The following is a 115,343-nucleotide window of genomic DNA, read 5'->3' as shown; positions in this document are numbered from 1 at the left end:
AGGTCGGCAGCAGTCCGATGACTACAGTTGCTCCGCCCATTAAGGACAGCGTGATGACGAGGGTCTTTTTCCGCCCGACCCGATCGCCGATGTGTGCGAACAGGACGCCACCGAAAGGTCGAATGAAGAACGTGAGCGACACCGTCACGTAGGACAGCATGAGCGACAGCGCCGGATCATTTGTTGGAAAGAACTGCTTGTCGAAGATGAGTGCTGCCGCAGTCGCGTACAGGAAGAAGTCGAACCACTCGATCGCACTGCCGCTGAGACTGCCCAGCAGAACACGACGAGCGGTGACGCGAGATGGAGCAGGTGCTCGCAGCGCGTTTGCTGTATCTGGAGTGGATTTTGAATTACTAACGGTCATAGCCTTTGGGCCTCACTGGCTGGGGTCGATGGGTAGGTATGGCGTGCTGTCTGCTGCATTGAAGACCCGCGCCCTATCCTCTTGTTTTTTGGTTTTTTGTGGGTGGCATTCTTATGTGCTCCTGCCCAGGTCAACGGGTTCTGCTGAGCCGCCACGTTAGGGCTTCGCAAAGTTGTGCCGGTCCCTGTTCGTTGGCCTGTCCCTCGTCACGGCGGTCGCCGGGTGATGCACACGATGTCTACGTTGTAACCCTCGGGGGGGACCAGGGGTTGGTTCAATAGTTATTAATCTTTATCGGCTGGCCAGCTCCTTGGCTCGGCGGACGGCGGAGTCTGTGGCTTTCTCGAAGAGTGCGCCGATGCCGCCCTGTTCAAGAACACTGATGGCTGCAGCTGTCGTTCCGTTGGGGCTGGTGACCAGCCGGCGCAGTTCCTGGGGGGATTTATCCGATCCGGCGAGTAGTTCGGAGGCGCCGCGGAAGGTTCCGTTGACCAGCAGTGCCGCTTGTTCAGGTGTGAAGCCTTTATGTTCCGCGACGGCTGTGAGCTGTTCGATGAGGTAGAAGACGTATGCGGGTCCGGAGCCGGAGATGCTCGTGACCTCGTCGATCTGACTTTCCGGGACGGTGAGCACGGAGCCCACCGTCTGGAACAGCGTTTCGGCGAGGTCAACCTCGGCAATCGTTCCCCGGCTGCCAGGGCTGATGCCCGAGACACCTTTGCCAACCAGAGCGGGAGTGTTGGGCATGACGCGGATGACCGAAACGGTGTCCGGCAGCATTGACTCGATGGTGGCGATTGTGACACCTGCGGCGATGCTGATGATGACGGCTCCGTCTTCGACGTATTCAGAAATCTCCTTGAGGACGTCCGGAATGATGCCGGGTTTGAGGGCAAGGACGACGATTCCTGCGTCCTTGACGGCTTTGATGTTGGCTTCCGGATCGGTGGAGGAATCGAAGCCTTCGACTCCGTACAAGTCCACGAGTTCCTGCATCTGGGTGCTCCATTCCCCGGTGATGCGGATTCTTACTCCGAGTTTCGCGTCGGCGTTAAGCAGACCCCGGACGATTGCCCCGCCCATGGCGCCCGCTCCAATGAAGGCAAGAGGTGGCAGGTCTTCGAGATGGTTCCTGGTCATGACATTTTTCTTTCTTCGCTTGAAACTCTTGTCTTGGGGAAAGGTCGCTGGCGTATGCGGGGGTACTGTTCGATGGGGTCTCGAGGCTGGCGGAAATTGATTAGGGCCAGCTAATGTCAGCCGTGTTCGGTCAGGGGCGCGGCTGCCGGATTTCGTACGCGGGTGGCGGACAGGGGGCGGGCGGAGTGTGCCCGTCCCCTGTCCGTCGCGGGCCTAGCGGTGATAGGTCTGTGCGTACTCCGGCACGGGGATGCCCGTTTTGAGTTTTTGGTCGCTGACCGGCTCGCCGGCGACAATTGACAGGGGGATGACCCCTGCCCATAGATCCAGCTCGTAGTCGCCCTGAACGTCGGAATTGCCGTGGTTGCGGACTTTGGCCGAGACCTCGTCCAGGGGAAACTTAAGGATCTGTGTTGTGGCCAGTTCTGAGGGCTTGAGGCGCCGGCCGCCGAAACCGGGGATGATGTCCTGCAGGACCTCGTTCATGATCCGTTCCTTGTCCTCCGGCGGGACCAGGGTTGCCGTGCCGAAGGCGACAACTGACCGGTATTCGAGGCTGCAGCCGAATCCGGACCGGCCTACGACGACTCCGTCTGTGTGGGTGATGGCGATCGATGCCGTCGCTCCCTGTGCGAGGGCGGTGAGCAGGCCGTTCTTGTTGCTGCCGTGGATGTAGATGTCGTTAGCGATCCGGGTGACCGTTGTAGGCAGCACATGGGGTTCACCGTCGAGGACGAAGGCCACATGGCAGAGCAGCGCCTCATCGATGATGCGGTAGACCAGGTCGCGGTCGTAGGATCCGCGCTCGGGCCTGCGTCGGATCCGAGTTCGTTCAGTGGGTTTGTAGTCGGTCACCAAAGTGGCTCCTTGTTTCGTATCGATTACATCCTCCGCGGTCGCGGGCCGGGGCAAGCTCATACGAGGACCTGGTCGCCCTCATAGTCGTGACGTTCGGGCCGGTGCCCCTGGCGCAGACTTTCCAGGGATTCAAAAAGGGACCGGGGGATGGTTACCCCTTCGGAAGGTGTCCGTCCGCGAGCCTCGTACCGGCGGTCTGAGGGCAGGCGTGTGCCCTCTTGTTCAAGGATTTTCTCGAACAGCTTTTCGCCGTGTGCGAGGTGGGCATCCGGGTCACCGGTCGGGTTGAATCGGGCGGGGTCCATCGCGATGATCAACTGCCCGCCGCACGGTGCTCCCGTGTTCGCGGTGTCTCGTTCGCCGGCCTCGAAGCTCAGGAGGTCGCCGAGCAAGGGCCCGGTGAGCAGTTCGATCATGAGGGCGATGTTCGAGCCTTTCGCTCCTCCAAACGGCAACTGGGCGCCGACCAATGCCATTGCGGGATCGCGGGTGGGCTGCCCGTCGGGTCCGATCGCTGCGCCTTCGGGCAGCAGACGCCCGTCCCGGAGGCGCAGCTGAACCTCCCCGCGCGCCATCTCACTCGATGCCTGGTCAAAAGCGAGCGGCGGACGATCCTTACGAGGCCACGCGAACGCCATCGGGTTGGTGCCGAACAACGGCCGGGACCCACCAGCCGGCGCTACGTAAGGTGCTGCCGCCACGAACGAGAAGCCTACGAGCCCCTGCTCAGCCAATTGCTCGACCTCCGGCCATAGCGCGACGACGCTCAGCGCATTGTTGATGGAGAGGGCCGCGATTCCCTGCTCCTTCGCGAGCTTAGCGAGTGGCTCCAACCCCATGGCGATGGAGAGGTTCGAGAACGTGTACTTGGCGTCCACCCGGAGCACCGAGGGTGCCAGCTGGGACAGTTCCGGCTGCGCGTTTCCTGAGGCCATCCCGGAGTGCAGCCCGTTGACGTAGAACGACAACCGGAACAAACCGTGATGACGACACTCGTCTCGTTCAGCAGCTGTCACGGTGTTCGCGATCGCATTGGCATGAGCTGCGTTGAAGCCCTGAGCCTTCAGCACCTCGGTCGTCGTCGCGTGCACCTCTTCGAGCGTCAGCTTGACGTCGTTGGTCATAATTCGGTTCCTATCTGGGTAGCGCATGTTGTCAGTTATATGAGGGGAAGCAGGTGTCTTCAAAGGGGCCACCCGGTGCGCATATTGATCAGCACCGCCCCGATCCGAACGGAATGTCCTGTCTAACGATGAAAACAGATTGCATGCCATTTGTGAAGAGCCAACTCTTCAGGGCCCAGATCTCTACTTCTTGGAAGTCAACCATAGTGGCTCAGCGCGTCTTCGAGGTTTCCTTCTCATTTCCGCTGTGTTACTAGCTCTATCTTGCGCAAAACGGTCCAATATAAGGGGTTTCAGATACCGTTCAGGGTTCAATAAATCCAGCACCCATCGCCTGGTCGGCGAGAAATCACGGGCGGATCACTTCTGCACCTTAGGTCTGGATGGCATACTATTTACTCATCGTGCCGCGATCGAGTGGCCTAAGTCACATAGTGCACAAGTCCCGGGCAGTCGGCCTTCTCCCAGTCCTAGTGAACCTTTGACCTACGCTCGACGCTCCCGTCGGTGCAATTCGTTGGGTCTTACGCAGATGCCATACTCAGGATGTGGCTCGTGAGAAAAAGGAAGATGACAGGATACCGATGATCAACATGGACTCGGCCGTCCAGCGCGTCTATCTCGACGTGTCAGATCGGCTCGCTTCGGGAGAACTCCCCCCGGGAAAATGGGTTCGTGAACGCAGTCTGGCCGAGGCAATGGGCGTAAGCCGCACTCCCGTGCGCGAGGCGCTAAATAAGCTGGCCGCCGAGGGCTTGGTGCGGTTGGAACGCAATCGGGGAGCGCAGGTGGTGGAGTGGACTAGCGAGCAGATCACCGAGATTTACGGCCTTCGGGCGGCAACGGAGGGATTCATCGCCTCTGTCGCCGCCCAGAAAATTGACGACGACACGTTAGACAAGCTCGAGGTAAACCTCGACCAGTACGCCCGAATGATCCAAGAGGGCGACGTTGGACGATCTGGGGCTGCAGCGCTCAATGCTGAGTTTCATGCGACAGTAGTCGCAGCTGCCCGCAACGAGACACTAACAAACCTCGCATCAGGAGTGATCAACAACCCACTGGCTCGCAGGACGTTCCTGCGTTACTCCCCAAGGGACCTGCAGCGGAGTTACGAGCACCATCGTCAGCTCGTCGAAGCGTTGCGTGACCACGACAGTGAGGCGGCATCCATGATCATGCACGTGCACATTCTTTCCGCGCAGCGTGCATCGCTGAAGTCCGAACGACCGTTCGAGGGCCAGCACGTGGAGCGCCCATAATTAATCCACAAGCTTGGATTCCCCGCCGATATTGATCTTCGGTAAGGATGAACAATGGGTACGGACACCACCAGTGACGGTGCCAGCCCACCGACCTGGTGGACGACGACATGCCAGAATCCTCCGCGTTCTGGCTCGCTGCTGACGGCGAGAGCCCGCGCCAAATATTCGAGGTACGCCAAGGACGAGATAATCGGACGGGCTTGGCAGCGATAATTTCCTACTATTTGGGCGTTGCGAAGTCGAGAATCGTCGGCAATGCGCCGCTGAAGTCCGTGACCTGGCTCTGAGTAAGGATCAACGGTGGGGCCAGCCGGATCACGTCGGGTGCAGGAGCGTTGACGAGGAACCCGGCTGCACGCGCTGCGCTCTCAATGATCTTGGATACAGGAGAGGTCAGAACTACGCCAATAAGTAGACCCGCACCTCGGACCTGGGAAATGAGGGCGTGGGACAACTCCTCAACAGCCGAAGCAAGGGCAGCGCCGAGCTCTGCTGCGTGATCACCAAGCCGGTTCTCGTCTATCTGCTGGAGCACTGCGAGTGCTGCTGCCGCGCTGATTGGGTTGCCGCCAAAAATTGCTCCGTGCTATCCAGGCTCAAGCAGATCAGCAGCTTTACCGGTCGCGAGCCCCTTCTTGTCCGCACTCCCGTGGTTTTAAACGCCGATAACGAAGATTCCGTCAAGCTGCCATCGCTCCAGCTGCATATGCTCTTGGATGGGTTCGAGCAGCTAGTTCCAGAGTGTGGATGTGCCCCAATGGGCCGGAGCTCCGATATGCGAAATTGGCAGTAGCTTTACGTCCGGGTACGAGCGAAGAACCGCGGGAAGAAGCTGTGGCCGCCCCACATCGAGGCTCCGAAGCATGTGCTGGATGAGAGTTAGTTGCCCGAAGGTTCTGTTCATCTCTTGGCGGGCCCGGTCGATCTCAGGGAGTTGCCCGACGTTGGGAAGTTTAGGCTTTATGGCATGGACCTTGTTGAAGAGTCTTCCGTGGTGGGCGCAAATGTTTCTCACGACGTTGAGCGACTTCATCCAGGACTCCAGCTGTGGGGCGGTCAGGCCGAACTTGTCCGCGATGCCGTCTTGAATCTGCCGAGGCGAGAAGCCGTATAGGTACGTAAGTGCTCCCCAGTCGAGGATTTCTACCGCAGCCCAAACAGGGAGCGTTCCGGCGTACTTTGCCTGGTGGTGCTTGACGAAGTCTTCCTTCGAATCAGCGAGGCCCTTGTTGTAGCGCTGCATCCATGTGGCGTAGGAGGCACTCTAGGCCGCCCGCGGTCCCAGAAGCGCTGGCTTTAGGTGGGCGCATTCGTCGATTGTTCCGAGGGCATGCCCGAGAAGGGCTCGCAGCGCCAGCTCTATCGGCGTGAGCGCGGCAAAGGTTGCAGTTCGGAGACTCGCATCTAAGCTGTAAAGCCGGACAACATCGGCGAAAGACGTTCCGACGTAAAAGTCATCTTCACGGTCCGAGGTTCCCTGGCGTCTGAAGGAATACCAGTACCCGCTTAGCCGGTAGTAGTTGATGCGCTGCAGCTGCTTAATAGCAGCATCCCTGTCCCCGATGTTCATCCCGCGTGAGGCTAGGAGATCGACCTGCTCGTCGTAGGTCTTGTAGGCCTTTACGGACGCGGGCAACTGACCTCCTCTTAGAGAAAGTGAAGACCGGCCCTGGACCTACCGAAGTAGGCGGAACCGGTCGTAGTGCTTCGACTATATCGGAGTTTCGTATGCAGCTCCAACCGACCGGCAGTCTGGGCCATCTCGACAGCCAACAATGCCAGAACCGGCTGCATTGCAAGTGAGTCGGACGCCGGTCGCAGTCACCTCTACGCCCGCTGAATCAACGCCGATAAGCACCCATATGTCGGCACTGGAAGCAGTCCCCCGGCCACATCCGGCGCAGCGATCCCGCTAAGCGATGCCACATGCCGAAGACTAGGGCCGCTCGCGTCATGACGGCGCACATCGGCCTGCCCATGAATAGCCAGAAGCAACAACGCTGTTTGTCATTCTGATATCCCGATCATCGCTGGATGGGCCTCCGCAACCATTGCGTCACCGCGCCGATTTCGAACCCTGGAAACTTTCGCTAGGCGCTTTCACGCCACTCGGTCCCTTCCTAGGACCTGCCCCGGGCACCGCGTTGCACCGCAGCCCCCAAACTAGCGCATGAGTTCCGATCAGAACGGCGCAAAGGCCAAAGACACAACGCACGCACAAAGGAAATGGACAATGAATGCCCTCACCATCAAAGATCCGGCAGACTTGCTGAGCTTCATCGGGCACACTCTAGGTTTCTGGCCCAAGGAAAGCTTGGTCTGTATCACCCTGGACAAAGGCAAGGTCGGAGCCACCCTCCGGGTCGACCTCCCCCGGCAGCCCGGAACGGAACTCCCCTACGCTAGGACTGTCAGCAGTTATCTCACCAGTGACACCAGCGCGACGAGCATCGTCTTCGCCCTCTACACCTCCCAGCACTGCGAACCCGGCCAGCCCAAACCGCACGCAGCCACCATCGCCGCACTCACCGGAGTCCTCGCCGAAAACAGCATCACCATCCGCGACGGGATCTTCGTCAACGAAGACACCTACTCCCCCTACGACAGCGAACCCGGACAAGATATCAGCCTGCCCATCAGCACCACCGAATACAGCCGAGTCAACGCCGAATTCATCTACCGCGGCAGCACCATCGAACCCACCAACCAGATCATCCTCCCCACACCGACCCAGGTAGCAGCCCACGCCACCGCCGTCGAAAACCGCATCAACACCATCCGCAACCAGACACCCCATCAAGCAGCGCTACAAGCCAGCCAACTTTGGACAGGCATGCTCGACAGCAACGACTTCCCAACCGACGAAGACTGCACCACGCTCATCGCGAACTTCCAATTCCCCCACATCCGCGACCGGCTCTTGGCAGACATCCCCGGCATCGACGAACCACCCCAACACATCCTCTTCGCCCAAACCCAGACCGCGCCCATATGGTCACGCATCGAATGGGCACAACAACTCCTCATCCACGCCTACACCAGAACCAGCCCACAACACGCAGCACCCATCCTCACCACCATCGGCTACATCAACTGGTGGGAAGGCCGAGGCTCCAAAGCACACCAATACCTCCAGCTTGCCCTCGACACCGACCCCGGCTACCGCTTCGCCAGGCTCACCGACCAAATGCTCGGAGCGGGCATCATCGCCGGCTGGAACACCAACAAAAACACCGCCAACAAAACCCGTCTCGACATGCCATGAGGACTCCCAACCGTGATGTTCAGGCAGGAGCCCGCCCACGATAACCGAGGGGCTCCTACGCCCCGCCAGCGGCCCAGACAGTTCATGAGATTATCCCTGCCGGGACGTGAGGACTACCCCTCCGGCGCGGGCAGCCCGAACATATGATCCGCTAATCGGCGTTAAAGTACGGGAGTAAGAGTAGTTGGTGCCAGTACCACACCGCCACAGACCGCGGTACGCGGGTCGGGCTTGAGCAGTACAGCGTTGCCCAGTGCCAGGGCAGGGGCGACCGACCGGATGGAGAGGATCAGCGGGAAGTTGAACGGTGCAATGGCTGAGACGACCCCAGCTGGGCGGCGCCGTGCGACTGACCATCGATCTTCGTTTGATGTCAGCACTTCACCGTGCGAATGCGATGGCAGGGCCGCCGCTTCGTAGCATTCGTTCCCGACAAGGTGGGTTTCGAGTGCGGCCTTCGGGGAATGGCCCCGGACTTACGGACGATCCAGTTCTGGATTCCGGCGGCGTGTTCTTCCCAGAGCAGGCCTGCCCGCCGCAGCACCGCGGCGCGTTCCTCCGGTCTGCGTGCGGCCCATTTCTGTTGGGCGAGGGTGGCAGCGCGGGCCGTCCTACATCATGTGCAAGGCCGTGAACCGGTCCGTCATCTCGGTGATCGCAGGCGGCTTCGGCATCGCCGCCCCGCCAGGAAAGGGGACACGGACCAGGGGGAGCACCGCGAGATCACCGCCGAAGCTACAGCGGAGATGCTCACCAACGACTCTAGCGTCGTCATCACCCCCGGCTACGGAATGGCTGTCGCCCAGGCCCAGTACCCTGTCGCTGAACTCGCCCACCAACTCCGCGAACGTGGCGTCAACGTCAAGTACGGCATCCACCCAGTCGCCGGGCGGCTCCCAGGCCATATGAACGTTCTCCTCGCTGACGCTAAAGTCCCTTATGACATCGTCTTGGAAATGGACGAAATCAACGATGATCTCGGCGACACTTCCGTGGTCCTTGTCATCGGCGCCAACGACACCGTCAATCCCGCCTCCGCCGAAGACCACGGCAGCCCGATCGCCGGTACGCCCGTCCTCCGCGTCTGGGAAGCGGAAAACGTTGTGGTGTTCAAAAGGTCCATGGCCGCCGGCTACGCAGGAGTCCAAGACCCATCTCTGCATTGGTTGGACACCTCGCAGAACTCGGGCACCGAAAGTTGCTCCATATAGCCGGGTCTTCCACGTGGACTGCTGCCCGGAACCGCATCCGCGCCTACGACTCTGCGGTCGCCGGGCTTTCCCTGTCGTCGCAGGGCATAATTCATGGCGACTGGTCCGCGAGGTCCGGCTACGACGCCGTGATGTAGATGAAGGGCAAACTCGACGCCACAGCGATCGTCGCCGCCAATGACCAGATGGCCCTTGGCACGATGCTGGCACTGAGCGAACTTGGCTACAACGTTCCCGGAGATGTCAGCGTCACCGGATCGACGACATTCCCGAAGCCGGATATTTCTCTCCCGCGCTGACCACGTTGCGCGTTGACTTTGCGGCGCAGGGACGCGATGCAGTCCAGCAACTGTTGGGACAAGTCGAACGCACTACCCCTCCCGGGCCGTGGGACTGCCAACCCGCCTCGTCACCTGACGCTCTTCTGGGCCAGCACCCCAGCGATGACCCCACGGATCCTGATCCCCGTGGTGCGCTCCGTGAAGTGCAGTGGAGGGCACTGGTAGCGGCGTAGGATCCGATGGGCCGTAGTGCGAAAGTAGGCCGCGCCCTGCGCAACAAGAAGTGGGGCAGGGGATTCAGCTCCCGCAATCGACAAATCCCGCCTTACTTGGTCGCGCTGACTTCGACTGTCGCATGAGCTGCCGTGCATGCCGATTCAAAGGAAACCGGGTGCTGCTCGCATTCACGGGGCCATGCGAGCCAAGGGTTTTTCGGTGTCGTGCATGGGGTGGAGAACCACTGCCAGCACTTAGCCAGGTCATCATAATCGTATTCTGAGCCGGGTCGTCCTTAGCCATTCAGATGGACGGCTTTCGGCCCACTGTCTTCCATGCCGGTGTCCCGGCTGAACTCAGAGCTCCCTGCCATTCCGTTGGCCGCGGCTCACGGCGCCCATGCTGCGCACGAAGTCGCTGGGGAAGAATCAGTGACTCCTCACCCTGGACGGGCGCGTTTCCAAGCTGCAGGAAATGGCCTTTAGGCTGCCATTCGTTACGACGGTCACGAACGAGCTGAATCTTCTTCATCTGACTCACCCGGTTACAACGGTTTCTGTTATTGTTTCAGCCGACGTTATTCGCCGTACATGGCGCTCATCAGGAAGCGCCCCAGTTCCGTGTAACCCACCTTCGGATCTTCAGCAGTCGGGTAATCCTCGGGATCAGCTTCCCAAATCAACCCCTCCCACGGAGACGCCGTGAAGTGGCCGTTTGCTCCGTTCCAGAAACACGAGAAATCGGGTCGGGTTGACGCGGCAGCTGCGGACCTCGGAGCAGAGGGTCCGTCGCTGATGCTGGCGGAGTGCTGCTGACGTTCCAGGATGGTCATGGCATTTCCTCTCGGGGATGTGGTTGCGGAGAACTTGAACTCAACGCTGTTCTTCTTCTTTGAAGCACCCACTCTTTAGTGATAGTCATCACTATCCGCCCCCGTCGTGAACACTGCGTGATCTGCTACATCGAGCGTTCGGACCTGTCCGAATGGCCGGTTGAAAGTCACTCCAACGAACGCAGGGTTCATCTGTTTTCACCCTTTGGACCCCCTGCCGGAAACACACTGTGCCCGGTCGGCAGCGACCTGGCACGCGCTCAATTTCATCAGACCTGGCCCTGATCCGGGTGCGACGAGGGCGTCAGAATGGCGGCAGCTGGCCATTGAGGCGGGTCCAAAAGGGGACGTCCTGTCTTACTCATCTTCCAGCCCGTAGGTATGAGAATGCGACGAAGCTACGGCGAGCAAGGATTCGGTGGTCGGGTATGCCCAACGCAAGTACCCCAAAGGTATGCCAGTCTGTTCCGCCACGGCTTCATGGAGCGGACTTCTGAAGTCCTTCAGCTGCATGACGGCTTCCCTAATAGCCGTGAGACGTTTTTCAGCTCTTGCCTTTTTCATCATGTCCACGTCATGGGGACTTCGTTTAGGGCGCTTACGCGATATGGAGTAGGGCCGGCGGCCTGAGTGAGGCCGAGAAAGCGCACGATCGCTATGATTCGAATCGTTTAGCGGACGCAAAAGGCCTGCCCCAATGCCCCAAGCACGGACGCAGGCGATGTCGTTTTGGAGCTGCATCACAAGATCGTAGGTGTCAGGAAATTGGCGCTGCGGCCGGATGTAAGCGTGCAGTACGGCCTTGATCCTCAGCCCGTACAACTCACCTTCGAAGTCTATGAGATTGGCTTCGAGCAGGCGCTTCCCCCTGGGATAGTACGTCGGGCGCCGACCAACAGATATGGCGGCCAAGTAGTTTGACCCATGGGAATACGGATCTATTTCTATGGTCCCGGCCCAAACGCCGTCCTCGACTTCTAAACCGGTGATGTTGAGGTTGGCGGTTGGAAAGCCCAGTAAGCGCCCCCGCTGGTCTCCCCGTTCAACGACGCCAGTAAGCTGCAGTTTTCGGTTCAGGGCTCTCGTCATGAGATCAGGTGATTTAGTGACTTCAGGCTCGGTGGCCCCACCGTGTTCACCCACTGCCGATCCCCGAGGCGACTTACTTCCTGGGGCGTTGGGATTCAAACGGTTTCCGGTTGCGCCGGTTGATGTAGTCAATTTCCGCTCCTCCTCGAGTGGATGCTGATTCATGCAGTCTCACCCTCTCCCGGGTCCGTGACCGTCGCGTGATCGCTTGCTCGGGCGTCGGACAGCCCCACAAACCGTAAGCCCTGCTTAATGATCACGAGTGATTCACGACCACGTGGGAGAGTCGTCTCCTCCAACGCGATGGTGCGCGGGAGGTGTTCGATGCTGCGCCAACTTTCGGGAAGACTGGTGGCAGATTGTTCTGTCGGGTAAGAGAATGTTGTAAGTTTCACTCTTCGTCAATGACGACTTAGGAATTCGATGCCGCTCATCAAACGCAAGCTATCCGTTCCAGAACTTCAGTCCGGGCATAGCCCGCGTCCAAGGTTGCGGGCATTCTTGCTAGACACCGTGGTATCTCATCGAGTCACGACGGTGTCGGCAACTGCGGGTTCGGGTAAGACGACAGCGGTTGCGGAGGCTCTGCTTGACGGCGGTTGCCCGGTCGCCTGGGTCTCGTTGGATAAATCGGATCAAGCGACCGGCCGGCTTTTGACATATCTGGAGGCCGCACTGGCGGACTACATCCGCGAATCTGACGGTCTGGTGAGTGAGGCCTTGGCCGCCCGACTGCCGCACACCGAAGTTGCAGGGCTTCTCGCCGAGTCCTTGCAGGTCAAGAATGTTGTCCTGGTTCTGGACAACATTGAACGTCTTCAGAGACATTCGGATGCGTGGGCAGTGATCGATGCACTTGTCCGCTTTCTACCCGACGACACGCATGTCGTCTTGATCGGACGGGAGCCGCTCTTTGCGGGGGCGCTGAATCTGCCCCTGGGGTCTTCCATAGGCCGTGTCGGACCGGAACTTCTGGCTCTGACCTTGGACGAGGCCACCGACGTGTTAGCCCGGTGGGGCCGGAATGTCACCGATGTTTCAGAGCGGGTTAGATCGGTGGATGGATGGGTTGCTGGTGTGATTTTCGCTCCCGAATCCCTCAAAGCCACCGTTGTGGGGGGCGATGACCCACTAAAAGACTTCTTGAGCGACCACATCATGTCTGGGCTGACCGCGGCAGACCAACAATTTCTCATCCGCACATCTATCCTTCCTGACGTCGATGTTCGCCAAGCGGAGGCCTTAGGGCTCCTGGATGCGCTGGATCGTATGCGAAGCCTGCGGGAACTTCATCTGCCTGCTGCTTGGGACAGGGACGCTTTCTCGCTTCGAATTCACCCAAAGTTCCGGGAACACTTGCAGGAGTCCTTCTCCCGCCTGCCTTCGGACGAACAGCGCCAACTACGGTCGGACTACGCGGAGTTGCTCACCAGGCATCGCGACTACGAAAGTGCTGTGGAGGAATTTCATAAAGCAGGTGATGACAAGCGGGCCGTCGAGTGTGCTCGAAAGTGCATTGAGGGACTCCTGGACCGAGGCGACATGGCGCTGGTTGGAGTTTGGCTTGAGCGTTGGTCCGACTATGAGATTGCCGGAAACCCCACCAGCTTCACAGCTGCCGAAGTGGCGCTTGCCCTTGCTGGCGACAGGGTGAGCGACGCCCTCGCTGTCGGAGATCGACTGGAGCGTGCCGGAACCTTGGAACAGTTTGTCAAGGAGTCGGACAGGGCAGCCCAGTTGCTCGGATGGGTTTACTCCACGACTGGGCGACTCCGGGAAGTGGAACGGATTCTCTCCGCGGCAGCGCCGACGCCGGCCATGCAGGCGCTCCGGTACGGTGTGTCACTAATAACTCCCGGTCCACCCGCACCGCGACCCAGCCGGTCCAACGGTCCGTTGGACGCCTTCGTTCTGCAGTGCGACTACTACTTCGGAATCCTTCCGAATTTGACGCACACAACAGAATCCCGACTCCTTGAGCTCCTCCTGGGTCCTTTCCGTATCGCCGTGACAAGCGTGCAGGGCCGCACACAAACGGCGCTGGACTCTTACCGCGACTACACATCAGGCGTCGGACGAATGCAGCTTTTTGCCACTGTAGGACCAGAGTTGCTGATGGACGCAGGTCTCATCGACGAAGCCGAGAGAACGGCTATCAAGGGCTTCGAACTGGCCGAGGTTGGGGGTGACTACTTCTATATGAAGGCCAATCTGATTGTTCAGGCGAAACTGGCTCTTCGTCATCGACACGACCCGGAGCGAGCGAGATTCCTTCTTTCGCAGGGAAGAGATCTGCCGCGATTCTCGTATCTAGAGGAAACAGCAGACCTTTGGCTGGGTTTGGCGCTCCTTCAGGAACACGACGATGAAGCGGCGGCGTCATGCCTTCGGCGAGTAGTTTCGGAGATGCGAGCCAACAAGCACCTTCTGGATCTTTCAACTGCTTGTGTGTACCTGGCTGAGGCTGAGTGGCGGTGCGGGGAGCCGGAGGCGGCAGATGAGGCAGCAGATGCCGCTATCCGCGCAGCGAGTTCGATTGGCACCAACCACCTGCTCCTGCAGGCTTTGGTCGACTTCCCTGCTGTCCTGTCACGCCGCCAGGACTCAGAGGCTTCAGCGGACTCAGAATGGCACTCACTCAGCCGCCCTTTGTCGATGCAACGACTAGCGATTCCACTGAGGACTTCTGAGGCGCAGGTTTCTTTGCAAGATTTTGGTTCACCGCGGCTGGTTGTCCAAAATAGCGCGGTACGTCCACGGCTGATGAAAACCTACGAGCTTCTTGCCTTCCTGACCACCCAGCCCAACGTCAGGGCGAACCGTGACCAGCTCCTAAATGTACTTTTCCCAGAAAAGGGCAACTCACAGGCACGGACTTATCTTCGCCAGGTACTAAAATGGCTGCGATTAGTATTACCGGACGGTTCACTCATCGTGGAAGATGACGACATAGCGCTCAACCCGGAAATTGTCATTTCGACAGAGTCTGCCCGCTTTGAGCGGCTTGCAATGGAGTCCACCCGATTGCGAGGCGAACCTAGGATCCAAGCAATGCAGGATGCTCTTTGTATCGCCAGTGGCGGCGCCTATCTGGCCCCGGTAAATTCGGAGTGGGTTGACGGACGACGGGCACGACTGGGCGGCATATCCCTTGATCTGGAGTTCGCCCTGGCAAAACACCTAATGGATGCCGATCGTCCGCTGGAAGCAAATACTCTCCTCGAAGGCGCATTGAAGGCAGATTCGCTCAGGGAGGAGGGGTGGCGTCTCCTAATGCGTATTGCCAGTGAGTTCCATGACAAGGACGGCGTGGTCAGGGCCTATGAGACTTGCACTACCGCCCTGCAGAGAATCGGAGTGAGCCCCTCCCCCAGCACTCAGAGACTCTTTCGGGATCTCACGTCTTTATAGTGAACCGGAGGTGAGATTTGGGCTTCTCATTGGAACCTGGAGCCAAGAATTCGCACCAAGGTAAACGTCGAGTGAGATGACTGAGCCGCCCGTCAGTGCCGCCAGGACCATTTCCCCATGAAATAGCGGCACTATCCCCGGACCGCCCGGCAGTATCACCTCAAGATGCGAACTGTCTTGCCTGGGCCGTTGGGACTGGCGTTGACAGGGAATTTTCATACCAGTGCGCTGGCGCGGAGGTACTTGCCCTTGATGAACAGCAGCGGTTCTGCGTCTTTGCGGGCTTCCATGGCTTTGACCCGGCCCAGAACGATGGTGTGGTCGCCGCCGTCGTATTCTTCGTAGAGTTCGCAGTCGATCCAGGCCAGTGCGTTGTCCAGGACCGGGCTTCCAAGCGGGGAAGGCGTGTGTCGGACGCCTTCAAATTTGTCGGTTCCGGAACGGGCGAATTTTCCCGAAAGCTCCCGATGCTCTTCCGGGAGAACGTTGATGCAGAATTTCCTGGATTCGCGGATCACCGGCCACGTGCTTGATGTCTTGGCCGGGCTGAAGGTGACCAATGCCGGGTCCAGGGACAACGATGCAAAGGACTGGCAGGTAAAGCCAATGGGTCCGCCCTCAGTGGACGCGGTGATAATCGTCAGTCCTGACGCGAAATGTCCGAGAATATCGCGCATCCGCTCTGGGGTGACGTCGTGGGTGGTGTTCTGCAGCTATCGGGCGCGACGAAGTGTTCTGTCGCGTAGCCGGCCACATCCGGGAACTGTCCTCAAGTCTTGGTCTTCAAACGGCGCGCCCGAACTCCGTGAACTTGTTCGACAGCTGCCAAGTGGGGCCTGGGCAGCGTAGTTCTTATTCGAATGGAGGAAATCGGTGGTTGAGATCACGGCCGGGTCACGGCGAAGCGTAAGACTCGAAACCACAGCGGTGCCGCGATCTAGCACACAAGAGATCTTCACTTAGTGACCAATGGATCGTCCCCGCGCAATCAAAGGAGATTATGAGATGACCGATCACAAACCGGATCGCATGCGTTTCACGCATTTTACGAGTTTCGCCCCAGCGGGCCCTCCAGGTGCCATGTGGAATCATCCGAAAGCACGGAATTTTGACTACACGAACCTCGACCACTGGATTAAACTTGCCCAGGCTTTGGAGAAGGCCAAGTTTGATGGCATTTTCTGGGCTGACGTGAGCAGCGTCCATGACGTATACCAAGGCTCCTACGCAACCGCCGTGCGCGAGGCCATGCAGTTCCCGATAGGTGACCCCCTGATGCTGACGGCGGCGTTGGCCGCGAGCACGAAGGAACTGGGCTTTGCGTTCAGCGCCAACGTCATCCAGGATCATCCGTACGCTTTCGCCCGGCGTCTCTCGACTCTTGACCATCTCACGCGGGGTCGCATCGCATGGAACATTGTGACATCGTTCCAGCCCTCTGCCTGGAAGAATCTGGGTCACGACACCATCGGTGATCACGGGGCCCGCTACGAGCAGGCAGAAGAATACGTCACTGTGCTGTACAAGCTGTTGGAAGGCTCGTGGGAAGAAGACGCTGTGGTGAGGGACCTGGACAGGAGGGTCTTTGCTGATCCGCAGAAGGTTCACGCCATCAACCATGAGGGACAGTACTACAGGGTACCTGGTATCCACACCAATGAACCTTCCCCTCAAAGGGTTCCCTTCCTGTTTCAAGCAGGAACCTCCGGTGACGGACGTGCTTTCTCGGCAAAAAACGCCGAGGGAATGTTCGTTTATGCGCACACTCCCGAGGGCGCAAAGAAGGTCATTGACGACATGAAGTCCCGTCTCGCAGCAGAGGGTCGACGCCCGTCGGACATGCAATTCTTTGTCCACCTGAATTTCATTGTGGGATCGACCGAGGAAGAGGCCCAGCGTAAGAGCAACGAAGCAGACGCCTACCTCAGCTCCGAAGCTAATATCACCTTTTCCAGTTCGACCATGGGAACCGATCTCTCAGCCATGGACCTGGACACTCCCGTGGGGGACTTCCAGACGAACGCGTTGCAGGGCCAGTTCAAGGCGTTGGCGGAAGCCGCACCGGATAAGGCTTGGACCTTCCGGGAAGTCGTCATGTCAATGACGAGCTCGAGGATTGCTGGTACCCCGGAGCAAATAGCGGACACGATCGAAGCGTGGCAGGCCGCAGGCGTGAACGGCATCAACGTTGGCAGCGTCACGGGCCCCGACGATACGTACGACTTCCTTGACCACGTTGTACCCGTTCTTCAAGAGCGTGGACTCATGCAAAAGGAATACGCGCCCGGAACACTGCGCGAGAAGCTCTTCTTCGGCTCCGAAAGCCCATCCGGGCCTCGAGTGAACGAGCGCCACCCCGCCGCCAGCTACAGGACATCGAACGTCTTGGCGACATAACGAACAAGTGTGCGTGTCTGCCGCAGCAGCAGTAGCAGGCACGCACACGCGTTTCATTATCTTTCGGTATTTAGATGTGCCTGCCGGTAGTGGGTTTCCCAGGGCAGGCTTTTAGGGAAGGACACCAGATATGAACACCACCCACGACGTCACCCCAGAGCGGATGCGCGATATTCTCGGACATTTCGCGTCAGGACTGACGATTATCACCGCGTCCACTGAGGGCGGACCCATTGGCTTTACCTGCCAGTCCTTTGCATCGTTGTCCCTGGACCCGGCATTGGTCACCTTCAGCCCGGCCAAGACATCAAGCACGTGGCCGGTGATCCGCGAAACCAGGAAATTCTGCATCAACGTTCTCCCGGAAGAGCATCGGGAGCTTTCGGGAAAATTCGCCCGTTCCGGAACCGACAAATTTGAAGGCGTCCGACACACGCCTTCCCCGCTTGGAAGCCCGGTCCTGGACAACGCACTGGCCTGGATCGACTGCGAACTCTACGAAGAATACGACGGCGGCGACCACACCATCGTTCTGGGCCGGGTCAAAGCCATGGAAGCCCGCGAAGACGCAGAACCGCTGCTGTTCTTCAAGGGCAAGTACCTCCGCGCCAGCGCACTGGTATGACAGTAATCCGCGCCTAGTACGCGACGTTGGAAGTATCACGGCCGGATCACGGCAGCAGGACAGGCTGGACATTGAAGGGGTGAATAGCTGCTCGACGACGAGTTCGGCACTGCCTCGCAGACACAAGAAAGAAGGACACGCCAGTGGCACGAATCAATGCTCTTGAAAAGTTTGATTCCCTCGTAGAACAGGGACAGGTCATTACCGGAACATTCGTCATGTCGACCGATCCAGCAGTGACTGCGGCTGTCTCCAGCGTCGGCATTGACTTTGTGGTCATTGATCGCGAGCACGGTCCCAACGACATCATCTCGTCAGCGAACCACGTTCGTGCAGCCGAAGCCAACGGAACTACGCCAATCATCCGAGTCCTCACCAACGACCCGTCCCAGATCCAGGCTTCCCTGGACATCGGAGCACAAGGAGTGATCGTCCCGAAGATCGGCACCGTAGAAGACGCGAAGAAGGCCCTAGCAGCAACCCGATACCAGCCCGGCGGCCGGGGAATGTGCCCGGCAGTTGAAGGAGCACGATGGGCCAGCGGGGATGCCTGGTTCGAACACCGCAGCAGTTCGAACCAGAATGTTCTCTTCATTCCCCTCATTGAAACGAAACAGGGCGTCGACAACCTAGCGGACATCGTGGCCCTCGAAGGGGTCAATTACGTGTTCTTAGGAGTTGCTGACTTGTCCCAGGACCTGGATCTTCCTGGCGGTATGCACAGCGAAGAAGGTGCAGCTGAGCTGGTCCGCATTTGGAACGACGCCATTGAAGTAGTCCATGCCGCGGGAGCAAAGATTGGAGGGCCCATTGGATATGGCTTCGAAGGAGGAGACTTTGGGACCTTTGAGAACGATTTCATGATCCTGACCAGCCAGACGAGGAAACTGCTCAACGACTTCGTCCGTGAGCGTGAGTCTCTCGTAGCGGCAACGTAGTCAATCCGGCTCAACACAAAGGAACGAAACATGAGTAACGAAAATTGGAAGATCGGCGCTGTGCAGGTGACCAAAATTGTAGAGAGTGTCAGCGCTCACCGCGCTGAGGATCTTTTTCCTGGCTCCAGCAGCGAAGTCGTGAGCCAGAACCGAGAGTGGCTGCACCCCCACTTCATCGACAACGAGGACAAACTGTTCTTGTCGATCCACTCGTTGTGTATCGAGGCCGATGGGAAGAAGATCGTCGTCGACACATGCATTGGAAATGAAACTCCCGAACCTTACGCTGCCATAGCGATTCCCGGTAGCAAGTATCTGGATGACCTTGAGGCCATTGGATTCAAGCGGGACGAGGTGGACTTCGTAGTCTGCACGCACCTACACATCGACCACGTCGGGTGGAACACCATGCGTCAGGGCGAAAAGTATCTTCCTACCTTCCCAAACGCCAGGTATCTCTTTACGGAGCCGGCCGTGTCAGGGTGGAAAGAGCAGGTTCCTTTTGAAGTAGCATCGTTTGGAACGCTCACCACCATCCAGCCGCTACTGGACGCCGGAGTCATCGACGCAGTCCCAACCGACTACAGGATCACGGATTCAATCCGGCTCGAATCAACACCGGGCCACTCACGTGGCCACGTTTCAGTCCACATCGAATCCGGTGGAGAGCACGCCTTGATCACCGGGGACATCACACACCACCCGGTGCAGTGGGCAGAGCTGGGTTGGGGCCAGGTATCGGATGTAGACGTCGAGGAATCCACGGCGACCCGCAAACGAATCCTCGAAGAATACGCCGACAAGGAAGTTCTACTCATCGGTACTCACTACCCCAGCCCCACCGCCGGGCACCTTGTCAGCACCCCTCAGGGTGGTCGCTTCGTACCTCTCAAGGATTAGGGTCCGCACCAGCGTTCCAGATATCCAGTGGCGGAAATACTGTGCTTAGACTTCCCGTTTTGAGCTGATGAGCAGGAGCAGTGGGTATCCAAACAATGCGGGAGGCGTGGCGAAATCGCCGCCTCCCGCTTAGTTTGCACCGGACATGCATCTATGTTCAGTGCTGCCCTTCCTAACATTCTTCGCCCGCGTGCGCGTGAACTTTACGCGTGCTCATAGCTTGGGTAGTCGGTGTATCCCTCGGTGGAGGAGGCGTAAAACAGTTCGGGGCGTGGCTCGTTTTCCTCGTGCCCGCCCTCCCACCTTTTTACTAAGTCTGGATTGGCAATCAGTGCGCGGCCCACAACAATGGCGTCGGCGTGCCCGTCCTCAATGTGTCGCAGCGCCTGTTCCCTCGTGGTCTGCCCACCTTCGAATCCGCTGTTTATGAGGAACTTTCCACCGAAGCGTCGACGAAGATCCGTCGCCAGCTCTCCGTTCGGCTGGCCGTGCAGCACAGACAGGTAGGCCAAGCCCAACGGTCGAAGCTGGTCCACCAAGGCCCCATAAGTCGCTAAAACGTCCTGCGGGTCGGTCTCAAACACATCACCAACGCTGTTGTTCTCAGGTGAAATACGCAGCCCAACCCTTTCAGCTCCTACGGCGTCAGCTACGGCTGTAACCACGTCGACGACGAACCGGGTCCTCTTTTCCGCCGAGCCGCCGTACTCGTCCTCCCGCTGATTGGCCAAAGGCGAAAGGAACTGATGAAGCAGGTAGCCGTTTGCACCGTGGACCTCTACTCCGTCGGCCCCGGCCCGTATTGCCCGACGCGCCGCAGCCACAAAATCGTCCACCACGCTCTGGGCTTCGTCCCGCGTCATCGCCTCAGGCACGGGAAACGACTGTTGTCCTTGCTCAGTAAAAACAGTTCCGGAAATCCCGACAGCGCTGGGCGCGAGGACGCGGCGGCCTCCATTGATCGCCGGATGCCCTGCGCGGCCGGCATGCATGATCTGCAGGAAAATACGGCCACCCTCGGCGTGTACTGCATCAAATACCCGTCGCCAGCCAGTGGCTTGCTCCTCGGTTGCGATGCCAGGAGCGCCCACCCACCCTTGGGATTCGCGACTGGGATAGGTACCTTCAGTGATGATGAGCCCAACACTGGCACGTTGACGATAATACTCAACCATCATGTCGCCAGGCACGCCCTTGTCTCCAGCCCTGACGCGGGTGAGGGGTGCCATGACAATTCGGTTGGCCAGGTCTACCCCGCCAAGGGAAATCGGGGAGAAAAGTGTCGGTGATGTGGGGTCTGATGTAGAGACGGGCACGGCAATATTCCTTAGTGGGTGAGTTATGGGATGGCAATTGTGCGCTCATCCCTTTGAATCACCCTACCCCATGTACGCATAAACGCGAACATGAATACCCAATGCTACGGTTGGACCATGGCCAGTCGAGTTTCCAGCCCATTAATCCATCCTGAGTCGACGGACTTCGATCTGTTCAAGATTATGAGCGCGCTGACTGACGAGACACGATTGACAATTGTGGTAACGCTTGCAGCTTCGCCCGGGCTCGCCTGCAGTGGTTTCAAGCAAGATGTCACTCCATCTGTGCTGACTCGACACTTCCGGATTTTGCGCGAGTCCGGAATTATCAGGCAACATGACGTTGGCACCAGGCGAATCAACACCCTGCGAAAAGAAGAACTGGACCACCGCTTCCCGGGACTGTTTGACCTGGTCCTGAGCGAGGGGGCCAAGCAAGTGGCTCCATACAACGCAGCGAGCACTGCCTGACTCAAAGTTCGGCCAGTTCGGCCCGCAGGTTCACGATCCACGACCACGGGAGATTCCGCCGGAATGTCGAGGTGCAGCAGGAGTAGCGGCGCAGTGTAGCGCCTGGAGGCCACCCGGACAGGCAGCCTCGGGTGACGGCATGGCTTATTGGTTGGCGTCGAAGCCAGCGAGCAGTCGCTGTGACGCCGTGGTCATGTGTGAGCGCATGTGTTGTGAAACGGCTGTAGGGTCCCTGGATGACAGGGCCTCATAGATTGCTCTGTGCTCCTTGAGGGCAGCCTCTGCGTGGCCTTTGTCGGTCAGTGCCCTGTCAACCCAGATGCGAAGCAATGACCGGATGCTCTGCAGGAGTTCCTCCAGGGCTCTGTTGCCTGAGGCAGTTGCGATTTCTCGGTGGAAAGCGGCGTCGGCTTCGACGAACGCCGCAAGATTACCAAGATTCTCCTCCATCATCACAAGGTCCTCGCGCATCCGCTCCAAAGCCCCGTCAGTGACGTGGGCCGCAGCCAGTTCCACAGCCTGGACCTCCAGTCCACTCCGGAGCTCGACAAGCTCCCGGGTCCTGGGCTCCCCCAGCATGAGTCCCCAGCTCAGGGTTCGCGGCAAGAGCTCGGAGACGCCGTCCCGCAGGTATGTCCCTGAGCCGGGTCGGACAATAACGATCCCGAGGATTTCCAAGGCAGCAAGTGCCTCGCGGACAGCGGATCGTCCAACACCAAGTGAGGCCGCCAGCTGGCGCTCGGCCGGGAGCCTGGTGCCGGGCGCGATGTCCCCGCTGGTGAAGTAGGCAAGGAGTCGCTCCGCTACCTCGGACACAACGGAGCCTTGCTCCATGGGAGCTAGAGCTGCCGTCATACTGGCCGCTGCTGCGGCGGACTTCGCTGACATCTTCACAGCGTAGCAACCGGATTACCCCTGGCGGCGCAGAAGCCACCTCGATCGGTATATTAGTCAACCGGTTGACCAATTTATCATCCAGTCATATGGTTGGATCACCAGCGTCGCCCTCTTCGGATCCTCGCCGGCGGCGATGACAGGAACCAGCCCAGCGCATCCAGTGCAGGGCGATGCGCCATGTCTTCACGCCCCGCTGGGCAACGTCTTTGGATCCGCCGGCGCAGGACAGCACACGGAGTCTTAGAAGCACCACAACCACCCCTTCACACCTCTCAGTACGCCCAGGAGATACCCATGACCCGCCTCTTCAACGAGCCCTCAGCTTTCGCTGATGAAATGATCGAAGGCTTCGTCGCATCGCACGGCCGGTGGGTCCGGCGCGTCTCCGGCGGTGTTGCCCGCAACACACGTTCGACGCCGGACTCGGTCGCCTTGGTCATCGGCGGCGGCTCCGGCCACTACCCTGCGTTTGCTGGGCTGGTAGGCCAAGGCCTCGCCCACGGCGCGGCAATGGGCAACCTGTTCGCCTCCCCCTCGGCACAGCAGGTCTACAACGTAGCCAAGGCAGCTGATAACGGCGGCGGCGTCCTCCTGGGTTACGGCAACTACGCCGGGGACGTCCTGCATTTCACCCAGGCCCAGGACAAACTCCGCGGCGAGGGCATCGACTGCCGGAGCATCGCGGTCACGGACGACATCTCCTCCGCACCCCTGGCCGAGAAGCACAAACGCCGCGGGATCGCCGGGGACCTGACGGTCTTCAAAGTTGCAGCTGCCGCCGCTGAGTCCGGCTACTCCATAGACGCTGTAGTGGAGATCGCCGAGCGCGCCAATGACCGCACCCGCTCCTTCGGCGTCGCGTTCACCGGTTGCACCCTCCCGGGCGCGGACCACCCGCTCTTCTCCGTTTCCGAAGGGCGCATGGCCGTGGGCATGGGCATCCATGGCGAGCCCGGCATCGGCGAGACTGACATCCCGACGGCCGATGAGCTCGCCGAACTGCTGGTCAAGGACCTCCTCGCCGAGGTTCCGGACGGGCTTCAGACCCAGGGTGCACGGGTAGTCCCCATTCTCAACGGCCTCGGCAGCGTGAAGTATGAGGAACTGTTCGTGGTCTACCGCCGTGTGGCCCAGCTCCTTTCCGAGGCCGGTATTGAGACTGTGGACCCGCAGGTGGGCGAGCTGGTCACCAGTTTCGACATGGCCGGCACCTCCCTCACACTGTTCTGGCTGGACTCCGAGCTGGAAGAACTGTGGCTCGCACCCGCGGACGCCCCGGCATTCCGCCGCGGTGCGGTCAGCGCTGAAGCGCTCGACGCCGACGAACTCGCCGCCGGGAGCAAGGAAGCCGAGCGCTCCATCCCTGTTGCCTCCGATGTCTCCCGCAAAGCAGCACCACGGATCCTTACAGCGCTTGAAGCAGCCAAAGCCGTGGTTGATGCCAACGTGAACGAACTGGGGAGGATCGACGCGATAGCCGGCGACGGTGACCACGGGATCGGCATGGAGCGTGGAATCCACGCCGCCGTTGCTGCTGCGGCAGACGCGGTCGAACGCGGTGCCGGGGCAGGGACCGCCCTGAGCCTGGCCGCCGACGCCTGGGCAGACAAAGCCGGCGGCACCTCGGGTGCCCTCTGGGGCATGGCCCTGCGCGCCGTCGGACAATCCGTCGGTGACACGAACGTCCCCAACGCCGCAGCAGTGGCCGCAGGTGTGGCCGAAGCGAAGCGTTCCATCATGGACTTCGGCAAGGCCAAGGTGGGCGACAAAACCTTGGTGGACGTCTTGTCCCCCTTCAGCGAAGCCCTCACCGCGGCCGTTCAGGGCGGAGCAACACTTCAGGAAGCATGGGGCGCCGCTGCCACCATCGCCGAACAGTCCGCCGAAGCGACCGTCAATCTGCTGCCCCTCATGGGCCGCGCCCGCCCGCACGCCGAAAAGAGCCTCGGAACCCCCGACGCCGGGGCCGTCTCCATGGCTTTGATCGTGCGGGCCATCCACAGCACTTTCGCGGATACAACAGCCACACCGAGTACACGAGTAAAGGAAACAGCATGAGCACCAAACTGCGCCTGGTCATAGGATCGGACGACGCCGGATTCGAGTACAAGGAAGCACTCAAAGCCGACCTGGAAGCGAACGGCCTGGTCGAATCCGTCACCGACGTCGGAGTGGACGCCGCAAGCCACACTCCGTACCCGTCCGTAGCCATCGCCGCTGCTGAACTGATCGCCGCAGGTAAGGCCGACCGGGCACTACTGGTCTGCGGCACCGGCCTGGGCGTGGCGATCGCCGCCAACAAGGTCCCCGGCATCCGTGCCGTCACCGCCCATGACTCCTTCTCCGTGGAACGCTCGGTCCTGAGCAACAACGCCCAGGTCCTCACGTTCGGCCAGCGAGTCGTTGGCTTGGAGTTGGCCCGCCGTCTGGCCAAGGAATGGCTCACCTACACCTTTGACGAAACCTCAGCCTCGGCCGAGAAAGTCACACTGATTAAGGACTACGAGGGTGTCACTTCCTGCTAAGACCGCCGGCGCGGCCTCCCAGCAGCCACGCGCAGTGATCGGCGTGAGCCTGAAGATGTACTTCGGCTACCAGCGCTCCGTGGACTACTGCCGCGACATCGCCACCATCGCCTGCAAGCATCCGGCAGTGGTGAGCGGCGACATCGAACTGTTCGTGCTGCCCACGCTCCCGGTCCTGCCCGAAGCGGCCCGAATCCTGGGCGCTGCCGGTGTCGGCACCGGAGCCCAGGACATCTTCTGGGAAGACGAAGGCGCCTACACCGGTGAAGTGGGCGGCAAAACCGTCGCCGAACTCGGCGGGCGCTACGTAGAGGTTGGCCACGCCGAACGACGCCGGATCTTCGGCGAGGATGACCGGATTATCGGGCTCAAGACCGCCGCGGCCTACCGCAACGGGCTCACCCCGGTGCTGTGTGTCGGCGAATTGAACGCCGGCTCCCCCGAGGAAGCCATCGCCCAGTGCACAGCCGAAATCGACGCCGTCCTCAACCGCGCCGGAACGCTCGGTCCCACCAGCCGGACCATCGTGGCCTACGAGCCGCAATGGGCCATCGGCGCCCCGGAACCTGCAACACCGGAATACATCAGCGCCGTGGTCCGCGGACTGGACGAGCACCTTCGTTCCCTGCCGGGCCAGGAAGACAGCCGCGTCATCTACGGCGGCAGCGCCGGACCGGGCCTCATCACGGAACTGGACACCGCCGTCGCAGGCTTGTTCCTGGGCCGCTTCGCGCACGACCCGGCAGCGCTGAAGACCATCCTGGACGAGACCGCCGCGCGCTTGGCCGCGAAAGCGGTGGCAGCATGAACGGCACCTCGCACAGCAGGATCGGCCTCAGCAGCTATGCCTTCTTCTGGCAGCTTTCGGACCAAGTCAGCCAGCCACTAAGCATTCATGACGCCCTCCGAAGCGCGGCGGACCTGGGCGTGACCCTCTTCCAGATCTGCGACTACGCACCGCTGGAAAAGATGAACGACGACGAGCTCGCCGCCGTCCGTAGGACGGCTGACGAACTGGGCATCACTCTTGAGGTCGGGACGAAAGGCATCCGCCCGGAACACCTTCGAAAGTTCCTGCACATCGCCCAGGCGCTGGGCTCGGATCTGCTGCGGACCATGTTCAACGTCCCCGGCCACACCCCGGACAACGAAGAAGCGACCCGGATTTTCACCGACGTCCTGCCGGACTACGAGGCAGCCGGGGTGCGGATCGCCGTGGAGACCTACGAACAGGTCCCCACGGAGCAGATCCTGGACGTGGTCCGCCGCGTCAACAGCCCCTACCTCGGAATCTGCAGCGACCCCGCCAACACCGTGGCCGCGCTGGAAATGCCGCGGCAGGTGATTGACGCCGTCGCACCTTTCGTCCTGAACATGCACATCAAAGACTTTATGTTCAGCCGCAAGCAGGGATGGGTCGGGTTCACGTACTCGGGCGCACCCCTGGGCGAAGGCCTTCTCGACTACGACTACATGATCGAAAAGATCCAGCCCAAAGAAAGAAACATCAACCAAATCGTGGAGCACTGGCTGCCGTGGCAGGACTCCGAAGCTGAGACCATCCGCCTCGAAAACCAGTGGACCCAACAAAGCCTCGATTACCTAAGGAGCAAGTGAAATGTCAGCAGAACGATTGACCGTCGCCGTTGTCGGAGCCGGTGGCAAAATGGGGATGCGCGTTTCCCGCAACCTCCAGAAGTCCAGCCACAACGTCTTCTACAGCGAGAACTCCCCCGCCGGCCAGGAACGCGTCCGCGCCGAAGGCCGCGAGATCACCGCCACCGACGACGCCGTCAAGAACGCCGACGTCGTGATCCTCGCCGTTCCGGACACCGTCCTGGGCATCGTTTCCGAAGGCGTCGTCCCGCAGCTGAAGTCCGGTGCGATCCTGCTCACCCTTGACCCGGCCGCGGCCTATGCGGGCCTGCTGGCCAAGCGCGACGACGTCGTCCAGGCCGTCGCGCACCCCTGCCACCCGTCCGTGTTCCTGGAGCGCACCACCAAAGAAGAATGGGCCGACACCTTCGGCGGCCAAGGCGCCCCGCAGAACGTGGTCTCCGCAATCGACGACGACGCACCCGCAGCAACCCGCGACGTAGCCGAAGCAGTCATCCGCACCATCTACGCACCCGTGATCGACGTTCACTGGGTCACCGTCAAGCAACTCGCCATCCTGGAACCCACCCTCGTTGAGACCGTGGCCTGCATGATCGGCACCCTCCTCAACGAAGCCCTCCACGAGACCGTCCACACCGCCGGCGTTCCCGAGGAAGCCGCCAAGGCCATGCTGTTCGGCCACGTGCAGATCGCCCTTACCAACGCCCTGCGGGGATCCAACCCGTTCTCCGAGGCTTGCGAAATCGCCATCCAGTACGGCAAGGACACCATCATCAAGGACGACTGGAAGAAGATCTTCGACGACTCCGAACTCGACGGCGTGATCGCCAAGATGCTCAAGCTGGACGCAGTCAGGCGGTAGTGAGCCTATAAGGCAGGCCGTTGCCACTGAAACGCCGTCAGGTCTGCACTCTGCTTGGCTGTAAGGAAGGCTCCCAACCCCACGGGTTGGGAGCCTTCCCTCATTCGAATTCGCTACTGCAACGAGCTAAGCGGGTGCTCTGTTGCTGTCATAGGGCAGTGAGGCCGCCGTCGACGGTGAAGAGACCCCCTGTGGCGTACGCTGATTCGTCGCTGGCGAGATAGACCATGATTCCTTCGACATCCGCAGCTGCGCCTGCCCGTCCAAGCATGGTGGAATTTACCAGGCCCGCGCGGCTGGCAGGGTCGTCTGCGATAGCTTGCACCAAAGGTGTCTCGGTATATCCGGGGACTACGGTGTTCACTCGGATGCCTTCTTCGGCGTAGTCCGCTGCGACCACCCGTGCCAGTCCGTGAACGCCGGCTTTGGAACTGGAATAAGCGGTGAAGGTTTGACCGCATGCTACGACTGCGGTCGGGCTGCCGGTGCAGATGATGGACCCTCCCCTGCCCTGCAGGGCACGCACTGCGTGCTTCAGGGTCAGGAAAGCCCCGCGTTGGTTGACCGCGACCGTTTTCTCCCAGACTTCCAACGGCAGATCGCCCACTTTGGTGTCCTGCCCGAAAAGTTGGACGCCGGCGTTGGCCACCACTATGTTCAGGCCACCGTCGGCCGCGATGGCGGCATAGGCTGCTTCCACACTCTTCTCGTCTGATATATCAACGGCCACTGCGGTCGCCATGTCGCTGCCCGTAGCTGTGGCCGCTTTCGCGGCCGCTTCCAGGTTGATATCTGCGAAGTAGACGCGGGCTCCTTCTGCGGTGAAGCGCTGCGCTACTGCCAGGCCGATGCCGGATCCCGCGCCCGTGACCATAGCCGTTTTGCCTGTAAGCCTATTGGACATCGTGTTCCTCTTTCTTGTGTTTGAGTCAGCTGAGTGGCTTGGTGACTGCCGACCACGGTGAAATATCAAAGCTCCGCGGATAGCCGTTTTCAAGTTTTGCCGCGGTTTTCAGCGACTCTGCCGTGAGGTTCGCGGCGAACAGCACCATGCCGTCTTCCGATGCCACCGGGTAGAGCACGAGGCCGGGAACGTCACCCTCGACGTGCAGAACATCAGCACCGCGAAGGGTTGCCAGTTTTGCCAAGATCTCGAACGCGGGTGTAGTTGTTCCTTCTGCGGTGATCAGACCTCGGGGTCCGCTGGCTTCGAAGTAGGTGATGGATTCGACCCCTGGCACGGTGAGGGCGTTAATGCTGCCCAGGAGCCAGGCGGCGGTGAACTCATCCGCCTGCAGAGGGTCAGTAGTCATGACTTCCAAGGTTGCGGGGTCGTATGCGCCTCGGGTTGAGACGGCGTTGAAGCGAGCCTTCAGCGTCACGGGGCCTACGTGAAGTGGTCTGCCGGATCCGAGCCTGAGGGCGTTCATCGCTGTCAGCCGTTGAATGGGCAGGCTATCAACCATATGCGGCACTTCAGTGGCGTGCATTTGCGGCGTGATGCTGTAGGTGATTTCATCGGCGTCTAGCCGGATGGAGTCCGGTCGTCGGTTGAGCTCTGTGAAGTGGGAACGTGTGCCAGCCACCAGCGTGCCGGTGAATCCACGGCTTTTTGCCGTAGCTTGCAATTGCTGCCATAACTCTGGCTCAGTAACGTGCTCCTTGGAGCTGAAGGCTCCTACCCGGACCACCTTCTCCAGAGGGAGAAGGCCCACGATAGAGCGGATCTCTGCGCTTGCTTTCCCAACGATCCGCACATCAAGTGCAGTTCCCAACTGCTGGGCCTGTCGTCCCGCTTGGGCCAGCACCTCTGCGGCCGTCGCGGGATTATTGCCCGGAACTTCGACAATCAGGGAGGCAAGGCCGGGTACTGAGGGAAGATTGATCGCTGATGAGGATGCGGAAGTGCCCAAGGCGGGCACGCGTCCACGGGCTTGCTTCCGCACGGTCAGCACCTCGGGCATGGACGGCCGTGGTGCCGCGGTTGTGTTCGCCGTCCAGGGTTTGGCGCTGAGCCGGATGCTCTGCTGGGTTCGGTCGCCGGCGCGAACACTGACGGGGAAGGGCCGGGAAAGCGGGGTGCTGTACGTCTTGAAGGAAGCGTCGGTCCAGTTTCGCTGGTCTTCGGTTTCGAAGACGTCTCCCGCGAAGTCCAGCCGGAAGGTGGTTCCGTCCCGTTCCCAGCTCATGGCGGCGATATTTGTAAAGGGCTGGTGCGGGCTGATGTCGGTGGGAAAGGCGCTTTTGGTCACAGTGTGCTCCGGTGACGTGACGGTGATATCCCGGCCAGCGTCATCGGGCCTGTGAAGCACTACCAGGCCTATGCGGTTGCTGCTGAAATCCTGGGTCGCCCTGCCGTCGAAGGACACAGTAAGTTCGTTATCGGATGCCCGGAGAATCAGCCCGGCCGTGTACTCACTTCCGAAACCTGCAAACCTGACTTCGAGGGTTTTGGTGAAGGTTCCCCCTTCGTGGGAGTCGGTGACAGATTCGATGCGGGCGGTCAGGGTTCTCCAGTCATGGTCCCGGACGACCGCCCGGATAGCCCTAAGGACTGGGCGATCACGGTATGAAATGTCGGCGAATTCGTCCCCGCGCAATAGAACTCGCCAAGGTCCGTGGGCGAGCGACTGGGTAGGGTCAAGGAGCCGGGACCTGTTCTCAGCAAGCATTATCGGACTTTCTGCTTGGGATGGCTGGATCCTCACAATGGGCGCCTGCGGCAGTGGTTGCAACCCTGTTCCTGCTCAAGATGCGGCCGCTTCAATCCGCAGCCGGTGCGCCATATAAGGACGGACGGGCATTTCGATCCGTTGTCCCCCACTGAAAGTCCCGGGAAGGGTCTCGATGGTCATGGCCCAGGTGTCGATGAGGTCAACCTTCGCCGTATGGGCGTCTGGGATATCAACTGTCTGAAATCGTTGCTGGCTATAGCCCTGATAATGGATTTCGTATTGGCCTTCAATGCCGCCTATAGGTGTTGGTGACATCCGTAGGATGGGCTCCAGCCGACCGGTCGGGGATTCTCCGATGAGACGGTCGAGGAATGCGATTCTTTCGGCGCTTTGTCCTACCAGTTTTCCGCCCTTGGCCCACCAGAGAACGTCGTTGTCGTCGTAGTACGTCTCGCCGTGGGTGTAGTAGCCGCCTCGGAGGGTTGTCTCCCAGGCCCGGCGGACGACTTCCACTGCTGACAGGCTTCCCCACTCATATTCCAAGTCGCCTTCATAGCCAATTTCATCGAGGACCACGGGTTTGCCCCATTGTTCCCGCATGTCGGTGACCTGTTCGGCGGTCTTGTAATAGTCGACCTTTTGGATGCTGCAGTGGGTTACCCACTCTGCTGAGTAGTCGTACATGCGCGTGCCATTGTGGATGGACAGCAGGTGGTCCGCGTGGTCTTCATCGGTGACGATCTGTGCGAATCGTTCCCAGTCTTCGCGCCGTTTGGTGGTCATGAAGTCGTACTCGTTGGCCAGGGACCACCATACGTTCGGAAGGGCTGCCAGCCTCCGGACGACGTAGCGAACGTATCGGTCGTCCGCGGCCTTGCCCAGATCCTGGAAACCCCAGCGATCGTAAGGGTGGAAGAGAATTACATCGGCCTGGATTCCCAGGTCATCCAGGTCACGTATCCGCTTTTCCAGGTGGCGGAAGTATGCCGGGTTGAATCGCGTGCTGTCCCAGTTGTCGCCGTCCCGATCAAAGGGATACAACTCAGGCTCGTTGTCGTTGAAGATGAATGCCTTGGGGAAGACACACATGCGGACCTTAGTGAAGGCGCTTTTCGCCAGCGTGGACAGGGTTTGTTCCTGAAGTTCCTGGCTTTGATGGGTCCACGCGTAGAGAGTGGTGCCGACCGGGCGGTAGACCTCGCCGTTGTCGTAGGCGAAGTGAAAGGTCTCAGCGACTCGGACCGGTCCGTGTGCTGAGGATGCCTCGACCGTGATGGTGCCGGCGTGTCCGTCCAGGGAACGGGCCGTTGATAGAGTGCGGAACTCCCATGTTCCGGTTTTCGGCGGAAGGAACCGGATGACGTACCTGCCGTCACCGTCGTAGAAGCCGCCTACGCCCAGTTCGATGTCTCCGAGCCTGAAATTCGCGCGCAATTCGACGTCGGTGAAGGGGTTGCCATGCGATGGTCCCCCAAGGACTATTTCCAGCGTGGCGTTGACTCTCCCGGCCGTCGGTGCGGAGATGGCGGCCGAAGCGGTGGGCACGTCCAGTCCCTCGTAGTCCGGATTGGGCTTGACGGGAAGTGGCTCGGTACGTTCTTTCGCAGGAATACTCGCCAGCCGTTCCCAGAGCTCAGCCTGGATGCTTTCCTTGACGCGGAAGAGGGTGGCCAGGGCGCCGATGGGAAGCTCCAGTGCGCCGCCGAACTTCGCGGGTTTGTCCACCACGGCCGGAAGTGCCATCCGGAGCGCGTTCCGGCCCGCTTCGTCCTCGAGAATCTCGCGGGTCTTGGTTTGATCGTCCATGAAAAGCATGGAGAGCGGTCCTTTCCAGTGTGTTCGGGTTGACGTTACGTTGGGCAGTGACTAGGTGAACGGGCCGGGCTGTTCATCGGCCGGCTGGAGCATCCGGTTCTCCGTGTGCACCGTTAGGATTCCGGGCCAGTCTTCTAGCGACCACGCGGCCGTAGCTATCCCAGATGCCAGCCGTGAGCAAGGCCAAGAACATGCCGCCGGCAGCCCAGTAGGGCAATAATGCCAAGGATGTTCCCGCCAGGGCGAGCCCACCGAAGAATGCCCCTCCGCCGATGCCGACGTTGAATGCGGTGGTCTGAAGGGCCGCCGCCAGGTTACGGCTGTGGGGAGAAGCCGACCACATCATCCGGGTTTGAAGCATGACCGGTATGCCTCCGAAAACTGCCCCCATCAGGATGACGAGAATCCACACAATGGCTTCTGCACCGCTGGCCGCGGCCACCGGAACAGTGCATAGTATGACAACCATGAATGTCAGCGCACAGAGGAGCAATCTCCGCGGGAACCGGCTGTAGAGTGCGCCCACCACGGCGACTCCGACCGCGCTGGCGATTCCTCCGGCCAGGAGAACAACAGGGATGGCGCCGGTCGCGAAGTGGGCGACGTCCAGTAACCACACCACCTGAAAGGTTCCGAAGCCGTTTTGCGCCGCAACGACAAGCAGGATGAGAAGACAAATCATCAGGATGGCCGGCAGGCTCTTGTCCTGCCTGTCACGGACCATTTCTTTGCTTGTCCGGGCGGGCAATTGCCCGGGTATGGCTGGAAGGAAGCGGATCATCAACACCAAAACGATCAACACGAGCACAGCGAGAGCGGCGAATGAAACCCGCCAGCCAAAGGCCTGCCCCAGGGCATTGCCGAGCGGGATGCCGACTACGCCGGACACCGAACCACCGGCCGCTGTGATCGCCGTGGCCTTGCCCAGCTGGGAGGGACGAACGAGGTGCGCCGGATAGGCCGCTACTACGGTCCAGAACGCACCATGCGCTACGGCACCAAGCACACGGGCAACAAGCAGAACCTCAAACGTCGGCGCAACTACGGTCAGCAGATTGGCCGCGCCAATCGCGGCAAACGAGCCCAGGACCATTCCCTTACGTGGAATCCGGCGGGTGAGCACGGCCAGAGGTGCGGCCGTCACAATTACTGTCAACGCGAAGACCGTGATGAGATTTCCGACTTCGGACACCGAGCGGTCAAAATCCCCGGATAGCTGGGGGATCAGGCCGGCCGGCAGGAATTCGGTGGCCATCGAAGTAAAAATGCCAGCAGAGAGGACCACAAGCCCAACGAAAGGGAAGTTCCCTTTGCTTTGCTGGGCCGGGAGTTGCTTTTCGTCCTGGCCTTGTTTCAGTTTTGGCGCCATGCTGGTTCCTCACAACAGACTGGTGTTTCTGCCGCGAAGTGGTGCGGATCAGAAGCCCAACGGGGGCTATCGGGATGTCGAATTTTATGTCACATGGTTTATGCGCGACGGATTCGGATGGCGATGTACTCCCGCCCTGGCAGATCGACCACCACCCGCCCCTCCACCGGATCCGACAACGTATCGATTGTCATGTTCCAGGTATCAATGACATCCACATGCCAGGCAGATCCGGCCGGTACTAAGATTGAACGGAACTTGGGGCGACCCAGCCCGAGGTAGATGACGCGGTGATCTTCGTCGCCTCCCGTCCGGGAGTCCCAGTCGCCCGGGAGCGGGTCCCACCTTCCGCTGGGTGATTCGGCAACGAGCCGGCTGAGGAAGCCGATCCGGGCTGGCGACTGTCCCTTGAGGGTGCCCCCCTTGGCCCACCAAATCACGTCATCCTCATCGAGGTATGTCTCGCCGTGGTTCACGTAGCCGCCGCGGACGGCGCCTTCCCAGCAACGGCGGAGCATCTCCTGCGGGCTGAGGTTGCCCCAGCCCTCGGCCACGTCCCCCTCATAGCCGACCTCGTCAATGACTGCCGGCTTACCCCACTGATTCCGCCATGAATCCGTGTTCTCCGCCGAGAGGTAATTATCCGTCCGCTGGATGCTGCAATGCGTGACCCACGGCCGGGTGTAGTCGTAAAACTTTGCCCCATTGTGGATAGAGATCAGGTGCCCTGCGTGGTCCTCCCGGCCTACCACGGCGGCAAACCGTTCCCAGTCATTGTCCGTTTTGGTCTGCATAAAGTCGTATTCGTTGGCCAACGACCACCAAACGTTGCGGTAGGCGCCGAGCCTGCGCACAATATAGCTGAGATACAAATCGTCCGCCCACGCCGGCATATCCGAGAAGCCCCACCTGTCGTAAGGATGGAACAGAATCAGATCCGCTTCGATGCCCAGGCGCTGCAAGCCTAGAATTCTCTGCTCCAAGTTGCGGAAGAAGGCTACGTCAAAGCGGGTGAAGTCCCAGCTGCCGTCAGAGTTCCGGGCGTAGGCGTAATGGTCGGGTTCGTTGGCATTGTAGGAATACGATTTCGGGAAAACGCACATGCGGATCTTCGTGAACGGAGACTCTGCCAGTGTTCGAAGCGTCTGGTCCTGCAGTTCCTGAGTTTGATTGGTCCACGCATAGGCTGTGGTCCCGAACGGGAGGTAAGGGGTGCCGTCCTTATAGGCGAAATGGAACGTGTCCCGCACCACCACCGGACCATGGTTTCCGTCATGCCGCCCGGTTACGTCAACCGTTCCGGCGATGCCATCGAGTGAGGAAGCGTTGGAGCTGGTCTTGAAAGCCCATTGGCCGGGGGTCGGCGGCATGAATCGGATGCGGTAGACGCCGTCTCCGTCATAAAAGCCACCGACCTGCACCGAGGCGCTGCCGCATCGGAACGTCGCATGGATCTCCACGGCTGTGAAGGGATTTCCATGGGACGGCCCCTTCAGAACGACCTCTGCAACACCCCATTGCTGAGCGGAGGGGATGGAGTCGATGACGGCTCGGGAACCTACACAGCCGGATTCGTCATAATCCGGCTGGGGCCCCAGAGGGGCCGCGGGAATCTTATTGACTACGGGCGACGATTCAAGAGATCCCAAGTCCTCCCACAGTGCGGTAAGGTCAGGGTCCGTCCCTCCGATTCCCCTGGCCCAACCTGTAACCTCCGCCAGCTTCGCAAGGGGCGAGAGTGTCCAGTCGTTCCACGTCCGAAACCCCGGAAGATGGTGGTCCAGTACGGCTGAAGCTTGTGGGTCGGCGAGAACGTCCGCCAGCGTAGCGTTCTTTGTAAATGGCATGATGGTGGTCTTTCTACTGCAGAGAGTCGGGTGTGTAGCTGACAGACATAAATTTGCCCTCGGGGCCCGTCGACTGAAGTGCCAGCATCCGCCCCGTAAAGCCTGAAGCGACTTCTGTGGAGAGGTGGCGGCCGTCCAGTCTGCCGAGTTCACGGGCCTTGGAATGCTCGACGACGGACAGTACGATCTCGTCCGGTCCGCCGTGGCCAAGGGGCGTGGTGGGCGAAGACGCGGGCACACTCTGCAGGCGGAGCGTCACCGGGCTGCCCGCAGCAAGGTCGGCCGAACCGGTTTCGTGCCGGATCTCACCCAACTGCGCCCAAGCCCGGACCTTCCCGTCGCCGCAGGTCAGGCCAAAGCAATAGCGGTCATCGATGCGGAGCACGAGGCTGCCACTTGCCTCGATGGTGGCGTCCGCCGTCCAATGGAAGTCCTGTACCCGGGTGCAGAGCAGCCCCGGAGTACCGTCGGCCAGCGGCTTAAGCCGGATGCCGCCGTCGGAATCCGTTGCTGTAATGCTGGCAGGCTCGCCGCCGGGGACTACCCACCGGGCGTCCAGCTCCCCGGTGGCGAAATTCTCCGTAAATGCTGTCTCAGCTGCAGGGACGTCGAAGCGGTCCTCGTCAAAGTGCGGCCATCCATCAATCCAATCAATACCCGCGATAAACGTCTCGCGTCCAAGGACGTGGAAGCCCGGAGTGGGGCCCTTAGGGCGGACACCGAGATACACGGCGGCCCACTCCCCTTCCGGTGTCTGTACAAGATCGGCGTGTCCTACGTTTTGAACCGGGTGGATCGAACTGCGGTGCGTGAAAACGGGATTTGCGTAGCAGGCATCGAACGGTCCGGATGGCCTTACGCTGCGGGCGACCGTGACGCAGTGTCCTCGCTCGGTGCCGCCCTCGGCGAGCAGCAGATACCAGAAATCGTCTACGCGGTAAAGGTGGGGGGCCTCCACGGCCCCCATACCCGTCCCCTGCCAGATCGGATACGGGTCGCTCAGGAGTCGCCCACTGGCGGTATCCAAGCGCGCTTGGAGAATGCCAATCTCACCTTCGGTAAAGCTCATGGCCTTCCAGCTCAGATAGCAAGTACCGTCATCGTCCCAGCACAGGTCCGGGTCGATGCCGATTGCGCCGTCAATGAAGACGGGATCGCTCCACGGCCCTGCCGGATCCTTTGCGTGCACTAAGACTTGGCCGGATTCGTAATCACTGACGTTGGTGGTGATGAACCAGAACATACCGTCATGGTGGCGCAGCGTAGATCCATAAATGCCTGTCGAAGGCCGGGGATCACCCAAGCGGAATTGGCTCCTGCGGCCCAGGACATGGCCGATCTGCGACCAGTTCACCAGGTCTCGGCTGTGGAAAATGGGTGCGCCGGGGAAATATTCAAAGCTTGACGTTGACAGATAATAGTCTCCGCCTACCCGGCAGATCGTTGGGTCAGGGTGGAAGCCAGGCAAAATAGGCTGGAAAGCAGAGTTCCCGCCGCCTGTAAAGGCGGTCATGAACGCGCCTCAGCGAGGATCTCGGCTACGCGCCGCTGCAAAGGAACCCGCGCATCCACCCACGGTTCCGGGGCCAGAACAGTTCCCAAGGTGCTGGCTGGCTCGTTGAGGTGCCGGCTGATTTTATCTGCCGCCTGCGCTTCGCCCCCGGGGGTGACGCCGGTTTCGACGGCGGCAGCCACCACAGCCGACCACGCGGCAGGCATGTGGTCGAGCACGTCGCGGATGGTTTCGGTCGCTGCGCCCTCCGAGGCTGTCGTGGGATCGAAAACGTCCCATGTGTACTCGCCATGCGCCACTGTTTCCGGTTCCGGGGCGCCTGGAACATGAACTTGCGCTGTGGCGCCCACCGGCACCTTGATGTCCAACTTCAGCCGCCCGTTGGAGCGCTCCCAGCGAACAGCGGCTTCCCCGTAAGGGGTCAGGTGACTGGCGGACGCAGAGGTGAGAGCCGCCGTCGGGTATGGATGAACCACCAGTTCACGGTAGCCGGCCGCGGCAGGCGCCAGGCCGGCCACGCTCCGGTGCATCCAGTCCGCGACCGCGCCCAGGGCGTAGTGGTTGAAGGATGTCATGCCGCCCGGGTTCACGCTGCCATCAGGCCGCATGCTGTCCCACCGTTCCCAGATCGTGGTCGCCCCCATGGTGACCGGGTAGAGCCATGATGGGCAGCCTGTCTGCAACAGAAGCCGGTAGGCAGTATCCACATGTCCCGTAGATGTAAGGGCGTCGCATACGAGTGGGGTGCCGACGAATCCGGTGCTGATACGGAACCCGCTCATGCGCACCAGATCGGCCAGACGTCGGGCGGCTTCCGCCCGTTGTTCTTCAGTCGGCAGCAACGCCCATTCCAAGGCCATTGCATAGGCCGACTGGCTGTCCGAAAGGATTCTGCCGGCAGGGGTCACGAAAGTCCGGGCGAAGGCGTCCCGGACTTCCTCGGCCAGTTTGGTGTAGCGTGCCGCTTCTTGGTCGCGTCCAAGCAACGCAGCTGCTTTGCTGAGTACCTCGGCGGAGCGCGCGAAGTGGGCCGTGGCCACGACGTCGGGATCTGTTTGGGCGCGAGCCGCATCCTCGGGTGGGGCGCTGGGATCCAGCCAGTCGCCGTACTGAAAACCTCCCGTCCACAGATGGTCAGGGCCTGCCAGCGAGGCAACCCTGTCCAGCCACGCACACATGCTCTTGAAATGCCGCTCAAGAATTTGCTTGTCGCCTGCCCGCTGGTAGAGCGTCCAAGGAACGAGTATTGCAGCGTCACCCCACGCGGCGGTGGGGGCATTGGTGTACTCCGAATGGATGACGTCGGGCACGACGTGGGGTACGGAACCGTCCGGCAGTTGCTCGGCGGCAAGATCGGCCAGCCAGGAGTTGAGGAAACCGGTGGTATCGAAGAGGAACGAAGCCGTCGGTGCGAAAACCTGGATGTCACCCGTCCAGCCGAGGCGCTCGTCACGCTGCGGGCAGTCAGTGGGGACATCCACAAAGTTGCCCCTCATGCTCCACACAACGTTTTCGTGGAATCTGTTGAGTAGTTCGTTGGAAGAAGAGAACCACCCGGTACGTCGCAGGTCAGATCCGACAACAACGGCCTCAATGTCTCCAGCCGTGAGTTGAGGAACACCCGTAACCTCCGCATAGCGGAAGCCATGCAGGGTGAGCGAAGGCTCGAGTGTTTCCTCGGTGGACCCGGCAACGATGTAGGAGTCCGTTGCCTTGGCCGTTCGCAGGGGTTCGGTGCAAAGTTCATTGTTCTCGAGGACTTCCGCGTGGCGGACAACGACCTCGCTCCCGGCGGGCAGGTTGCGGGCCCTTAGCCTGATCCAGCCGACAACGTTCTGGCCAAAGTCCACCAGCGTCCGCCCTGAGGGTGAGGTGAAAACAGCATGCGCCGGGACGACTTCGGTGGGGCGCACGGCAGGTCCCTGGGCGGCGACCAGCCGTGAAAGGTCAGCATTAACGACCTCGACGGTTCCAGCTGCCGGGCTCTCGCCGGAGTTGCGGATCCTGAGATCGGTCCGCTGTCCGTCGTACAAGTCATCGGTAAGGATGCTGCTCTCCCGGGCTGTCCAGGAGCCGTCGGAAGCCAGGACGTATGTGCCGCCGTCGACCGTCGTGACCTCAAGCTGGGCGAGCACTGCCAGCCGGTCGCCATATAGGGCGCGCTTGTTTTCAAAGCCTAGCCGGCCACGGTACCAGCCGTTGCCAAGCAGCATCTCCAAGTTATTGGTACCTTGACGGATCAAAGTTGTGACGTCGTAGGCGTGGTAACGAAGTCGGTGGTCGTAAGAGGTCCATCCTGGAGCCAGAACGCTGTCGTCGATCGGCTTCCCGTTCAACGTACCGGTGTAGATCCCATGGGCGGTCGCGTAAAGGCGGGCTTTACTGACTTGGGCAGGCACATCAAGTACTCCGGTCAGAATGGGGGCAGGCATGTCCTGCCCTCCGATGCCCACTGGGCTAATGAAGTCGGCCACCCAGTCATTGGCATTGAGGAGTCCGGCTTCAACGACTGACCGCTCGCTCCATTCGCTCCAGTCCGAATTATGGCTGACACGAACCCGCACCCCGGCGGACTCACGGGAGGAAAGATCGGGCGCGGGCCACGGAACCAGTACTTGCTCGGAGCCTTCGATGCTGTACACCTGGACGAGCCCACCCCGGCTGATCTCCAACTCGTAGGCTGTCTGTGAGTAGCCGACCTCGGCGTGCGGTACCGACCATGAGAGCCGGGGCGCCCCTGTACCGAGACCGAGGACAGGACCTGGGTCCGTGCGGTGCTCAAAGCGAGGGGCATCGGGAGCGGCAGCCATTGCCATAGAAGTCTCCAGCGTGGGTTGAGTTGAACGCAGACCTTGGGTGTCAAAGGCCCTAGGGTGGTGTCCGCAATTTCTAAGCTGACCGGAACTCAGTTGGTGCCGGATCCTTGGACGGGACTGGTGTTGAGGCAGCAAGCAGAACGGCGCCCAATCGGCTCATCGGCGATGCCGAGTGGGCGTCATATGCGTAGAAGCCCTGCCCGGATTTCGCACCCAGCTCGCCTCGCTCAACGTGAACCAAAATTTCCTTCGGGGCTGAAGCCTCGACACTGAGAAGCGGAAAAAGGCGCTCTGTTACTGCCTGCCATATGTTGAGCCCTCCGCGGTCCATGACTTCAAAGGGACCTGCAAGTGCCCACCGGGGTCCGATGCCATGAACGACGGCTGCGTCGATCTCTTCAGCGGACGCTATTCCTTGTCGAAGCAGCCACACAGCTTCACGGATGAGTGCTGCCTGCAACCGATTAGCGATGAAACCGTCAACTTCGCGGTTCAGGGACACCACTACCTTGCCTGCTTCTGCAATAAGCGACCGAGTTAGCGTCAGTGCAGATGAAGCGGTCGTGGCATGCGGCACCAACTCCACGAGCGGAACAATGTCTGCCGGGTGGAAGAAATGTGCAACGAGTATGGCCTCCGGGTGAACCAATCCTTCAGCCAGCTGGCCTGGACGAAAGGTGGAAGTATTGGATGCCACAGGCACAGGACCCACTAGTTCCTGAATTTGTCGGAGGAGTGCTTGCTTGGCGCTCAGTTGTTCGGAAATGGCCTCAAAAATGATGTCTGCACCTGCGAGGCAAGAAGGCAGGTCTGAGCAGGCTTCGATGCCAGGGAATTCCGGCAAATCCGCAATTCGCGCATCGTAAACGCGTACGCTGCGTCCGGTGCTCGCGAAGAGCCGGGCGATGGCCAGGCCCATGGTCCCGGCGCCAATTACTGCAATCGTGCTGATAGGTGGCTGGGCATGTGCTTCCTGCGTCATCCGAACCTCTTTCGATCGTCAAGTCATTTTTTCTTACTCGTTTGAATACCCACGGGGAGACGCCCGTCGGGTCAGACCTGCCTGCGCATCGCCGGTTTGCCGTCGAACGAGGAAGGGCTGCTGGAGGGTCAGTTCAGGTCGCGCCACAACGCTGTCGTCACAGATTTACCGCGTTCCCAGTCGCCAGCTTGATTGGTGAAGTATGCGAAGCCGACTTTGAAGTATGGGTCTGCGAAGGCCACCTGGCCCAAGGCGCCGTCGTGGCCGAAGGAGTACTCGGTCAGATAGGGGTCCCAATGCGAGGGGACCATGACTCCCGCGCCAAAGGCCTGGTACGGCGGCTGACCTCCGAAAACCGGCTCCCCCTTGCTGCGCGGCTTGCGAACGTCGTCTACGGCCGCATCCGAAAGTAGGCGGACCCCTTCGGTTGGCACAACTGCAGCAGAATAGATTTTCGCAACAGCCTCAGCAGTAGCAAAACCATTGACGCCTGGCATCTCGGCGCGTCGGCCGTCGGCGGACTCCACCAAGTTCGGGAAACCCACTCCGGAGCCCAGATTTACGGCCCGCTCCAACCAGTAGGAATTAGGGACTGACATGGCCGGTGCCGGGGGCAATGGGTCGGGCACCATCGTGGCGACTCTTGTGTCGTACTCCTCAGGAAGCCCGATCCAAGCATCGGCGGACAAAGGCCCGGCTATTTCTTCGGCAAACAAGCTGCCAAGGGAACGCCCGGTCGCGAGGAACGCGAGCTTTGCAGTGAGGGCACCATGGGTGATGTTGTGGTACTGATGACCTTCGCCGGGTGTCCACAGAGGCTCCTGGGCGGCGAGGACGTCCGCGGTCGCGATGGAGTCCAGATAGACGGACTTAGGCAAAGCCTCCCGTGGGGCCGAAAGGCCGGCGCGGTGAGCCAAGACGTCACCAATTGACAGTTTTCCCTTGCCGTGGGCGGCGAACTCGGGCCAGAACTCGCCGATCTCAGTATCGTAGGAAGGCATCCTCCCGAGCTCCACCAGGCGACCAATCACCAGAGAGGCCAGGCCCTTGGTCACGGAAGCAACAGGAATAAGGGTGTCGTTCCTGAAGGGACTGTTACCCCCGTCAGCCGTGCCGGCTGCCAGCGAGACAACAGCGGCGCCGTCCTTCCAAACGGACAGAGCGGCACCCGCTCGTCGCCCTTCGGGAATAGTCTCGAAGAACGCTGAAGCAACGCCCTCGAAGCCCGGCGCTACAAAGTTGGGGGTGGTTCCCATTCCTTCTCCTCATTGAGTATTTCGATAGTGTGAACAGTATGTCATTAGTTAGAATCAAGTCTAACCGTCCAGAGCCCCATTAGGTCAACAACTTCAGGGGCCTGGTTCATTGAAAGTGATCGCTTGGATGATCGAACGGATACGGGGTGTTGTCTTCGAACCCGAAGGGATCCCGGCGGAGCATCCAGTCCCACTCCGGGCCTACAAGCCGAGCTTCGCTTGGCCGTGGCGCAAGGCCAGCGTTCTCACGGGTGGCCTGGCATACGAAGGTTTTCCAATGTCGAAATAGAAGATGTGACACAAGTCGAGAGCAGAGGTCTCGGCCCTTGACGCCACGCCGGGCTAGCTCCCATGATGCCAAGCTGTCGGTCCGCTCTTGGCTAGTCGAAATCCTCTATCCGCCATTCGTCCTCCCATTTCAGCCGTGGAACATCTCCATCAAATGCGAAGGGGAGCCAAACGTAGTCGGATTGCGAGGTGTCTATAACGCTGAAGTCTTCTTGAACGTCATCGGGGTATGGAGTACCGGCAAACCGCCGTTCAAACAATCCGCGGGCGTCGGAATCTTCAGGACTGAGGTCTGGCCGCCACCTATCGGCCATGGCAATGTAAAGGTCCGATTTGGTGGGGTGTTTAAAGACGCAGCTGATCTGGCTCCGAAAGGAGGTTTCACTTTTGTCATCAACGTGGGGGTTGCCCAGAACCGTCCAAGGTCCGTGATAGGAGGGAGCGCTGGCCAGCTCTGAGGGATTGGGGAAATAGCCAGTGGTTCCGGAGGTGACCAGATAGTGCATGCTTCCACGCTTGAAGTGAGCCGGCGCCTCCCGAACATATGGTGGCGCCGGGTGATGGAAGTGCGTTGAGTAATAGCCCGTGACGTCGGTGTAATCCTCGGTGAGATCGGCACATACCAATTCGCTGTGTACGCGCTCGAAGTAGTAGTAGGCCTTTCCATCAGTTGGCTCAATAACCAAGTCGAAGTCGCCAGCATGCATGCCAAGTGGCTTGACGCCGCTTTTCGCTATTTCATATGGCCCCAGGAATGAATCGGCGGTGAGGATAGTGGACCGTTGGGCGCCGTCTTCCATAATCTTCAGCCAGCAGACGTACTTCTTGGTGTGACTGTTGTAGATGATGTGGGGGCGGTCCATGAAGCGGGTGGGATGCAGGGGTGATCCCATGTCGTCCTCCGCAGGCGGGATGATCAGGCCCCTGTCGTCCCAGTTGTAGAGATCGGTGGACGAGTAAGCACGAACCCCCCAATGCCAGATGCCGCTACCTGGAAGCGTCCGCTCTTTGTTCTCGCCGTACCAATAGAAAACGCCGTCTTCCACATGCATCGATCCACCGTGTGCCTGAATGCGGTTACCGTTCGAGTCAATCCAAGGCTGACCTGGACGGATGCTGTTATACATCGTCATCGATTCTCTTTCCGTGCTTGTCGCTGGTCCCAGGGGTTGCCAGAAGAGGAACTGGCTTAGGTGGTGGCTCCAAGTGCCTCATGTGGCCTAACCAACCCCACATCGTGAGACCGGGCGTAGAAACCCCGGGTCTGTCCATCAATGATGGTGTCAGTAGTAATCGAAAGGGTCTCGGTCAGCCGCGGATCGTTCGAGGAGCTTCCCACCATGACGTCGACTTCGCCAGCCTCAACCCGCCAGCGCATGTTTTCGTCGAGAAAGGCCAGTTGGCTGATCTCGAGATGGAATTCGACTCGGGCAGTCTGCGCCGGCTCGAGTTCGAGCCGACGGAAGCCGGCGAGTTCCATAACGGGCCTCGAAGTACTGGCGAATCGGTCACTTACATAAAGCTGAACGACCTCAGTCCCGGGTCGGTGGCCGCTGTTTGTCACTGTGAAGGAAATGTCTACAGTATCGCCGCCGTCCACCTCGGGCCTTGAAAGGGCCATATCGGCGTAGTCAAAGGTGGTGTAGGACAGCCCATGCCCAAAGGGATACCGTGGAGTGTGGGGGGCATCGACGTAGTCGGAGAAGCCGATGCTATAGCCCTGGTGCCAAGCCGACCCGTGTGGGTGGTTGTAGTAGATAGGGACCTGGCCAGAGTTGTGAGCTATGCTCACCGGCAGTCGGCCGCTGGGAGCATGGGCGCCGGTCAGGACGTCCACTATTGCTTCGGCACCGCCTTCGCCGGGGCTCCATGCTTCAAGAAGGGCGGCCAAATGCGTGTCTGCGGCGTCGCTGGACACCGGTCGACCATCAAGATGCACGCCGATCACCGGCTTGCCCAAACGAGCGAGCTTGACGATCAGATCGTCCTGACAGCGCGGCAGGTTGATGTCTGTAGCATCAATGCCCTCGCCCATCGAGGCGATGGATGCAGTTCCGTGTTTGCCTCCGAGCGTCAGGAGCACGACGTCGGCGCTCTCGGCGAGAGCGATCGCTTCGTCGTGTCCGGAGTCGTCGTCGCCAGCAATTGGGTAGCCGTACGCCCAAGCCACCTCCGTTTCGGGCAGTCGGATGCGGAGCTCGTCGAGGAGGCTGCGGATGCCGGGCTGCTGGAGGTGCAGCAGTTCCTCGAAGGCGGGGCCGTCGGAGGCCTCGATGGTGGTGCCTGGAACGGTAGTGGTCACGGTCTGATGGTTTTCGCTGCTGGTGGCGAGGCCGGCCATTGAGGCGTTTGCGGCGAGTTTTCCCTCCGCCATCGAGTAGTGGGTGTAGCCGCCGAAGAAGAACCGCGCTGTCGCCGCGTGGCACCCGATAACCGCCAGCCTTTGAAGGTTGGGCCGTAAAGGCAGAGCTCCGTCATTGTGCAACAGAACGAGCGACTCCCGTGCACATTGCACAGCGACTGCCGCGTTGGCGGGTGACTGAAATGGGGCTTCGCGCTCAGCCGGGTCCGGAGCGAAAGGATGCTCGAAGAGGCCCATGCGGAACTTTGCGGTGAGCACCCGGTGAACCGCCTTGTCGAGAAGTGCAATGTCGGCGCGTCCGTTTGCGAACCACTCGCGCAGCTCCGGGCCGAATCCTTGTGGCACATGCAGTTCGACGTCCATGCCCGCGCGCAGGGCCGCCAGTCCGGCATGAGCATCGGACTGTGCGACACGCTGGACGGTGTGAAGGTTTCCAACGGCGCCGTAATCAGAGACAAGCAAGCCACCGAACCCCATTTGTTCCCGCAGCACCGTTTTGAGGAGCCGTACGGAGGCGGACATAGGCTCGCCGCCCACTGAGTTATAGGAAGGCATCACACCCCGGAGCTCGCCCAAGGTAATCGCTGCCTGGAAGGGTTTGCCGTAGAACTCCAGCAACAGTCGGTCGGGGACATCGCAGTGGGCCCCATGGATTCCGCCCTCGGTGTGGTGGGATCCGACGAAATGCTTCGCCACCGCCTCGGTGCGTAGGCCTGACTCGTCTTCGCTTTGGAGCCCCGTCGTGTAAGCGACGCCCAGAGCAGATGCGAGAGTGGGGTCCTCACCATATGTTTCGCCCTGCCGCCCCATCCTCGGATCCCGTGAAACATCAAGGACTGGTGCCAAAGTATGCGTAATGCCGAAAGCACGTTCCTGTTGGCCTACGATTTGCCCAATCTTCCGCTCCACGTCAACATTCCAGCCTGCCGCCCGTCCCAACCCGGAAGGAAAGCTGGTTGCTCCAGGAAGGTACGCGCCACAGAGCCCCTCCATGTGAAATATTGCCGGGATCCCATGCCCGGAACCCGCCATTGCATCGCTCTGAACCTTACGCTGGAACGCAGTGACCTCGTCCCGCGTGGGCGCGGATCGGGCTTCAAGGCAGGATACTTCGCCGATTCCAAAGGGGAAACGCTCAGAGAAGTCGGCGGTCTGCGTTATGTCGGTAGGAAAGTAGCAGGAGACCTGAGCCATCTTTTCGTCGAGGCTCAGCTTTCTCAGTAGGAGTTCCGCCCGCTGGACTGCGGGTAGGTGCTGGTCCATCCATGGTGTCGTTGCGTTTGTGCTCATGTTGTGTCCTTCGTCTACCAGAGGGTGTGCCCGGCGGACTGGTTTTCACGTCCGGGGGCTGGAACGGCGGGCGGACCGCCGCGCCGGACGACTGGGCGCCGGACTTTGCGTGCAGAGTTGCACGCTGTTGGTCAAAGACGTGCACGTCATCGGCCGCCTTGCAACCCACAGGGAGGTGTATTGACGAACCGTGCCCGCCAATCCTAGGCTCACTCTAACAACTATCGCAATAACGTTTCGATAAATGGAATGGATTGTGGTTAGGTGGCGTGATGGCTGACTCGCCTCCACGCACCTCATTTAGATCGCTAAAGATTCCGGAGATTCCCTTGATTCCACTTTCCCAACCACAGGACCTCCGAACGGACGGGTACGTTTTTCCTCTGGGCGTAGGGGATGTTCCGATGCTTTCTTGGGCTCCAACTCCAGGTCAAGAGCAACTCAGAATTATCGTCGAAGACGAGACAGGGGCCATCGTCGGCGATTCGGGAGCCGTGGTCTCAAGAGCGCCGCAGCTTCGCGTTGATCTGGTGCTGCGGAGCCGGGCCCGTTACAAGTGGAGGGTTCGCATAGCCGACGCGGACGGGCAGTGGTCTCCGTGGAGCGAATGGGCGAAGTGGGAGACGCCCCTACTTGGCGATTCGGACTGGCAGGCTAAGTGGGTTGCGCGCTGGACCCCCGCAGAAACCCGGGTCATCGCGTCTATTTACTCGGACACCGTCGACTGGATGGGCCCCGGGAACACCCTGGTTCAGTCATTTCAATCAAGCGGTCCCGTCACGGCCGTCAGCGTCGACCTGGACGGTGACATTCCTTCCGACGTCGTTGCCCGCATGCAACTACGGAACAGCGCCGGTGACGTCGTTGCCGAGCGGGAGCTGGATGGAAGATGGAACACATGGGCCCGGTTCACGTACTACCTCGAAGTAGGCCCACCGGCGCCTCCCGGCACTTACACACTGTCGATCACATGCGAGCAAGGACAACTTGGCTGGCGCAGAGCAACATCAACAGCACGCCTTTCTGAAGATGACGGAGTGGGGCCGCTCCCGGTTCTGGGCGAAGCAACGGTGGACGGCGTCCTGGTCCCTGGAGTCCGTACCTTGGCCGTAGAAACGCTCCCGGCACCCAATCCTGTCCTGAGAACCAGCTTCACCATCCCGGCAGGGGTGACCTCAGCCCGTCTCTACGCAGTGGGGATTGGCTATGGCGCGTTCAGTATCAATGGCACATCTCTCGGCAATGAACTTGAACCGGCGACAACAGACTTTACGAAAACAGTCCTATACAGAAGCTACGACGTAACCGGCCATCTGAACGCCGGGGAGAACACCCTCGTGGTGGAGCTGGGGCGTGGATTCTTCTCCGCACGGGGAGCAAGCATCTGGGGTTGGCACATAGCACCGTGGTCTCAAGAACCAATGGCAATCGCCCAGTTGGAGTACGTAGACCAGGATGGGAATCGGCATGCTATTTGCTCCGGTCCGCACTGGGAAGCCTCAACAGGACAGGTTGTAAGCGAGCTGCTCTATTCTGGCGAAGTTTGGCAGATGCAGGCTGAAGAGGAACCTGTTTGGGAACCCGCTGTCCTGGTAGATGCGCCAACCGGCACCCTGCGCCCAGCGGCCCTCCCTCCTGTCACGCTTGGATCAGGAAAGCCGCCCGTATCAGTGCACTATGCGGGGACGGAAAGAGTGTACGATTTTGCCGATATGGTGGCCGGTCGGGTCCGATGCACGCTAAGCGTCCCGGGCGCCACAGAAGTCCGGGTAAAGTACGGCGAAACCCTCAATGAAGACGGCACGGTATCTTGCGAGAACGTATTGGCAGCCGGACCAACCCAGACGGACCGCCTGATTTTTGATTCCTCGGCCGACCAAATCTGCTGGGAACCGAAGTTCAGCTACAAAGGATACCGGTATGTGTCGATCGAAGCCGATGGTCCTCTGACAGTGCACGACATCACTTCGATTCCCATGCACACTGACGTTAAAACCATCGGTGCCTTCGACAGCAGCGAGGAAACTCTCACCTGGCTTGACCGCGCATTGGGAAAGACCTTTCTCAATAACCTGCACGGCATCCCCACGGACACCCCCGTCTACGAAAAGAACGGTTGGACAGCAGACGCCCACTTGGCGGCCGAAGCCCTTATCCACCAGTTCGACCTGAAATCTACTTTCGGTAAATGGATCGATGACCACGCCGATGCTCAGGACAACGCCGGGGTCATCTCAAACATCGTTCCCACGCCAGGATGGGGACGGGCCCCCGACCCAGCATGGAGCGCATCGGCCGTTCTGATTCCTTGGAACCTGTACTGGGAATACGGTGACATCAAGTTGTTGGAACGACACCACGAGATGGTGACCCGATACGCGGACGCCATGTACTCTTTGTCCGATGAGGGTATCTGGCGGCATCCCAGCTACGGAGACTGGCTCGCGCCGGGCCATGAACGTGCACCCGAGGGATCAGCACCAACTGCCACAGTGATGCTGATGAAGGTCCTGGCGACAGCAGCCGACATTTCGACAGCCCTTGGCGAACATAGGAATGCGGCGCGATTCAGCGAACGAGCCTCACGAGTCGGAACGGCTTATCATCAAGCCTTCTTCAACGAAAGCGTCGGATTTTACGGCAATGAGGCCTTGGGTTACCGCCAGACAATGAACGTACTGCCCCTTGCCTTCGGCGCCGTGCCCCGGCAACACCAAAGTTACGTTTTTCACTCACTCACCACCGACATCCTTGAACGGACAGCCGGGCACCTGGACTGCGGCGCAGTTGGGGCAAAGTACCTACTTCCCGTGCTGTCCAGTGGCGGGCGGGATGACATTGCGCTCAGCGTAGCCACCCAGCACACAAGGCCGGGCTGGGGGGTCTGGCGCGAAGCCGGCGAGACTACTCTGCTTGAATCGTGGGACACCTCAGCAAGGTCCCGGAACCACTATTTCCTCGGCAGTGCTGCAGCCTGGGTACAGCAAAAAGTTGGAGGGCTTCGGTCCACCCGTCCAGGATGGGAACAGTTCGATATCTCACCCATAGCCGATCCCCGGGTGACCGGCGGAGCACTTTCGCACCTGACACCACGCGGGAAAGCAGCTATCAACTGGACCAGGCAGTCCGGCGCGTGGCGCCTGGACGTCACGGTTCCGTGGGGGGCCACCGCCACGATCCGAATCGGGACAGCCGCCGGGACCAAGCTATCCGGGGGCTTCCACCGCCTGGAATTTGAGGACACCAAACCTCCCCTGCCATCCCAGGCCCCGACGAGCCCTGCAGATCCACTCACCATGTGAATCCAAATTTTCCGAGTTTTGCATTCCCGGCCTGCTCTATGAAGGACCAAGCACCTTGATCACTCCAAACAACACCTTGACCCGTCAAGCCACCATGGGACAGTGGCTGGTCCATCCAGTCGGTGCCCCACTGTTCTGCGAACTGCTGGCACAGTACGGTCTCGAAGCCCTGCATCTGGGCCTGGCACTGGGGCGTCCGCTGTCTCACCTAGGGCAGCTGACCTACGGCAGAATCTCTGAGTCAGCTATCGACGACCTTCTCCAGGCTGCCACTGAAAATATGCTGGCTGGACGTTCAGGGTCGCCGAGTGAAGATTCTCACTTCCTTCCCATCCCGATACGCAGGGACATGAGCTTGAACGAAATCCAAATAAGGGATCCTTTCATCCTCAGCGACAGCACAACCTCCACCTATTACCTCTACGGAAGCACGGACAAAAACATATGGTCCGGCGCCGGCACGGGCTTTGACACCTACCGAAGCAGGGACTTGATCCATTGGGAAGGTCCCTTTGCAGCATTCCGACCGCCTTCAGGATTTTGGAGCCAAGGCATGTACTGGGCTCCTGAGGTCCATGAGTACTTGGGCCACTGGTACATGTTCGCCACGTTCACCGCCCTGAACGGCCACCGAGGAACTCAAGTTCTGAGAGCGGACTACCCTATCGGTCCATTTACGCCATGGAGCGACGGCGCAATTACGCCAAGTAAATGGCAATGCCTCGACGGGACTTTGTTCCTTGAGAACGGTCAGCCCTGGATCGTCTACTGTCATGAATGGACACAGGTCCATGACGGTGCAATGTACGCCCAGCGACTCAGCCCAGACCTTCGTTGCACAGACGGTACGCCATTGTTTCTGTTCAGCGCATCGGACGCCAACTGGTCAAGGCCCATGCAAGGAATCTCCCCCGGCTTCAGCTTTCCCGCACACGTCACCGACGGACCGTCCCTCTTCCGCCTGGACAACGGACACCTGATGATGTTGTGGTCCAGCTTCGGGGATCATGGTTACGCAATGGGCATCGCGCACTCTGCATCGGGGACTATCGAAGGCCCCTGGACTCAGGAACAAGAGGCTCTCTGGTCCGCAGATGGCGGACACGGCATGATTTTCAGGACCCACGAGGGATGTCTGGCTCTGACGCTGCACCAACCAAACAACACCCCCGACGAAAGGGCCATCATTCGTTCGCTGACCGAGCATGAACGAACAGTGTCTTTGCAAAAACGTCCGTAGCTCCAGCCAGTACCACGGGGCCAGAGGCCCAAATCCCGGTGCTCCAAGAGCCAAAATTGAGGATGCCAGAGGCCAAAGCCGGCGCGGAATACCTTTAGCGGTAGCTCCACTTCAATGCCATTTGACTACAGGGGCCGTATTCCAAGACCATCTTGCTTGTGAATCAACCTTCGTCCGCCTCCGCAGTCCATCCACAGCCAGACAGCCGACCCATCTGCCATGCTCATATCAACAACGCCGCTTCCCATTACTCGCCCGTCATCCAAAATCTCCACCCGGGTTCCAGGGCTCAGACATTCCGGCGTGTACGTGGCAGCGGCAGGCGCGCCACCCAATGCCTCGTCCGGCCTATTGGTATTGTCGGAATCGATCGGCGGAATAACAACATCCGCGCTAAAACGGTTCGGGCTTGCGCGTTTTCCACGCCTGAGTGCAACCGCTTCTTCCGATCTTTGGAAGTCCAAGTCAGCGATGGCCTGTTTGACCTTCTGCTGGGTGGCGGCCGCAACTTTGTAGGGATGGTTCAAAACATTGGATACGGTCGAAATCCCTACGCCGGCTGCGAACGCGACGTCTGATATCGTGGCCGGAAACTTCTTGTCATTGCGCCTGCCGACCTGGTCAGGCAGGGTGGTTTGTTCACGGCCCACTGGGCTTTCCCTCCCCAAGATTCTGCACCAAAAAATCGAGCGAGCGACTTACTTCGTCTATTGAGGGACCATGGTTGAGATGACCATGTGGCATTCCTGCGGCGAGGTGCGTCTCAACGGGTACTCCCGCTTCGGAAGATTGCATGACGATGAGTTCGGCGGACGGCCTCAGATCGTCGAGTTCCGAAACCAAAACCTTGATAGGTGGCAGGCCCGTGAGATCGGCAGCACCGGGCATCGCCTCAACCGGCAAGTCCGAAATCCGGCCGACATAGTTCCTAACCATGCCTGCGATCGATTCAGGCGTGAAGCGCATCAGGGCAGGCAGCTTCCGGATTTCTAGAGCAGTCACATCATCCAGAGCGGGGACAGGGAAATGGAGGAAGGGATAGGCGAGCAGCAGTTCGGACGGCTGTACCGAATCCCGGTTCCGGAGCCGCAAAGCAGTAGACAGTGCAATGGCAGCTCCCGCGCTGGCGCCACCCAGCGCTATTGGCTGGCGAAACGCTTCGGGCAGTCCAGACAGCCAGGACCACACTGCTTCGGCATCATCCACTGGTGCCGGGTACCCTATGCCGTTTTTGGCAAGGCGGTAATCAACGGAGACGACGAAGGCATCAGCCCTGTAGGCGATTTCAGCGGAAACCATGTGGGCTTCAGGCATGTCCAAATCCCCGTGGGCGAATCCGCCTCCGTGCAACCACAACACACATGAACGGATTTTGGTTCGCGGTCGGTAAATGCGAACCGGTATGTGCCCATCGCTGCTGGGAACACTGGTGTCACGCACCTCAATGTCCGGAACTACCCATTGCCTGGGTGCCACAAAGTGCTCAGCCAGACGTGAAGGCAGTGCAGGATCGGTCAGTTCCTCGGGTGCCAGCCTACGGAGAAATTCCACCCCGGAAGTGAAGTAAGGATCAAGTGGCATGAATTGGTCCTGTCTGATTCTTGGCTTGGATCAACATTTCGTGTCCAATGGTTCAGAAACTCTGAGTGCCCCTACATTTGGTGGCCGTAACTACCCTCGCGCCGCGAGACAAGTCCGCCCGCTCGTCCATTCGTGTAAACCTGACTATTCCAAGGTTTTCAATAATGCTCTGACCACAGACTGCCCCCGTTCGGAGTCTCCCATGCGGTTTGTTTCGTAGCCGAAGCCGATTTTTGCCGTTGGGTCGGCAAACGCGATTTGACCACTCGCTCCGTCACGGCCGAACGATGTGGGATGAAGATACCCCAGCCAATCCGAGGGAATCATGGCGCCTGCTCCCCCAGCCTGATAGGGCTGGTCACCGCGAAAGTATGGAATGCCTTTGCTCTTCGGTGCGCTTAGGCCAAGTACCGTTTCGTCTCTGATCAGACGGACTCCATCGGTTTCCGTCACGGTCGAGGATCAGAACTTGGCTAAGCCGCAGGCAGTAGATATGCCGCCGGACCCGGAAGTTCGAGCTTATGGACCACTGTCCGGTTGTACACGTCCGGGCCTATTGGGCCGTTCAGATTGGAGGCGCGATCAAGCCAGCAGTTGTCGTTGCGCTTTTGATGGGTGAGGGCGGATTAATCCGGGTCCTCTCGCGGATCTTCGATGAGAAAGCTTACGCGTGCCAGTTCGGAAGCTGGAAGACCTCTCCGAGTATCAGCGTTCAGTGGCTTACTGATGAGTTCAGAGGCGCGCGAGCTGCTGGCGGACCTGTTCTTATGGATGCCATGAAGCACCGATCGGGCCACGCTTAGGCGCAGCCCGATCGGGGGGCTTTAGCTATTTTTTGTAAACAGAATCCAGCTTTTCAGCGACCTGGCGCGGCGTGCTTTGGCCGAGGATCAACGACTGAATTGTCTGATTCAGTTGGGCCTGGACTTCGGCCTGCACAGTCCCCAGCGGCTGGTATGCGCCGCGTTTGATGAGATCAGCGAACGCTGTGAGTTCCTTGGGTGCTTTGTAAGCGTCGTTCGGGAGCACGGGCACAGAAGCGAAGCCATTGGCGTAGGTCACTGATGGCTCGGCCTCACCCATGAAAGCGAGGAACGCCTGAGCGGCCGTGGGGTTCTTTGCCTTGGCATTGATGGTATTAACAAAGCCGGGCAGCGCGACGACCTTAGTGTCCGCCGCATTATTCGTGGCCGGCATAGGCGCCACTTCGAAGCTGCTGTTCGGCGCCTTTTTCTGTATTGGTGCGAGGGCGGCGCCAACGTCGACTGTGGCAAGTGCGCTGCCCTTCGCAACTTCTTCTCCGGCTTGGTCACGGGAGCGGCCGAGCGCGCCCTCGCCGAAGCAACCTTGGTCACCCATCTTCTTGTATATTTCGAACTGGTCGACCCACACGGAATCAGCGTACGTCTTCTTGCCTGAGGCCAGATCCGCGTCAAACTGCGCTTGATCGGCTTCGAGAGTACCGAGTTGGCTGTAGGTCAGCATCTGCGGTCCGGCAGGGTCCCCCAGACCGAGCGAGTAAGCGTACACCCCCTTGCTTTTCGCGGCAGTGCAGAGTCCATAGACCTCGTCCAATGTAGTTGGAATCTTGAGGCCCAGCTCGTCGATTTTCGTCTTGTTGAAGATGGCGGCCAGTGGCTGGAGGGCTCCAGGGTAAGCGAAGGTTTTGTCCTCGTAGTTCACTGACTTCTTCCAGGCATCGGGGACATCCTTCGCCCAGGGCGCTCCGATCGGAGCGATGCGACCGGACGCGGCTAGTGAGACGACAGTATCGGCAGGATCTGTTTTGGTCCCGCCTGGGAATGAAGTCAGGATGTCAGGGGCTGTGCCGCCCTGGAGTTGCGTCATCGTAAGGGCCCCGACGTCGCCACCTTGGTAATCAAACTTCACATCGACATTTGGGTACTTCTTCTTGAAATCTGCTGCGATCTGTTCATATGTGTCTTTGAAGCCCGAGAAGAAGAGGCCGGTCAGTGTCCCGCTGGGTTCACCGCCGGTGGGCTGGTTGTTAGTGCCGGCATTGCCGGAACCGCCGACGCATCCTGCAAGGCTGATGGCAGTGAGGGTCGCCACGGTTGCCGTCACGAGGCCTTTGTGGATCTTCATTGATCGTTCTCTTTCTCTGAAGCGGGTGTTGCATGGTTGGTTGAGTTGGTATAACCACCCGGCGAAGGCACTGGGTGCTGCAGACGGATTGGGGTTACCCCTTCAGCCCGCCGGCGAAGCCCTGGATGACGTACCTCTGGAATAGCAGGTAGAGCGTCAGGACCGGGACCATTGAGATCAGAAGGGAGGCAAAAATGAGTGGCCAGTTTGTGGTGTATTGCCCGACGAACTGGAAAATGGCCATGGGGATGGTCACCTGTCCACTGCCTGAGAGGTAGATCAGGGGCGTGAAGAAATCGTTCCACACCCCCACGCTGTTGAGGATGACGCACGTGCCGATAGCCGGGCGAAGAAGCGGAACGACCACATGCCAGAACGCCATGAGTGGGCTGCATCCATCAATCTGGGCGGCTTCCTCATAATCGAGAGGGATGCTTGCCCTGAGGAAGGTGGTCAGCAGAAAGACTGTAAACGGCAACTGCACGCCGCTGTAAACGATGATGAGTGCCCACACTGTGCCAAGCAGACCCAATTCCCGCATCTGGATGTAGAGAGGTATAAGCGCAAGCTGGAACGGCAGCAGGAGGCCGATCATAAAGAAGTAGAACGTCCCGGTAGAGAGGCGGGAGGTCGAACGGGCCAGCGGATATGCGGCCATCGTTCCGATGACAAGCACAACGAGGCACGAGATCGACGTGACGATCAGGCTGGTGAGTATCGATCCCGGGAGGGGTGACGTGGTCCAGGCGGTGATGAAGTTATCGAATGTCGGGCGGGAGCTCGGGATAACCGGTGGTGTTAGGTCGTCGGCGGGCCGGATCGAAAGGTTGATCAGAATATAGACCGGGATAAGGAAGATGAGCGTCGTCCCATAGGCGGTGACATTGGCACCGAACCGGCTCCAGAGTCCTGTTGTTTTCATGAATTGCGCTCCTGGCGACGAAGGACCGAGAACTGAATGATGGAGAGGATCGCTATGCCTATCGCCAGCAGTAGGGCGAGAGCGGCCGAGCGACCGTAGTCGGCGTACTGGGAAAAGTAGGAGTAAATGAGTGTGGCGATGGTCTGCGTCTGGTTGCCGGGTCCACCGTTGGTAAGAGCGAAGATCTGGTCAAAAATCTTCAACCCGCCAATGAGCCCGAGCATCAGGTTGATGGTGATGGCGGGAGCGAGCAGAGGGCGGACAACAAACCAGAACCTCTTCCAATACCCTGCACCGTCAAGTGCGGCTGCTTCCTCGAGTTCAGCCGGTACCCCTTGGAGCCCGGCCAGGTAGATCACCATGTTGCCGCCAATCGACTGCCAAAGGACTGTGACGATGATGATGATCATTGCCGTTGTCGGATTGCCGAGAAAGTCAACAGTCTCCAGCCCAAGAGCTGCCAGGACTTGGTTGACACCGCCGACACCAGGTGGGCCAAATATGTACTTGAACAGGTAGCCGACAACGAGCGCCGAGACAACCATCGGAGCAAAGACGATGGTTCGCAGCACATTGCGTCCGAAAACCCTTCCGTTGAAAAGAAGCGCAAGTGCCAACCCAATGACGTTTTGTAGAATGACCACGACGAGGGCCAATTGAAGCGTGCGGAGCACTGCCGGGCCGGCATCTGTGTTGAATATTCGGGTAAAGTTTTCGAGTCCCGTGAAATTCGGAGCGCCTACGGTCGCGAAGGACCAATCGGTAAATGCGCCTTGCATGCCCTGGAAGGTGGGCACGACGACTACGTAGAGGTAGACAGCGGCGCCGGGCAGGATCAACCACCAAAGGTCGCGGCCCACGGACCGCACGCGGCGACGCCGGCGACGGGATTTCGATAGCTCTGCAGCCACCGGGGGCACCCCGCTTCGGGTGGGAACTTCGACACCACTGGACGACATGACACTCCTTCGTGCTCCTGCGATCTCACGCGAACGGCCGGTGGGGAAAATTTTCGCGGCCACAGCGATACGCGTTACAAGCTATGTTTGCTGATTCTGAATTTATGAAGTGGAACGTATCAATTGTTAGGACCGCTAAGGGCCTCGTCCCAAAATCATTCCGCTTATTGGAGTATAGTTCCAACCAGCTGAAAATGGCTACCCCTGATCGATATTTTTCAGGAGGTGGCTACCCGGGTCGATGGCATAAAAGGGGACCCGCCGAGAGTCAGAGGGCACACCCACAAAGGCTGACAGTGTGGTGGCACGCCTCCCGACCAAAGTTCGCAGCGCTAGTACGTGGCGCGACCGCCCGAGATGTCATAGACCGCTCCCGTGGAAAAGCTGCACTTGTCTGAAGCAAGCCAGGCGACGAGCTCAGCTACCTCTTCAGGTCGCCCCACTCGGCTCATGGGAATCAGGCTGGTGATGTGCTCAAGGACGGCGGGTGCCGTGGACGAATTCATTGGGGTGGCAACGACTGCCGGAGCGATGGCGTTGACGAGTACCCCCCGTTTGGCCAAGTCTTTGCCCATAGTCTTGGTTAGCCCGATGACGGCGGCCTTCGTGGCCGAGTACGCCACCATGTTCGGATTTCCGTCTTTCCCTGCCATGCTGGCGAAGTTGACTATTCGTCCCCACCCTCTCTCTGCCATGGCAGGTGCAAAAGCCCTGCAGAGATGGAACGTTCCGTCGACGTTCACAGCGAAGGTGCGTTTCCACTCCTCATCGTTGACTTCCCAGAAAGGCTTGTTGGGTCCTACGATGCCTGCGCTGTTGATGAGTATATCGACGGGCCCGATAGCGTCTGCAGCCCGCCCGACTGCTTCCGGGTCGGCGATGTCGAGAACGACGTCGGCACCTTTGCAGATGTCGACAGTGATGACCTCAATACCGTCGGTTGCCAGGCGCTCGGCGCAGGCTGCGCCGAGGCCGCTGATACCCCCTGTGATGACTGCTTTGCGAGTCATGTTATGTCCTTTGCCTAGATCCTCTGCTTAGGGCAGGGATCAGTTGGTTGTAGTTGAAGTAGTAGATGCCAAAAGTTCGAGGATGTGGCGATACTCGTGTCCGGTTGCCCGGGTCATACCCATTTCACAGGTTCTGTTAACAGAGGCATAGGCATCGAATGAGCGCGCATTCACTGACATTGCTTCTCTCGCCGTGGCGGATGCAGTGAGTTCAGGACGGAGCATTCCTCTGTCGCCGGCGAATGCGCAGCAGCCCCAGTCGTCGGAAACGACAACTTCGTCGGCCACCGCAGAAGCAACCCTGGCCAAAGCAGGATTTAGACCCATTCGCGCTGAGGAGCACGTCGGATGTAGAGAGAGACTGCCCAGGGGCTTGCCCGTCGGCAAATGAGCGAGGACGTATTCATCAACGAAAGCAACCGCGTCCACGGTGCGGAGGCGCGGCTCTTCTCCGGCGACAGCAAGAAGCCTTTCAAGCCCTTCGGTACAAGACGCCGCATCACAAACAATGGGCAACTCCCCGTTCCGCGTAGCCGGGAGCAGGACCGACAGCACTTTCTCGCGCATGATGGCGTATCCGTCCTTCATGCCCTTGGACTTCCATGGCGTGGCGCAGCACAGGTCGGCGATTCCCTCCGGGATGGTGACTTGAACGCCTGCACGGCCGCACAGCTCCAAGAACGCAGACGTCACTCCGTTACTCCCGGACTGTGGACCAAACATGGTGCTGATACATGCAGCGACGTACACCGCCTTCGGATCCGTTGCGGTCAGCGGTCGCCGGACAGAACCCCCGCCAGGCAAGTCTGCGTCCCATCTGGGGACCCGCTCCCGCCCCATGGCCATCCTCGCTGCTTCGGAGGCCCCGGTCACCAGCGACGGGGGCAGCTTCTTGACCGCGGTTAGAGCCAGTCCACCAACTTTGGAAACGGCACCCCAGTTCCCGGCCGCCGCCTTCCATGCAGCCTGCTCCGGCCGGGGACGGGTCTCTGCCCGGAGGCGTTTAACCAGCTCACCTGTGTCGATGAGGACTGGGCAGGCGGTCTGACACATGCCATCCACCGCGCAGGTATCGATTCCGTCGTACTGATATTCCTTCTCCAACTGTTTTTTCAGCTGGCTATGGCCCTGTAGTTCCGCCCGTGCAATCTCGCGGCGCAAAACTATTCGCTGCCGTGGCGTGAGAGTTATGTCTTTGCTTGGACAAACGGGCTCGCAATAACCACACTCGACGCAGCGGTCAACTTCTTCTTCCACCGGAGGGGCAGTCTTCAGATGCGTGAGGTGAAACACTGGGTCATCGTTGAGCACGATGCCCGGGTTGAGGATCCCCTCCGGGTCAAACAGCTTCTTGATTTCCTGCATGTGTTGATAGAGCTGGTCGCCGTACTGCCGCCGAACGAAAGGGGCCATAATCCGGCCGGTTCCGTGCTCGGCCTTTAAGGTTCCGCCGTTGGACAGCACCAGATCTACCATTTCCTCGGTAAAGTCGGTGTATCGCTGAAGGGTCGAGCCTTGGCCATGCTCTTCAAAGCGTTCGTTCAGCAGGAAGTGGATGTTCCCGTCTTTGGCATGCCCGAAGATTACGGCACTGTCATATTCGTATTTTTTGAATAGCGCGACGAGACCCTGACAGGTGGGCAAAAGTTTGGTTACCGGAACCGCAATGTCTTCCAATAACGCTGTAGTCCCGGGTGGTCTGTTTCCAGCCACGGTGGCATACAGGCCCTTACGAATGTGCCACAGAGCTGCACGGCGCCGGGGGTCGGTTGTTAGCTGGGCCGGAATTTCCAAAGGAAGGGCTGCAAGCACGGAGTCGCTTCCGCCGATTGCTTCTTGGAGTTCTACTTGGCTTTCTTCCTGGAACTCGACCAGCAGTGCGGCATGATCCGCTACGCGGATTCCCCTAAGTTCGTCATCCGCTACCGGGTCCTGCTGGGCCACTCGCAGCGACGTGGCGTCAAGCAGCTCGATAGTGGCGAAACCAGATTCGACCAGTGCCGGGAGCGAGGCGGTAGCATCTGCCAAATTACTGAAATAGAGCAGGCCGGTGGCCGCATAAGGTTTCAGGGCAATTGTGCGGAATGTCGCTTCGGCGATGAATGCAAGCGTGCCTTCACTCCCCACTACCAGGTGTAGGAGCAACTGGACAGGATCCTCAAAGTCAAGGAACGAATTCAGCCCGTACCCCATGGTGTTTTTGATGGCATACAACTCACGAATTCGCCTGACATGGTCGGGATTGCTCCTCATCGCATCCCTCAGGCGTAGCAATCCAGCGTGAAGTTCAGGTTCTGCGTCCCGCAAAACTCCGTCTGCGTCGGCAGCCGCCGTATCGACTACGGTGCCACTCGCCAGCACCAAGACGGCCGAGTCCAAGGTACGGTAGGTGTTATTGTCAGTCCCACAGGCCATGCCGCTCGAATTGTTGGCTACCACGCCACCAATCGTGCATGCGGATTCACTGGCTGGGTCCGGACCCAACTTCCGTTTGTAGGCGGCCAGCCTGGCGTTCACTTGCCGAACAGTCACACCCGGTTCGCACCGAACCTTCGCCCCGTTTTCCAGCACGGAAACACCACGGAACGCATTCCGGGTCTCAACCAGGACGCCGTCGGTTGAAGACTGGCCGCTGAGACTGGTCCCGCCCGATCTGAAAGTCAGCGGTACACGGTGCAGCGACGATACTTTGAACAGCTCGCCAACTTCGCGGGCAGAGGTTGGAGAAACCACAGCCAGCGGGGTCAGAAGGTAATGAGACGCATCATGAGCGTATGCGAACCTGTCGGAAATGCGGGCGCGCACCTTTCCCTGGACTGCCTGATCCAACGCCTCCAACAAAGCCCGGTCACCCTTAGTCGGGAACCCGGCCGCAGACTTAGTGGGATTCACGGGATACCTCAGGGCCGGAGGCGCCGGTCAGGAAATCAAGGTCGACCCCGGTGTCAGCCTGCAGAACGTGATCCACGTAAAGACGTTCCCAGCCACGGGCGGGTTTTGCGTACCCGTCGGCTGCAGCCTCACTCGGGCTGCGCTCTGCAAGGAGTCCCGGATCGATGTCAATGTCCAAAGTCCGGTTCACCACGTCGAGACGGATCATGTCGCCGTTTTTCACGAGGGCCAGGGGCCCTCCGGCGGCAGCTTCCGGCGTCACGTGCAGCACCACAGTGCCGTACGCCGTTCCGCTCATCCGCCCGTCACAGATACGGACCATGTCCCGGACGCCCTTTGCCAACAGCTTCTTGGGCAGCGGCATGTTGGAGACCTCAGGCATACCTGGATAGCCCTTAGGACCACAACCGCGCAGTATCAGCACCGAATTTTCGTCAACGTCAAGATCGGGGTGATCGATGCGGGCGTGCATGTCCTCGATGCTGTCAAAGACCACTGCCGGTCCGCGGTGCTCAAGCAGATGTGGTGATGCCGCAGCTGGCTTGATCAGGGCACCGCCTGGGGCGAGGTTGCCGCGAAGGATGGCAATGCCGGCTTCCGACTGCAGTGGGTTGCCCCTGGGGCGAATGACGTCTTCGTCCCAAATTCGCGCGTCGTCCAGGTAACTAACAAGCGGTGCACCCGTGACAGTCAGAGCATCACCATTCAGCAAGTCCTTCACCTCGCGGAGGACGGAAAGGAACCCACCCGCGCGGTGCAGGTCGTCCATCAGATACTGGCCCGACGGTTGCAGGTTTACCAGCAAGGGAACGGAGGATCCGACGCGGTCGAAATCATCAATGGTCAGTTCGACGCCCAGGCGCCCTGCAATCGCCAAGAGGTGCACGACGGCGTTGGTGGAACCACCGATGGCAGCCAATGCCACAATCGCGTTCAAGAATGACTCCCTTGTCAGGAGCTCCTTCGGGGTGCGATCCTGGGCGACCATTTCAACAATGAGCCGGCCAGTTTCGTGGGAGCCGGACAGGAGACTGCTGTCTACAGCCGGTGTGCCCGCCAGGCCTGGAAGGACCATGCCAAGCGCCTCAGCCACGAGTGCCATCGTAGAGGCCGTCCCCATGGTATTGCAGTGTCCCCGGCTTCTGATCATCGAGGACTCAGACTTCATGAAGTCCTTGTTGGACAATTCACCACCGCGGACTTCCTCACTAAGGCGCCATACGTCCGTCCCGCAGCCCAAGGCTTGCCCTCGGAATGTGCCCGTGGCCATCGGCCCTCCGGGAACGACCACTGCGGGAATCCCCACTGACGCAGCCGCCATGAGCAACGCAGGAATTGTCTTGTCGCATCCGCCGAGGAGTACAACTCCGTCAATGGGATTGGCCCGCAGCATTTCCTCCGTGGCCATCGCCGACATGTTCCGCCAGAGCATGGCGGTCGGTCGCACCTGCGTCTCACCCAAAGAAACAACGGGCATGTTGAGCGGAACACCACCGGCCTCCCAAATGCCCATTTTTACGTGCTGCGCAACCTCGTCCAGATGTGCGTTACAAGGGGTGAGATCCGATGCCGTGTTGGCGATGGCAATCTGGGGCTTTCCCTCAAAAGAGTCTGCGGGGGTTCCTCGTCGCATCCAGGCGCGGTGAATGTAGGCGTTACGGTCGCTGCCGGAATACCACTGTGCGCTGCGTAGCTCGCCCATGAGCCTACTTTCCACTTGATGGATCTTAATTCAACTATTCTGAATAGTAGAGACTGATGTACGTGACGGCAAGCCGACAGCACACAGCTTTCCAATTGCTGGATCATCAGTCTAATATCTTGAATAGGAGCCAGGGTAGGCCTGCCTCTTGGATCAGAGAGGAAGGCTATGGGAGAGGAGAAACGACTTGTTGGGTCAGACAGGGTCCTGGCAGTGCTTCTTGAACTGGGGAAGCACCCCGGTGGTATCAGCCTGGAAAACCTGTCTCGTCTCATAGACAGCCCGAAGCCGACTATTCACAGGGCGCTTGCGTCCCTCCGCCGCAGTGGTTTGGCTGCACAGGATTCCCACGGACATTATCTCTTGGGCGACGATTTTTTGCGGATCGCTTTCACTCATCACGAGGCACGCCCTGATCATGTGCGGGCACAACCGATCCTGCAGCAGCTGTCGGACCGCTTCGGCGAAACTGTTCATTACGCGGTCCTGGAAGGGCGAGAAGTCGTTTACCGTTCAAAAGTGGACCCGCCCAGTGGCGCCATGAAGCTGACCTCAGTCGTTGGAGGCCGTAATCCAGCCCATGCAACCGGGGTTGGAAAGGTGCTGCTGGCCTATACCCTTCCGGACATCGACTCCATCACTGAATGGATTGGTGACCGGCCCCTAGCCAGGCCTACGCGAAACACGTTGGTTCAGCCAATGGAACTCCACGCAGCCTTCAAGCAGATTCGTGAGCAAGGCTACGCCGTGGACGACCAGGAAAACGAGCCAGGACTGAACTGCATAGCCTTACCTGTGCACTTTGCGTCACCGACGAAACCAAGCGGTGCAATTAGTATCAGCGCTCTTGCACACCGGACGCCCTTGAGGCATCTAGTTGACGACCTGGATGCCATCCGCGCCATTGTTTCCGGCCGACCGCACGCGGGCACCGCCGCCTGACATTTGAATACCCAGCCATAATCTGCCCCACTAAACAGGAGTTAATGAGAAATGTTCCTCATGCGCATCGGCCCGGCCGGCGAAGAGAAGCCCGTTGTCCGCATCGATGAAGATACTTACGTAGACGTCTCCGACGTCGTCATTGATTTCAACGAAGAGTTCTTTGGCCAAGGCAGACTGCCAGAGTTGGCCGACTTGGTCGCCGACCGGAAAGCAGCTGGCGCCGTATCTGCTTTCGCCGGGGAAAGGATCGGCTCCCCTATTGCCCGACCGCATCAGATCCTGTGTATCGGGCTGAACTACAGCGATCATGCTGCTGAAACCGGCCAAGACGTGCCCGCTGAGCCCATTCTGTTCACAAAGTCACCCAACACCCTTGTGGGTCCCTACGATGATGTCCGGATCCCGAGGGGCTCGACAAAACCAGATTGGGAGGTGGAGTTGGGCATTGTCATCGGCCAACGCACAAGCTATCTCAACTCGGTTGAAGAAGCCGCAAACGCTATTGCCGGCTACGTTTTGGTGAACGACGTCAGTGAGCGCGCATTTCAGATGGAACGAGGGGGTCAGTGGGCAAAGGGGAAGTCAGCCGAGACGTTCAATCCGTGTGGCCCTTGGTTGGCCACAGCCGACGAGATCCAGGACGTGAAGAACCTGGACATGTGGCTCAACATCAACGGGCAGCGTCGACAGACGGGGTCAACTTCCACCATGATTTTCGATCCGCACTTCATTGTTCATCACCTAAGCCAATTCATGGTTCTCGAGCCAGGCGACCTTATCAACACCGGCACCCCGCCCGGCGTCGGCATGGGCTTCACTCCCCCGGTATGGCTCCAGCCTGACGACGTCATGGAACTCGGTATCAGCCAGCTTGGACAGCAGCGTCAACAAGTCATCGGCGCACGCTGACAATGCGGGCATTCATCGTCACCGGGCCGGGCGAAGCCGAAGTACAAGACATTGAGGCGCCCCGGGCCGGACCAGGCCAAGTGGTTGTGGATGTCAGCCGCGTCGGCGTGTGCGGCACAGACATTGAGCTCTTCACTGGCGAAATGGCATACCTCAAAGAAGGATTTGCAGCCTATCCTATCCAGCTTGGCCATGAGTGGTGCGGGACCATTGCCGCCGTCGGTGAAGGAGTAAGCAGCGAGCTTGTGGGAAGGAGAACCACCGGCGACACGATGCTCGGCTGCGGTTCCTGCCGTCGATGCCGGACAGGAAGGCATCACGTCTGCGACCTACGCTACGAAGTGGGAGTCCGGAACGGTTGGCCAGGGGCGTTGGCGGAGCAGCTTGCAGTGCCTGCGAACTCTTTGCATCTACTCCCCGATTCTGTCGATGACACTGCCGGGGCCATGGTCGAACCCGGTGGAAACGCGCTGCGCGCCGTTCAGGCAGCCAATCTTCAACCCGGAGACCGCGTGCTCATCACGGGCGCTGGCACGATTGGCCTCCTGACTGGGATGTTTGCCATGGCAGCGAAAGCGGAGGTTCACCTCTTGGGACGGTCTGCATCTTCACTCGAGTTCGCCCGGACTTTTGGCTTCGCGGGTGTTTGGTCAGGAGCTGATCTTCCTGATCTGCCCTACGACGCGGTCATCGATGCCTCCAACGCGCGCACACTCCCCGCCGAGGCAGTCAGACTTGTGGAGCCCGGCAAACGGGTGGTCTTCGTGGGTTTGTCCGGGGCTCCGAGCCACGTCGACACCCGTGATTTAGCCTTGAAGGACGTCACTGCAGTTGGAATCCTCGGAGCGTCAGCTGGCCTAGCCGAAACCATCAGGCGTTTTGCTGACGGTTCCGTTGACCCCCGGCCCCTGGTTCACTCCACGGTCGGGCTTGGAGGACTCGTTGAAGGATTTACCGGCAAGAGGTCGCCGCAGGCCGGCAACGGCCCCAAACTCCACGTTGATCCGCGACTGCCCTAGGACAGGCTGCGGCGCCTAGACTCAAGAGAGACACAATGCCAGTACAAGCGCGTGCAGCTACCGTAAACCGAGACATGCTAGGGGAAGGCATCCTCTGGGACGACCGAACCCAGGAAATCGTGTGGGTCGACATCCTCAAGGGAGCCATCAACCGGGGAATGCTCCTTGATGACGAAGTCACAGTTAAATCAACAGTCACCCTTGACGGCTATGTGGGGGCAGTAGCCCTTTCCGAGGACGGCGGAATGATCGCCGCAGGAACTCGTTCGCTGATCTCAATCTCAGCTGAGGGAGCGGTCTCCACCGGGCCGGATCTTCTGGGCGACCGGACTGACGTCCGATGGAACGACGGCGCAGTGGATCCTCACGGACGTTTTGTTGTTGGATCCCTTTCATTGAAAGATCCTGACAGACAGGAAATTCTTCTCCGAATTGCTCCAGATGGCCGTCGCGAGGTTCTTCGTTCAGGGATCTCCCTGTCCAACGGAGTAGCTTTCTCCCCCGACGACCAAACTATTTATCACGTCGACAGTCTCACTGGGACGGTCAGCTCGCATTCATATGGTCCAGGAGACTTTGACCAGCATGAAGCCTGGACCACTGTAATTGCCGACTTTGAAGGGATTCCCGATGGGCTTACAGTCGACGCCAACGGCAACCTTTGGATTGCTGAGTGGGGCGTCGGTGCCGTGCGTCAATTTACGCCCGACGGTACCGTTCTGAAAGAAGTGAATGTAAACGCCGCCCAGACAACGTGTCCTGGCTTCGTGGGGGTAAACCTCGATGTACTCGCCATCACTTCAGCTACCACCGGGCTGGCGCATCCCGAACGCGATGAATCCGGCTTCCTGCACCTTGCGAACCCTGGTGCTACTGGCCGTCAAACACCGCGCTGGGCAGGATCGACTCGGTCCCCTTACTGGAACCCCTAGCAGAAATCTAGGCGGCTGGGATGCCCCGCGTCTCATTGACGATAGCTCGAATTGTGGGGACTTCAGCAATCAATTTCTCGAGTGGGAGCCGAAAAGCCAGAGCACTGACGCTTACGGCTCCCATTTGGGACGTTCCGAGGTCAGCCAGGACTGCGACACAATTCAATCCGATCTCATTTTCCTGGTCGTCGACGGCGTAGCCGCGGTTGCGGGTCGCTTCAAGCTCAGCCCAAAGTGCGGGGACGGTGGTGATGGAACTGGGGGTCCGAGCCTCCAGGGGTTGACCTCTCAGCCACTCCACCAGTTCCGCCTCACTGTGCAGTTCATGACTTAGGAGCATCTTGCCCACGGCCGTTCGGTGGGCGGGGTTGCGCCCCCCCACCTCTGAGGTCAAGCGGACAGAACCTACAGCCGGGTCTACTTTGGCGCGGTATACGACGTCGGTACCCGACAGAACTGCGAAATGTGCGGTCTCCCCATACTGCCGCGCCAGCTTCTGCAACGCAGGTTCGATGCGTATCGCATCAGGTTTAGCGGCATGATGGCGGAAGGCCAGGCGGATGAACTCGTCGCCTAACGCGTAAACTCCGCGAGACACCTGATCCGCCAGGCCGGCTCGGCGAAGCGAGGAAAGTGCCCTGTGGACGGTCGGCTTGGAACTTTGCAGCCTCTGAGCCATCTCATCCAGGGTAGCCCCTTGGGGGTGGCCCGCGAGATCTATGAGCACAGCCAGCACTCGATCGGCTCCAACTAGCTTCTCTTCCTCGCGTTGCTCGCTCATCCAACTCTCCGAACCATTTGTCGATTATTGGAATATCATACCGCGCTTGTAAATGGGTCACATCTAGATAAATTCCGTTTATTCGAATAATGTTCGAATAGTTTGACCGAAAGTTGGGATGCTCATATAGTTGCCTTGCCCACGGAAGGGACCAACAGAAGGAAGCACATGTACTACGGCGGCGACTACAACCCGGAGCAGTGGCCAGAAGATGTCTGGCACGAAGATGTGCGTCTCATGCGCGAGGCCGGAGTGACGATGGTGAGCCTAGGCATCTTTGCTTGGGCTCGAATTCAAAGGGACGAAGGGACCTACGATTGGGGATGGTTGGACCGCATCGTCAATTTGCTTCACGAGAACGGCATCAACGTCAATATGGGAACCGCCACCGCCTCACCACCCCCTTGGGCAACTACCAAGTACCCCGAAATCTTGCCGCAAGACGCTGACGGAACGACATATGGGCCTGGAAGCCGTCAACACTATGCTCCTACGTCCCCCGTGTACCGCCGCCTAGCAGCTGAGTTGGTCCACGAACTCGCGACCCGCTACGCCAATCATCCGGCAGTTGTGATGTGGCACGTCAACAATGAGTATGGCTGCCATGTGAACTATGACTACTCTGACAATGCCCGGGATGCTTTCCGCGTTTGGTTGCGGGCCAAATACGACACGATCGACGCTCTAAACGAGGCGTGGGGAACAGCCTTCTGGTCTCAGATCTACACCTCTTTCGATCAGGTTCTTCCTCCTCGCAAAGCCCCCTACAGCCTCAATCCAGGTGGCGCCCTTGACTTCAAGCGGTTCACGTCAGACGCCTCACTCGAGCTGTACGTTATGGAGCGCGACATCATCCGCGCTGCAGGAGCAACACAGCCCATTTCTACCAACTTCATGGGGGCCTTCCCCCCGTTGGACTACTGGCGATGGGCCGAAGAAATCGACGTCATCACCAACGACAATTACCCTGACCCCAACGACCCTCAGTCTTTCCGCTCTTCAGCCTTTGCACTTGACCTCATGCGTTCGCTCAAACCCGGAGTACCTTGGATCTTGATGGAACAGTCCACGGGTGCGCTCAATTGGCGCCCCTCGAACGCTCCGAAGGCACCCGGTCAGATGGAGGCCCTCTCGGCTCAGGCTATCGGCCATGGCGCAGACGGAGTCCTGTTCTTCCAATGGCGGCAATCAAGGCGAGGCAGCGAGAAGTTTCATTCCGCCATGCTTCCTCAAGCAGGGACACTGACGCGAAGTTGGCGTGAGGTGACCACCCTGGGTGAGACGCTTGGACACTTCCCCCAACTTGCCCCGGAAAGCAACGCAAAGGTTGGCGTGCTCTTTGACTGGGAAAATTGGTGGGCCCTGAGTCACGGTGACCAGCCGGTTGCCCTGGACTACGGTCGCTTGGTGCAAAGATGGCACGCAGCCCTGCATGCGCAACACATTTCGATCGACATCGTTAAGCCGACGGCTAACCTTTCTGCCTACTCCCTCATTGTGGTCCCACAGCTGTACCTGCTAAGTGACGAAGCTTCGCGGAATATCACGTCATACGTCCACAACGGCGGTCAATTGCTTGTGTCAGCATTTACGGATGTCGTGGATGAGGACGATGCATTCCGGGAAGGTGGTTACCAGGTCGGGCTACGGCAGGTTTTGGGAGTAACTGTCGAGGATTTTGGGGCACTTGTAGCCCCCGCCAGCGATTCTTCCCTCTGGTCTGTCGGCGACTCACCCAAGGCCGGATCCGGAATCGGGCCTGGTCAATCGCATGCGTCACTGACCGGGCCATTCGGCACTCTACGCGGCGAGTACTTTGCCGAAGAACTGCGGGTTCTCACTGCCGATGTCATCGCGACCTTTGATGATGGCCGCCTCCAGGGTGCGCCAGCAGCAACCCACCAAGTCTTTGGCGCAGGTCGAGCAACGTACCTAGCAACTATCCCGGACGATTCAGGCATGATGTCCATCACGTCGTGGGCATTGGCTGAAGCTGGAGTTCGACCGGAACTCGATGGCCTATCTCCGTGGGTGGAGGTCGCTCGACGTGGCGATGTTCTTACATTGATCAATCATGGTGCCGAAACCACAAAAGTCAAAGCAAGTGGACAAGACCTTCTCTCCGGGGAACCCGTGGAGGATGTAGAACTTGAGCCGTTCGAATGGATCATGATTCGCTCCAGCGAAGATGCAGACGCTGAATACTGAGGAATGCCCCACAACAACTCTGGATGTAGGCCTAATTATGCGATGGACAGAACGGGGACCTCGGACCTTCGAGATATGCACTGACGTCCTGGCTGTCCGCGTAGAGGACATCGGCGCCCGCATTGCCTCTATTTTCCACAGGCAATCGGGCATTGAACTGCTTGCCGGGGCGGATTGGGAGGGCGTGGCGGAAGCGGATGACAATACCGACGCGGGGGAAGAGTATTGGCTGCGCAGATTCGCGGGCGGTTGGCATGTAATGATCCCTCACGCTGGGGAACCATTGTTAGTCGACGGCGTGGCGCACCCATTCCATGGAGAGGCGCCACGACGACGCTGGAGCGTCGAGTTCGGCGAGACCCGCATTCGGGCGATCGTGGACCTTGAAACCGTGCCTCTACAGTTGGTCAGGACAATCGAAGTCCATGCATCATCGGTGAGCGTGCAACAAGAGGTCCGAAATTTGGGAAATGCTTCGGTGCGCTTCGGATGGGTTGAACATCCCGTCCTGAGCGGGAGGTTACTAGACGGCCAAGAGCTGCGATTTGGCATGGCTGCAGATCGGTCCACCTTCGTGGTGCCGTCGCCAGGATCCGGGTTTACCGATGTCGCAGGAAGCAATGGGCGTTGCTTGGTCGAACTGCCCCTATTGGGCGAAGTATTAAGGTTGGGCTGGGACGCCGAGGTCTTACCCAACGCTTATGTCTGGCAGGAGCGCCGGCACTCTTCCGGAAGCCCATGGTACGGGCGTGTTGACGGGGTGGGAATTGAGCCTGCCTCGCATCCCTCGGGTCACGCGCCGGTTGGGCTCGGTCCCCATATCCTCGAACACGGCGGAAGCCTCGCCGCGATGACACGCCTGGAGTTGGCGCCGATGAATGGCGCGCCTTAGCCGACGTTACGTGGATTAACACGGTCCGCTCGGCCGAGTTGCCACGCCTGTTCCAATTAAAGGAACTTATTTCCATATGTGTTGACGCTAGCCGCTTCTGTCACTAGCGTCGTGGTGAGGTAAAGCACTTCATTCTTTATCGTCTTTTCGGAAGAAGAACACCACCCATCGAACGCCAGAGGCTCATTCCCAGCAGCCGACTGCTCGTTCAAGATGACGGTCCGGACGAATTCTCTTGGATCTACCCAACCCGAAAATTCCCACCTTGAAACCATCGATGATGCTGGAGAAACTATGAAACTACTGCTCTCTGCGGCCCTCACCGGAGCCCTGGTCCTAGGCGCCGCTACGCCGTCGGCCGTTGCGGCCGAAACTGCTTCCCAATGCGGGCCAAACATGCCAGGCGGACCCTTTGCTATCGACGCGACCTGCGTTGATCCCTCCTATGGCAAACCTGTCATCGACAACAGAACAAGCGTTGATGGGCTCTTGTTAGTTGAGGGGCATTTCGAGGGGCCCGGAACAAAATTCCGGATCTTCCTACCGCCAAAAAACCAATGGGAGGGTCGCTTCTTTCAGTTCACCTACCCCATCAATGGCCAAGAGCCTGCTGACAATGTTCAATTCGGGGCAGCTCATGGCGGCTATACGGTGCAGACTGACGGAGCGCTCGGGTACCGGCACAGCGCGGCAGCGGCCAAATTTAGCAGGACAGTCGCAGCGGATTACTACGGGGTGAAACCCAAAACCATCAATGGATATCTCTATGGGTGGAGCGGTGGCTCGTACCAAACTGTTGGCGCCATTGAGAATACCCGGGAGGTCTGGCAGGGGGCCGTTCCTATTGTTCAGGGCATCCCAACATCATCGGCCGCCAACTTCACCAGCAGGGCATTTGCGGCTTTCGTTCTTCAAGACAAGAAAGAACAGATCGTTGATGCCCTCCGCCCAGGCGGCAGCGGGGACCCATACTTAGGGCTGGACGACGTCCAGAAGGCTGCCTTGAAGGAAGTCACACAACTGGGCCTTCCACTGGAGTCTTGGGAGGATTTCGACTATGTCGCCAATCCCGGCGGCCTGCCTTCGACTACGGGCCTGATTCAGGGATTCGACGCGACGTATGTTGAAGACTTCTGGACGAAGCCTGGTTATCTCGGCACTGAAGATTCGTCCCTCGGTGCGCTCTTCCGCGCAGCTCTAGCCCAAGACCCGAGCCGGCGAAGCCACCTCGCCTACATCGCCAACCACCGATACACCCTGCCTCCGCAAGAAAGCGCCATCCCCGGGTTCGATCAGTACAGAGGTCCCGACGGGTCGCCGTCGTACCCCCAGCGGGCTTTCACCCCTGGTCCGTTCCTTGCCAATTTGGTGTCTGGCGGAGCCTCCTTCAGCGGCAAAATCACAGGCAAGGTCATCGCTCTTGATTCGACACTGGACTCGGATGCCTTTCCCGTACACGCTGATTGGTACGCGAAACGAGTGCAAGCCGCCATGGGTAAGGAAACCAATGACTCATATCGGCTTTGGTACACAGACAACTCCGATCACGGCCCATTCAATAGGGCCGGTCAGTCCACTCGGTTGGTTGGTTACATGCCAGTCATCTATCAGGCGCTTGAAGACGTGTCCGCTTGGGCCGAACAAGGCATAGCACCCCCAAGCTCCACCCGATATGGCGTTACAAAGGATAGCCAAATTACGCTGCCGGACAATGCCGCCGTCCGGGGTGGAATCCAGCCAACTGTGGAACTTTCCGGGCGCGGGAACACCGACCGGATTGAGGTCGCCGCAGGGGCCCAGTTCGACCTTCAGGCGAAGATCAAAGTGCCCCCGCATGCAGGAAAGATCGTTTCCGTCGAGTGGGACTTCGACGGCGATGGAACTTTTGAGTCGGCATCATTTACCGCGAACAAGGAAACGCTTGTGGTGCAGGCCAGTCACACGTTCAGCTCGGCCGGAACGTACTTTCCGAGTATCCGTGTGGGTTCGCAGCGGGAGGGCGACGCGGCAGATGAATTCAGCACCGTTCAAAACCTTGACCGGGTGAGGGTCGTCGTCTCGGCACGATGACTCATCCAGCCCAAGAAATCGCGTGTACTGCGGATGAAAACCGGTGCACTCACCGGGGCGGTGGACCGCCCCGGGCTCGCGTAGAGCGATGAAAGTGTCAACGCGCTGGCCGGAGACGATAGCTCCGGCCAGCGCTATGGCGCTGACCCATCTTTCCAACATCGCTGTCACTCGATAGACGCGAATTTCTTGGTTCTCTGTGCCGCACACACCCCCGCGCGTGCGTCGGCCCGAACGGCCAGCCTTGCCGGATCGTCACATAGAGAGCGGAGGGCCCACCAGCAATGACCCTGAACCCGTACCCCCACAACCAAACAGGCGACCCGCGGCGCCAGGCACACCCAGCGGCCAGTGTCAGAGGGACCTGACCAACCAGAATGTACACACGTTAAAGCAAGAACCCCCTCTCACGAGGGGGTATGCCGTGCCCGAGGTGGGACTCGACGGGATTCCAGGCCTTGCGGACACTGGGAAGTGGCGGAAACATGCGGAATCCAGGGCCGTCCGGGGGCTGAACGAGTCGGTCCGAGGTGGAAAGTGTGGACATTGTCCGCACTTCTTTTTGCTGGATCGAACACCGAAAAAGGGGCACTTGACGCGTCCCTCGCACTCATAGCCTGCGCCAGTAAATCGGCGCTGCCGCCTCCGCAGTTTTCCTGCTGGACGGCACCTCTTGGTCCGCGTGAAGTCTCCGGTAGGATGAGGCTCCGACGCCCACGGCATGACTCCCTCCGGTCGATAGAACAACCCAGAACGCGACGGCACTCAACCCGCCAGAACGATGAATAGCTCGACACAGTAGCTGCACCTCCTTCATCTATTTCATGGCGGAGACGACATAGAGCATCATGACAAGGCCTCCCGGCCGGGGCCGACGACAGAACGTCCATTATCGGCGTTGAAATAACGGGAGTAGAAGTAGCTGCGAGGACTCTCGTCCCCTGACGAATCCGGCGTTTCCGCAGCTCAAGCATCGTCACGCCACCGCCTGAGCTACGCACTCTGGACTGCGGCGTCGACAACGCCGCAGGTGACAAGCGCGGTGCCCCTACTCGCCGGCCGGGAGGCTCAGATCCATGAGAGACCGTTGCTGCCGGCCACTGGCATCAAAATTTCCTGGTTCGAGCCATGCACGGAATGCCTTGCCGATCTCAAGCCATTCCGAGTCAATGATGGAATACCACGCCGTATCTCGGTTGCGCCCTTTATAAACTACAGCCTGCCGAAAAATACCTTCGAAAGTGAAGCCAAGTCGCTTAGCCGCTCTTCTCGATGGTGAATTGAGACTGTCGCACTTCCATTTATAGCGGCGGTAGCCCAGCCCCTCAAAAACATAGGACATCAACAGGAACTGTGCCTCGGTGGATAATGGGGTTTGCTTGAGCTGCGGCGAGAACACGACGTAACCAACTTCTATGACTCCGTTGGCCGGGTCCTGCCGCATCAGCGCAAATGTACCCACCGCCTGATCGGTCTTGCGGTCCACAACGGCAAAGTGCATCGGATCGTCTGACTGCGTCATGGCCGCTACATAGGTTCTGTAATCCTCTCGGTCAGCGAAGTACCCGGTGGGCATGTATGTCCAGTCGCGGCCATCAGCGGCAAGAGAATAGGCGGAATAGAGGTCATCCGCATGGCGATCAGCACTTAGCGCCTCGATTCGACAGAGCCTGCCCTCCAGAGTGACGCGTGCAGGCAACGGACGAGTGGTCCATCCGGGCACCAACTGTCCGATGGGCTGGCCATCTTCGTTCATTGAGTAGATATCCTTTGGTCTTGATCTTGGCATCGCAAAATCCGATGCCGCTCCCTTTTGCGTCTCGATTCCAGATGTTTAGTACATGCTGCCCTTGTTGAGTCACGGGCTAAGCGCTCGACCGCAGCCACCGCTCCAAGGGCGCAGGTATCGTGTGCTGGACAGTGACGAGTACGAACGGTGACGGAAACCAAGAAGGCCGAAATTCGTCTCCGATTCGGATTCACTATTTATTGTTGTGAAACTGCTGCACACGTAGGGACCGGATTCGCGCCGGAGTCATTCTCGGAACAAAGACGCATCTTCCATGCGGTTGGATCCTTGGGAGGTCCCGAAAAGGTCGTTTGGGGTGGCCAATCGGTGCAGTATGGCCCATAGTACCTCCCGTCGGTGAACGGGAGCGGGTCTACGAACTGGCTGTGACATCACCGTCTGAGTTGACGGTGACGGTGACGGTGACGGTGACGTCAGGAGTGTAGCCATACTGAGTCGTTGCCGTGTCGAGGCGGCGGTTCCGATGAACCGGACGCCATGTGGAGTTCCGCACGGCCTCTATCGTCGACCTTCCCTGGTTCTTCAAAACTCCCAGTTGTCAGCGGTGCTTAGATCCTCGGGCACCGCTCTTCTCCGAAAGGCTCGGACTTGGGTGTCCACAGCCTAGAACAAGTCCAGCTGTGACCAGGGTCGGCAAGTCTCAGAGGGTTCGGGGCACTTTTTTGGTGCTGGGGGACATTTTTAGGAATTCAGTCAAAACCTGGCCCATCGGACGGGGTAGTTCATTGGGTTCTTAGCGGAGCCTTCCGTTGATGTCCGAGATAGCGCTGGCCACGGCCAGTACCGTGTCGCGCGCGTCGGGCTGCCAGGCGAGCCACAGGGTGATGGCGGACTGCAGACCCGTGAGGGGCCGCCAGTTCCAGTCTGGAAGTTGACGTCGTGCCACGGCCTCACCACAGAACACCGCGTCGGCGCACACGGCCTGTGCACATGCTCTAGCATGTTCGGCGAAGCGCCCGTAGCTCCATAGCACGACTGTTTCGGAATCCTCAATTTCGCGAATAGCGAGGTCGTGAGCAGCAGGCACTTGGCTTTGCTCCCGCGCAAGTATCCGTAGGCCCGAGAGATCGGAAAAGACCAATTCTTTCTTCGCTGACAGCCGGTGGCCGGGAGCGACCGCGATACCGAAAGGACGGGGAACTTTCGACAGCTTCAGCCGTCGCAGATTGTCCGGAGGGCGCTGATTGATAAGCATCAAGTCAATTCGTCCGTCGCGGCTGACGCGAAGCTGGTCCGCGGTAAACGCTTCATAGATTTGAAGGGGAACGTTTGGGATGGCCGTGCGCAATGCCGAAATAAGGTCGAGGAACCACCGCTCCGACACCGTAGGAGGGACCCCCACGACCACAGGCTGTTCGCGGCGGATGCTCGAGGCCACGACTTCGCGGGTTGTCGACTCAAGCCGAAGAAGCTGCCGCCCGTGGACGATCATGGCCTCTCCAGCTGGAGTGGGGGAAACCCCCTTGGGTGTCCGCTCAAACAGCTGCTGTCCGATATCCCGTTCTAGGTCGGCGATCTGACGACTCAGTGCGGGTTGACTGATGTGCAGTTTCTGGGCAGCATGCAGGAAGGAGCCTTCCTCGGAGACTGCGAGGAAGTACCGGATATGTCGTAGCTCCATCGAACCCGCTCCTCGGAGGTTATCGCCGCTGTGCGCATGCACCGATTCGTCGTCCGGTCGCACAGGCAACAAATCACGGTAGTAGCTTCGGAAAAAGATGGCCCAGAGGTATTGCGGTCGCTCCCGTCTGTTGTCCTGGACCTGCCGATCGAGACAACACTCACTCCGCTGACGCACGAGGCAGCCATCGACGCAATCGGTGCGCTGGAGCGAACCAGGCGCCGCGATTCTTTCGGGACGTGATCACGCTTCTCTCAGGCGGTGATCACGACTTTAAGTTGACCGATGTCCGGAGTGAACGCGGTCATGAACGCCTCGGCCGCCTCGTTTGCAGGAAATGTATGCGTCACGTAATCACCTGCGAGTTCAGGATGCTTCCCGAGGTAGGCATCCGCCAATGCCAGGACTCGCCGGCGATCCAGAGTTACCCCCGATCGCAGCGTGAGATGCTTCCGCAGCATCCAGTCCATATTGATGGGATAGTAATTGTCGTCTGGAATGCCGAAGTAGTAGATCTGTCCGCGTGGACGGACGGCCTGGATTGCGTGATTGAGCGTGCTGGTTTGATGTCCAATAGCTTCGACAATGACCTGGGGACGCTCTGAGTTCCGGTCGTCACCAAGCCACCCGTTCCGGGTATTCGAGCTCGCTACTCCAAGCTTTGCCGCCCATGCGCCACTCGAGAGAAACTGCGGATCATCAACACCAAACTTGGCGGCTATATCGCGGCGGTCGATTCTGTCTACGCCTGTCACTTTACCGGCGCCAGCATTTTTGAGGACATGACTAAACAACACACCAATGGGCCCTTGCCCCAGTACCGCGCAGTGCTGTTCCCGAACATCACCAAGAAGCTCGCACGCGTATATGACGCAGGCAAGAGGCTGTAAAAGCATCGCCTGTTTGGGGTCCAGCGAGGAGTTATATTTATACAGTCCCTCACCGTTGGAGATCACGTACTCCTGCAAACCGTCGCATTGGGAAGCCCAACCAACAACGCGATCACCTACCCTGTGATGTGGGGATCGGCTAAAGACGACTTCGCCCACAATTTCGTGGACGGGACCACCTGGTATCGCGCCTTTGCCAGTTCCCCACGGATCGGGATCGCCCCGGTAGAAGGGGCCGTCACTGCCACACATCCCCGCAGCCAAGAAGCGGAGCAACACGTGCCCCTCAGGCACGTCGCTCTCTACCGGCTCGGCGATGTTGACTGTCTCGAAGGAATAAGGTGCGCTGAGAACTTTCGCCCACATCTTTGCCTGCTCACATCCTCTATTTTCTCGAACTGCTAATGCCCGTAAACTCTGCTTGCCCATTTTCGTCAGCGCAGCGGAAGAAATCGCGAGTAAGGACACGTTCTTGTGCCGACTGCGGTAGAGGGCCGAACTTGCGCAACCGGTTATTTGGCTCGCGGCAAGAAACAGCTGCATCACCTGGCAAGGGAGAACTTGACTGCGGCTTCCCCGCCGCAGCGCAACCCCCGAACCAAACACCTGAATAACATTGTTCAGATACTTTGTTGCTATGTCAACGCTGCATAATCAATGTTCTGCTCTGGAGCTGGCATCCGTGGACGCCAACTCACGGCGCCGCGTCGCTAACGGCGGCCCACTGCTGGGCGGCCTTTTTGGCGAACGGGATGCTCCGCGCGCCAGGCTGGATGCGGGGAGGGCCGGCCTCCCCCGCGCTGCCCGTCGCAGACATTTGTGACTCGAATTCGGACGACTGGGCCGGTGCCCTTCTCTCAAACAGACCCTTCGCCCTCGACGGGCTGGTGGTCGGCAATGAAAGGAAGCGACCCCGCGAATGCTCCCCCAGTATCAATACCGCCGCCATTGCTACGGCGGCCCTCCCTCAGCAATCACCTGAAGGCGATTAGCGAAAACAGTACTTCGTCTCGTCCTGAGCGGGCCGAAGAGGCCAGTATCGTCGCCGACTACGTCATCGAAAACCTGCCGTCATACGAACCGCGGTCCAAGGCCCGCAGGCAAAGCGTAAGGTTGCCGGGAGGTCAGCATTTGCATTCAGCTCGTCTCGAAGGATGCCGGCCCGTTGCTGCAGTTCAAAGAGGCGCAGTTTTATCACTAAAACGACATACTGATCCAAGAGAAAAAAGATGAACTGATGATCGGCCGGTTCACACTGTCAGCCCAGGCTTCCCTTATAAGTCACAAGGCAAACGTAAGACTTGGCCTCCCCTGAACCGAAGTCCTCGCTTCTATAGTCCGCGGCCAAATGGGCAATGCGATGCAGTCAAACAACTGCGCCGGATTATAGGCACCGACCAACGAGCACCTCCGTTCGCCCATATGGCTGCCTGGGCGCTGCCATCCGGTCAGGGAATCAGTCGATGAGAGTCCGCCAGAGGATTGATTCCATTTCTGGATTCTCTCCACGCTTTACAAGCGCCCTGCGGAGAAGTAGCTGTCCCGTCTCCTGTAAATGATGCTTCATTGCCTGGGCTGCGAGCGTGGCGTCCCCGGCCTCGAAGGCTTCAACGATGGGCAGGTGCGCAACAAGTACATCAGTCAGCGAGCGGTCTTGGACAAGAGTGGAGGCGTCAACCAACCTGACGGCGTCCCGCAGATTTCTGATTATCTCCTTGGTTCGGATGCTGCCCTCAACATCCATCAGCAAGGCATGAAGCTGCTGATCGTAAAGTTCGAACGCGGACACTTCACCTGCTGCGGCAGCGCGCTCCATTGCGACGTATTTAAGGCGCACCGCCACGAGATCCTCTTTCCTGGCGCGGGACGTCGCTCGCCTCACCGCCGGCACCTCAAGAGCGAGCCGGATCGAGAAGATTTCAGCGATGTCGTGCGGCGTTGGGACCAGCACACGGAAGCCTCGATTACGTTCAAACCGAATCATGCCAGTTTCACCGAGGCGGAGCAGCGCTTCCCTGACCGGACTACGCGAGATGCCCAGCTCTTCGGCAAGCCGGTACACCGAATAAAGCTGGCCAGGAACAAGTGCTCCCGATCGAACTCCTTGACGCACGGCTGCGATGGTCCGCTCCGCCAACGAGTCCTGCTGTGGACCGAGCGGGGATAGACCAAGGGATTCGTCAATCGAAGTCATGACACCACTCTATAGAAATCGCCATCTAGCATGTAGCATGCTACTCATGAATTGCATTGGGACTCCTACTACACTCGCCGGTGACCTCCGTCGGCGGGGGATCCGTGACGTGCGCGATGACGAGACGACCCGGTCCTCGTACTCAAGCGATGCTTCGCTCTACCGCGCCAAACCGGCAGCAGTCGTTTTTCCACGTGACGCCGAAGAAGTACTTGAAACCCTTGAAGTATGCAGGGACCGAGGAATTCCTATAACTTCTCGCGGCGCTGGTACCTCTGTGGCAGGCAATGCCGTCGGCACTGGTGTGATCGTCGAATTCAGCAGATACATGAACAAGGTGATCCACGTTGATCCTGAAACACAGACTGCAGTAGTTCAGCCGGGAACGGTGCATGCCGTGTTGCAGAAAGAGGCGCTGGCGGCTGGTCTCCGGTTTGGCCCCGACCCCTCCACTCACACCAGGTGCTCCATCGGTGGCATGATCGGCAACAACGCCTGCGGGTCTCGGACCCTCGCGTATGGGCGCACCGTAGACAACGTAGATTATCTTGATGTTCTGTCGGGGACAGGCACCCGCCTCCTGCTGGGGCCCGAGGACCCCCCCGCGTGCGCGGAAACGGACGCCCTACGAGTGCTGGTACAGTCCGAGTTGGGAACAATCAGGACAGAATTTGGCCGGTTTGGCCGCCAGGTGTCGGGGTACGCTTTGGAACACCTGCTGCCTGAAAACAAGTTTGACCTCCGCCGATCCCTGGTTGGCAGCGAAGGGACGCTAGCGCTTGTTTTGGAGGCCGGCGTTAAGCTGGTTTCCGACCCGGCTCATCGCGCCATGGTGGTGCTGGGGTTTGCGGACATTGGTACCGCGGGGGACGCCGTCACGGAAGTGATGCCTTTCCGCCCTACGGCCTGCGAGGGCTTAGACTCACGTATCGTCGATGTGGTCCGATCCCACAAGGGGACGGTAGCGGTTCCCGATCTGCCAGAAGGTGCCGCATGGCTGTTCATCGAAATCGCTGGGGATGATCTAATTGAGGTCCTTGACCGAGCTCGCCGTGTGGCCGCGGAGTCGGCAATCTCTGTACGCATTATCACAAATGCGGCGGAAGCGACTGCCCTGTGGAAGATCCGCGAGGACGGGGCGGGTCTAGCTGGCCGGTCTCCGACCGGTCACCCTGCCCACTCGGGCTGGGAGGACGCTGCCGTGCCACCGGAGAAACTCGGGGCGTACCTCCGCGACTTTGACAGGCTACTTGTCGAACATGAATTAGTCGGGATGCCCTATGGACATTTCGGTGACGGCTGCGTGCATGTCCGGCTGGATGTGCCGTTCGAACGCAGCGACGGTAGATCCGTGTTTCGGAAGTTCATGATAGACGCGGCATCCTTAGTAGCAGGCTATGGTGGGTCGCTGTCAGGGGAACACGGTGACGGCCGCGCCCGCAGCGAACTCCTCCCTTATATGTATTCCCCAGCGGCTCTGGAACTGTTAGGCAAGGTCAAAGGAATTCTGGATCCGGACAACGTGCTCAACCCTGGTATTATCGTGGACCCCCAGCCCTTGGATGCTGACGTACGGGTCGCCCAGGCGAAGCCACTCAGCAAAGGCCTTGCCTTCGGATACTTCCACGACGGCGGGGACTTCAGTCAGGCAGTGCACCGCTGCACCGGAGTTGGCAAATGTCGCGCGGACAACACGAATGGACACGGAGTGATGTGCCCCTCGTATCTGGCAACGCGCGAAGAAAAGGACTCGACCCGCGGCCGCGCCCGGGTCCTCCAGGAAATGATCAACAAAGGTGGTACCGGGTGGCGGTCTCCAGAAGTTCATGACGCGTTGGACCTTTGCCTCTCTTGCAAGGGATGTGCTTCGGACTGCCCGACCGGGGTGGATATGGCTGCATACAAGGCCGAAACACTGCACCAGAGCTATAAGGGTCGGCTTAGGCCGGTGACGCACTATTCCCTGGGTTGGTTGCCGCGGTGGGCACGCCTGGCATCTTGCCTTCCACGCATTGTGAACTTTTTGACGCGGATACCCGGGCTGGGGACCGCCGGGCTCAGACTCGCAGGGATCGATCGCCGTAGGACTATCCCGTCGTTCGCCGTGCAGACTTTTGACGCCTGGTTCAACAAACGAGCACGGATAGACGGGCCTGCCATTAGCGCCGCAAGGGGCCCGGTTTTGCTGTGGGCTGACTCGTTCACCAACTACTTCACCCCTGAAGTCGGCCGCGCGGCCGTCCGGGTCCTGGAGAGTGCAGGCTACGAGGTCCGCATCCCAAAAAAAACCGTTGTGCTGCGGTCTTACCTGGATATCGACGGGGCAATTGGACAGCGCACGGAGGATCCTTAGCAACACTGTGAGTGAGTTGAAGGAATACGCGGAAGCAGGAATCCCAATCGTTGGTCTGGAACCTTCCTGTACCGGTGTTCTGCGGTCCGAAGCCTCAGAACTGCTGGGGGCAGAGACAGCACAATCTGTCTCTACAGCGACACACACCCTCGCCGAGTTCCTCGCAACCGTGCCGGGGTGGACACCACCACACCTTGATGGAACAACGGTCGTAGCCCAGCCACATTGCCATCACCATGCCGTCATGGGGTGGAGCCCAGACGCGCAGTTGCTTAAGAAGGCAGGTGCCAACGTACAAAAGCTCGGTGGATGCTGCGGACTGGCAGGAAACTTCGGCGTGGAACGCGGACATTACGAGGTGTCCGTAGCCGTGGCCGAACACCAGCTCCTTCCGGCCGTCGCGTCGGCGGCGCCAGGCACTGTAATCCTTGCTGACGGCTACTCGTGCCGCACGCAGCTGGCCGATCTCACCGAGCGGCGGGGAGTACACCTGGCGCAGCTACTCGACAGCCCTCCAGCAACTGACAAGCAGCAAGGACAGCTACCATGCGATCAGCGGGCCTGATCAACAACTGCCATGAAACCCGTGGACGTCATCAAGCTTCATCTAGAACTCCAACGAAGTAGGCCGTGCCAGCCGGTACCAAAGCCGGACCGCACCTATCTACTCAAGTACGGGACTGCCCCGGGCGTATTCAACCGGTCGAAGCAACAGTTGCTTTCGGGACTGAGCTTAGCTGGTCCGCGAAGGCTTCCGCGGGAGTGCGCCATCCCAGGACGCCGCGCGGCCGGTAGTTGATGATGTCGGCGACAGCTTGGATCTCTGGGGTGCTCCAGCGGGAGATGTCGGTACCTTTCGGGAAGTACTGCCGGAGTAGCCCGTTGAGATGTTCGCTGCTCCCGCGCGGCCACGGGCTCTTCGCGTCGGCAAAATAAACCGGCAACCCGATTTCCTGCGTCAGAAGGGCATGCGCGGACATCTCCTTCCCGCGGTCCCACGTCAGGGAGCGTCGCAGGTCCGCCGGGAGCGGCTCCAAAGTCCGGACGAGTGCGTTCTTCATCGTGACCGCCCCGTAGCCAGCCAATGCAGGCCCATTCTTCGTCGGCTTGACCAGCCCGTAACCCTTCTGCCGAGGCAGATGAACGAGCATGGCGAAACGCGTCATGCGGTCGATCAGAGTCGCGATCGCCGACCGGTTGAGACCAATGATGAGGTCCCCTTCCCAATGGCCTGCGACTTTCCGCTCGCCGGCTTCGGAGGGTCTCTTCTTCAAAGTTGTCGCGTCGGTGACATGCGCCCAGGCTTGCTGACGTGTTCGCGCTCTTGGCGTGCGTTTCGTGCGCCCTCAGCGCAGATGCCACGCCTGCTGCCTCGTGAGTCCGCCTCGGCTCGGAACGTAAAGGGCTTGGTAAATCGCCTCGTGCGCGATCCGCATCGTTGGATCATCCGGGAACTCCACTGGCAGACGTTTCGCGATCTGCTGAGGGCTCCACCCCCTCACCCATTCGCGGTCCTCCCGATGTGGCTTGTCCTTCCCATCCCGGATCGGACCGACCGGGCCCAAGCGCTCTCCTCGGCCCGATCTGACGTGTCCGCCGAGCTTGTCGTTGACGTAGTCGCGGAGGGCATCGTTCGTGAGCAGCTTCGCGGTCTTGGGGCGGCGGGCTCGTCGTTCGGCATGCCACTGCGCTGTAGACGCCTTGTAGTCCAAGCGATACGTTCTCGTCGACGCGTTCCGACGCAGCTCCCGCGAGATCGTCGACGCGTTCCGACGCAGCTCCCGCGAGATCGTCGACGGGCTACACCCCAGCCGGCGAGCGATCTCCCGTACCCCACAGTCCTGCGCACGCCACAACGCGATGTCCTCACGGTCGCTTGAGGACAGATACCGCCCGGACAATGTCGGGGCCAGCTGAGGATTCACACCGCCAGCGTGCAGGAACCAGCGATGCGCCACCGGTTCTGACACGCCCGCCGCGACGCCGGCGTCACGGTTCTTCGCACCGGAAGCGATGGCGACCCAGAAACGTACCCGGTCCTCGCGCCACGCCCCCGACGGCCGACCCGATGAAGGGATCTGCCCTCGCTACGCGCGTACCTGCTTCTGACGATTTCGAACCGACATCCAACACCTCCGTGATCAGGTATTGCTTCGACCGGTTGAATACGCCCCGGGACCCTCGATCCGAGTGCACCACTGTCCCGGCCGGCCGGCGCGCCCGCACCGTGTTCTCCAGCGCGGCGACGGCTAGCGAGGATTTCATCCGGGAGTCCATCGAGTAGCCGACGATCCTGCCGAAGTAGACGTTCTTCACCGCGCAGAGGCAGAGCTTGCCCTCGACTCTGCGATTTTGGTGATGTCTGTCAGTCACAGCTCGTTCGGCGCAGCCGCGCTGAAGTCCCGCTCGACCAGGTCGTCGTGGAGCGGTGGCCCGGCTCTGCGGTTCAGGCCCGGTTTCTTCGAGAAGACCGACCTGATGCCTTGCACGTAGCTCCCGCTGTGATGCCTTTCTCCGGGAGCTCGTCGATGATAAAAGGTACCCGAATGCCGGATCGTCGGCGTGGATGTCCAGGGCTGCGTTAATCAGGTGCGCATCCGCCCAGTCCCATCCCGTCACTGACGGGCCCGCCACCGATAGTAGCCTTGCTTACTGAATTTCAACACCCTGCAGGTCACCGCCAAGGGAACACCGTGGGCGGAAAGACCCGTGACCAGCGGGTAGATCGTCTGGGTTGATGTCCCTTGCCAAATAGGTAGCCGCCCGGCGCAGAATCTCCTGCTCCAACAGACGGTTGCGCTTCTTCAGCTCCCGCATCTCGGCCGACTCCGTCACTGCCGGACGGGTCCCGGATTCCTTATGTTCGGAGATGGCGATCCAGCGCTTCGGCGTCGTGACTGACGGCCCAAAATCCTTTGCAATCTGCGCCAGCGGCACTTCGCCCTTGAGAGCCACATCAATAACATCCTGGCGGAACTCCGCCCCAAAAGCTGTGGGCATGGTCAACATCCTTCCATAAGCACAAGCTCGCTAGGTCAAGGAGTCGACAAAACCGGGGCAGCCCCCTCGGAGGTTTTCTTCATGTCACCTAACCACGCCGAGCGTTCCTAACGTCCATGGTCAACATACCTAGGCTCCGACGATCGTGGTTTCGGCAGCATCCCTGTCGCCAGCGCTCTTTCCGGGTCGCGGCGCACGAATGAAGCATGCCATCAGCGCTCCAACAAAGGGCCCAATGGCAAGGATAACGAAAGCGGAATAGAACGAATCAGTTGCCTGGTAGACGGCTCCCACCAGTGCCGGCGCGGCCACGCTGCCGAGCTGCCATACAGCGTTCACACCACCGGCCGCTGAGCCTGCCAAGGTCTTCCCGGACAGCACTGGGGCGAGCGCTGCCGTCAACGGTGAGAACGCGTATGCACCGAACCCGACTAGCGGCGCGCACCACAGGAACTGAGTGAACGTCGAAAGGCGTCCAAAGAGCAGCAGCGCGCAGCCAAAGACTATGAAAATGAAGATGATAGGAATTTTTTGCCCAAGTCTCAGCGCATCGGTCACCCAGCCTACGATTGGCTTGATCCCGATGGCGATGATTGAGAACATCACTAGGACGATTCCCGCGTCGACAGGATCGATTCCATTTCCTCGGACCATCAAAGTGTTAGACCACGTGATGAATCCCGTTGCTCCCCAAACGCCTCCGAAACCAGCGAGGCCCAACAGGAGCAGGTCACGATTGGTAAAGAGCGGGCGCAGGTTCGGGAGAGACCGGGATTCACTCCCGGAATGGTCGGCCCGCTCCACATCCTGCGGCTCATTGCGGACGAGGCTAAAGGTTAAAACGCTGATAATGATCGTAATGATACCAAACATGTGGTATGAATCACGCCAACTCGATTCGGCGATGATGCGGGGAACAACGGCATTGGCAATCACCGTGCCCAGCGACGTCGCGGTCATGAAGATGCCTATGGCCAACCCGCGCTGTGCAGGCCGGAACCAGGTGGAAATAAGCTTGAGGCCAGCCGCAAAGTCCGCACCAGCGAAGAGGCCGAGGAGGCCTTGCACGACAAGGCCGGTGGTTGTCGACTCAACCGATCCGAAAGCGAACATGACCAATCCGGCAAGCACGCCCGTGACCGACAAAAGCATGCGCCCTCCCAGCCAATCAGTGAGGAAGCCGCCGAAGGCATTCGAGGCCACATAGCCGATGTAGTAGCCCGTTGCAAAGATGCCGAGGGCGGCTACGGGGACGGCAAGGCTTTGGCCAACGAATGACGAGGCAGGGCCCCATGACGAGCGATCGACACAGGTCATGGTGAAGATTGCCCAGCACATGGTCAGAACGACCCACCGGTATTGGGAAGATTTCTGCAGTTTCATGCAATTTGCTCCAATAATTCTTTAGATTAGAACGGTTTACTCGCGGATGGCGATTCGTCGGCGGAGTTTTTTGGAGGTACCCGTTTATGCAATACACCTCTTCTTCGAGGGGGAGAATTTCTGGGCAGGCGAATCAGACGCGTGAGAGGTGCGGTTGCGGGGGAATACCCGGACTTGATGTTCGTACGCTCGGGCCATGCCGCCGCCGCTTCGCAGGCTGTGCCCGAGATATGGACACGATTTCCCGTCCAAGAAACAAGCTAACCATCCTCACTGATGACTTGACGGCGTTGTCAACTCGGACCCCGGATCAAACTCTTTGGCATCCCAGCAATGTGCTCTGCAACACATTCTCCTGAAGGCTCTACGCAAAGGTCTAATACCGATATCGGCAACCATGTATAACCTGAAGACATAGCTCCGTGCGGTTTTGGCGACTTTAGATGTAAGAAGCCGGAGGGTGTGGCTAGTCAGGGCGTGGCGATCTACGCTGAGTCCGGACCCAGGAGTCGTGCTCAAGAAGGGCGGAGTGCCGGATATCGTATGCGGCGATGTGTCTTTATGACCCACGTAGGGTCCGTTTGCAACGCCCGAGAGATCCCGTCCTGAATGTGGGTGCGCTGAAGATGAAGGCCGAAGTTCATGGCCATGGTCCTGAACGCGGATGGGGTGCTCCGTAAACCTGTAGCCCTTTATGTCAGTTGGTTACGCATGGTATTGATCTCATGGGTAATGCCGCGGAGTATTACGCCGGCCGCCATGCCAAGAGCGTGAGCGGCAGCTACGGCCATAGTGATTAACGGTCAGATAGGGCCGCCCACAGGCTATTTGGTTGTCGCGCAGCAAAACATCCTTTGGAGATGTCGGGTGGGCCGCGGTAAGCCGCCTCCGAGGAATCTTGGGCGGCTTACCGCTGCCTACGGCGCGGGCTTCAGCGGGACAAGACGCCTGTCCCTCGAAGTGAGCGGATCATTGATGCATCGAGTGCGTAGTCGTATGCCAGTTTTGGATCCGCAAGGATGGTTTTCAGACGCTCATTGTTAGCATGCCGGACCGCGGGATCGCGTTCCTCCATCATTTTTTTGTTTCGCTCCGTTGTCGCATTGATGTCATTGTTTGCAACGGGGCGCCGAATCGCTTCGTAGCGATCCAGAGTGCCTGGGTCGTTCCCCTCTCGCAACACCGAAATGAGCCCGGTTGCGAGAGTGAAAGCATCATGCAGGCCGCCGTTGAGACCCATGCCACCCAAGGGGTTATTAACATGAGCTGCATCGCCCGCCAAAAAGACCGAGTCCAGCCGGAACTTGGCCGCAACGCGCTGGTGAACTCTGTAGACGGAGTTGACCAGAATGTCGTATGGCTCATCGGACGGACAGATGTTTTGGAGGCAACGCTGGATGTAGTCCTCGGATCGCGCGCTGTCAGCAGCGACGTTGGCCGGGACGGGCACAACGATGCGCCACATATCTGGGATTTCCAAGAGGAGGAACCATTCGTCCGGGTCCGACGTGTAGTTGACCGATTGGATATTTTGCATCGCGCCCTTGAAATCAAAACGCGTTCCGGCGACGAGAAACTGTTCAGGGTGGGTGTATCCGTCGAAACTGATTCCCGCCGATCGCCGAACGGTGGACCGGGCGCCATCGCAGCCGATCACGTAGCGTGCGTTTATACGGCCCTCATTGCCGGCAGACGTGGATACGACGGTGGCTCCTTCGCCAGTAATGGCCTCCACGCCGGTAACGTCGCTAGAAAACATCAAAGTCGCGGAAGGCATAGTCGCAAGCTGTTCATGTAGCCACCGCGTCAGTTTGAACTGCTCGCACTGCAGCCGATATGGGAAGCGAGTGTCTCCACTGAGAATCGACAAATCGAGTTCCGCAACCGGGCCAAGCGCCCGGTCCCGGTACTGGACGACGGGGCAGACCAACCCCATCGACACGAGCGCGTCAGAAACGCCAGATGCCTGGAGTAGATCGAGTGTCGCTGGATGAAAGGTGGAGGCTCGGTAGTCCTCAATTGCCTCCGGATTTTGATCGATTAAGACAACGTCAATGTTTTGCTGCGCCAGGAGGAAAGCCGCCATGGCGCCTACCGGCCCACCCCCGACGATGGCGACTTCGGTTGACAGTGAACTCATCTACATTCTCCTCAAGTCTCGGTGCGTGGCAGCGTTCGCGGCCTCTGACCGAGCATATGTTGTGTAAACATCGTTGACAAGTCATTGAAGCTTCCCTTGGCAGAGGGAAAGGACCGGCCGGGTGGCTCAAGGACCAGCTTGGACCCCTGTTGGCCCCGGATCCCGGTGAAATTGGACATCGCAGACGCCAGCAGCACCCAATTACTGAAGATGCCCGGAGAGGGCACCTTGGACCTGGCCATCGTCCATAAGGATCCGCCGGCCACCATGCGCCGCCATCGAGTGCTTGAACGCCCTTTCGGCGTGGCAATCCGGCCCACTCACCCGTTGGGAACAGCCAAGAAATGCACCCTCCAGGATCTGGACGGGCTGGGCGTTCTCGCCCACGCAAGGGATCCAGTACCCAGCGAATACGACCGGCTGCTGCGGCCGCTCATGAGGCGGGAGGCTCACCGATGTGGCAGTTCGCCAGATTCACAGAGAACGCACTCTTTTGCGCCGGGGCCTCCCCCGCAATGGGCATCGTTCTCAACGCAACGGCCGCGGCGAGACTCGTGCCGGGGTGGCTCTGGATGCCCCTGACCGGCCCGGAAGTCACTTAGTCCACTTGGCTTGCTTGGCCAACCACAACACGGGCAATCGGCAGTCGCGTTGCCGGGCTTTTGACTGACGGTCAGAACGACCGCCCCAAGACGGGGTCGAATGCGGCCACGCCGGGTCCGTAAGGGACAATTACGCCCGCGATCACCGGGAGCGCCCAAGAGGCAAGACCCACAGTGGCGGCCCATGACGAAGTGACTGGGACACCTTCCTCGCCCTGCTGTCGGCCGCCAGGATCGAGGTCGGCGAGGTCAGGCCGCCCACCCGTTCATCGCGGGGACTGACCGGCAAGGCAAGTCAGATCCGATCGATTCCGATGCCGCCGCGTGCTCTGTCCTCGGGCGCCCAAAGACCAGTGACAGAGCACGCGCTGCTGGACCCCGCACCGCGATCAGAATACTGCTGGCCTCCCGATCCCTGTTGGATCACCAACGCTCCGCCATCGCTGCCTGGCGGACCTCAAACAGCACCGACCCCGTGATCCAGATCGGACGCGTCGAAGCCAAACAACTCGCCCCTGGCAGTGAAGAAACTCACCAGCCAGCTCACCGAAGAACTGGCGCCAGGGCTTCAAGCCATCTCCGGGTCGGACCCGTAACAACAGCGATCATCATATGCGCCTACTCCCACCACGGCCGCATCCGCTCAGAAGCAGCCTTCGCCGCACTCGGAGGTGTCGCCCCACGCCCAGCATCCTCCGGCAAAACCACTAGACACCGACTCAACCGCTCCGGCGACCGGCAACTGAACCGGGCCTTCGACGTAATCGTCCGCACCCGCATGAGCTTCGACACCGAAACCAAGAATTGTGTGACCAGCAGCCGGGCGACAGGGACATCAGACCGCGAAATCCGCCGGAACCTCAAACGCTATGTCTGCCGCTTCATCTTCCGCCAACTCCAAACCATCATGGCTTGACAGAACCCGTAGAAGAGTCATTTGGGCTGATGTCCCTGGCCAGATAGGCAGCTGCCCGGCGCAGGATCTCGTTCTCCTGCTCCAGCAGGCGGTTCCGCTTCTTCAACTCCCTCATCTCGGCCGAATCATCGCCTGCCGGGCCGGCTCCGGATTTCTTAGGCTCGTCAATGACAATCCAACGCTTCAACATCGTGACCGACAGCCCGAAATCCTTCGCAATCTGCCCCAGCGGATCCTCGCCCTTGCGGGCCACATCAATAACGTCCTGGCGGAACTCCGCCCCATAAGCCGTGGGCATGGTCAACATCCTTCCACGAGCACGTCCCCGCCTTCGAGAAAGTCGAGTAGGACACACTTCCATGCCATCAGTATGGCGAGAGCGCGTACTTCGTCTCGTGCGACATCAGCCTCAAAGCGAAGCCCACCTTTCGCCGGCAACGAGACAAGTTATGTTGCACACGATGGCCGCTCATCCCCTCAACCCAACCGTCATCCCTGCGCAACGGAATGCTGCCCTTCAACTCTCGTCGCGTGCGGCGAGCATCTGAAACACACCCTCGGGATACCCAAGACGCGCTGCCGTCGCCCTTAGTTGAGTCGGAGCATCGGAGAGTGGTCCAATCACATTGGCTCTTGTTGCACGCCGCTCGCGGCCATGCGGGATGCTCGAAGCTCACCAAGAGGCTTACTCGAGGTATGACTTGCTCTGAAGATATTCGGCCAATGCGTATTTGCCCCGCTCGCGACCATACCCTGAACCTCGATATCCGCCGAACGGTGCCAACGGGTTGAACGCTGCACCGTTGATATAAACGGTGCTGGCGTGCATCAAGGAAGCGATTTGGCGAGCCCGCTGCCGGTCCGCGGACCAGACGGCGCCCGAGAGGCCATAACGCGTTCCGTTAGCAACAGCGACGGCCTCCTGCTCGTCGGCTACGGGGATGATGACCAGAACAGGTCCGAAGATCTCTTCTTGCGCAATAGTCATGTCGGCTCGGACATCTGAGAACACGGTGGGCGGCACGAAGAAGCCTGTTTGTTCGGGGGCCGTCCGAGGGTCAGGGGTGATCAGGCGGGCGCCTTCCGCAATTCCAATCCCGACATACTCCAAGACCCTCGCCCGCTGTTCGGCGGTGGTTACGGGGCCAACTGTTGTTGCTGGGTCAGTAGGGTCCCCGACGACGACGTTCTCGAGCCATTTCCGCGCGGCCAGTTCCGCTCGTTCCATCGAGTCGGCCGGCACTATCAGGCGTGTAAGGGCCGCGCAGGTCTGGCCGGAATTTCGTAGACAATTGCTCAGCGTGTGTGCGACGGCGGCCTCCAGATCGCCGTCATCGAGGAGGACCGCTGCACTCTTGCCGCCAAGTTCCATTGTTACCCTGATCGGCACCGTACTTGCGATTTCAGCGATGCGTCGTCCCGCACGTTCAGAACCGGTGAACGAGACCATATTGATCGATGGGTGTCTGACCAGGGCCTCGCCTACTTCTTCACCTGTTCCCGTAACCAGGTTGAATACACCGGGAGGTACACCAGCTTCGTCGGTTACCTCGGCCAGCACGAAAATCGCAAGACATGCTATCTCGCTTGGCTTGATGACGACTGCGCATCCAGCAGCCATTGCCGGTGCGACCTTCAAAGCCGCTTGGTAAAGTGGATAGTTCCACGGCGTTATCGCACCGATAACTCCCACAGCCTCCAGCCGTACGGTCGCGGATCCGATGGTCTCTTCCAGTTGTTCGGACTGGATATACATTGCGGCTTCTCGGAAGACGTCGATTGCCATGCCGACTTGGAGGTCGTCGGCAAGGAGGTTCGGCGTCCCCACCTCGGCCACCAGCAGTTCGCGGAGTTCACTGCGGCGCCTCTCCAGCCCGTCCGCAATGCGATTCAGCACCTTGCTGCGATACTCGGGAGATTGAGATGCCCACGAAACTTGAGCCGAGCCGGCGGAGGTTGCTGCGAGGTGAACATCGGCGGCGGTCCCTCGTGGAACGTGTCCGATGATCTCTTCGGTGGCCGGATTCAGAATGGGGATCGAGCCTTCGCCGGAACTTTTGGTCCATTGGCCGTCGGCCCAGATCCTGTCGCGGATAGTTGTCGCCATGTTGTTGCTCTTTCCTCTACTTAATCGGGCCGTCGATGACAAGGGGCCAGGGACTCGGCATCTCACCGACCGGCACTTCGATCAGCGCGGGCGCATTGTTAGCGAGTGCTTTCTCGATCGCTGCCGTGAGTGAGGCAGGGTCGGAAACCCGAACTGCATCGATTTCAAATGCATCAGCCAACTTCAGGAAGTCAGGATTCACCAAGGTGGATGCGATGTACCGTTCCTCGAACCGCTCTGCTTGGATACGACGGACGTTGCCGAATGCCGAATCGTTGAATACCACCGTGACCAGGGCAATGCCGTATTTTTTCGCAGTCGCGAGTTCTGAAAGGCCCCATCCGAAGCCGCCGTCACCTGTGATCGACACGACGGCTCTGGCTCCGGCGGCGACCTTCGCGCCCAGAGCAGTCGGGAAGCCGTACCCGAGTGTTCCCTGATAGCCCGGGGCAATGTAGGACCCCGCCTTGAACACGGGATACCCGACGGTCGCCAAGTAACCAACCTGGGTCAGCTCGCTGACTAGAACGCCATCGTCGGGAATGCCGGCTCGAACAGCATCGAGCCACGAACTGAGCGGTTCTAGCGCTGCGATCTCTCCGTCTGCCCAATTGCGGGCGGCTGCGATACTGTCCAGCCAATCGGGTCTGCTCTGGCCTTCCGTCACAGTCGCAGAGATCGCCGCAACCGTCTCTCTGGCATCGCCGACGACCGAAACGAGGTAGTTCCTTGGCTCGAGGAGGTCCGATGGTTCCGCGTTGACTCCCAGCAGGATGGCACCCGATTTCGTCTGCACTACATCGCCCATGCTCGTGATGAAGCGACTTCCTACGACAAGGACCACGTCGGCTTCTTCGAGAAGCCGACGACCTGCCAAGTTGGACACTGCGAGGTGATGCCGATCGCTGACTGCTCCACGCCCACCGCGACTCAGGATTATTGGCGCATCGAGACGTTCGGCCAGCTCGAGCAATTCCCGTTCGGCTGCGGCTGCGATCGCTCCGCCACCCACGTAGATCGCCGGGGCTGTGGCGGCGGAAAGATACGACTCGATGCGACCGATGGCCTCCTGGTCGGAAGAGTCACGTGGCGTTGGCGTCAAGGTGGACGGATCCACCAGCATAATGTCTCCCGTTGCCGCCAGAACATCCGGAGGAATCTCGACGGAAACCGGCCTCGGACGTCCCGAGCGCAGTTGCCGGAAAGCTTCATGAATAAGACCGGGGACTTCTTCTGGGCTCGTGGCAATCGCGGACCACTTGGTCAACGATTGCAGTAGGTGACTCTGGTCGCGAATCTCATGTAACAATCCCAGGTCCTGTCCTATCGCCCAGCTGGGGATCTGGCCGGCGATGCACAGGACTCTCGAGGAGCAGGCGAAGGCCGTGGCCAGAGCAGCACCCGCGTTGAGCACACCGGGGCCGGGGACAACCATGCACACCCCAACATCCCCAGTCGTGCGAGCGTATCCGTCGGCCATGTACGCGGCCGCTTGCTCGTGGCGTGTTCCGAAGAATCGGATCTCGGGTGTGTGTTGGACCAAAGCATCCAAAGCGAAGTCGAGCTGTAGGCCAGGCACGCCAAATACGTCTGTCACACCCTCCAACGCCAATTGACGAACCAAGGCTTCCGCCCCTGTGATCTGCATGCTACTTCTCCTAAGACAATGGCTGAATGGAAGTGGATTGGTGTGCTTGGGTCACAGGACCCTGGCAAGGAACGACTGCGTTCGCGGATTCTGTGGGTTGGTTATCACGGATTCGGGTGGACCCGATTCCACGACAACTCCGCCATCCATGAACACCACGGTGTCAGCAACCTCGCGTGCGAATCCGATCTCATGGGTGACGACGATCATCGTCATGCCGGATTCGGCGAGGCCGCGCATGACTGCAAGGACTTCTCCCACCAATTCTGGATCGAGTGCGGAGGTCGGCTCGTCGAACAGCATGAGTTTGGGTCTCATTGCCAGGGCGCGCGCAATAGCGACGCGCTGTTGCTGTCCACCTGACAATTGATTGGGAAATGCGTCTCCGCGACCACCCAGTCCAACTTGGTCGAGGAGCTGCCGCGCGTGCTCCGCCGCCGCTGCCTTCGACTCGCCCTTGACTCGAACAGGAGCTTCCACAATGTTCTCGAGGACTGTCATGTGTGGGAAGAGATTGAAGTTTTGGAAGACCATGCCTGCGTCAGCGCGCTTACGGCAGAGGTCACGTTCGTTGAGCTCGTAGAGGCGGCCTTTGCGCACCTTGTAGCCAACAAGTTCATCATCGACATACAACTTGCCGCGGTCAACCGATTCAAGATGGTTGATGCATCGGAGGAAGGTGCTCTTTCCTGAGCCGGACGGTCCGAGAAGACACAGCACTTCCCCTTCTCTGACTTCGAGATCGACTCCCTTGAGAACTTCCACGCTGCCGAACTTCTTGTGTACGTTTTCACTTCTTACAACCACAGGCCGGCTTCCAGAAATTTCGGATGCCGCGGCTCTTGCGTCCTTCATCGGTAACCTCGCTCGTAACGTCGCTCTAAGAAGTACTGCCCAACGCTGGCGACGGAAATGACTGCCAAATACCAAAACGTTGCAACAAGCAATAACTCAACCGTCTTAAGGTTCGATGCCGAGATGATCTGGGCGTTAGTTAAGAGGTCTCCGCCGGCAATCACCGAAACGAGCGAACTGGCCTTGAGTAGGTTGATCATCTGGTTCGCGGTGGGCGGGATGATAATTCTGAGGGCCTGCGGCAGGACAATCCGCCGCATCGTAAGTGCCCTGGACATGCCGAGCGCTTTCGCCGCTTCACCTTGGCCTTTCCCAACTGAGATAATGCCAGCGCGGACGATCTCAGCCATGTATGCCGCCTCATTCAAGCCAAGACCCAGAATCGCCGCGACAAGCGGTGTGACAATCAGGTTCGTGTCGGCCTCGAAGAACGATATGCCGGTAAACGGTATGCCGAAACTGATCGTCTGGAAGAGTAGAGCCAAGTTCCCCCAGATCAAGATTTGAACGAGAAGCGGGGACCCTCGAAACAACCAGATGAAGAGCAGGCTCAACGTCGACAACACCTTATTGCTCGACAACCTGCAGACGGCCACAAGGATACCGACAATCCAGCCCACCGCCCCTGAAATTAGCGTCAACTTGAGGGTTGTCACCAACCCGTCCAAGATTGCCTGGTTTGTCAGGTATCCGCCAATGAGCGGATAGTCGATATTAGGATTCTGCGATAGCGAATAGATCAAGCCGGCGGCGTAGAATAGGATCACGGCTGCACACAGCCATTGCCCATAGTTGCGGCGCCGGCCCGCTTTGACTACATCGCCGTCGTCGGATGAGTCCTTGCGGGGGTCCGTCATCATACTCTTCACGGACTCCGTTCTAAGTTGCAGATCTGCCTGTCGGGGATCCATCATGCCTACTCAGCTGCGCCGTTGACTGTGACGTCCGAGGAGCCAGAAAGGGCAAGTCGTTCGAGGCCCCCCTGCTTGAAGACCTCGACGTACGATCCATCATCAACGAGTTTCTTGATGCCCGATTGAAACACGTCACGTAGCTCCGTATTCGATTTCGCGAACCCGGCGCCGAACAACTGGTCCTGATATACGTCGCCGACTACTTCAAACTTTTCGGGTGCAGTGCTCTCCGCATACAAGCCGGCACCGAGGCCCGTGAAAAACACGTCGGCGTTGCCGCTCTGAACGGCTAGCTGCGACTCGGCTGCACCGTCATAGAGTTTGATCTCCATAGGAGGCTTGCCGGCGGCAACACAATTCTCCGACTCTTTTTCTAGCAACTTCGTTTGCGTCGATCCTGACAATGAAGAGATTTTGTTTCCGCAGATGCTCATCATGTCCGAAATGTTCTTCGGGTTTCCGGCGCGCACCAGGAACGTAGCCCCATCCTTCTGGTAGTCGACGAAGTCGATGATCTTTTCACGTTCTTTAGTGTCAGTGACTACGCCCCAGATCATGTCGAACTTCTGCGCCTGAAGACCGGGAATCAGGCCAGGGAAGGGGGTGTTGACGAATCTGAACTTGACCCCAAGCACCGGTTCAAGCGCCTTGGCGAGTTCCGGGACGATGCCCTTCGTCGTCTTGCCGTCGGATTCGGTGTAGATATAAGGGGCGTTGGACAACGGCGAAGCCACGACGATCTCGCCGGCCTTCTTCACTGAAGCTGGCAGCTTCTCATAAAGCGGCGCGGACTGGTTGGTAGTAGTTTGCGAGGCCGAAGACGAGTCATTGCCACACGCAGAGGTGGTGACCAGCATCGCCGCGACTGCGATCAAGGCTACTCCTCCACGGAGATTGCTACGCCTATTCTTGACGAACATTTTGCGCCCTTCTTGTCAAAGATTAGTTGGGGTGGTGAAACTACTCGGTTTATTCCGGACCTAGCCTGCAAACAATGATGTTCTATCTATTAATGATTTGTCAATGACTTTAGTCCGGTTATTTCTGCTCAACAGCAGATCGTCTTATCTATTCGCCCGTGCGATCACGAACTGAAGTCAAGGCCGTCAGGAAGGCGTCATTGTCGGCCGGCGAGCCAATGGTGGCTCGCATGCCATGCCCGTATCCCCTAATGAGGACGCCTCGAGCCGCCAGTGCCTTCACGGTCGAAGCCGTGTCCTCCTCCAGCACAATCCACACGAAGTTGCCTTGGGACGGCCGAACGTCAAGTCCGATATCCGTCAGCGCCTCTTCCAGGCGCAATCGTTCGGACACGACGGTCGCAACCCGTCCCTCAAGCTCGGTCTGGCTATCGAGGGAAAGTGTTGCGGCTCGCTGGGCCAAGGCGTTCACGCCGAACGGCAGCTGCACAGATCTCAGGGCCGCAATTAGCTGCGGATCACCCAGTCCGTAACCGATTCTGAGTCCAGCCAAGCCGTAGGCCTTTGAGAATGTTCGAAGGCACAGCACATTTGCGCGGTCCAGGAAGTCGACGCCGTTGGCTGCTCGTGGATCGTCGACAAATTCCCGGTACGCCTCATCGATCACCACAAGAACGTCCGTGGGGACAGCTTTAAGGAACGACTCCAACTCCAGCGCTCCAACGATTCCGCCGGTGGGATTGTTTGGGGTGCAGACGAAGATGATCCGGGTTCGGTCGGTGATCGCGACTGCCATCGCCTCCAGATCGAGGCTGGAGCCGCTAAGCGGCACCCTCACAATGTCCGCTTGTGCAACTTTGCCCACAGAGGAGTATCCAATGAACGAAGGATCACCCACGATCACTTGATCCCCAGGGTCAACAAGCACGTGCATCAGCTGTTCGACCAGCGCAAGGGAGCCATTCCCGACTGCCACCTGCGAACTCGAAAGACCGTGGTGTTCGGCGATTCTGGAGCGAAGCTCTGACGCGTCATTATCCGGGTAGCGCACAACTGCGTCTTCTTCGGAGTGGATCGCATTCATCACTCCGGGCAGCGGCGGGAATGCGCTCTCGTTACTGGCAAGCCGAACAAGGCGACCAGACAGAGCTCCTTGGGCTGATCTGGCTCCGGCTACATATCCGCCGTGTTGAGAAAAGGCCACCCTTTTGCGCACAGGAAATGGCGACCCGGGGTCTCTCGATTCGTCCGATGTGGTTCGCTGCATGATCTGTCGCACCTTCCGTATGTTCTTGGGCTCGCCCACTATCGGATGCCTGCTTCGGCGGGAAGCGAATGCCACTCACCCAAGCTGTCCCGACTCATTCATGTATACAGCGTGGCCAAATTTCAATGACTTGTCAATGATGATTCAACATCATATTCTCTACTTGGAGGCTTGCACCAGCGGCCTCACCTCGAATCACAAGGAGAGCTTCATGCGCGAAAACTCGACTGACGTCGCGATCGTGGGAGGTGGTCCAGTGGGAGCACTAGCCGCGTTCCTCCTCGCCCAGGAAGGAATCGACGTAGTGTTGATTGACCAGAACGCCGAAGCTATCGAGGACTACCGAGCCTCAACATTCCATCCTGCAACTCTTGACTTGCTTGCCGCGTCGGGCGTAACTGACGCACTGCTGTCAATGGGGCTGCAATGCCCCGTCATCCAGTACAGGGACCGTGCGACTGGTCCGGTTGCGGAACTCGACCTATCGGTCCTCAGTGCGGATACTAAGTATCCTTTCCGGCTGCAATGTGAACAGTTCAAACTCACCCGCTGGCTGCATGAGAAGCTTGAAATGATGCCATCGGCGACCTTGTTGTTCTCCAGCAACGTCACTGACGTTCAAGCCAATTCCGACGGGGGGGCCACGGCCGTAGTGACAAGCAACGGAAGCGAGAGTCGCATTGACGCCCGGTATCTCATCGGCTGCGATGGGGCGAGGTCAACGGTGCGCCAAGCCATGGGAATCAATTTTGAAGGGTACACCCACCCTGAACAATTTCTCGTTGCTGGGACGCAGTTCGACTTCAAAGGTGCCATGAAGAATATCCAGTCGATCAACTACACAGCTGACCCCGACGAATGGTTCCTACTGCTCGAAATACCTGACATGTGGCGAATCGTCGTCCCCGTATCGCCGAACGTAGCCGCGAGTAAAGCGCAGTCATCGGACTACATCCAGCGCTGCCTGCAGAACATCTGCCCTTCGGACCAACCCTATGAAATCCTGGTCAACTCCGTCTACCGGGTGCACCAGCGCGTTGCGGACAGGTTTCGATCGGACGCGGTGTTCCTCGCCGGCGATGCCGCTCACGTCAACAATCCCCTCGGCGGCATGGGTCTAAATGGAGGATTGCACGACGCCTTCGTTTTGACCAGGGAACTGACTTCGGTGCTGAGAAACGGAGGCAGCAGCACGGACCTGGATCGATACGAAGCCTTGCGCAGGCCCGTCGCGATCAACGACATCAACGCGACCACGGAACGAAACAAGAAGGCCATGGAAGAACGTGACCCGAGTGTCCGTAGCGCTAACAATGATCGAATGAAAAGAATCTGTTCCGACCCGACACTCGCGTACGAACATGCGCTCGACGCCTCGATGATCACGTCACTCAGAGCCACAGGACTATTGCCCAGTCGCTGATCACGGAGTGTGAGCCGCCTGGGGTTCAGCTCCGCGTAAGCCTTAGTCGTTCGAGACGTCTTAAACTCGGTTGCCACCGAGGAATGTACCGCGGCAGGCGCATTCTTCTCGCCGGGGCACGCGAGAAAGTCGTCATTAGCGGATGTTCTTGTATTATCATCAGTGTAATCACAACTATGTTGCGACCAGCCTAGAGAGGTCCGGGGAACTCTATGAACCTATCGCCAAAGGCGGCTGAGGTGACTCAAGCGAACAGCGCCGACGATCTGGAACAATCGCTGTCCTTCTTGGTCAGCATCCTCGCCAAGATCCTGGAACGCCGACTGGCCAAGCTGGTGGGAGATGAATTCGGCATGGCCGTTGCGGAGTACCGGGTGCTATACCAGGTGATCAGGCGACCAGGTACGACCGTCGGCGCGATAGCGAGCCGGACATTCGTCGACAAGGCCCAGGTGAGTCGCGCCATTTCAGTGCTCGAGGGCCAGGCTCTTATCAGTCGTCAAGTTCAGCCGACCGACCGTCGGGTGCCGGCGCTGGTGCCGACGGCCAAGGGAACTGAACTCATGGAGGAGATTCTCCCACTAAGGCGCGCTCACGAAGAAGCGATGCTGTCTCAGCTGACGCCGGCCCAACGAGCCGTGCTCAGCTCGACCATTGGCGACTTGATCGAAGACCTGACTCAGGCCGACATTGGGGCGCGTTCCGAGCCGACAGTGGCAGAGCGTCGCCGAGCCATTCGGGATGCCCGGATGGCTCGGCCCCAACAGGACTAACGGTGCGACGGCGCGATCCCGTTCTTCGCGACCCTCACAGACCGCTCCAGTAGAGAGCATCACAACCATCAAAACCGTCGTCCTGTCACTGGGTCGATCGTATCAACCTAAAGAGATGGCAAGGGCGACATTTGTTCTAGTGCACGGGTCTTGGCATGGTGGCTGGTGCTGGCAGCGGGTGGCGAACAAGCTTCGGCCCGAACACACCGTGCACGCGCCGACGTTGACAGGAGTTGGCGACCGATCCCACCTGAACTCACCTTCCGTGAACATGGACACCCACATTGCGGACATCGTCAATCTCATACTCTGGGAAGTCCTGACTGACGTCGTGCTGGTCGGCCACTCGTACGGCGGCGCGACTGTCACCTGCGTCGCGGACGCCATCGCCGACCGTCCCCATTCGATCGTCTACCTCGACGCGTTCGTCCCCAGAAGCGGAGACACGGTACGCGGACTGGCAGGCCTGCCACTGGACCACCGCGACATGCCGCCACCAACGGCTGAGTTCTTCGGATTGCACGGGACCGATGCAGAGTGGGTCGAATCCCGCATGACGCCCATGCCCGGAGGACCGTCCAACCAGGTGATCAAGCTCGAGCACGAAGCTAAGCTGACGATACCTCGAACGTATGTCTTGGCCGAGGGGTGGGCCAGCATGGACCATTTCCGCGACAACTACACTCGCGCGCAGACCGAACCGGGGTGGAATGCCACGTCGACCGCCGGCTCTCACGACCTAATGATCGATCGGCCCGACGAGGTCGTGGCTCTATTGCTTGAGGCCGCACGCTGAGCTCTGCGTGCGGCACAGCGGCCTTTCCAACCGTACCTGAAAATTCGGCACGACTGTTCAGCAACGTAGCCCCCACAATGCTCCTAGTCCGTACACGCATTCCTGTCCGGTAACCCACGAGTCGTAGGAGTGACCTCTCGCGGGATTCCTCGACACTGTCGCCGTATTGACCATGCCGCCTTGTCTCCAGCCGCTGGGCGATCCACGCCGTGCCCCACGAGGGGGCCTAGCGTCCTAACACCGCCTTAATGTGAGGAGGCGTTCAGCAACCAGATCCTCATCACCTCCTCCGGCCAGTAGAACGGCGGCTTTCAACACGTCGAAGCCGGCTAGATTGATGCGGTAGAAAACCCGGCCGCAGCTAGCCAGGCCCGCATCACCCTCCGGAACTGGATCGCCCGGCGAGAAAGACTGCCTGGGAGATCAGGTCGGGCAAAGCGGCTCAGTCCTTCGAAGGCGGCGTTCCAAGGGAGCACAAAAAATCCGGCAACACTAGCTTGCTGCCGGGTCCCCTATTGCGTCTGCAGGACAGGCCTCCACAGGCGGGGCCACTGGGCCTCCTGCTGAGCCTGCCGGGCTGAGGCCCGGCAGGGCCACAGGCTCTATTTTCGGTCGCGGGCGCCGATGGCGCCGCGGTGGGCCATGACCTTGTCCAGCAGTCCAACCAGGGTGCGCTGCTCTTCCTCGGTGAGGGCTTCGGCCCACTGGCTTTCGCGCTCGTTTTGGGCGTGGAACTCCATACGGATTTTCGCCAAGCCCGCTTCAGTCAGTTGCAGGGTCACTGAGCGCCCATCGTCTGGGGAAGCCTCGCGCAACAGCAGGCCCTTGTTGATGAGCGTGCCGGTCAGATTGGATACCGCCGCACGGCTCATTCCCGTCAGGCGTGCCGCTTCGTTCGGGTTAAGAGGCCCGGAGACCCACAGAGCCAAAAGCAGACGAAAGCTGGCCCAGGTTCCACCTGCGGGCCGGTGGATCGTGGACTCAAAGTCATAAACAACTGTGGACGAGGAGCGGTTCAGGGACAAAAACAAACGATTTGCAGTCAGATCAGCGTCAGGAAACTCCTCAACTATTCGGCGCTGTGCCGCCTCGACGAAAGACCAGTAATCCGGGAGGCCAGCCTGCAGCGGCCTTTCCGGGGTGGCCGATGAATCGAGGGTAGCAGTCATGGCACATAGCCTACTTTGTCGTTTGGTTTGCCTCTAAGCGAAAAAGGGTTGCCCCTAGATAGTACAACCATTTACTATCTAGGGAGAGGTGCATCACGGAACATCGATTACAAGGAGCCGACATGGCCTATTACCGCCAGCTGGGCCCGGTGCCGCAGCAGCGCCACACACTGTTTAAGGACGAGGACGGCAATGTCCTATACGAGGAGCTGATGGGCGAGGAAGGCTTCTCGCTCGACTCCGCATTGCTCTACCACCAGCACATCCCCTCGGCCCTCGTGGGTGCGAGGACCTGGGAGCTGCCCGACCAGAGCCTGACCCCCAACGACCCGTTGCTGCCGCGGCATCTGCGGTTGCACGACCTGTTCACGGAGGAGCAGACGCCTGACGTCGACGCCGTGACCGGGCGCAGGCTGGTGCTGGGCAATTCGGACGTGCGTCTCTCCTACGCCCATGTGGGAACGACTTCACCCCTTTATAAGAATGGACTGGGCGACGAATGCGTCTACGTTGAAGCCGGCTCTGCTCTGGTCGAGACCCAGTTCGGCCCGTTGGAGGTGGCCGAAGGTGACTACGTCATGATCCCGCGGGCCACTATCCACCGGTGGGTACTGCGCGGGGACGAAACGGCGAGGTTGTATTTCATCGAAGCCAATTCCCACATTGCCCCGCCCAAGCGGTACCTCTCCAAGTACGGACAGCTCCTGGAACACGCCCCCTACTCCGAGCGTGACCTGCGAGGTCCCACCGAGACTCTCCTGCGCGAGGAAAGCGATGTGGAGCTCTACATCAAGCACCGCGGCCGAGGCACCTCCGGGCTTCAAGGCAGCATTCACATCCTGCCGCACCATCCGTTTGACGTTGTTGGCTGGGACGGGTGCCTGTATCCCTATGTCTTTAACATCAAGAATTACATGCCGCTCACCGGAAAGGTGCACCAGCCGCCACCCTCGCACCAGGTCTTCGAGGGGCACAACTTTGTGATCTGCAACTTCGTGCCTCGTAAGGTCGACTATCACGAGCTGGCCGTGCCGGTGCCCTACTATCACTCCAACGTAGACTCAGACGAGATTATGTTCTACGTCGACGGCGACTACGAGGCCCGTAAGGGCTCCGGGATCGCAAAAGGCTCGATCTCAATCCACCCGGGCGGACACCCGCACGGCCCGCAGCCTGGGGCGATAGAAGCCTCGATCGGGGCAGAGTACTTCGACGAGACGGCAGTCATGGTTGACACGTTCCGCCCCTTGGATCTGGGCGAAGCCGCTTTGGCCACGGATGACGGCCTGTATGCGTCCTCCTGGACCGGCGGCCGGTGGATTGAGGAGGCGGGGCGGTGACAGCCCCGAATACTGAAATGTCCCCACTCGCCACGCCCTTAGCACGGGATGAATGCGCTCTCGCAGAACCGTATCGGGGTTTCTTCGATGACGCGGCCACCTTCCCGCCCGGCTTGGCTCCGCTGGACAGGGCAATTATTGACTACGTCGAGCGTCGAGTGAATAGCCTCAATGAGGCCGTAGGGCCGGCCGTGCTCAAGCTCGAGGACCTGGCCAAGGCACAGCAGATCGCCTCCGGGCTCAATCTTGGTGGACGCCCGATCAACGTCTCAGCAGTCACGCCCGCCGGGCAGCTGCAAGCCGCCCTTGAGGCCGCTAAAGACATTGCACCGCAGCTGCGGATGGTCGCGATCGAGCTTAAGACCGATCCATCGGACAAGAACATATGGGCCGCCCAGATTCAGCAGGCCGCAGCCGTGTCCGATATCCAGGTGTATGTAGAGCTAACCCATGAACAGGTTGCCGCGTCGGCCTTGGAGCTATTAGCCGGCACTGACCTGCGCCTGAAATACCGCACCGGCGGTCTGGAAGCTCACCTGTTCCCCACCCCAGAGCAACTCGCTGCAGTACTAACCGAGACCATCGCTGCATCCACCCCGTTCAAGCTCACCGCCGGACTGCACGAGGCCATCCGCTACACGAACCCGGTTACCGGATTCACGCATCATGGTTTCCTCAACATCGCGATGGCCACCGAGGCGGCCCTCCGGGGGGAAGGCGTGGACCGGGTCGCGGCTCTCCTCGCTGCTACGGAGTCCACCGCTCTGACCAATCTAGCGCGTGCCTCCACGGGAACATGGCGCGAGTTCTTCATCTCCTTTGGCACGTGTAGCGTCGCCGAGCCCGCAGAAAGCCTGGCCGTTCTAGGCCTGTTCCCCCCAGGGCTGGGATAAGTGGGGTGCCCGCCCTTAACCAGCGGGGCGGGCACCCTCCCACCCCGAATTTCCTGCCCCTGCACTCAGAAAGATCATCCGTGACTACTGCCGCCGACCGTTTCGCAATTAAGGGTTTCGGCCCCGAAAACCTGCCCTACGCTTCCTTCTCACCAGTTGACGGAAAGCCTCGACTGGGTGCCCGCCTCGGCAACCAGGCCATCGATCTTTCCGCACTGGCCGATGCAACGGGCGGACTTGACCGCAGCGTCCGGGCCGCCATTTCAACTTCGAATCTGGACGCGCTGCTCGCGGCCGGATGTGAGGCGTGGACGGCTTTGCGCGCCTGGCTTGTCGACGCCGTGACCACTGCCGGTGGGGACGGAATTGTCGCCGACTCCTCTTATCCGGTTGACGATATTCTCCTGCACATGCCGTTCACGGTAGCCGACTACGTCGACTACTACGCCTCCGAACACCACGCCAGCAACGTCGGCAAGATCTTCCGTCCGGACGAAGCACCGTTGCTGCCCAATTGGAAACACCTGCCTGTGGGCTACCACGGACGCTCCGGCTCTGTGATTCCTTCCGGCCAGGATTTCCCCCGTCCTAAGGGCCTGCGGCCCGAGCAGAACGGCTCCCCCAGTTTCGGGCCCTCCCGCCGATTGGACATCGAAGCCGAAATGGGATTCATCCTGGGTGGATCCGCTCCGGCCGGCGAAGTCTCGGTGGCCGCGGCCGCCCAACATCTCTTCGGCGTGGTGCTCTTCAATGACTGGTCCGCCCGCGATATCCAGGCCTACGAATACGTCCCCCTCGGCCCCTACTTGGGTAAGTCTTTCGCCTCAACAATTTCCCTGTGGGTCGTGCCCTTTGAAGCCTTGAGCGCCGCCAGAATTACCCCGCCAGCACGAGGGCCTGCCCTTGCCCCGTATCTCAACGACGAGGGTGAGGAGCCATGGGGCCTCGACATCACCATGGAGGTCATCGTTGACGGGCATACTGTCTCCCGCCCCCCAGTGAGCGCCCTCTACTGGACTGCACCTCAAATGATCGCCCACATGACTGTCAACGGCGCTCCCCTGCGTCCAGGCGACTTTTTCGGTTCAGGCACAGTGTCCGGCCCCGAGAAAGGCCAGCGCGGTTCATTCCTAGAACTGTCCTGGGCCGGAAAGGAACCGTTCGCAGTGACGCCGGACACCGAGATGAGCTTCTTGACCGACGGGCAAACCGTCACCATCCGGGGAACAGCCCCTGGCCCGGGGGGCTCAACTATCGACTTCGGCGAGTGCACCGCCACAGTGCTACCTGCAACCTGAAAAGGAAAGGCTCAAGGAGTCAAGCCCTGGACGTCGGTCAGCGCCATCCCACGGGCTGCCACTTGCCTAACCCAGGCTGCCAAGGGTTTCAGTGGCGTACGACAGCCCGGCAGCCCTGGTCTTCAGAGACGTCACCGAGGAGGCCAGGATACTGTCCGAAGAACTTCTTGAACCCGTTGCCTCGATCATCAGTTTCGACACGGAAGACGAAGCCGGGCCTGGCCAAAAAACCCTTAATGGTCTAACGGATGTCAAACCGACGCGCGCCTCTGTCCACAGACGAAGAGATCCGCTCCCATGATGCAATGCCCGATCCACGAATGATGTACACAAAGGATGTATTCAACAATGAAGAGCATCGCCCTCCTGCGCGAACGAGCCAGCTCTGTCCTGCCCACCGGTTACCACTGCCCTGTGTCGGGCCTGTGGAGCCCGGACTCCGAGCCGAACGACGTCCAAGAGTTCCCGGAAGGCCACGTGCTGCCCGCCCACAAGGGTGAGGCCACGGTGTGGCGCCGGCGAACTGTCACTGGAGCATCAGCATGACGCACCCCCCCATCACCGTGAACCGGACCGCATCTCCGAAGCGGACCGCCGAGTGCAGACAGGTGCCGGCGGTGCAATGGAACGAACTCAGGGCGGGTGACCGGGTGTGGGTTTACGACGCCACGTGGGGCACCGGCATTGGTCGCATTGACGACATCTCCCATGATCAGGAACTGCTTGGGTCATCTTCGAGCCGACCATGCGCAGACTGATCTGCGGAACGGACAACGTCGAGGTCTGGGCCGCCTAAACCGCGCCAAGGAAGAGGGACACCCATTTGGCTATCTCCTACCTTCCGGACACGGACGAACCGTCGTTCTCGGGCCGCTAGGGAAAGGAGTACAGTGAAACCCCTTACCAAGGGACGCCAGTGGGCTGACGAAGACACGCGCTCGCCCCTCCCCAGTATTGGATCGCCGCAGTACCTCCAGTGGAAAGCCTTGTGGCTGTCCTAGCCGTGATGTATCCGAGGGCTGTTCAACGGCGGGTCGAATCAAAACACCCACCCTGATCTGGCGCCTCTACCTCACCGAAGCCCGCGAAAGGCCACCATAGAGGAGCTCGTAGCTTCCTGAGAGCTTTTGGCGCACTTCCGTCGTCGGGCCGGCACGCCCTCCGCAACAGGCACTCCGAAGTCCGGGCAGCCTGCCCGGCGACGGAAACCGTAAGTAGTGACTATCCCAAGATGCGATGGTACTGAATCGGCTTTTCTGCTCGCCCCGGTTCCTCTCTCACCCGTTGATAGAGCAGATCCTTGAGCAAGATAAAGCCCCTAATCCATCACGAATACTAGGAGGGTAACTATGGAAGGGACAGAAGAAAAGAGCGAGAAATTTTTGAAGGGAATTGCGGTGCGGCAGAAGGTCATGGGGACGGCGCACGTTGATAAGGTACTCGACCAGGCGAGGGATTTTTCCCGGCCCGTTCAGGAGCTCGTTACTGAATACGCATGGGGGGAGATTTGGAGTAGGCCAGGGCTGGATCTGAAGACGCGAAGCATGCTCAACCTCGCCATGTTGACGGCGCTGAACCGGTCCTCTGAACTGGCGGGGCATGTCCGAGGAGCATTGAACAACGGGGTGACAGAAGAGCAGATCCAGGAGTTCCTGCTACAGACTCTCGTTTATTGTGGGGCGCCAGCGGCGTTGGAAGCTTTCCGGATCGCCGAGCAAACCATTTCGGCCTACAAGGAACTGCACGCCCCCTCGGCAAATAAATACGCCCCCTAGCGTATTCAGATTTCAAACCTTGCTCCCCTCCCCGCCTTTCAACCCCTCATTATTTGCGCATCGGCTGAACCGCGTCGGCCGTGGGATCCCATTGAGGATTGGCCTGAACTCAACGTATAAATGATTGAGATACATAGTGGTTGGATGGTCATTGACAGAGGCATTGACGAATGCAGTTATGGCTGATGGATTTGCCCTTTGGCTGATGCATTAAGGGGTGTCGGGGCGACGCATGATTGAACGTCAGTAAGGCATTTTCATCCTCAGCGATTCAAAATAATCAGGAAAACCCATCTACTTCAACGTTCTACGCAGGACTGCGCGGGGTCTTCCGTGGAGCCCACGAATGCGGCCATGAGCCGGGACGGGTGGGGCCTGGACCCTGGTGGCGAGGGGAAAGAGTTTCATCCCGACCACTAAAGGGCGTCCTAAATCTCGGAGGGCGCAGTGGAGTGTTTGAGCAGCAACAGGCCCAGCGGCAGGGATGCGGCCAAGGCGATGTCCTGTGGGCCGCAAGCGCGCAGCAGTACCAGGGAGGTACCGGAGGTCTGTTCTACGGCGGCCACGCCGTCCTCGAGGCGTGCACGGTCGGTGACGGCAGCGGCAACAACCGACCGAAGTTCACCACCCCTGCGCCCTCGGCTTCGTCCTGCGCTGTCTGCACCACAGAGCGAATATCAGCCAGGCGCGGGCTGAGGGGCGACGCGGAAGTGATGCGCACGTTCGCGTTGTCCTGGTCGCGTTAGACGACGGCGGCGGCTTGGCCGAGTCCATCGGGCGTAGAGCAGGATCATGCGTTTACGTTCGAAGTTGTAGGCGGCGACAGTCATGGATGAAGTTGACCGGCGAAGACTCGGGAATCGCGCACAGCTACGGGATTTTCACCTCAATCAACCCTCGCCGAGCCTCGTCCCTTTCGGACTCACGTCAGGTCTAACTACGCCTCAACCTGACGCCAGGACGAAGAGCCCAGAACGTCAGAATAGAACCCCAATCGCTCTTTTCTGACACCATGCTTTGGACTCTCAGAAAGTCACCATGACACTTAAGGGCCTTGACTCTTCAGGACGACATATGGGTGCTTATCGGCGTTCTTCTGGTGTCCAGCACCGGGCGCCCATGGTGGCATGAGTGAATCGTCTACGGGCCCGGACAATTAGGGGTCATACTTGGTTCATCAGTTTCTGCTGAACCTGAGTAGCCTCAGCTGACGCCTAGTCTCGGCTTGGCACGACCGCGTCGGGTTCTGCCCATTCGAGCGCTGCGACAAGGTTGCCTTCGTTGGGTAACGCTTGCTGTTCTGCTGCGGGGAGTCTGTCGTAGGTGTAGGCCGCGACGGCCATGGGCGAGGTGGAGCGGCCAAGGCTGTACCTGACGCTGCGGTCGTTCTTGGTGCCGCAGATAAGGATGCCGATAGTTTCGTTGTGGTGTTCCCTGCGAAGCGTGTCATCGACGAGGGCGACGTAGAAGTTCAGTTTTCCGGCGTGCTCGGGCTGAAATTTTCCGGTTTTGAGTTCGATAACGACGTACCGGTTCTGGTCCATGTGGAAGAACAGCATGTCGACGTAGTAGTCGTCGCCGTCGACGTCGAAGTGCACTTGCCGGCCGACGAACGAAAATCCAGGTCCGAGTTCATGCAGGGTTTCGGTGATCCGGCTGGTCAATGCCAGTTCCAGATCCCGTTCGGCAACTTCACCTGACAGGCCCAGAAATTCGAAATTGTAGGGGTCCTTGGCGACCTGCTGGGCCAGCTCAGAATCTGGTCCAACAAGCCGTTGGACAAAGTTCGAGGGCGCCGCTCCGGTTCTTTCCAAGGTCCGGTTCATGATCATGTTCAGCAAGACGTTGCGGGACCATCCGTGCTCGACTGCGGCGCCGGCGTACCAATCCCGGTCACGTCGATTGTCCAGTTTGTCCAGCAGCACCGTGACGTGTCCCCACGGCAATTGTCCAACAGCCTGTTGGACAATTGGGTCCGGCCAAGCTTGGGCAAAACCCCGCATGTAGAAGAGGTTGGACCGTGACAGGCCTTTCATCTCGGGGAACTCCGCCCGCAGGTCCTCGGCTAGGCGTCCCATGTCCCCGCTCCCCCATTGTTCGACCTGCTGGCGCTCCAACACTGTTCTGCCGATCGACCAATACAATTCGATGAGATGTGTGTTGACGGTTCGAAGGGCGGTCTGACGCGCGGACCGGACGCGTTCCTTGAGCGATGCCAAAAGATCGGTATAGCCCGAGGACAAGGCCAAGGCATGTGCGTCACTCATGCACTCCACCCTAATAGTCCTTCGCGAGGGGAGATGCGGTTCCTTGCCAGTGTTCTTCTCCGGTCAGTCCTTTCCGACAGGCCATTCGCCCGCGGGAACAATGACGCGGTGGTGCGCGTTGCAGTGTCGTCAGAATCGAACACCAGAAAAGAGAATCACTTCAGTGGCAACTGACTACGACGATCTCCGCTCCGACGTAAAGGAGTCTCAGGACCGATCGCTGGAAGCGCTGAAATCCGCCAACGCGCCGGATGCCCGCAGTGTGGTCAAGGAATTAGAAGAGGCCGATGCCTTCGATGAGGGTCTAACGCCTGGAGGAGAAATCGTCTCCGAGGAACTCGTCGTTCAGGTCATTCCCCAGGCAGAGGACGAGTTCACCTGCTACTCGTGCTTCTTGGTCCGACACCGGTCCCAGTTGGCCCGTGAATCCAACGGCCACGCGTATTGCATCGAGTGCGAAGGCTAGACCACTGGCATAAATGAGGACGCTCCTGAGCCTCCAGGTCCCTGTTGCCGAAATCCCGCGCCCCAGAACGCACTGCTGCCCACCCTGTCGGCTGGTCCGCGTCTAAGACTGCCGCACCAAAATCGTGCCATAAGCCGTGGCACAAACTGGATGTAACATTCGTTACCAGACGCAGATGACGTCTACGCACCCAAAGACGGGGAGATCCGGATGACAGCCACATCCCTGTCAGATCCGGGAACCATGTCTATTGTTTTCGTTGGCCTGCCTGCGTTGTTGTTGTGGGGTTCCTGACTAACACAACGCCGGGAATCTGCAGGTCGACGGAATCACTGTTATCGGCCTTAGAACGGGACGAGTAGAGGTCGATAGAGGACTGGAAATGTACAGAACGCAGCGACACTTCGCTGCGTTGGTTCGGAGGGGACAGAAATTAGGCGTTAGGATTCAACTTTGATGAATAGCGACGAGATGTGGCTGCTACAGCTTTGGAGTGGAACCTTCGGGGCGACAATTGGGGCGATCGCTGCGGCGGCAGTCGCCATCCTCGTTGTCACGCTCACAAACAGGCATCAGTCAAAGCTGACGGAGAGAAGTCTGGAACTCCAGGCGACGCTCGCCAGAGAATCGCAAGAAGAGCTGCGACGGCAGGCGGCTTCAGCCGAGGAAGCCCAAGAGCGAGCTCTGAGGTTGCAACTGGAAGTCCAGCGTCAGGAAGCGAGCAAAGAACGACTAACATTCGCCGTCGCTGAAGCACTAACCGTGGCCCATGAACTGAGCACATCGTTTCCACTAATCGAAATGGAGATCGCACGTTTGCACCGTAGGCTTTACGGTGCAGTTTTTCGCTGGTACATCGAGAACCCGGAGGAACCGGGGATTGTAGAAGTTCTCGCTTGGCCAAACTATCTGTATAACCTAACGCGGCAAGCCAATGCAGAGCTGGAAGACGAGACGGATCGAAAAAAGTACTTCGATGTTCTTCTGGCAGCCTCAGCTGAATTTCAGAGTGCCGCCAGCCGATGGCCAAACTCGTCTGCCGAGCACAGGAACATCTTGGTCGCACACCTATCCGAACTGCGCGAACAGTCTCCGCCAGAACCACACGACCAAGTTCGTGTGCAGGTCTCCGCACAACTGAACGTGCCTGCCCGATGAGGCAGACGGATACAGCAGAATCCGCCAGTGCAGGCCGGATCCTCGTCGTCTGAAATATGTGATGAACGTTCACGGATCTTCGTAACCAAGAAGACATATCGTCCATTATCGGCTTTAGAGTGGGACGAGTAGAAGTGGATGAGATAGCTCGTCCACACCTGTTATGCCGCGTTTTCCAACTCCAGTGAAGGGTCGCGAAGGATTTCGGGATACATTTCGTTGTACGGGTGCATGAAGAAGGCCGAGGTTGAGGCGGGAACCGTCCCGGGATCACGGGTGGGCAGGCCGCGGAACTTGCGGCCGCGAAGCGGCGGATCAAAAGGAGCTACCCGATCGTCCAAGACCTAGCCGCGGACGTTATCCGCGTCACTGTGACGTGCCGGGCGCCGAAGATCACCCGCCAGCCCTAAGGACGAAAATCCCGCTGCCGTCCCTGCGTGAACGCGTCTAACCGACGCTGCCAAAGTACCGGTCGGCGAAAGCTGACCACCTGGCCCACAGGTCAATCTCCCCGTCTCTGAGCCAATTCAGCTGTAGCCCATCCATGTACGAGAGGATCTCGATGGCCGCATTCTCAGCATTCTGACTGTCTCCTCCCAACAGAGGCGCCAGTCGTCGCGCGCCGCGCTGCAGCCGCTCAGCAAAGTAGTCGTGCGCCGGGTGCTGCGGGTTCAATGATTCGGCCGCCAGAACTGTGAATAGGAGCATGATTTCGGGTCGCTCCATGTTGCGCCGCATCAAAAGATCCAAGACTTCACGGGCTGTCGGATGGCCTATGGCTTGGATAAGAGCGGACGTTTCCTCGCCGGTTTCCCGCTCTTTGGCTTCTAGAACGTCGATCAGTAGTTGATCCTTGGAGCCGACATGATGCAGTACGCCGGCCCTTGTTAGGCCACAAGCTTCTGCCAGGGCTGATATTGAAAAGCCCTGAAATCCGTTCGTCCGAATCAGCAGTTCGGCCTCTTTAACAATCTGCGCCTTTCGCTCCTCTGCCACTAGCCGGGTTCGAAGTGTCGTCATGTAATCGATCCTCTCACACTACTTGCGCTCCTGTAGGTAGCACTGTACGCTCTCCTTACCTACAGGGGTGTAGGTAAGGAGAGCCGCAGATGCCTCCATGGATCCGCACCCTCTCGACTACAGAAAGTTCAACGATGAACGAGACCACCACAGCCTTGGAAGGCAGCCCCGCCATTCCTGCGCAACCATGGCGCCCCGTACGAGTCGGCCTGGCCCTGACTCTTGGATCAATGCTCTGCCTTGGTCCGTTCATGGCCTTCAACGCCGTGCTGCTTCCGGCGAGAATCGAGATGATCGACCCCGACAGCAAAATCGCGGTTGTTGCCATGTTGGCCACGAGCGGCGTCCTGGTCGCGACCATCGCGAACGTCCTCTTCGGTGCGCTGTCCGACATGACACGGTCCCGCTTCGGTCGCCGCACCCCGTGGATGATTTTCGGCTCTGTTGGCGCTTCGGCTTCACTCGCCCTCGTGGCAGGGTCAACCACCATTCCGATGATGGTCTTCGGCTGGTGTTTGTTCCAGTTCTTCCTCAACGCTGTCATCGCACCGCTGATCGCCATGCTGCCCGATCGCGTGCCCAAAGCCCGCCGCGGCACCATGTCGGCGCTCTACGGACTGGGCCAGTTGCTGGGAATCGCAGTCATGGGCCAGATCACTGCACCGCGCTTCCTCACGGACCCAACCACGGGCATGTATATCTTCGCCGGACTGATGCTTCTTGCAGGACCGTTCGTCGCACTCATCGCACCTGAAGCTTCAAACCGGCACCAGCCTCGCGAACCGTTTACTTCGAAGGTCCTCCTTGCCGCCTTCGCATTCCCCGTTCGGGAATCCCGGGACTACTACCTGGTGTTCTTTGGGAGGGTCCTGAATATTGTCGGCACCTACGTCGTTACTGGGTATCAGCTTTACATCATCAAGGACTACCTAGGGGCCAGTACGCAGGAAGCAGCATCGATCATGCCACTTCTTGGCATCATCTCCTTGTTCGGATCCGTATTTGTCGGCACGGCAATCGGTCCGATCTCCGACCGCCTCAAGCGGCGCAAGGTGTTCATCATCGGCGCCTCCGTTCTGATGGCATTCGGCGCAGGATTCTTATTCTTCGTCCAAGCTCCCTGGGCGATCCTTGTCTACGGCGTAGCCAACAGCATCGGCGGAGGAATCTACAACTCCATCGAACAAGCGGTCAGCACAGAAGTCCTCCCCGCTGGCGATAGGGCAGCGAAGGACCTGGGCTTCCTCAACGTCGCCGCGACTGGCGGACAGGCCGTGGCACCCGCGTTGACCTCGGGTGTCATAGCGATCGCCGGGACGTTCGCGCCAGCTTTCCTGGCGGCCAGCGGCCTACTGCTTGCATCCAGCGTGTTGTTCAGCATGCTCAAGAAGACGCGCTGACAAGCCCCCTAGCGTAGAGAACAGAAAGGCGCCACATTGGAAAACCAGACGAACAGCACCGCTGCGGAAGAGCTTAACCTTGAGCAGAAAGCCTCTTTGGGCAGCGGCGCTGCCTTTTGGGTGACTAAAACCCCAAATGGAATTCCCCGCGTTGTGATGGAAGATGGCCCCCACGGCCTTCGCCATCAGGCCGGCGATGAAGACCATATGGGCATCGCCCGTAGCGAGCCTGCCACTTGTTTCCCTCCTGCTGTTGCCCTTGCCCAGACTTGGGATCCCGAGCTTGTGGAACGTGTCGGTGAAGCACTCGGGACCGAAGCCCGATACTTCAACACGGACATACTCCTCGGCCCAGGAGTGAACATCAAGCGCGATCCCCGTTGCGGAAGAAACTTTGAATATTTCTCCGAAGACCCCCTACTGAGCGGCGTGATGGGAACAGCCTGGGTTCGAGGGCTGCAGCGCCGAGGTGCTGGTGCATCCCTCAAGCACTTCGCTGCAAACAACCAGGAACTCGACCGAATGCGTGTCAGTTCGGACATCGATGAACGCCCGCTTCGCGAGATTTACCTTCGGACATTCGAACGCGTGGTGCGAGAAGCGAAGCCTTGGACCGTCATGGCTTCATACAACAGGATCAACGGAACGCCGGCAACAGAGAACCGACACCTCCTCAACGACATCCTTCGGGAAGAGTGGGGATTTGAAGGTGCAGTGGTCAGCGATTGGGGTGCTGTTGGGGACCGGGTCCGGTCAGTCCAGGCCGGCTTGGACCTTCAAATGCCCGGCGGCGATCAAGCGGCCGACGCCGAAGTGGTCGAGGCCGTCCGAACGGGTGCTCTGGACAGCGCACTCGTCGATGCCAGCTCCGAGCGGATGGTTCAGCTCGCTCATCGAGCCCGGGAAGCCCGGGACCTGCACGCAGTCGAATCCCTGGACATCGATGCCCACCATGCTTTGGCTCGGGAAGTCGCCGGGCGCGCGGTGGTCCTGCTGAAAAATGAAGACCAGGTACTTCCGTTGGACCGCGATGGACGGGTCGCCGTCATAGGACCCTTTGCTACCGATCCACGCATCCAAGGCGGCGGCAGCTCACGGGTCGTACCGACGAAGACCGACTCGCCTTTCGTTGAAATGCAGCAGCTCGCTAAAGACGCGGAGATCGTTTCGGCTGAGGGCTACCGTCACGACGGCTCTGATGCTCGGAAACTGAGCGATGAAGCGGTTGGACTCGCGGCCATCTCAGATGTCGCCGTTGTGTTCCTCGGACTTACAGCAGCTGACGAGGCCGAAGGAACGGACCGCGTAACAATTGAGCTCCCGTCCGTCCAGCTTGACCTGCTGGCAGCCGTTTCAGCTGTCCAGCCGCGCACAGTCGCAGTGATAGTTCATGGAGGTGTGGTCCGCCTCCACGAAGTCGCCCAGACGGTCCCTGCCGTTCTGGATGCTGCAATCCTGGGTCAGGCCGGCGGCGGGGCCATCGCCGATGTCCTCTTCGGGGATGTGAACCCATCGGGGCGGCTCGGGGAAACCGTGCCGCTGCGCCTTCAGGATGCCCCCTCCTACCTGACCTACCCGGGCGACCAGCTTCACGTCCGGTACGGCGAGGGCATCTTTGTTGGCTACCGTGGCTACGACCGGCTCGAGCGGGATGTCGCTTTCCCCTTCGGGCACGGGCTTTCGTACACGTCCTTTAGCTACGAAAACCTGCAGCTCAGCGCGAATGCAGACGGCATCACCGCCGAGGTGACCGTCACCAACACCGGCAAGCGGGACGGCCGTGAAGTAGTTCAGCTGTACGTTTCGAAGGAAGACGGCGTCCAAAGGCCGCCTCGTGAACTCCGCAGCTTCCGCAACGTACTCGTGCCCGCCGGCGAATCTACCGTCGTGACACTAACGATTCCTCGGGATGACCTCGCCTATTGGGATACCCGTTTGCAGCGCTGGGTCGTGGAAGAGGGGACGTACTTCATTCACGCGGCTGCTTCCAGCCGCGACCTACGGTTGACCTCGTCGATCGACATAGAAGGCGACAACGTCCGTGTCCCCTTCACGGAGGATTCAACCATCGCTGAAGTCCTCGCCGACCCCATCGGAGCCAAAATCGTCGGTTCGCTCATGCAGAAGCAACACCGCGAACGGCAAAGCGTAGCCTCCGAAGAACTGGGCATCGACGCCAATCAATCGGGCCTTCGCATTCCGATCGGCCGCATCAGGTCACTCAGCGGCGGCCAGCATCTCCCCCGCCCCGAAGTCGCCGCGCTTCTTCAGAAACTCAACGCTGCAATCTAAGGATCAACTCAGTATGCACATCAACTCAGACACCGTAGCGGTCATCACCGGAGGTGCCAGCGGGATAGGTTTCGGGCTCGCAGAATCGCTGGTACACCGCGGTGCGCGCGTCATCATCTCAGACATCCGTGAGGATGCCCTGGAACCTGCGCTCAACCTCTTGAACAAAAGCGGGGCCCACGTGGTGGGGTACCCGGTCGACGTCGCCGACCGCAGATCAGTCGAGGCGCTGGCAGCGGAAACCATGAGGCTGTTTGGCCGGGTGGATCTTGTGTGCAACAACGCGGGACTTATATCGCCAGCGGCCCCCCTGTGGGAACAGGATGAGCAGACGTGGCAGCGAATGATTGGCGTCAAATTGATGGGCGTCATCAATGGAACCACCGCGTTCGCTCCACAGCTCATAGCCCAGGGCCGTGGCCACATCTTGAACACAGCATCGTCAGGCGGGCTTTCACCCCTGCCGTCGCGCTCACCGTACACCGCCACAATGCATGCGGTGGTGGGCCTGACAGAGACCTTGGACCTTGAATTGAAGCAGGTCAATCCAGTGCTTGGGGCCACGGTCCTCTGCCCAGGACTGGTCGATACACCTCTTGGTCACAACTCCGCGAGCCTGGGCGCCATCACACTGCCCCCATCGACCCCACGATCAATCCGTGATCTGGGAGCGTCCCTGACCCCCCGGGAAGTCGCCGAGGCAGCGCTCGGAGCCGTCGAAGCAGGCACCGTTCACGTCGGCCCAGGTGAGGGCGTCCTCGAACGTACACGCGCGCGAGTAGAACGATTGCTCGCAGACCTGGCCGTCGGCGTTCAGTAGGGAGTCCGGCCGAATCTAAAGACCCAAGGACCAGACAACAAATGCCCTGAACTGCCACCCGCGACGCAACGCAGGAAAACGTCCCTGTCGGTTCAATCCTGACCGGACTGCTTATGGGTTTGCTCGTCGCGATGCTCTCCAGCTCGATAGTCTCCACGTCGCTGCCCCGCATCGTTGCTGACCTCGGTGGAACTCAATCCACCCTTACCTGGATGGTCACCGGCTCACTCTTGGCCATCACCATCACAACGCCCGTGTGGGGCAAATTGGCTGACTTGCTGAGCCGAAGAGGACTTGTTGTGGCCGCCCTGGGCATCTTCATCGTCGGATCAGCAGTGGCTGGAATCGCCTTTGAACCCACAACAATGATCGCAGGAAGGATTGTCCAGGGTGCGGGAGCGGGCGGCCTGCTCACGCTTACCCAGATTGTTCTGGCTGAAATCATCAGCCCGCGCGATCGTGGAAAGTACATGGGATTGTTCGGGGCGGTCATGGCAGTGGGAACTATCGGGGGGCCGCTTCTCGGCGGCCTAATCACCGACG

The 115,343-nt window shown here is 59.5% G+C and carries 94 protein-coding genes and 6 pseudogenes (2 of these 100 running past the window's edge); 44 read left to right on the top strand and 56 right to left on the bottom strand.

All coding sequences use genetic code 11. The annotated features are described in order from the left end of the window. The 4 genes from LDN70_RS09660 to LDN70_RS09645 all read right to left on the bottom strand — a co-directional run. On the bottom strand, window positions 1–367 hold the beginning of the coding sequence (locus LDN70_RS09660; protein WP_223942450.1) for an MFS transporter. 1,025 nt of this gene lie to the left of the window's left edge; only the first 367 of its 1,392 coding nucleotides appear in the window; it begins with the start codon at window positions 365–367; its stop codon lies beyond the left edge, outside the window. Between the two features lie 291 nt (window positions 368–658). Next, a complete protein-coding gene (gene proC, locus LDN70_RS09655) occupies window positions 659–1,507 on the bottom strand; it encodes a pyrroline-5-carboxylate reductase (protein ID WP_223942449.1) in 849 nt (282 codons plus the stop codon). 213 nt (window positions 1,508–1,720) lie between these two features. After that, a complete protein-coding gene (locus LDN70_RS09650; protein ID WP_223942448.1) occupies window positions 1,721–2,362 on the bottom strand; it encodes a pyridoxamine 5'-phosphate oxidase family protein in 642 nt (213 codons plus the stop codon). A gap of 59 nt (window positions 2,363–2,421) precedes the next feature. Next, window positions 2,422–3,489, bottom strand: a complete 1,068-nt coding sequence (locus LDN70_RS09645; protein ID WP_223942447.1) for an Ldh family oxidoreductase — start codon at window positions 3,487–3,489, stop codon at window positions 2,422–2,424. Window positions 3,490–4,037: 548 nt separating this feature from the next. Here LDN70_RS09645 and LDN70_RS09640 point away from each other — a divergent pair. Continuing rightward, window positions 4,038–4,751, top strand: coding sequence for a GntR family transcriptional regulator (locus tag LDN70_RS09640; RefSeq protein ID WP_223942446.1), 714 nt, complete (start codon window positions 4,038–4,040; stop codon window positions 4,749–4,751). 223 nt (window positions 4,752–4,974) lie between these two features. On the opposite strand, the gene LDN70_RS09635 is transcribed toward LDN70_RS09640, so the two are convergent. Both LDN70_RS09635 and LDN70_RS09630 read right to left on the bottom strand, forming a co-directional pair. Continuing rightward, window positions 4,975–5,331 carry an aminotransferase class III-fold pyridoxal phosphate-dependent enzyme gene (locus tag LDN70_RS09635; RefSeq protein WP_223942623.1) on the bottom strand — a complete coding sequence of 119 codons (357 nt, stop codon included), beginning with the start codon at window positions 5,329–5,331 and terminating at the stop codon, window positions 4,975–4,977. Between the two features lie 153 nt (window positions 5,332–5,484). Then, window positions 5,485–6,324: pseudogene (locus LDN70_RS09630) on the bottom strand (Abi family protein). A gap of 600 nt (window positions 6,325–6,924) precedes the next feature. On the opposite strand from LDN70_RS09630, the gene LDN70_RS09625 reads away from it, so the two are divergent. Next, window positions 6,925–8,019, top strand: coding sequence for a DUF4192 domain-containing protein (locus LDN70_RS09625; RefSeq protein WP_223942445.1), 1,095 nt, complete (start codon window positions 6,925–6,927; stop codon window positions 8,017–8,019). Window positions 8,020–8,180: 161 nt separating this feature from the next. Here the strand turns inward: LDN70_RS09625 and LDN70_RS09620 are convergent, their stop codons facing one another. Beyond that, complete coding sequence (locus LDN70_RS09620; RefSeq protein ID WP_223942622.1) at window positions 8,181–8,423, bottom strand: aldehyde dehydrogenase family protein; 243 nt, start codon at window positions 8,421–8,423, stop codon at window positions 8,181–8,183. Between the two features lie 205 nt (window positions 8,424–8,628). Here LDN70_RS09620 and LDN70_RS09615 point away from each other — a divergent pair. Together LDN70_RS09615 and LDN70_RS21130 are read left to right on the top strand one after the other, a co-directional pair. After that, window positions 8,629–9,230: pseudogene (locus tag LDN70_RS09615) on the top strand (NAD(P)(+) transhydrogenase (Re/Si-specific) subunit beta); the annotation flags it as partial. A 137-nt stretch (window positions 9,231–9,367) separates the two neighbouring features. After that, window positions 9,368–9,529: a substrate-binding domain-containing protein gene (locus tag LDN70_RS21130; protein ID WP_286198880.1), complete on the top strand. Its 162-nt coding sequence runs from the start codon at window positions 9,368–9,370 to the stop codon at window positions 9,527–9,529. A gap of 775 nt (window positions 9,530–10,304) precedes the next feature. Here LDN70_RS21130 and LDN70_RS09605 read toward each other — a convergent pair. Both LDN70_RS09605 and LDN70_RS09600 read right to left on the bottom strand, forming a co-directional pair. Next, window positions 10,305–10,559, bottom strand: a complete 255-nt coding sequence (locus LDN70_RS09605; protein WP_223942444.1) for a hypothetical protein — start codon at window positions 10,557–10,559, stop codon at window positions 10,305–10,307. Between the two features lie 357 nt (window positions 10,560–10,916). Further along, complete coding sequence (locus LDN70_RS09600) at window positions 10,917–11,780, bottom strand: riboflavin kinase (protein WP_223942443.1); 864 nt, start codon at window positions 11,778–11,780, stop codon at window positions 10,917–10,919. A gap of 405 nt (window positions 11,781–12,185) precedes the next feature. On the opposite strand from LDN70_RS09600, the gene LDN70_RS09595 reads away from it, so the two are divergent. Further along, window positions 12,186–15,059 carry an AfsR/SARP family transcriptional regulator gene (locus LDN70_RS09595; RefSeq protein WP_223942442.1) on the top strand — a complete coding sequence of 958 codons (2,874 nt, stop codon included), beginning with the start codon at window positions 12,186–12,188 and terminating at the stop codon, window positions 15,057–15,059. A gap of 215 nt (window positions 15,060–15,274) precedes the next feature. Here LDN70_RS09595 and LDN70_RS09590 read toward each other — a convergent pair whose 3' ends face one another. Next, window positions 15,275–15,736, bottom strand: a complete 462-nt coding sequence (locus tag LDN70_RS09590) for a flavin reductase family protein (RefSeq protein ID WP_223942441.1) — start codon at window positions 15,734–15,736, stop codon at window positions 15,275–15,277. A 328-nt stretch (window positions 15,737–16,064) separates the two neighbouring features. Here LDN70_RS09590 and LDN70_RS09585 point away from each other — a divergent pair, with 328 nt between their 5' ends. The 4 genes from LDN70_RS09585 (at window position 16,065) to LDN70_RS09570 (ending at window position 19,919) form a co-directional block, all read left to right on the top strand. Beyond that, window positions 16,065–17,456, top strand: a complete 1,392-nt coding sequence (locus LDN70_RS09585) for an NtaA/DmoA family FMN-dependent monooxygenase (RefSeq protein ID WP_223942440.1) — start codon at window positions 16,065–16,067, stop codon at window positions 17,454–17,456. Window positions 17,457–17,586: 130 nt separating this feature from the next. Continuing rightward, entirely contained in the window at window positions 17,587–18,081 is a 495-nt protein-coding gene (locus tag LDN70_RS09580; protein ID WP_223942439.1) for a flavin reductase family protein, read from the top strand. 143 nt (window positions 18,082–18,224) lie between these two features. After that, the gene (locus LDN70_RS09575; RefSeq protein WP_223942438.1) at window positions 18,225–19,019 is read left to right on the top strand and encodes an HpcH/HpaI aldolase family protein; all 795 of its coding nucleotides are present in this window, start codon (window positions 18,225–18,227) and stop codon (window positions 19,017–19,019) included. Between the two features lie 30 nt (window positions 19,020–19,049). Further along, window positions 19,050–19,919: an MBL fold metallo-hydrolase gene (locus tag LDN70_RS09570; RefSeq protein WP_223942437.1), complete on the top strand. Its 870-nt coding sequence runs from the start codon at window positions 19,050–19,052 to the stop codon at window positions 19,917–19,919. A 203-nt stretch (window positions 19,920–20,122) separates the two neighbouring features. Here LDN70_RS09570 and LDN70_RS09565 read toward each other — a convergent pair whose 3' ends face one another. Beyond that, complete coding sequence (locus tag LDN70_RS09565) at window positions 20,123–21,148, bottom strand: alkene reductase (protein WP_286198884.1); 1,026 nt, start codon at window positions 21,146–21,148, stop codon at window positions 20,123–20,125. 204 nt (window positions 21,149–21,352) lie between these two features. Here LDN70_RS09565 and LDN70_RS09560 point away from each other — a divergent pair, with 204 nt between their 5' ends. Beyond that, entirely contained in the window at window positions 21,353–21,706 is a 354-nt protein-coding gene (locus tag LDN70_RS09560; protein ID WP_223942435.1) for an ArsR/SmtB family transcription factor, read from the top strand. A gap of 144 nt (window positions 21,707–21,850) precedes the next feature. Here LDN70_RS09560 and LDN70_RS09555 read toward each other — a convergent pair whose 3' ends face one another. Then, on the bottom strand, window positions 21,851–22,594 hold the full coding sequence (locus LDN70_RS09555; protein ID WP_223942434.1) for a FadR/GntR family transcriptional regulator: 744 nt from the start codon (window positions 22,592–22,594) through the stop codon (window positions 21,851–21,853). 303 nt (window positions 22,595–22,897) lie between these two features. Here LDN70_RS09555 and LDN70_RS09550 point away from each other — a divergent pair, with 303 nt between their 5' ends. Genes LDN70_RS09550 through LDN70_RS09530 form a run of 5 tightly spaced genes read left to right on the top strand, consistent with a single transcriptional unit; the run spans window position 22,898 to window position 27,607 of the window. Then, window positions 22,898–24,661, top strand: a complete 1,764-nt coding sequence (locus LDN70_RS09550; protein WP_223942433.1) for a dihydroxyacetone kinase family protein — start codon at window positions 22,898–22,900, stop codon at window positions 24,659–24,661. Then, a complete protein-coding gene (locus LDN70_RS09545) occupies window positions 24,658–25,128 on the top strand; it encodes a ribose-5-phosphate isomerase (RefSeq protein WP_223942432.1) in 471 nt (156 codons plus the stop codon). Before LDN70_RS09550 ends, LDN70_RS09545 begins: the two co-directional genes overlap by 4 nt. Further along, window positions 25,112–25,936, top strand: a complete 825-nt coding sequence (locus LDN70_RS09540; protein ID WP_502773808.1) for a triose-phosphate isomerase family protein — start codon at window positions 25,112–25,114, stop codon at window positions 25,934–25,936. Before LDN70_RS09545 ends, LDN70_RS09540 begins: the two co-directional genes overlap by 17 nt. Continuing rightward, entirely contained in the window at window positions 25,933–26,745 is an 813-nt protein-coding gene (locus LDN70_RS09535; protein WP_223942431.1) for a sugar phosphate isomerase/epimerase family protein, read from the top strand. The genes LDN70_RS09540 and LDN70_RS09535 overlap by 4 nt, the downstream gene beginning before the upstream one ends. A 1-nt stretch (window position 26,746) precedes the next feature. After that, a complete protein-coding gene (locus tag LDN70_RS09530) occupies window positions 26,747–27,607 on the top strand; it encodes a phosphogluconate dehydrogenase C-terminal domain-containing protein (protein ID WP_223942430.1) in 861 nt (286 codons plus the stop codon). 148 nt (window positions 27,608–27,755) lie between these two features. On the opposite strand, the gene LDN70_RS09525 is transcribed toward LDN70_RS09530, so the two are convergent. The 11 genes from LDN70_RS09525 to LDN70_RS09475 form a co-directional block, all read right to left on the bottom strand. Continuing rightward, complete coding sequence (locus tag LDN70_RS09525; protein WP_223942429.1) at window positions 27,756–28,511, bottom strand: SDR family NAD(P)-dependent oxidoreductase; 756 nt, start codon at window positions 28,509–28,511, stop codon at window positions 27,756–27,758. 25 nt (window positions 28,512–28,536) lie between these two features. Further along, on the bottom strand, window positions 28,537–30,279 hold the full coding sequence (locus LDN70_RS09520; RefSeq protein ID WP_223942428.1) for a D-apionate lactonase family protein: 1,743 nt from the start codon (window positions 30,277–30,279) through the stop codon (window positions 28,537–28,539). A gap of 75 nt (window positions 30,280–30,354) precedes the next feature. Next, a complete protein-coding gene (locus LDN70_RS09515; RefSeq protein WP_223942427.1) occupies window positions 30,355–32,097 on the bottom strand; it encodes a DUF5605 domain-containing protein in 1,743 nt (580 codons plus the stop codon). A gap of 73 nt (window positions 32,098–32,170) precedes the next feature. Continuing rightward, the gene (locus LDN70_RS09510) at window positions 32,171–33,466 is read right to left on the bottom strand and encodes an MFS transporter (RefSeq protein ID WP_223942426.1); all 1,296 of its coding nucleotides are present in this window, start codon (window positions 33,464–33,466) and stop codon (window positions 32,171–32,173) included. Between the two features lie 98 nt (window positions 33,467–33,564). Then, complete coding sequence (locus tag LDN70_RS09505) at window positions 33,565–35,313, bottom strand: DUF5605 domain-containing protein (protein WP_223942425.1); 1,749 nt, start codon at window positions 35,311–35,313, stop codon at window positions 33,565–33,567. Between the two features lie 13 nt (window positions 35,314–35,326). Next, window positions 35,327–36,826, bottom strand: a complete 1,500-nt coding sequence (locus LDN70_RS09500; protein ID WP_223942424.1) for a glycoside hydrolase family 43 protein — start codon at window positions 36,824–36,826, stop codon at window positions 35,327–35,329. Then, the gene (locus LDN70_RS09495; protein ID WP_223942423.1) at window positions 36,823–39,642 is read right to left on the bottom strand and encodes a family 78 glycoside hydrolase catalytic domain; all 2,820 of its coding nucleotides are present in this window, start codon (window positions 39,640–39,642) and stop codon (window positions 36,823–36,825) included. Before LDN70_RS09495 ends, LDN70_RS09500 begins: the two co-directional genes overlap by 4 nt. A gap of 73 nt (window positions 39,643–39,715) precedes the next feature. Beyond that, window positions 39,716–40,624 carry a 3-hydroxyacyl-CoA dehydrogenase family protein gene (locus LDN70_RS09490; RefSeq protein WP_223942422.1) on the bottom strand — a complete coding sequence of 303 codons (909 nt, stop codon included), beginning with the start codon at window positions 40,622–40,624 and terminating at the stop codon, window positions 39,716–39,718. A gap of 128 nt (window positions 40,625–40,752) precedes the next feature. After that, on the bottom strand, window positions 40,753–41,880 hold the full coding sequence (locus LDN70_RS09485; protein ID WP_223942421.1) for a serine hydrolase domain-containing protein: 1,128 nt from the start codon (window positions 41,878–41,880) through the stop codon (window positions 40,753–40,755). Window positions 41,881–42,260: 380 nt separating this feature from the next. After that, complete coding sequence (locus tag LDN70_RS09480) at window positions 42,261–43,301, bottom strand: family 43 glycosylhydrolase (RefSeq protein ID WP_223942420.1); 1,041 nt, start codon at window positions 43,299–43,301, stop codon at window positions 42,261–42,263. Between the two features lie 56 nt (window positions 43,302–43,357). Beyond that, window positions 43,358–45,820 (bottom strand): glycoside hydrolase family 3 N-terminal domain-containing protein, encoded by a 2,463-nt coding sequence (locus LDN70_RS09475; protein ID WP_223942419.1) that lies wholly within the window; start codon window positions 45,818–45,820, stop codon window positions 43,358–43,360. Between the two features lie 404 nt (window positions 45,821–46,224). Here LDN70_RS09475 and LDN70_RS09470 point away from each other — a divergent pair, with 404 nt between their 5' ends. Both LDN70_RS09470 and LDN70_RS09465 read left to right on the top strand, forming a co-directional pair. Beyond that, window positions 46,225–49,122 (top strand): family 78 glycoside hydrolase catalytic domain, encoded by a 2,898-nt coding sequence (locus LDN70_RS09470; protein WP_223942418.1) that lies wholly within the window; start codon window positions 46,225–46,227, stop codon window positions 49,120–49,122. A gap of 55 nt (window positions 49,123–49,177) precedes the next feature. Next, window positions 49,178–50,362, top strand: a complete 1,185-nt coding sequence (locus tag LDN70_RS09465) for a glycoside hydrolase family 43 protein (RefSeq protein ID WP_223942417.1) — start codon at window positions 49,178–49,180, stop codon at window positions 50,360–50,362. 125 nt (window positions 50,363–50,487) lie between these two features. Here the strand turns inward: LDN70_RS09465 and LDN70_RS09460 are convergent, their stop codons facing one another. From LDN70_RS09460 to LDN70_RS09420, 9 genes are all read right to left on the bottom strand, one after another. Then, window positions 50,488–51,012 (bottom strand): LacI family DNA-binding transcriptional regulator, encoded by a 525-nt coding sequence (locus LDN70_RS09460; RefSeq protein WP_223942416.1) that lies wholly within the window; start codon window positions 51,010–51,012, stop codon window positions 50,488–50,490. Further along, window positions 51,002–51,943 carry an alpha/beta hydrolase fold domain-containing protein gene (locus LDN70_RS09455; RefSeq protein WP_223942415.1) on the bottom strand — a complete coding sequence of 314 codons (942 nt, stop codon included), beginning with the start codon at window positions 51,941–51,943 and terminating at the stop codon, window positions 51,002–51,004. Before LDN70_RS09455 ends, LDN70_RS09460 begins: the two co-directional genes overlap by 11 nt. 144 nt (window positions 51,944–52,087) lie before the next feature. Beyond that, complete coding sequence (locus tag LDN70_RS09450) at window positions 52,088–52,396, bottom strand: hypothetical protein (protein WP_223942414.1); 309 nt, start codon at window positions 52,394–52,396, stop codon at window positions 52,088–52,090. A 375-nt stretch (window positions 52,397–52,771) separates the two neighbouring features. Further along, window positions 52,772–54,049 carry an ABC transporter substrate-binding protein gene (locus LDN70_RS09445; protein ID WP_223942413.1) on the bottom strand — a complete coding sequence of 426 codons (1,278 nt, stop codon included), beginning with the start codon at window positions 54,047–54,049 and terminating at the stop codon, window positions 52,772–52,774. Window positions 54,050–54,143: 94 nt separating this feature from the next. Next, on the bottom strand, window positions 54,144–54,971 hold the full coding sequence (locus tag LDN70_RS09440; RefSeq protein WP_223942412.1) for a carbohydrate ABC transporter permease: 828 nt from the start codon (window positions 54,969–54,971) through the stop codon (window positions 54,144–54,146). Beyond that, window positions 54,968–55,930 (bottom strand): carbohydrate ABC transporter permease, encoded by a 963-nt coding sequence (locus LDN70_RS09435; protein ID WP_223942411.1) that lies wholly within the window; start codon window positions 55,928–55,930, stop codon window positions 54,968–54,970. The genes LDN70_RS09440 and LDN70_RS09435 overlap by 4 nt, the downstream gene beginning before the upstream one ends. A gap of 332 nt (window positions 55,931–56,262) precedes the next feature. After that, window positions 56,263–56,940: an SDR family NAD(P)-dependent oxidoreductase gene (locus LDN70_RS09430; RefSeq protein ID WP_223942410.1), complete on the bottom strand. Its 678-nt coding sequence runs from the start codon at window positions 56,938–56,940 to the stop codon at window positions 56,263–56,265. A gap of 39 nt (window positions 56,941–56,979) precedes the next feature. Further along, window positions 56,980–59,781, bottom strand: a complete 2,802-nt coding sequence (locus LDN70_RS09425; protein WP_502773813.1) for an FAD-binding and (Fe-S)-binding domain-containing protein — start codon at window positions 59,779–59,781, stop codon at window positions 56,980–56,982. Window positions 59,782–59,818: 37 nt separating this feature from the next. After that, window positions 59,819–61,534: an IlvD/Edd family dehydratase gene (locus tag LDN70_RS09420; protein WP_223942408.1), complete on the bottom strand. Its 1,716-nt coding sequence runs from the start codon at window positions 61,532–61,534 to the stop codon at window positions 59,819–59,821. 168 nt (window positions 61,535–61,702) lie between these two features. Here LDN70_RS09420 and LDN70_RS09415 point away from each other — a divergent pair, with 168 nt between their 5' ends. The 4 genes from LDN70_RS09415 to LDN70_RS09400 all read left to right on the top strand — a co-directional run bounded on the left by LDN70_RS09415 (window position 61,703) and on the right by LDN70_RS09400 (window position 65,339). Further along, entirely contained in the window at window positions 61,703–62,476 is a 774-nt protein-coding gene (locus LDN70_RS09415) for an IclR family transcriptional regulator (protein WP_223942407.1), read from the top strand. 51 nt (window positions 62,477–62,527) lie between these two features. Beyond that, window positions 62,528–63,388 carry a fumarylacetoacetate hydrolase family protein gene (locus LDN70_RS09410; protein WP_223942406.1) on the top strand — a complete coding sequence of 287 codons (861 nt, stop codon included), beginning with the start codon at window positions 62,528–62,530 and terminating at the stop codon, window positions 63,386–63,388. A gap of 2 nt (window positions 63,389–63,390) precedes the next feature. Next, a complete protein-coding gene (locus tag LDN70_RS09405) occupies window positions 63,391–64,407 on the top strand; it encodes a zinc-dependent alcohol dehydrogenase (protein ID WP_223942405.1) in 1,017 nt (338 codons plus the stop codon). A gap of 74 nt (window positions 64,408–64,481) precedes the next feature. Beyond that, complete coding sequence (locus tag LDN70_RS09400) at window positions 64,482–65,339, top strand: SMP-30/gluconolactonase/LRE family protein (protein WP_223942404.1); 858 nt, start codon at window positions 64,482–64,484, stop codon at window positions 65,337–65,339. Between the two features lie 7 nt (window positions 65,340–65,346). Here LDN70_RS09400 and LDN70_RS09395 read toward each other — a convergent pair whose 3' ends face one another. Further along, on the bottom strand, window positions 65,347–66,120 hold the full coding sequence (locus tag LDN70_RS09395; protein WP_223942403.1) for an IclR family transcriptional regulator: 774 nt from the start codon (window positions 66,118–66,120) through the stop codon (window positions 65,347–65,349). A 168-nt stretch (window positions 66,121–66,288) separates the two neighbouring features. On the opposite strand from LDN70_RS09395, the gene LDN70_RS09390 reads away from it, so the two are divergent. The 3 genes from LDN70_RS09390 to LDN70_RS09380 all read left to right on the top strand — a co-directional run bounded on the left by LDN70_RS09390 (window position 66,289) and on the right by LDN70_RS09380 (window position 71,290). Continuing rightward, the gene (locus LDN70_RS09390; protein ID WP_223942402.1) at window positions 66,289–68,328 is read left to right on the top strand and encodes a beta-galactosidase; all 2,040 of its coding nucleotides are present in this window, start codon (window positions 66,289–66,291) and stop codon (window positions 68,326–68,328) included. A 37-nt stretch (window positions 68,329–68,365) separates the two neighbouring features. Continuing rightward, a complete protein-coding gene (locus tag LDN70_RS09385; protein WP_223942401.1) occupies window positions 68,366–69,220 on the top strand; it encodes an aldose epimerase family protein in 855 nt (284 codons plus the stop codon). 294 nt (window positions 69,221–69,514) lie between these two features. Then, the gene (locus LDN70_RS09380; RefSeq protein ID WP_223942400.1) at window positions 69,515–71,290 is read left to right on the top strand and encodes a PKD domain-containing protein; all 1,776 of its coding nucleotides are present in this window, start codon (window positions 69,515–69,517) and stop codon (window positions 71,288–71,290) included. A 1,048-nt stretch (window positions 71,291–72,338) separates the two neighbouring features. Here LDN70_RS09380 and LDN70_RS09375 read toward each other — a convergent pair. The 3 genes from LDN70_RS09375 to LDN70_RS09365 all read right to left on the bottom strand — a co-directional run bounded on the left by LDN70_RS09375 (window position 72,339) and on the right by LDN70_RS09365 (window position 74,721). Continuing rightward, window positions 72,339–73,046: a GNAT family N-acetyltransferase gene (locus LDN70_RS09375; RefSeq protein WP_223942399.1), complete on the bottom strand. Its 708-nt coding sequence runs from the start codon at window positions 73,044–73,046 to the stop codon at window positions 72,339–72,341. A gap of 406 nt (window positions 73,047–73,452) precedes the next feature. Then, window positions 73,453–73,593 carry a hypothetical protein gene (locus tag LDN70_RS09370; RefSeq protein WP_223942398.1) on the bottom strand — a complete coding sequence of 47 codons (141 nt, stop codon included), beginning with the start codon at window positions 73,591–73,593 and terminating at the stop codon, window positions 73,453–73,455. A 240-nt stretch (window positions 73,594–73,833) separates the two neighbouring features. Beyond that, a complete protein-coding gene (locus LDN70_RS09365; RefSeq protein ID WP_223942397.1) occupies window positions 73,834–74,721 on the bottom strand; it encodes a LysR family transcriptional regulator in 888 nt (295 codons plus the stop codon). A 30-nt stretch (window positions 74,722–74,751) separates the two neighbouring features. On the opposite strand from LDN70_RS09365, the gene LDN70_RS09360 reads away from it, so the two are divergent. Continuing rightward, entirely contained in the window at window positions 74,752–74,964 is a 213-nt protein-coding gene (locus tag LDN70_RS09360) for a hypothetical protein (RefSeq protein WP_223942396.1), read from the top strand. Between the two features lie 11 nt (window positions 74,965–74,975). Here the strand turns inward: LDN70_RS09360 and LDN70_RS09355 are convergent, their stop codons facing one another. Together LDN70_RS09355 and LDN70_RS09350 are read right to left on the bottom strand one after the other, a co-directional pair. Then, window positions 74,976–76,154 (bottom strand): zinc-binding dehydrogenase, encoded by a 1,179-nt coding sequence (locus LDN70_RS09355; protein WP_223942620.1) that lies wholly within the window; start codon window positions 76,152–76,154, stop codon window positions 74,976–74,978. A gap of 913 nt (window positions 76,155–77,067) precedes the next feature. Next, complete coding sequence (locus LDN70_RS09350) at window positions 77,068–77,805, bottom strand: GntR family transcriptional regulator (RefSeq protein ID WP_223942395.1); 738 nt, start codon at window positions 77,803–77,805, stop codon at window positions 77,068–77,070. A 46-nt stretch (window positions 77,806–77,851) separates the two neighbouring features. Between LDN70_RS09350 and LDN70_RS09345 the strand changes: the two genes are divergently transcribed. After that, complete coding sequence (locus LDN70_RS09345; protein WP_223942394.1) at window positions 77,852–80,158, top strand: FAD-binding and (Fe-S)-binding domain-containing protein; 2,307 nt, start codon at window positions 77,852–77,854, stop codon at window positions 80,156–80,158. A 244-nt stretch (window positions 80,159–80,402) separates the two neighbouring features. Next, window positions 80,403–80,723 (top strand): hypothetical protein, encoded by a 321-nt coding sequence (locus LDN70_RS09340; RefSeq protein ID WP_223942393.1) that lies wholly within the window; start codon window positions 80,403–80,405, stop codon window positions 80,721–80,723. Between the two features lie 130 nt (window positions 80,724–80,853). On the opposite strand, the pseudogene LDN70_RS09335 reads toward LDN70_RS09340, so the two are convergent. The 4 genes and pseudogenes from LDN70_RS09335 to LDN70_RS09320 form a co-directional block, all read right to left on the bottom strand. Then, window positions 80,854–82,236, bottom strand: a pseudogene (locus tag LDN70_RS09335) (IS30 family transposase). 94 nt (window positions 82,237–82,330) lie between these two features. Beyond that, window positions 82,331–83,158: pseudogene (locus LDN70_RS09330) on the bottom strand (DDE-type integrase/transposase/recombinase); the annotation flags it as partial. Window positions 83,159–83,287: 129 nt separating this feature from the next. After that, window positions 83,288–84,475 carry an MFS transporter gene (locus LDN70_RS09325; protein WP_223942619.1) on the bottom strand — a complete coding sequence of 396 codons (1,188 nt, stop codon included), beginning with the start codon at window positions 84,473–84,475 and terminating at the stop codon, window positions 83,288–83,290. Between the two features lie 997 nt (window positions 84,476–85,472). Then, window positions 85,473–86,681, bottom strand: a complete 1,209-nt coding sequence (locus LDN70_RS09320; RefSeq protein ID WP_223942392.1) for an FAD-dependent oxidoreductase — start codon at window positions 86,679–86,681, stop codon at window positions 85,473–85,475. A 210-nt stretch (window positions 86,682–86,891) separates the two neighbouring features. Between LDN70_RS09320 and LDN70_RS21230 the strand changes: the two genes are divergently transcribed. Both LDN70_RS21230 and LDN70_RS21295 read left to right on the top strand, forming a co-directional pair. Continuing rightward, a complete protein-coding gene (locus LDN70_RS21230; RefSeq protein WP_353618934.1) occupies window positions 86,892–87,263 on the top strand; it encodes a type 2 periplasmic-binding domain-containing protein in 372 nt (123 codons plus the stop codon). 495 nt (window positions 87,264–87,758) lie between these two features. Further along, a pseudogene (locus LDN70_RS21295) lies at window positions 87,759–88,044 on the top strand (transposase); the annotation flags it as partial. 177 nt (window positions 88,045–88,221) lie between these two features. Here LDN70_RS21295 and LDN70_RS09305 read toward each other — a convergent pair. The 8 genes and pseudogenes from LDN70_RS09305 to hisC form a co-directional block, all read right to left on the bottom strand. Beyond that, window positions 88,222–88,497, bottom strand: a pseudogene (locus tag LDN70_RS09305) (transposase); the annotation flags it as partial. A 2-nt stretch (window positions 88,498–88,499) separates the two neighbouring features. Further along, window positions 88,500–88,637: a Glu/Leu/Phe/Val dehydrogenase dimerization domain-containing protein gene (locus LDN70_RS09300; protein WP_223942390.1), complete on the bottom strand. Its 138-nt coding sequence runs from the start codon at window positions 88,635–88,637 to the stop codon at window positions 88,500–88,502. A gap of 247 nt (window positions 88,638–88,884) precedes the next feature. Beyond that, a complete protein-coding gene (locus LDN70_RS09295) occupies window positions 88,885–90,306 on the bottom strand; it encodes an aldehyde dehydrogenase family protein (protein WP_223942389.1) in 1,422 nt (473 codons plus the stop codon). Between the two features lie 16 nt (window positions 90,307–90,322). Next, window positions 90,323–91,954 (bottom strand): thiamine pyrophosphate-binding protein, encoded by a 1,632-nt coding sequence (locus tag LDN70_RS09290; protein ID WP_223942388.1) that lies wholly within the window; start codon window positions 91,952–91,954, stop codon window positions 90,323–90,325. A 51-nt stretch (window positions 91,955–92,005) separates the two neighbouring features. Further along, window positions 92,006–92,809, bottom strand: coding sequence for an amino acid ABC transporter ATP-binding protein (locus LDN70_RS09285; RefSeq protein ID WP_223942387.1), 804 nt, complete (start codon window positions 92,807–92,809; stop codon window positions 92,006–92,008). Further along, the gene (locus LDN70_RS09280; protein ID WP_223942618.1) at window positions 92,806–93,669 is read right to left on the bottom strand and encodes an amino acid ABC transporter permease; all 864 of its coding nucleotides are present in this window, start codon (window positions 93,667–93,669) and stop codon (window positions 92,806–92,808) included. The genes LDN70_RS09285 and LDN70_RS09280 overlap by 4 nt, the downstream gene beginning before the upstream one ends. 56 nt (window positions 93,670–93,725) lie before the next feature. Then, window positions 93,726–94,598 carry an ABC transporter substrate-binding protein gene (locus LDN70_RS09275; RefSeq protein ID WP_223942386.1) on the bottom strand — a complete coding sequence of 291 codons (873 nt, stop codon included), beginning with the start codon at window positions 94,596–94,598 and terminating at the stop codon, window positions 93,726–93,728. A 193-nt stretch (window positions 94,599–94,791) separates the two neighbouring features. Continuing rightward, the gene (gene hisC, locus LDN70_RS09270) at window positions 94,792–95,910 is read right to left on the bottom strand and encodes a histidinol-phosphate transaminase (RefSeq protein WP_223942385.1); all 1,119 of its coding nucleotides are present in this window, start codon (window positions 95,908–95,910) and stop codon (window positions 94,792–94,794) included. Window positions 95,911–96,046: 136 nt separating this feature from the next. Here hisC and LDN70_RS09265 point away from each other — a divergent pair, with 136 nt between their 5' ends. From LDN70_RS09265 to LDN70_RS09255, 3 genes are all read left to right on the top strand, one after another. Next, window positions 96,047–97,333: an FAD-dependent oxidoreductase gene (locus LDN70_RS09265; protein WP_223942384.1), complete on the top strand. Its 1,287-nt coding sequence runs from the start codon at window positions 96,047–96,049 to the stop codon at window positions 97,331–97,333. A gap of 239 nt (window positions 97,334–97,572) precedes the next feature. Next, window positions 97,573–98,106, top strand: coding sequence for a MarR family winged helix-turn-helix transcriptional regulator (locus LDN70_RS09260; protein WP_223942383.1), 534 nt, complete (start codon window positions 97,573–97,575; stop codon window positions 98,104–98,106). A gap of 115 nt (window positions 98,107–98,221) precedes the next feature. Next, on the top strand, window positions 98,222–98,902 hold the full coding sequence (locus tag LDN70_RS09255; RefSeq protein ID WP_223942382.1) for an alpha/beta fold hydrolase: 681 nt from the start codon (window positions 98,222–98,224) through the stop codon (window positions 98,900–98,902). Between the two features lie 602 nt (window positions 98,903–99,504). On the opposite strand, the gene LDN70_RS09250 is transcribed toward LDN70_RS09255, so the two are convergent. Continuing rightward, window positions 99,505–100,071 (bottom strand): MarR family winged helix-turn-helix transcriptional regulator, encoded by a 567-nt coding sequence (locus LDN70_RS09250; protein ID WP_223942381.1) that lies wholly within the window; start codon window positions 100,069–100,071, stop codon window positions 99,505–99,507. A 122-nt stretch (window positions 100,072–100,193) separates the two neighbouring features. Between LDN70_RS09250 and LDN70_RS09245 the strand changes: the two genes are divergently transcribed. The 6 genes from LDN70_RS09245 to LDN70_RS09220 all read left to right on the top strand — a co-directional run bounded on the left by LDN70_RS09245 (window position 100,194) and on the right by LDN70_RS09220 (window position 105,377). Then, on the top strand, window positions 100,194–101,411 hold the full coding sequence (locus LDN70_RS09245; protein WP_223942380.1) for a homogentisate 1,2-dioxygenase: 1,218 nt from the start codon (window positions 100,194–100,196) through the stop codon (window positions 101,409–101,411). A gap of 17 nt (window positions 101,412–101,428) precedes the next feature. After that, window positions 101,429–102,304: a hypothetical protein gene (locus LDN70_RS09240; RefSeq protein WP_223942379.1), complete on the top strand. Its 876-nt coding sequence runs from the start codon at window positions 101,429–101,431 to the stop codon at window positions 102,302–102,304. Between the two features lie 80 nt (window positions 102,305–102,384). Then, window positions 102,385–103,602 (top strand): fumarylacetoacetate hydrolase family protein, encoded by a 1,218-nt coding sequence (locus LDN70_RS09235; protein ID WP_223942378.1) that lies wholly within the window; start codon window positions 102,385–102,387, stop codon window positions 103,600–103,602. A gap of 348 nt (window positions 103,603–103,950) precedes the next feature. After that, window positions 103,951–104,148: a hypothetical protein gene (locus LDN70_RS09230; RefSeq protein ID WP_223942377.1), complete on the top strand. Its 198-nt coding sequence runs from the start codon at window positions 103,951–103,953 to the stop codon at window positions 104,146–104,148. Between the two features lie 71 nt (window positions 104,149–104,219). After that, window positions 104,220–104,360: a hypothetical protein gene (locus tag LDN70_RS09225; protein ID WP_223942376.1), complete on the top strand. Its 141-nt coding sequence runs from the start codon at window positions 104,220–104,222 to the stop codon at window positions 104,358–104,360. 591 nt (window positions 104,361–104,951) lie between these two features. After that, window positions 104,952–105,377, top strand: a complete 426-nt coding sequence (locus tag LDN70_RS09220) for a carboxymuconolactone decarboxylase family protein (protein ID WP_223942375.1) — start codon at window positions 104,952–104,954, stop codon at window positions 105,375–105,377. A gap of 428 nt (window positions 105,378–105,805) precedes the next feature. Here the strand turns inward: LDN70_RS09220 and LDN70_RS09215 are convergent, their stop codons facing one another. The 3 genes from LDN70_RS09215 to LDN70_RS09205 all read right to left on the bottom strand — a co-directional run bounded on the left by LDN70_RS09215 (window position 105,806) and on the right by LDN70_RS09205 (window position 107,644). Further along, complete coding sequence (locus LDN70_RS09215; protein ID WP_223942374.1) at window positions 105,806–105,943, bottom strand: hypothetical protein; 138 nt, start codon at window positions 105,941–105,943, stop codon at window positions 105,806–105,808. Next, window positions 105,931–106,098 carry a hypothetical protein gene (locus tag LDN70_RS09210; RefSeq protein WP_223942373.1) on the bottom strand — a complete coding sequence of 56 codons (168 nt, stop codon included), beginning with the start codon at window positions 106,096–106,098 and terminating at the stop codon, window positions 105,931–105,933. The genes LDN70_RS09215 and LDN70_RS09210 overlap by 13 nt, the downstream gene beginning before the upstream one ends. Before the next feature lie 493 nt (window positions 106,099–106,591). Next, window positions 106,592–107,644 (bottom strand): PDDEXK nuclease domain-containing protein, encoded by a 1,053-nt coding sequence (locus tag LDN70_RS09205; protein WP_223942372.1) that lies wholly within the window; start codon window positions 107,642–107,644, stop codon window positions 106,592–106,594. Between the two features lie 163 nt (window positions 107,645–107,807). On the opposite strand from LDN70_RS09205, the gene LDN70_RS09200 reads away from it, so the two are divergent. Together LDN70_RS09200 and LDN70_RS09195 are read left to right on the top strand one after the other, a co-directional pair. Next, window positions 107,808–108,110, top strand: a complete 303-nt coding sequence (locus LDN70_RS09200; RefSeq protein ID WP_223942371.1) for a DUF4193 domain-containing protein — start codon at window positions 107,808–107,810, stop codon at window positions 108,108–108,110. A 456-nt stretch (window positions 108,111–108,566) separates the two neighbouring features. Then, a complete protein-coding gene (locus tag LDN70_RS09195) occupies window positions 108,567–109,268 on the top strand; it encodes a hypothetical protein (protein ID WP_223942370.1) in 702 nt (233 codons plus the stop codon). Between the two features lie 161 nt (window positions 109,269–109,429). On the opposite strand, the gene LDN70_RS09190 is transcribed toward LDN70_RS09195, so the two are convergent. Together LDN70_RS09190 and LDN70_RS09185 are read right to left on the bottom strand one after the other, a co-directional pair. Next, window positions 109,430–109,609 (bottom strand): hypothetical protein, encoded by a 180-nt coding sequence (locus LDN70_RS09190; RefSeq protein WP_223942369.1) that lies wholly within the window; start codon window positions 109,607–109,609, stop codon window positions 109,430–109,432. Window positions 109,610–109,715: 106 nt separating this feature from the next. Continuing rightward, window positions 109,716–110,288 (bottom strand): TetR/AcrR family transcriptional regulator, encoded by a 573-nt coding sequence (locus LDN70_RS09185; protein WP_223942368.1) that lies wholly within the window; start codon window positions 110,286–110,288, stop codon window positions 109,716–109,718. Window positions 110,289–110,422: 134 nt separating this feature from the next. Here LDN70_RS09185 and LDN70_RS09180 point away from each other — a divergent pair, with 134 nt between their 5' ends. The 4 genes from LDN70_RS09180 to LDN70_RS09165 all read left to right on the top strand — a co-directional run. Then, window positions 110,423–111,688 (top strand): MFS transporter, encoded by a 1,266-nt coding sequence (locus LDN70_RS09180; protein WP_223942367.1) that lies wholly within the window; start codon window positions 110,423–110,425, stop codon window positions 111,686–111,688. A 36-nt stretch (window positions 111,689–111,724) separates the two neighbouring features. Further along, the gene (locus LDN70_RS09175) at window positions 111,725–113,980 is read left to right on the top strand and encodes a glycoside hydrolase family 3 C-terminal domain-containing protein (RefSeq protein WP_223942366.1); all 2,256 of its coding nucleotides are present in this window, start codon (window positions 111,725–111,727) and stop codon (window positions 113,978–113,980) included. Window positions 113,981–113,993: 13 nt separating this feature from the next. Next, window positions 113,994–114,800, top strand: coding sequence for an SDR family oxidoreductase (locus LDN70_RS09170; protein ID WP_223942365.1), 807 nt, complete (start codon window positions 113,994–113,996; stop codon window positions 114,798–114,800). 131 nt (window positions 114,801–114,931) lie between these two features. After that, window positions 114,932–115,343: the 5' portion of an MFS transporter gene (locus LDN70_RS09165; RefSeq protein ID WP_286198879.1), read on the top strand. It continues 299 nt past the right edge of the window; 412 of the gene's 711 nt are visible here — the first part of the coding sequence; the start codon lies at window positions 114,932–114,934; the stop codon falls past the right edge of the window.

Source organism: Arthrobacter sp. StoSoilB22, from assembly GCF_019977315.1.
In the GTDB taxonomy this organism is placed as follows: domain Bacteria; phylum Actinomycetota; class Actinomycetes; order Actinomycetales; family Micrococcaceae; genus Arthrobacter.
This window is presented reverse-complemented; position numbering and strand designations above follow the sequence as displayed.

What these genes read in the sequence shown, in the direction of transcription:
- hisC (WP_223942385.1), bottom strand. Translation starts at nt 95,910, where the DNA reads ATGCAGCGAACCACATCGGACGAATCGAGAGACCCCGGGTCGCCATTT.
- LDN70_RS09455 (WP_223942415.1), bottom strand. Translation starts at nt 51,943, where the DNA reads ATGCCACTTGATCCTTACTTCACTTCCGGGGTGGAATTTCTCCGTAGG.
- LDN70_RS09605 (WP_223942444.1), bottom strand. Translation starts at nt 10,559, where the DNA reads ATGACCATCCTGGAACGTCAGCAGCACTCCGCCAGCATCAGCGACGGA.
- LDN70_RS21230 (WP_353618934.1), top strand. Translation starts at nt 86,892, where the DNA reads ATGCCCGGAGAGGGCACCTTGGACCTGGCCATCGTCCATAAGGATCCG.
- LDN70_RS09280 (WP_223942618.1), bottom strand. Translation starts at nt 93,669, where the DNA reads ATGATGACGGACCCCCGCAAGGACTCATCCGACGACGGCGATGTAGTC.
- LDN70_RS09185 (WP_223942368.1), bottom strand. Translation starts at nt 110,288, where the DNA reads ATGACGACACTTCGAACCCGGCTAGTGGCAGAGGAGCGAAAGGCGCAG.
- LDN70_RS09405 (WP_223942405.1), top strand. Translation starts at nt 63,391, where the DNA reads ATGCGGGCATTCATCGTCACCGGGCCGGGCGAAGCCGAAGTACAAGAC.
- LDN70_RS09535 (WP_223942431.1), top strand. Translation starts at nt 25,933, where the DNA reads ATGAACGGCACCTCGCACAGCAGGATCGGCCTCAGCAGCTATGCCTTC.
- LDN70_RS09500 (WP_223942424.1), bottom strand. Translation starts at nt 36,826, where the DNA reads ATGACCGCCTTTACAGGCGGCGGGAACTCTGCTTTCCAGCCTATTTTG.
- LDN70_RS09400 (WP_223942404.1), top strand. Translation starts at nt 64,482, where the DNA reads ATGCTAGGGGAAGGCATCCTCTGGGACGACCGAACCCAGGAAATCGTG.
- LDN70_RS09355 (WP_223942620.1), bottom strand. Translation starts at nt 76,154, where the DNA reads ATGCAGCTGTTTCTTGCCGCGAGCCAAATAACCGGTTGCGCAAGTTCG.
- LDN70_RS09390 (WP_223942402.1), top strand. Translation starts at nt 66,289, where the DNA reads ATGTACTACGGCGGCGACTACAACCCGGAGCAGTGGCCAGAAGATGTC.
- LDN70_RS09170 (WP_223942365.1), top strand. Translation starts at nt 113,994, where the DNA reads ATGCACATCAACTCAGACACCGTAGCGGTCATCACCGGAGGTGCCAGC.
- LDN70_RS09505 (WP_223942425.1), bottom strand. Translation starts at nt 35,313, where the DNA reads ATGCCATTTACAAAGAACGCTACGCTGGCGGACGTTCTCGCCGACCCA.
- LDN70_RS09555 (WP_223942434.1), bottom strand. Translation starts at nt 22,594, where the DNA reads ATGTCAGCGAAGTCCGCCGCAGCAGCGGCCAGTATGACGGCAGCTCTA.
- LDN70_RS09420 (WP_223942408.1), bottom strand. Translation starts at nt 61,534, where the DNA reads ATGGGCGAGCTACGCAGCGCACAGTGGTATTCCGGCAGCGACCGTAAC.
- LDN70_RS09375 (WP_223942399.1), bottom strand. Translation starts at nt 73,046, where the DNA reads ATGAACGAAGATGGCCAGCCCATCGGACAGTTGGTGCCCGGATGGACC.
- LDN70_RS09320 (WP_223942392.1), bottom strand. Translation starts at nt 86,681, where the DNA reads ATGAGTTCACTGTCAACCGAAGTCGCCATCGTCGGGGGTGGGCCGGTA.
- LDN70_RS09345 (WP_223942394.1), top strand. Translation starts at nt 77,852, where the DNA reads ATGAATTGCATTGGGACTCCTACTACACTCGCCGGTGACCTCCGTCGG.
- LDN70_RS09490 (WP_223942422.1), bottom strand. Translation starts at nt 40,624, where the DNA reads ATGACGCAGGAAGCACATGCCCAGCCACCTATCAGCACGATTGCAGTA.
- LDN70_RS09340 (WP_223942393.1), top strand. Translation starts at nt 80,403, where the DNA reads ATGGGGTGGAGCCCAGACGCGCAGTTGCTTAAGAAGGCAGGTGCCAAC.
- LDN70_RS09510 (WP_223942426.1), bottom strand. Translation starts at nt 33,466, where the DNA reads ATGGCGCCAAAACTGAAACAAGGCCAGGACGAAAAGCAACTCCCGGCC.
- LDN70_RS09515 (WP_223942427.1), bottom strand. Translation starts at nt 32,097, where the DNA reads ATGCTTTTCATGGACGATCAAACCAAGACCCGCGAGATTCTCGAGGAC.
- LDN70_RS09410 (WP_223942406.1), top strand. Translation starts at nt 62,528, where the DNA reads ATGTTCCTCATGCGCATCGGCCCGGCCGGCGAAGAGAAGCCCGTTGTC.
- LDN70_RS09325 (WP_223942619.1), bottom strand. Translation starts at nt 84,475, where the DNA reads ATGACCTGTGTCGATCGCTCGTCATGGGGCCCTGCCTCGTCATTCGTT.
- LDN70_RS09395 (WP_223942403.1), bottom strand. Translation starts at nt 66,120, where the DNA reads ATGAGCGAGCAACGCGAGGAAGAGAAGCTAGTTGGAGCCGATCGAGTG.
- LDN70_RS09430 (WP_223942410.1), bottom strand. Translation starts at nt 56,940, where the DNA reads ATGACTCGCAAAGCAGTCATCACAGGGGGTATCAGCGGCCTCGGCGCA.
- LDN70_RS09365 (WP_223942397.1), bottom strand. Translation starts at nt 74,721, where the DNA reads ATGGAGCTACGACATATCCGGTACTTCCTCGCAGTCTCCGAGGAAGGC.
- LDN70_RS09550 (WP_223942433.1), top strand. Translation starts at nt 22,898, where the DNA reads ATGACCCGCCTCTTCAACGAGCCCTCAGCTTTCGCTGATGAAATGATC.
- LDN70_RS09250 (WP_223942381.1), bottom strand. Translation starts at nt 100,071, where the DNA reads ATGACTGCTACCCTCGATTCATCGGCCACCCCGGAAAGGCCGCTGCAG.
- LDN70_RS09440 (WP_223942412.1), bottom strand. Translation starts at nt 54,971, where the DNA reads ATGAAAACAACAGGACTCTGGAGCCGGTTCGGTGCCAATGTCACCGCC.
- LDN70_RS09580 (WP_223942439.1), top strand. Translation starts at nt 17,587, where the DNA reads ATGAACACCACCCACGACGTCACCCCAGAGCGGATGCGCGATATTCTC.
- LDN70_RS09285 (WP_223942387.1), bottom strand. Translation starts at nt 92,809, where the DNA reads ATGAAGGACGCAAGAGCCGCGGCATCCGAAATTTCTGGAAGCCGGCCT.
- LDN70_RS09485 (WP_223942421.1), bottom strand. Translation starts at nt 41,880, where the DNA reads ATGGGAACCACCCCCAACTTTGTAGCGCCGGGCTTCGAGGGCGTTGCT.
- LDN70_RS09545 (WP_223942432.1), top strand. Translation starts at nt 24,658, where the DNA reads ATGAGCACCAAACTGCGCCTGGTCATAGGATCGGACGACGCCGGATTC.
- LDN70_RS09525 (WP_223942429.1), bottom strand. Translation starts at nt 28,511, where the DNA reads ATGTCCAATAGGCTTACAGGCAAAACGGCTATGGTCACGGGCGCGGGA.
- LDN70_RS09230 (WP_223942377.1), top strand. Translation starts at nt 103,951, where the DNA reads ATGAAGAGCATCGCCCTCCTGCGCGAACGAGCCAGCTCTGTCCTGCCC.
- LDN70_RS09475 (WP_223942419.1), bottom strand. Translation starts at nt 45,820, where the DNA reads ATGAGCACAAACGCAACGACACCATGGATGGACCAGCACCTACCCGCA.
- LDN70_RS09445 (WP_223942413.1), bottom strand. Translation starts at nt 54,049, where the DNA reads ATGAAGATCCACAAAGGCCTCGTGACGGCAACCGTGGCGACCCTCACT.
- LDN70_RS09380 (WP_223942400.1), top strand. Translation starts at nt 69,515, where the DNA reads ATGAAACTACTGCTCTCTGCGGCCCTCACCGGAGCCCTGGTCCTAGGC.
- LDN70_RS09570 (WP_223942437.1), top strand. Translation starts at nt 19,050, where the DNA reads ATGAGTAACGAAAATTGGAAGATCGGCGCTGTGCAGGTGACCAAAATT.
- LDN70_RS09480 (WP_223942420.1), bottom strand. Translation starts at nt 43,301, where the DNA reads ATGACGATGTATAACAGCATCCGTCCAGGTCAGCCTTGGATTGACTCG.
- LDN70_RS21130 (WP_286198880.1), top strand. Translation starts at nt 9,368, where the DNA reads ATGAAGGGCAAACTCGACGCCACAGCGATCGTCGCCGCCAATGACCAG.
- LDN70_RS09265 (WP_223942384.1), top strand. Translation starts at nt 96,047, where the DNA reads ATGATGATTCAACATCATATTCTCTACTTGGAGGCTTGCACCAGCGGC.
- LDN70_RS09530 (WP_223942430.1), top strand. Translation starts at nt 26,747, where the DNA reads ATGTCAGCAGAACGATTGACCGTCGCCGTTGTCGGAGCCGGTGGCAAA.
- proC (WP_223942449.1), bottom strand. Translation starts at nt 1,507, where the DNA reads ATGACCAGGAACCATCTCGAAGACCTGCCACCTCTTGCCTTCATTGGA.
- LDN70_RS09585 (WP_223942440.1), top strand. Translation starts at nt 16,065, where the DNA reads ATGACCGATCACAAACCGGATCGCATGCGTTTCACGCATTTTACGAGT.
- LDN70_RS09290 (WP_223942388.1), bottom strand. Translation starts at nt 91,954, where the DNA reads ATGCAGATCACAGGGGCGGAAGCCTTGGTTCGTCAATTGGCGTTGGAG.
- LDN70_RS09350 (WP_223942395.1), bottom strand. Translation starts at nt 77,805, where the DNA reads ATGACTTCGATTGACGAATCCCTTGGTCTATCCCCGCTCGGTCCACAG.
- LDN70_RS09195 (WP_223942370.1), top strand. Translation starts at nt 108,567, where the DNA reads ATGAATAGCGACGAGATGTGGCTGCTACAGCTTTGGAGTGGAACCTTC.
- LDN70_RS09565 (WP_286198884.1), bottom strand. Translation starts at nt 21,148, where the DNA reads ATGGCACCCCTCACCCGCGTCAGGGCTGGAGACAAGGGCGTGCCTGGC.
- LDN70_RS09245 (WP_223942380.1), top strand. Translation starts at nt 100,194, where the DNA reads ATGGCCTATTACCGCCAGCTGGGCCCGGTGCCGCAGCAGCGCCACACA.
- LDN70_RS09520 (WP_223942428.1), bottom strand. Translation starts at nt 30,279, where the DNA reads ATGCTTGCTGAGAACAGGTCCCGGCTCCTTGACCCTACCCAGTCGCTC.
- LDN70_RS09560 (WP_223942435.1), top strand. Translation starts at nt 21,353, where the DNA reads ATGGCCAGTCGAGTTTCCAGCCCATTAATCCATCCTGAGTCGACGGAC.
- LDN70_RS09240 (WP_223942379.1), top strand. Translation starts at nt 101,429, where the DNA reads ATGTCCCCACTCGCCACGCCCTTAGCACGGGATGAATGCGCTCTCGCA.
- LDN70_RS09495 (WP_223942423.1), bottom strand. Translation starts at nt 39,642, where the DNA reads ATGGCAATGGCTGCCGCTCCCGATGCCCCTCGCTTTGAGCACCGCACG.
- LDN70_RS09435 (WP_223942411.1), bottom strand. Translation starts at nt 55,930, where the DNA reads ATGTCGTCCAGTGGTGTCGAAGTTCCCACCCGAAGCGGGGTGCCCCCG.
- LDN70_RS09295 (WP_223942389.1), bottom strand. Translation starts at nt 90,306, where the DNA reads ATGGCGACAACTATCCGCGACAGGATCTGGGCCGACGGCCAATGGACC.
- LDN70_RS09385 (WP_223942401.1), top strand. Translation starts at nt 68,366, where the DNA reads ATGCGATGGACAGAACGGGGACCTCGGACCTTCGAGATATGCACTGAC.
- LDN70_RS09645 (WP_223942447.1), bottom strand. Translation starts at nt 3,489, where the DNA reads ATGACCAACGACGTCAAGCTGACGCTCGAAGAGGTGCACGCGACGACG.
- LDN70_RS09255 (WP_223942382.1), top strand. Translation starts at nt 98,222, where the DNA reads ATGGCAAGGGCGACATTTGTTCTAGTGCACGGGTCTTGGCATGGTGGC.
- LDN70_RS09470 (WP_223942418.1), top strand. Translation starts at nt 46,225, where the DNA reads ATGCTTTCTTGGGCTCCAACTCCAGGTCAAGAGCAACTCAGAATTATC.
- LDN70_RS09625 (WP_223942445.1), top strand. Translation starts at nt 6,925, where the DNA reads ATGAGTTCCGATCAGAACGGCGCAAAGGCCAAAGACACAACGCACGCA.
- LDN70_RS09590 (WP_223942441.1), bottom strand. Translation starts at nt 15,736, where the DNA reads ATGCGCGATATTCTCGGACATTTCGCGTCAGGACTGACGATTATCACC.
- LDN70_RS09220 (WP_223942375.1), top strand. Translation starts at nt 104,952, where the DNA reads ATGGAAGGGACAGAAGAAAAGAGCGAGAAATTTTTGAAGGGAATTGCG.
- LDN70_RS09180 (WP_223942367.1), top strand. Translation starts at nt 110,423, where the DNA reads ATGAACGAGACCACCACAGCCTTGGAAGGCAGCCCCGCCATTCCTGCG.
- LDN70_RS09415 (WP_223942407.1), top strand. Translation starts at nt 61,703, where the DNA reads ATGGGAGAGGAGAAACGACTTGTTGGGTCAGACAGGGTCCTGGCAGTG.
- LDN70_RS09205 (WP_223942372.1), bottom strand. Translation starts at nt 107,644, where the DNA reads ATGAGTGACGCACATGCCTTGGCCTTGTCCTCGGGCTATACCGATCTT.